This window comes from Streptomyces mexicanus (assembly GCF_902506575.1).
Taxonomy (GTDB): Bacteria; Actinomycetota; Actinomycetes; order Streptomycetales; family Streptomycetaceae; genus Streptomyces; species Streptomyces mexicanus.
Genome location: NZ_LR732544.1, coordinates 1,444,001 through 1,525,591, shown reverse-complemented (window position 1 = coordinate 1,525,591; position 81,591 = coordinate 1,444,001). Strand labels below are relative to the sequence as shown.

Genomic DNA, 81,591 nt, shown 5'->3' with positions numbered 1-81,591 from the left:
TCCCTGAGCCCACCGGCCCCCGCGCCCGCCCTGAGCCCGTCGGACGCACGCCTGCCCTGAGCCCGTCGGACGCACGCCTGCCCGGCCCGGGCAGCCCGCCCGCTCAGTCCACCACGCGCAGCCCCAGCTCCGCCGCCAGGACCGGTGCCAGGTCGAGCAGCTGGCCGGTGCCGATCACCGCGCCCGCCAGCCGGTCCACGCCGCGGGCGATCTCCAGCGACGCGGCCCGGCGCAGGTCCACGTCGCGCAGCGTCACCGCGCCGAAGTCCACGCCCTTCAGCGCGCAGTCCACGAATTCCACCCGCTCCAGCCGCGCACCCGAGAAGTCCGGCTCGACCAGGACGCAACCCTCGAAGACGACGTCCCTGAGCCGCGCCGTGCGCAGATTCAGGTAGTCGATCTTGCCGCCGCGGATCCGCACCCGCTCCAGGACCGCGCCGTGCAACTGCACCCCGCCCAGGCGGGCGTCGGTCAGCTCCACATCGCGCCAGGTGGTCTCCGCCAGGTCCGTGCCCACGCCGCGGACACCGGTGAGGACCGAGTCGAGGACGCGGGCACGGCGCAGGGAGGTGTCGTCCAGCGCGCAGCCGCGCAGCGCGCAGTCCATGAAGCGGGCGCCCGCGCCGTCCTGGCCGGCGAAGTCCGCGCCCTCGAACTCCAGCCCGTCGTAGTCGCCGTCCGGGGCCAGCGGCCGGCCGTCGTGCGCCCGCAGCGCCGGCAGCCGCACCTGCGGCCGCCGGGCCGCCCTCACCGGGGCCCCGGCACGGGACCCGTCCGCCCTGGCCCCGTCCGCGCCGGTCCCTCGCGCCCCGGCCCCGCGCGCCCCGGCCCCGTCGGTACCCGCGCCGCCGCTCGTTCTCCTCACCATGCCCTCATCGTGCACCGCACCACTGACAACCGGGCCGGGCCGCGGACCCGTGCCGGCCGCCGCCGAGCCCTCCGCCTGCACGCCGACGATCCGCACCTCGGGCCGCACCGACCTCACCGCGACCGCGATCCCGGCCGCCAGGCCGCCGCCGCCCACCCCGACAACGATCGGGCTTCGCTCTCCCCGGCCCGCCCTCAGTGGCGCCCCGCCACCCGGTCCGCGATCCGGGCCAGCCGGGAGGGACGGGCGTCGTGGGTGAGCTGTTCGCGGCGGTCGGCGGTGCGGTAGGTGGCGTACATGCCCTGCACGCCCAGCCAGCGCAGCGGTTCCGGCTCCCACTTGCGCACCTTGTGCCCGGCCCACGGCAGCGCGGTCAGCTCGGTCGGTCCGGCCTCGCCGGAGTCCAGCCGCACCAGGTCGGTGAGGGTGCGGGCGGCGAGGTTGGCGGTGGCCACGCCGGAGCCGACGTAGCCGCCCGCCCAGCCCAGGCCGGTGGAGCCCTCCAGGGTGACGGTCGCGCACCAGTCGCGCGGCACGCCGAGCACACCGGACCAGGCGTGGGCGATGCGCACCCCGGCCAGGGCGGGGAAGAACGCGACCAGGATGTCGCGCAGCGCCACGACCGTCTCCCGCTGGGTGCGGCCGTCGTTGTCGGTGCGCGAGCCGAAGCGGTAGGGCACCCCGCGCCCGCCGAGCGCGATCCGCCCGTCGGCGGTGCGCTGGGCGTACATGTAGGCGTGGGCCATGTCGCCGAGGGTCTCGCGGCCCGCCCAGCCGATCGCCTCCCACTGCGCGTCGCTCAGCGGCTCGGTGGCGATCATCGAGGAGTTCATCGGCAGCCAGGTGCGCCGCTGCCCCTTGAGGGAGGCGGTGAAGCCCTCGGTGCAGCGCAGCACGTAGGGGGCGCGGACGGTGCCGTAGGGGGTGACCGCCTGCTTGGGGCGGATCTCCGTGACCGGGGTCGCCTCGTGGATGGTCACACCGAGCGCCTCGACGGCCGCCGCGAGCCCCTTGACCAGTTTGGCCGGGTTCAGCCGGGCGCCGTGCGGGGTCCAGGTGGCGGCCACCGCGTCGGCGACCCGGATCCGCTCGGCGGTCTCCCGGGCGCCGTACAGCTCGCGGTCCTTCTCGCCGAAGGCCAGCTCGTGCTCGTGGAAGGCCCGCAGGCGGGCCAGCTGGGCGGGGGTGCGGGCGACTTCCAGCACGCCACCCTTGTGGATGTCCGCCTCGATGCCCTCCTCGGCGGCGACGCGGATCACCTCGTCCACGGTGTCGTTCATGGCCCGCTGCAGGCGCACGGCGGCCTCGTGGCCGTGGAGTTTGGCGTAGCGGTCGCGGCCGGCGACGCCGTTGTAGAGCCAGCCGCCGTTGCGTCCGGAGGCGCCGTAGCCGCAGAACTTCTGCTCCAGGACGGTGATCCGCAGGGAGGGCGCCGCCTTCTTCAGGTAGTACGCCGTCCACAGCCCTGTGTAGCCGCCGCCGACGATGACCACGTCGGCGCTCGCGTCCCCGGTGAGCGGCTCCCGGACCACCGGGAGGCCGTCGTCCGCGAACCAGAAGGAGATGCCCCCGTTGACCATGCCGCTCTTCCCGCCGTGTCCGGTGCCGCCGTGCGCCGTAGCACCGCGCACCCTGCCGTCGTTGACGTCGCCGCCCCTCGCGGCACTGCCTGCCGAGCTGCTCATGGCCGGACGTTAACCCCTGGGGCAGGCCGGTGTCTCCTTCGGATTTCGTGCTTTTGCGCTGCTCCCGGCCAGCGGTCGGCAGCCCAGTCCGATCAGCACGGCCGCGGCGTGCCCGAGGTCGGTGAAGGTGCGCCCGAACACCAGCGGCACCCCGAAGTAGGCGATCACCGCGGCCAGATACGGGTACCGCCAGGGCGGCGGGATCCGGTAGGTGAGCACCCCCATCACCCCGGCCAGCGCATAACTGACGCCGACGTCCAGCGTGTTGACGGCCGACTCCGGTGCCATGCCGCACTGGATCGCCCACAGCAGCGCGCCCTCGCTGATCAGCGTGGCCAGCACGTGCGCGGCCACGCACACCACGAGCCAGCGCAGGGTGCCCAGCCGGCGCTCGGCCGGGGCGTGGAAGACGCTGTACAGGACCGCGTACGGCCACCAGTGTCCGCTGGGGATCCACATGGCGCTGGAGAACAGCACCCGCACCGGGTTGTCCGACAGCTCGTGGATGTTGGTGGAGCGCTGCCGCAGGAAGTCGACCTCCAGCGCCGGCGACATGCGGTGCAGGGCGACGGTGGTGACGAACAGGACGAGCAGCCAGACGTACGTCAGCGGAGCGCCGCGCACGTACGCCACCACCGCCCGCAGCGCACGCCGACACCCGATGACCCCGTTCACAGAGGTCAGTATGGTCGGCGGGGTGATCGAGGTGCCTGCCGCGCTGGCCGCTTCCCAGGAGAAATTCAACGGGGCCGCGGGCCGCGCGTTCGTCGCGGAGCTGCCCGGCCGGGCGGCCGCCTTCCTGCGGCGCTGGGAACTGCGGCCGGACGGTCCGGCGATGTACGGGGTGTGCGCGCTGGTCCTTCCGGTGCTGCGCGCCGAGGGGACCCCGGCGGTGCTCAAGCTCCAGCTCCTGGACGAGGAGAGCGCGGGCGAGCCGGCCGCGCTGCGCGCCTGGGACGGCGACGGCGCCGTACGGCTGCTGGCGCACGACGCGCCCACCTGCACGCTGCTGCTGGAGCGGCTGGAGTCCGCCCGGACACTCGCGCACGTGCCGGACAGCCGGGAGGCCGTCGAGGTCGTCGGCGCGCTGCTGGCCCGGCTGACCGCCCGCCCGGCCCCGGCCGGGCTGCGCCGGCCGGGTGACATCGCCGCCGCCCTGCTGGAGCGGACCCCGCCCGCCCTGCGGCGGGTGGCGGACCCCGCCGACCGGCGGCTGCTGGCGGACTGCGCGGCCGCGCTGCGGGAGGTGGCCGCCGAGCCCGGCGACCGGCTGCTGCACTGGGACCTGCACTACGACAACGTCCTCGCCGCCCGCCGGGCCGACTGGCTCGCCATCGATCCCAAGCCGCTGGCGGGCGACCCGGGTTTCGAGCTGCTGCCCGCGCTGGCCAACCGCTACGAGCCGGCCGAGACCCGGTGGCGCTTCGACGCGCTGACCGCGGCGCTGGGCCTGGACCGGGAGCGGGCCCGGGCCTGGACGCTGGCCCGGGTGCTGCAGACCTGCGTGTGGGAGCTGGAGGAGGGGCGGCCGGCGGACGGCGTCCGGCTGGCGATCGGCCGCGCGCTGCGTGCCTGAGGCGTGCGAACGGCACGCGGTGGGCGGGGTGTGACACGCCGCCGGACGGCCCATCCGGCCGCGCGGAGGGACATAGGGTCATACCGTACGGAATATGACGAAACGCCATATCGCCCTGCTCCTGAGCGCTGCGGCGCTCGTCGGCTGCGGCGTCGCCGCCGCCCCAGCGACCTCCTCCGGGAAGGTCCACCTGGTGCACCCGGGCGAGTCCATCCAGAAGGCGGTGAACGCCGCCAAGGCGGGCGACACCGTCCTGGTGCTGCCCGGCACGTACCACCAGAGTGTCAAGATCACCACGCCCCGCCTGACCCTGCGCGGCATGGGCAGCGCCACCATCCTGCAGCCCGCGGCGAAGGCCACCGACGACTGCGGCAAGCGCGGCAACGGCATCTGTGTGGCGGGCACCAAGAACGCGCTGCTGAAGAACGTCACCGTCTCCCACCTGACCGTCACCGGCTTCCCCCGGGCCGGAGTGATCGCCGTGGGCACCGACCGGCTGACCGTGCGCAGCGTCACCGCCGCGAAGAACGGGGTGTGGGGCATCGCCGAGGAACGCTCGGTCCGCAGCGTCTACCGGCAGAACACCGCCCGGAACAACGGTGACGCGGGCCTGTTCCTCGCCAACACCATCACCGCCGAGCAGGGCGCCAACGACACCAAGGGCACCCTGATCGAGAACAACCGCCTGGAGAACAACCGGATCGGCGTCACCGTGCGCCGGCTGCGCTCCCTGAACGTCACGGGCAACGACGTGACCGGCAACTGCGCGGGCGTCTTCGTCGTCGGCGACGAGAACAAGCCCAAGACCGGCGCGCTGACCGTGCGCGGCAACCGGGTGGCGAAGAACAACAAGTACTGCGCGAAGACCGAGCGGCTGCCCTTCCTGCAGGGCTCGGGCATCGTCCTGACCGGCACCGAGAAGGCCGACGTGGGCGGCAACACGGTCACCGGCAACTCCGGCACCTCCCCGCTGTCCGGCGGCATCGTGCTCTTCAAGAGCTTCGTGGGCGCCACCAGCGAGGGCAACCGCGTCCACGGCAACGCGGCACAGGGCAACTCCCCCGCCGACCTGGTCAACCAGGAGAACGCCAAGAGCGGCAACACCTTCCAGGGCAACACCTGCCGGACGTCCAAGCCCGCGGGCCTGTGCTGAGGCCCTGACCCCCACCGCACGAAACCACCCATTACCCGCCCGCTCGCGCGGGAGCCGAGAAGGAAGGAAGGCGGCATGACGACCGCCCAGACCGCTCAGCCCGCTCCGCCGCCGTCCATGCGGCTGAGGGAACTCGCGTTCGGGGCGGCGTGTGCCGCCGCCCTGCGCGCCGCCGCCCGGCTCGGCGTGGCCGACGCGCTCGGGGACACCCCCACGAGCGCGGAGGACCTCGCGGCCGCGGTGAAGGCCGAACCCAAGCCGCTGCGCCGGCTGCTGCGGGCGCTGACCTGCTACGGCGTCTTCACCGAGCAGCCCGACGGCACCTTCGCGCACACCGAGATGTCCCGGCTGCTGCGCGAGGACGACCCGGGCAGCCTGCGCAACATCTGCCTGTGGTGCACCGAGCCGTGGACCTGGGACGCCTGGCCGAAGCTGGACGAGGCGGTGCGCAGCGGCCGCAACGTCGTTCAGGCCCTGTACGGCAAGGAGTTCTTCGTCTACCTCAACGAGGACGCCCCCGAGTCCGCGGACGTCTTCAACCGGGCCATGACGACCTCCAGCAAGCAGTCCGCGCGGGACGTGGCCGAGCTGCTGGACCTGTCCGGGGCCAAGTCGGTCGCCGACATCGGCGGCGGCCAGGGCCATGTGGTGGCCAGTCTGCTGGAGAAGTACCCGGACATGCACGGCACCCTGATGGACCTGCCGCGCGTGGTGGACCACGCCGACGCCCGGCTGCGCGAGGGCGGCGCGCTCGCGGACCGGGTGACGATCGTGCCCGGCGACTGCCGCGAGGCCGTCCCCGTCCAGGCCGACGTCTACATCATCAAGAACATCCTGGAGTGGGACGACGAGTCCACCGCCCGCTGCCTGCGCAACGTGATGGCCGCCGGCGGCCCCGGTGCCCGGGTGGTGGTCATCGAGAACCTCGTCGACGACACCCCGTCGATGCGGTTCAGCACCGCCATGGACCTGCTGCTGCTGCTCAACGTCGGCGGCGCCAAGCACACCACCGAGTCCATGGTGAGCCGGCTGCGGGCGGCCGGCCTGGTCATCGACGACATCAGCCCGGTCAACCCCTACCTGCACGCCTTCGACTGCACCGTCCCCGCCTGACGCGACGGCAGCACCCCGGGCACGACCGACGGCCGCCGGGCCCGCGACAGGCGCGGGCACGGCGGCCGTTGTCCGTATCTCCTCTGTCCCCGTTCGTCACGACGGCGTCAGCCGCGGCCGTCGCGCTCCCAGACGTAGAAGCGGTGCGCCATCGCGTCCTTCGGCGAGCGCCACGTCTGCGGGTCGTACGCGCTGACGTACGCCGACAGCCGCTCGCTGATGCCGCGGAACTCCGGGTGGTCGGCCACCTTGGCGACGGCCGGACCCGGGTCCCGGTCCGCCTCGATGAGGTGCAGGTACACATCGCCGAACTGGAAGAGGCTGCGCCGGGTGACGCCGACCAGGTGCGGCAGCTCCCCCCGGTCCGACTCCTCGAAGATCTTCGCGATGTCCGGGGCGGAACCCGGCGCCATCCGGGCCACGATCAGGGCCTGGTGCATGAGCCTTCTCCTTGTCCTGTGCGGGTCCGCGTCCGGCTCAGTCGCCGGCCAGCGCCGGCTCGGGACGGTGGCCGGCCGCCGCGGCGGCCTTCTCGATCCGGTCGCGGATCAGGGCCATCTGGACCTTGGAGTTCTTGTTGATGTTGTCGGTCATCCAGGCGTCGTCGACCGGTGCCTCGGGCTTCATCGCGAAGTCCTGCGTCCACACCATCCGCGTGCCGCCGGGGACCTCCTCGTAGCGCCAGTGGATGTTCATGTGGTCGAACGGCCCGGTCTCCACCCGGCGGGCCTTGACGGTGAGGGTGGAGCGGTCCGCCTCGCGCTCGGAGACCCAGCTCCACACGGTGCCGTTGTCGTCGGGGTGCATGGTCAGGCGGAAGGTGACCTTGTCGCCCTCCCGGGACAGGATCTCGGCGGAGGCGTACTCGCTGAACAGCTGCGGCCACTTCTCCACGTCGTTGGTCATGTCCCAGACCAGGTCCACCGGCGCTGCGATGGTGATCTCGTTCTCGGTGTGTCCGGCCATCTCCTACGCTCCTGCCAGAAGGGTGCTGTTGACGAGGTCGAGGAACTTCCGGGGCGTCTTGCAGTGCTCCGCGTCCGGCGGCATCGGCATGCCGTGCCGGTTCTCCAGCTCGCCCACGATGCCGAGCAGGCCGAGCGAGTCGATGCCGAACTCCTCGAAGCCGGTGTCGGTCCGCTCCGCCAGCTCCTGCGGGCTGACGGTGACCCCGGCCGTCCTCTTCATGAGTTCGGCCAGTTCCTCCACGGTGATGCGGTCACTCATGCGGTTCCTCTCCTTCTTGCGCGCGGCCGCCGCCGGAAGGCGTCCGGCCGCTGTCCGGCCGCCCCGAGCCGGGGACGGCGGATTCTCAGGCGCCGTGCCGCAGCACGAGCGCCGAGTTCGAGCCCATGAGCCCCCGGCTGAGGACCAGCGCCGTGCGCACCTGTGCGGGGCGGGCGCGGCCGGTCACCAGATCGAGGTCATGGCAGTTGTCGGTGACGTTCGGGGTGGGCGGGATCAGGCCGTGCTCCATCGACAGCACCGCCGCCGCCGCGTCCAGTACCGGCGCCGCGCAGTACGCCCGGCCGATGCCGGTCTTCGGTGCCGTCACCGGCACCCTGCGCCCGTGCGCGCCGAGCGCGTCGGCGAGCGCGAGGGCCTCCGCCCGGTCCGCCTCGGGCACCCCGAGGGCGTCGGCGAAGACGACGTCGACGTCCTCGGCCGCGCAGCCCGCCCGCTCCAGCGCGCCGCGGATCGCCTCCGCGAGGCCCTGCCGGGACAGCTCCCAGCGGCCGGCGCCGGTGAAGGTGGCCGCGTGCCCGGCGACGGTGGCCCGTACCGGTACGCCCCGCTCCCGGGCCGCCCGCTCGTCCTCCACGACGAGCATCGCGCCGCCCTCCGCGGGCACGAACCCCGAGGCGCCCTCGGTGAACGGGCGGTAGGCCCGCTGCGGATCGGTCACCGGGCTCAGCTCGCCGTAGCCGAGCTGACACACCATCGAATACGGTGCGAGCGGCGCCTCGGTCGATCCGGCCACGATCACCTCGGTGCCGCGGGCCACGGCCCGCGCCGCGTGCGCCAGGGCGTCCAGGCCACCGGCCTCGTCGGCGGCCACCACCGAGCACGGCCCCTTGAAGCCGCGCCGGATGGAGATCTGGCCGGTGCTGGCCGCGTAGAACCAGGCGATCGACTGCCAGGGGCCGACGTACCGGCTGCCCTTGCTCCACAGCTTCTGCAGCTCCCGCTGGCCGAACTCGCCGCCGCCGGAGCCGGCCGCGGTGACCACGCCGGCCGAGAACGGGGCGTCCTCGGTGTCGGCGCGGCCCAGCCGGGCGTCCTCCAGGGCGGCGTCGGCCGCCGCCATCGCGAAGTGCGTGAACCGGTCGGTCTGCACGAGGAAGCGTTCCTCGATCACGGCCGCCGGGTCGAAGGACGGCACCTGGCCGGCCACCTTCAGCGGCAGGTGCTCGCAGCCCTCGCGGGTGATGCGGTCCAGGACGCCGACGCCTTCCTGGGTGGCCTTCCAGAACGTCTCGGTGCTGGTTCCGTTGGGGGCGATGACACCGATGCCGGTGACCACCGCCCGCCGCTCACTGGGCGCGCTCATGATCTGCTCTCCCTCGGCCGGGTCAGGATCACCGCGGACTGGAACCCGCCGAAGCCGCTGCCCACCGACAGCACGGCGTCCAGCGTGCGTTCGCGGGCCACCCGCGGGACGTAGTCCAGGTCGCACTCGGGGTCGGGGGTCTCGTAGTTCGCCGTCGGCGGCACCACCTGGTGGGCCAGGGCCAGCACGCACGCCACCACCTCGATCGCGCCGATCGCGCCGAGCGAGTGGCCCACCATGGACTTGATGGAGCTCATGGGCGTGTCGTAGGCGTGGTGGCCCAGGGCCCGCTTGACCGCGGCCGTCTCGTGCCGGTCGTTCTGCCGGGTGCCGGAGCCGTGCGCGTTGACGTAGTCGATCGCCGAGCCGTCCAGCCGGGCGTGGTCCAGCGCCGTCTCGATGGCCCGGGCCATCTCCAGGCCCTCACTGGTCAGGCCGGTCATGTGGTAGGCGTTGCCGAAGGTGGCGTAACCGCTCAGCTCGCAGTAGATGTGCGCGCCGCGCGCCCGGGCGTGCTCCAGTTCCTCCAGCACCAGCACCGCGCCGCCCTCGCCCATGACGAACCCGTCACGGTCGTTGTCGAAGGGGCGGGAGGCGTGCGCGGGGTCGTCGTTGTTCGGGGAGGTGGCCTTGATCGCGTCGAAGCACGCCATCGTGATCGGGGATATCGGTGAGTCCGACGCCCCGGCTATGCAGATGTCGGCCCGTCCCTCCTCCACGGTGTGCAGGGCGTACCCGACCGCGTCCAGGCCGGAGGTGCAGCCGGTGGAGACGGTCTGCACCGGCCCGCGCGCCCCGAACCGCTCGGCCACCGTCGAGGCCAGCGTGCTCGGCGTGAACGCCCGCTCCAGATGCGGCCGGGCCCGCTCGTGGTCCACCTCCCACCGCTCGCCGTGGTGGCTGACCAGCACGTAGTCGTTCTCCAGCCGGGTGGTGCCGCCGACGGCGGTGCCCAGCGAGACCGCGACGCGCCAGGGGTTCTCCCGGGTCAGGTCCAGTCCCGCGTCCCGCACCGCCTCCTCACCGGCGACCAGCGCGAACTGGATGTAGCGGTCACAGCGCGCGATCTGCTCCTCGTCCAGTCCCGCGGCCGCCGGGTCGAAGTCGCACTCGGCGGCTATGCGGGAGCGCAGACCCGCCGGGTCGAAGAACGTGATGCCGCGCGTGGCGGTGCGCCCGTTCGCCAGCAGGTCCCAGAACGCCTCGGCGCCTATGCCGCCCGGCGCCACGATGCCTATGCCGGTGACCGCGACCCGCCTGGTCATGACCGGACCTCCGGCGCGCCGGCCTCCGCCGGCCCGGCCGCCTGCGCCCCGGCCGCCACCGGCACGGTCTCCGTGCCCTCGGTGTCCACGTGGCCGAGCTGCGGGCGCGGGGCCAGCGGGCCGAGGTGGAAGACGATCCGCGCCTCCACGTTGCCCACGTTGCGGAAGCGGTGGCGCATGTAGGCGGGGATCATCAGGCCCTGCTCGGGCCGCAGCGGATGCGGGTCGCCGTCCAGGTCCACCTCCAGGTCGCCGCAGACGACGTAGACGAACTCCTCGGAGTAGGGGTGGTAGTGCTCGCCGATGCGGTCGCCGGGCTGCACGATGGCCACGCCCATGAAGCCGCTGGTGGAGCCGACCGTGGCCGGGGTGAGCATGGCGCGCAGGTCGCCTCCGCGCTTGACGTTGGGCTCGACCTCGCTGAGATCCACGATTCTGGGTCGGGGTTTGATCACGACGTTCCTCCGATGGTGTGGGGGGTCGGCAAGGGCGGGGGTCGCTGGGGTACGGGCGGCGCCCGGGCTCACGCCTCGGACCGGCGGTCGGTGACGAGCTCCATCCGGGCCAGCGAGGCCAGCCGGGCCAGGTCGCCGTCCTTCTTGGCCGCGTCCTCGTCCAGCAGCGTGGTCAGCTCCGCGACCTGCGCGGGGTCCGACAGGCCCAGGGCGACGGCGGGCTCCAGTTCCCGGCCGGCCCGTACGTCGATCAGGCGGACGACGACGTCGTCGCGCTCGTAGACGGTGCTGCGCAGCACGGGACCGGCCGGGTCGTCGGCGGCCCGCTCGTCCTCGCGGGCCAGCAGCTCCGCCAGCTTCATGCCCATGCCGGGCCGGGCCGGGTAGTACAGCGCCTGCCGCTCGGCCGGCTCGCCGTCCTGACCGGTCGTCACGTGGTGCACGGCGGGCAGCGCCGCCCGGGTGAAGAACACCCGCACGGACTCCTGGTCGGAGAAGTCCCGCTCCTGCTCCAGATACGGGTTGATGGCCTCCTCCACCGCCCGGATCTCCGGCTGCCGGGCCACGTGCCGCAGCGCCGCCAGCAGGTCCCCACGGACCTCGATGGCGCGCACCACCCGGTTGCCGTGCATGAACAGCGAGGTCCGGCACAGCCGCGTGGTGTCGTCCACCCGCGCCTCCGGCGAGGCGTAGCCGGCGAGGATCTCGGCGACCTTGCGCTCGCTGCCCGGCTTCACCGTGAAGGTCAGCGCGTGCCGGATCACCCCGTCGCCGATGCGCGGCGAGGACTGCAGCCGCCGCCCGGCCGCGGACTCGGCGGCCGCCTGGCCGGTCTCCCGCACGATGTGGAACCGCAGCGAACGGGTGTCGCGGATGCAGCTGTGCATCGGCTGCACCATCCGCACGTGCTCCTCGCTGTTCACCCACGCCAGGAACGGCGGGGCGCTCTCCCACTCGCTGGTGATCAGCCACTGGGACGGGTTCTCGATCGACTGGCACAGCTGGTCGCTGATGTGCCCGGGCACGGACGCGACCTGCTTGCCCATCTCCTCGTACGCCTCCAGGAACTGCTGCTGGGCGCCGTCGTAGACGTCCACCAGCAGCACCACACGGAGCCGGGAGCCGTCGAAGACGGACTGGGAGACACGTTTCGAGGCCTGCTGCTGGATCGGTTCTGAGGCACGCTCAGTGAGGGCGGTCATCTGCGGTACGTCTCCTTGCCGGAACGTGGCGGGCACGGGCGGATCGGACGGGGATCGGTCTGACGGGACTTCACGGATCAGCGGGAGGCGCCGGCCGCGCGTGACGCGACGTCAGCGTGATCTCGATCCTGTGCCCACCGCGATCGACGCGCGACTCGTGTGCACCACGTGGGTGATCACGCGGGTGACAGTCCCCGCGAACGCACGCCCAGGCGCCCCGGGCCGGGCATGGAAACAGGGACGCGCCCCCCCGCACCCCGCTCCTGGAGGCATCGATGCACCAAGAAGCCGACCACCGGGTACCCGTCCTCATCGTCGGCGGCTCCCTGGTGGGCCTGTCCACCTCGCTGTTCCTGGGCCGTCTCGGCGTGCCGCACCTGCTCCTCGAGCGTCACTCCGGTACGTCCATCCACCCCCGTGGACGCGGCAACAACGTGCGCACCATGGAGCTGTACCGGGTCGCCGGCATCGAGCCCGACATCAAGGCCGCCGCGGCCCTGCTCGCCGACAACCACGGCATCCTGCAGACCCCGACGCTCGTCGGCGACGCCGGCGAATGGCTGTTCAAGCACATCGACCCCGGCGGCGGCCTGGCGCGGTTCAGCCCCACCGGCTGGTGCCTGTGCAGCCAGAACGACCTGGAACCGGTCCTGCTCAAGGGCGCCCGCGCGCTCGGCGGCGACCTGCGCTACTCCCACGAGATGGAGTCCTTCGAGCAGGACGGCGACGGAGTGACGGCCGTCGTCCGGGACCGCACCACCGACGAGCGCTACACCGTCCGCGCCGACTACCTCGTCGCCGCCGACGGCCCCCGCAGCCCGGTACGCAACCGGCTCGGCATCGGGCAGAGCGGCCCCGGCGACCTGTTCGCCAACGTCAGCGTCACCTTCCGCTCCAAGCTCCTCGCCGACGTCGTGGGCGAGCGCCGCTTCATCTGCTGCTACCTCACCGACCCCGACGCCGACGGCGCCCTGCTGCCCGTCGACAACAAGGAGCACTGGGTCTTCCACGCCCCCTGGCACCCCGAGCGCGGCGAAACCCTGGAGGAGTTCACCGAGGACCGCCTCCAGCGCCACATCCGCCGCGCCGTCGGCGCCCCCGACCTCGACGTGGAGATCACCGGAAAGGCGTCCTGGCGCGCCGCCGAACGCGTCGCCGACCGCTACGGCGCCGGCCGCGTCTTCCTCGCCGGCGACTCCGCGCACGAGATGTCCCCCACCGGCGCCTTCGGCTCCAACACCGGCATCCAGGACGCCCACAACCTCGCCTGGAAACTCGCCGCCGTCCTCGCCGGCTGGGCCGGCCCCGGCCTGCTGGAGACCTACGACACCGAACGCCGCCCCGTCGCCGTCGCCACCAGCGCCCGCGCCTCCGCCCGCTCCGTCGAGCACAGCCACCCCGGCTTCGCCCCCGCCCCCGGCATCGGCGGCGGCAAGCGCGGCGGCATTCTCAACGTCGTCCTCGGCTACCGCTACCCCCACGGCGCCGTCGTCGGCGCCGACCCCGCCCAGGACGTCGTCCCCGACGCCGTCCGCCTGACCGGCGAGCCCGGCACCCGGGCCCCCCACCTGTGGCTGCGCCGCAGCGGCACCCGCATCTCCACCCTCGACCTGTACGAACGCTGCCCGGTGCTGCTCAGCGACGCCCGGTCGGCGGCCGACTGGCACACGGCGGCCCAGCGCATCGCCCAGGACACGGGCGTACCGCTGCAGTCGTACCGCATCGGCGCGGACCTCACCTACGACCCGCAGACCGCGGGCGAGGAGACGGCACCGCCCGACTGGGCCCGCGCCCACGGCACCACGTCCGACGGCGCGGTCCTGGTCCGCCCCGACGGCTTCGTCGCCTGGCGCGCCCCCGGCGCCGCCCCGGACCCGGAGGGCACCCTGCGGGAAGTCCTCGCGGCCGTCCTGCGCACCGGCTGAACCGCGCGGACGGCGCAGGCCCCCGGCCCGGCGGCCGGGGGCCGCGCGCCCGACACGACTCCCGTCAGACCCGCTGCTCGCAGGGTGCGGGCCGGACCGGGGCGGACTCCGCCGCCGGGGCGGTGACCGGAGCGGCATCCGCAGCGGCGCGCCGGACGAGCGCGGGCAGGACGGTGGCCAGACCGGCGACGGCCATGACCGCTCCCAGCCACAGCGGCGCGCGCAGCCCCCAGGCGTCGATCACCACGGCCCCGATGGAGGAGCCCAGGATGATGCCGAGGGTGATGAAGGAGGAGTGGACGGTGTTGACCAGCGGGCCCGCGTTGCCGGCGCGCTGCACCCGCACCACCATGGCCGGGTTCATGGTGACGCCGACCAGGCCGACGCCCAGCATGCAGAGAACCGCCGGGACGCGCAGGTCCGCCAGCAGGGCGAACCCGGCCAGGAAGACGGTGTTGAGCAGCAGGCCGGCGGCGAGCACGGGGACGGTGTGCCGGTCGGCGAGACGGCCGACGAGGTTGTTGCCGACGACCGTGGCGGCACCGTACGCGATCAGCAGGACGGGGACGGTGCCCGCGGAGAAGCCGGTGACCTCGGTGAGGATCGGGTTGAAGTAGCTGAACGCCGAGAAGGTCGCCCCGATGACGAGCATGCTGGTGGACAGCACCAGCCACAGCCCCGGCCTGCGGAAGACGCCGGCCTCCGCGCGGAAGCCGCCCCCGCCCTGCGCCCGCTCCACGCGCGGCACGCCGAGGAGCGTGGCCAGGGCGGCGATCACGGTGATCACGGTGATCGCCCAGAAGGCCGCCCGCCAGCCGAACCGCTCACCGATCAGCGTGGACATCGGCAGCCCGAGCAGGGTGCCGAGCATCAGGCCGTTCATCGCCACCGCGATCGCCCGCCCGCGCACCTGCGGACGGGTGAGCCGCGCGCACAGCGACAGGCCCACGCCGAAGAACGCCTGGGAGGCGGTGCCGGTGACGATCCGCGCGGCCATCATCGCGGCGTAGCCGTTCGCGGTGGCGGCCAGCACGTTGCCCGCCAGGAAGACCGCGAACAGCACCATCAGCGCCGTGCGGGGCGGCAGTTTCATCACCGCCACCGTCACCACGGGCCCGCCGAAGGCCATGGCCGCCGCGAAGGCGGTGATGAGGTAGCCGATCTGCGGGACGGTCGCGTGCAGGCCGTCGGCCATCTGCGGCATCAGCCCGGCGACCACGAACTCGCTGGTCACCATGGCGAAGATGCCGAGGGCCAGGACGTATACGGCTCGGGGCACGGTTCGCTCTCCTTGGGTCGGTGGGTCGGTGGGTCGGTGGGTCGACGCGGACGGGACACCGCGACGTTATGGATTGGTCAGTCCAAAACATGGGCGCACGTCGGCACACCGCACCGGCGCGCACCCGCTCAGCGCGTCAGGGCGTCCATGGCGACCTCGGCGATCGCCGCCAGCGCGGCCCGGTCGGCACCGCCCTGGCTGGAGACGCGCATGCCGCCGATGACCGCGTTGACGAACCGGGCCAGCGCCTCCGCGTCCCGGGACGAGACGATGCTGCCGTCCCGCCGGCCCGCCTCGATCGCGCCGCGCAACGCCGCCAGCCGGCGGGCCGTGTCCCGCTCCAGCATCTCGGCCGCCCGCGCGTCCCGGCCGGCCAGCTCGACGGTGGTGTTCACCGTCAGACAGCCCGCATGGCGCCCCTGCGCCCGGTGCTCCGCCTCGCCCTCCACCACCCGGTCGAGCAGGGCACGGACGCGCTCGGCGCCGCTGAGGCGCACGTCCTCCAGCACGGCCAGCTGGGCGGCCGTCGTGGTCTCGATGTAATGGGCCAGCGCCCGCGCGAACAGGTCGTGCTTGCTCTTGAAGGTGTTGTAGATGCTGCTGCGCCCCAGCCCCGTGGCCTCGCACAGGTCCTGGGTGGAGGTGGCCTCGTAGCCCTTCTCCCAGAACGTGTGCATGGCGGCGGCCAGGGCCCGCTCCTCGTCGAACGTCCGCGGTCGGGCCATGCCGCGAGCCTAGCTGTTTTGTACAGTTCGTTTCAATACCGGGCCGCTTCAGCACCGGGCCGTGTCCGGACCCGGGTACGACGAAGGCCACCCCGGACGGAGTGGCCTCGGTCTCGCGGAGCCCCCTGTCGGATTCGAACCGACGACCTACGCATTACAAGTGCGTTGCTCTGACCAGCTGAGCTAAGGAGGCGCGCACCGGCGCACAGCGCCGTGCCCGTGCAGTGTACCCAGGTCCCCACGGGGCCTCGTCGAAAATTTCCGCGAAGTTCACAGCGGTTCGAGTACTGACAGACCAGGTGAACGCCGGGTACCGTCCTGTGCCAGTTCACCTGTGTGGACTACACCACAACCACAACGGCACATCCGTCGTGGCATCCACCTTCCTACAACGGATCGTCCGGCACGTTCCTGCCGGTAGAAGGGGGCCCATTCACCATGGCCACTGTCCAGTTCGACAAGGCGACCCGTGTCTACCCGGGGTCCGACAAGCCCGCCGTCGACGCGCTCGACATCGACATCGCGGACGGCGAGTTCCTCGTCCTGGTCGGCCCGTCCGGCTGCGGCAAGTCGACCTCGCTGCGCATGCTCGCGGGTCTGGAGGACGTCAACTCCGGCGCCATCCGCATCGGTGACCGCGACGTCACCCACCTGCCGCCCAAGGACCGGGACATCGCCATGGTGTTCCAGAACTACGCGCTCTACCCGCACATGACGGTCGCGGACAACATGGGCTTCGCCCTGAAGATCGCCGGCGTGCCGAAGGCGGAGATCCGGCAGAAGGTCGAGGAGGCGGCGAAGATCCTCGACCTGACGCAGTACCTGGACCGCAAGCCGAAGGCGCTCTCCGGCGGTCAGCGCCAGCGTGTCGCGATGGGCCGCGCGATCGTGCGCGAGCCGCAGGTGTTCCTCATGGACGAGCCGCTGTCCAACCTGGACGCCAAGCTCCGCGTCTCCACCCGTACGCAGATCGCCTCGCTGCAGCGCCGCCTGGGCATCACCACCGTCTACGTCACCCACGACCAGGTCGAGGCCATGACGATGGGTGACCGGGTGGCCGTGCTCAAGGACGGCGTGCTCCAGCAGGTGGACTCGCCGCGCAACATGTACGACAAGCCGGCCAACCTCTTCGTCGCCGGCTTCATCGGCTCCCCCGCGATGAACCTGATCGAGGTGCCGATCACCGACGGCGGCGTGAAGTTCGGCAACAGCGTCGTGCCGGTCAACCGCGACGCCCTCAAGGCCGCCGCGGACAAGGGCGACCGCACCGTGACGGTCGGCGTGCGCCCCGAGCACTTCGACGTGGTCGAGCACAACGGCGGCACGGCGGCCTCGCTGACCAAGGACAGCGCCGACGCCCCGGCCGGTCTGGCCGTCTCCGTGAACGTGGTCGAGGAGACCGGCGCCGACGGCTACGTCTACGGCACCGTCGAGGTCGGCGGCGAGCGCAAGGACCTCGTCGTCCGCGTCAGCAGCCGCGCCGTCCCGGAGAAGGGCTCCACGCTGCACGTGGTGCCGCGGCCGGGCGAGACCCACGTGTTCTCCACCTCGACGGGCGAGCGGCTGTCCGACTGACGCCGTCCCCCGTACTGCTGACGCCTTACGGCTGAAACCCCGGCATATCCCCGGGATTTCCCCCAGGTTGGCGACAAGGGCCCCGTGAGCTGCCACGGGGCCCTTCCCCATGGCCCCGAAGACACCCCGGCACACCGGGACGTTTCGAGCAGCGTGCGTCAACATGACGCCCCGGTGCACACCGTTTCCCCTCCCTCGAAGGGGTGACTAAATGTCGCCAAATCATTACTAGCGGCTACGCTGCCTCGCGTGAAGCACTCCACCACCCACACCACGCGACGCGGCCGGGGCCCCGCCCGCCGGATCGGCCGCTCCCTCGCCCTCGTCCTGCCCGTCGTCCTGGTGCTCTCCGGGACCCTCGCGGTCACCCGAGTCAACTGGTCGGGGAACCCCTCGAACTCGGTGCTCACCGCCTCCGACGCGTCCTTGGCCGGGGGCCCGGCCCACTCACGCGCCCGCGCACCGCAGGACGTGCTGCGCGACCAGCTCCTGACGGAACTGCAGGAGAAGGACCCGGGCGTGGCGCTCACCCATCTGCAGGAGGCGGTCAACGGCCGCCCGGCGCTGGCCCGGCACTGCGCGTCGATCGCCCGCACCCTCGGTCGCGCCGCGGTCCGCATCTACGGCCCCTCCCGCGCCCAGTCCTACGCCCGCCCCGTCTGCGACACCTCCTTCGCCTCCGGCGTCCTGGCCGCCCACAGCTGACGGCCTCCGGCCCCGACGTCGTCGTCGGAGTTCTCCGCGATCTGCAGCGCCTGCTCGACCGCGTACTCGTCCAGCTCGGAGAGCAGACCGTCCACGTCGTCCCGGTCGACGGTCAGGTCATCGGCGAAGTGCCGGTCGCCCGTGGCATCGGGCACGTACTTCACACAGACGACGATGTCGAAACTCATCTTTCATTCCTTCTTCGTGTCCCGGGCCGCTCGCGTGCGCGACGTGGCCGCGGGGTTCGGTCAGGGAGCATGGGTCAGGCAGAGGTCCAGGTCACCAACGCGTCCAGTGCCTCGATCCGGTCACCGTCCACACGCAAGGGGTTCACTTCGAGCGACTCCAGTTCGTCGCCGAGTGCGGCGGCGAGGTCGCCGATCGCCACGATGATGCGGGCGAGTGCGTCGATGTCCGCGGGAGTGGTTCCTCGGGCTCCCTGCAGGAGGGGCACACCGCGCAGGCCGAGGAGCATCTCGCGTGCCCGGTCCGGGGTGACAGGCAGTGGCGCGAGCGCGGAGTCCTTGAGTACCTCCACGAAGACGCCGCCGAGTCCGACCGCGAGCATCGGCCCCCACTGCGGGTCGCGGACCACGCCCACCAGCAGTTCGGTACCGCCCGACCGCATGGGTGAGACGAGTACGCCCTCCACCTTGGCTCCGGGGGCCCGGCTCGCGCTGTCGCGAACGGATTCGTACGCCGCGCGTACCGCGTCCGCGCCGGTGACACCGAGGCGTACCCCGCCGATGTCGCTCTTGTGGAGGATGTCCGGGGAGACGATCTTCAAGGCGACCGGTTCGCCGAACTCCGCCGCCGCCGCGACGGCCTCGTCGGCGGAAGCGGCCAGGACACCAGGCACGACGGGTACGCCCGCGTCGCTCAGGAGCCGGCGGGCGGAGTACTCGGACCAGGCGCCCCGGCGCTCGGCGGCGGGCGGTACCAGCGGGGTACAGGCGGCACCGTCCGCCCCGGCGCCGGCGGCCAGTTCGTGGTGCACCCTGGACCAGCGGCCCAGTCCGGCCAGCGCGGTCACGGCCTGCTTGAGACCGGGCAGGACGTACGACAGGCCCGCGTGCTCCACGATGGAGCGCGCGTAGTCGGTGTACGGCTGGAGGATCTGGCTGACCAGGACGGTGGGCTTGGCGGCCTGCGCGGCGCCCGCGCCCGTGGCGTCTATGAAGGGCTGGCCCGGCCAGGGGCCGTCACCGTAAGCCGGAAGGCCGTTGATGACGGCGACGATGCCCACCCCCGGATCCTCGGCCATGGCCTTGATCGACTTGGTGAACAGCGTCGGGTCGACGATGGCCGCGCCGGTGATGTCCAGCGGGTTCTGCACGGTGCCATAGGACGGCATCACCGCAGTGAGCGCCTCCTCCGTCGTCTCGTCGAGCTGGGGCAGTGGCATGCCGCTCTCCTCGGCCCGGTCGGCGACGATGTCGCAGGCGCCACCGGAGATCGACACCACACCCACGCCGGGGGCGGCGAGCGGGCCGGTGTGCGCGGCGAGGCCGGCGGTGATGAGCATGTCCTCGATGGAGTCGACCCGGATCACTCCACACTGCCGGAACACGGCGTCGATCACGCGGTCGTCTCCGACCAGGGCTCCGGTGTGCGCGGCCGCCGTACGTGAGGCCAGCTCGCTGGCGCCGGCCTTGAGGACCACGACCGCCTTGCCCGCCTCGGCCGCGCGCAGGGCGGCGCGGCGGAAGACCTCCGGGTCGCGGACGGACTCCATGAAGATGGCGACCGCGCGGGTGGCCTCGTCGTCGACGAGGAAGTCCAGCACGTGCCCGGCGGTGATCACCGCCTCGTTGCCGAGGGTGACCATGTAGCTGAGGTCGTTGCCGCTCATGGTGGCGAACTCGAGCATGGCGCTGGAGCTGGCGCCGCTCTGCGACAACAGGGCGACCGGCCCGGACCGGTGCGGCAAGCCGGAGATGGAGGTGACCGGCACCTGATCGACGAAGTTGGCGAAACCGAGGTGGTTGGGGCCCAGCAGCACCATGCCCAGCTTCTGGGCGTGGGCGACCAGTTCCGCCTGCGCCGCACGGCCCTCGGCGCCGGCCTCACCGTAGCCGGATGACAGGATGACGGCGTTGCGGATGCCGGCGGCAGCCGCGTCCGACATCGCATCCAGCGTGCCGGCCTGCGGAACCATCAGGAAGGCCACGTCCACCTCCTCACCGATCTCGGTGCACGAAGTGACGGTGGACCGGCCGTGCACGTCGACGCCGCGTCGGTTGACCAGGTGGGTACGGTCGCCGAATCCGAACTCCACCAGGTTGTGGAAGGCGGTCGCCGAGAAGGAGGACTTGTCACTCGCCCCGACCAGGGCGACGCTCCGGGGACGGAAGAGGGTACGCAGGCTTTCGGCGGTCACGGCCACGGAAGACGTCATACTCGGCTCCTGTACGGCATACCTGTGCGGGACGGAGAGGCGATGGTGCGGTTCTCGGCGGAGCGGGTGCGACGGCAGGTGCTGACGACGGCAACCACAGGCCATCGGCGTCGTCCGGGACTCGATGACCGCTGATCGACACTCGCGCCCTCACTACGGCAGTACCGCCGGAAGCATTAATTGAACGGGGCCCGTCCGCAATTAGACTGTAATCGGACGAGCCTCGTTCAGCAATAGCGTCAGGATGGAAGATGAGCGCATGACTGCCACCCCCAGACCCAGCCCGGGACGTCCGCGCGACGACCAGGTCGATCACCGGATCGCCGACGCCGCCGTCGAGCTCTTCGGACGGAAGGGGTGGGCGTCCTTCAGTATCGAGGCCGTGGCCCGGCTGGCGGGCGTCGGCAAGGCCTCCGTCTACCTGCGCTGGCGCAACAAGGAGGAGCTTCTCGTCGAGGCACTGAAGCTGCGCATGGGCCGCATCAGCGACGTCGACACCGGAACCGTCCGCGGCGACCTGGTCGAGCTGGTCCAGCAGCTTCTGACGCTGTACACCGGGGAACGGGGCCAGGCCGCACTGCGCCTCGGGATCGAGGCGCGAGGGATCCCGGGACTGGCCGAACGGTACGAGGACATGGCCCAGGCACAGATCCTCGCGGCACGCGCCATCGTGCGCCGCGGCATTCGGCGCGGGGAGCTCCCCGAGAACACCTCGGTCACCTTTCTCCTCGACGCGGTGTGCGGCGGGGCGATGAACCACGCGCTGACGGTTCCGCCGGCACTGGGCCCGCTCACCGCCGAGGCGATGGCCGACTACGCGGAGCACTTCGTGGACTTCGTCCTCACCTCGGTGCTGAGCGGGCCGTAGCCACCCCGGCCCGCCGCTCACGCCGGGCCGGGGTCAGGATCCGCAGCCGGACCTCGGGCAGCGGCAGCGGGCCCCCCGCAGGACGAGGTCGACGAGGGCGGCGAGGAAACGTTCGTCGCCTTCGTCCATACCCCGGTCCGGCCCGGCCGGCGTCGCCAGCACGTGGGCCATCCCCCCGCCGCTGAGGGCTTCCAGCAGGACGGTCGCCGAGGTGTCCGGGGGGAGCTCACCGCGCTCCACGGCGCGGCGGATCATGGTCCGCGCGGCTCTCACACGCGCCGCGTTGACCCGCGACCACGACTTCGCCAGCAGGTCGGGATGCGCCCGAGCCTCCACGAACAAGCGCAGTGAGGCGAGTCCGACCGAACCCTGCAGATACACGGCGAACAGCTCGCGAGCGACGACCAGCAGGTCGTCGTGGACGGTGCCGGTGTCGATCGGTTCGACCACCATCGCGTGGGCTTCCAGTGCGGCGAGCAGCAGCTCCTCCTTGTTTTGCCAGCGGCGGTAGAGGGCCGCCTTGCCTGCCGCGGACCGCCGGGCGATCGCATCGAAGGTGAAGCCCGACCACCCATGGTCCGCGTAGACGTCCAGAGCCGCGGCCAGCACGCGGCTCTCCACGCCGGGATCTCGTGGCCGACCGGCGGTCCTGCGCTGTCCGGCGGCCGTTTCGCGGGATGTACTCATGACGGCGATTCTCGCAAACTTCTGGACGGAAACCGTCCGCAACCTATTGCGGACGGTTTCCGTCTCGTTTTATGGTCCGAACGACACGGAGTGTCCACGACGACACCCGCGCCGTCCCCGCACGGGAAGGATCACCTCTGATGAAGACCCCGATCTGCGAGATGCTCGGCATCGAGCTGCCGCTGCTCGCTTTCAGCCACTGCCGCGACGTGGTGGCGGCCGTCACCAACGCCGGCGGGTTCGGCGTGCTGGGCGCCTCGTCCCACACGCCGGAGCAGCTGGAGTACGAACTCGCCTGGATCGACGAGCACGTCGACGGCAGGCCCTACGGCGCCGACATCGTCGTGCCGGAGAAATTCGAGGGCAAGGGACAGAACCTCACCGTCGAGCAGCTGGCCGAGCGCGTGCCGGCCGACCGGCGCGCGTTCGTCGACGGACTGCTCGCCAGGCACGGCGTACGGCTCCCGGCCGAGCCGGTGTGGCAGGGCGGCGGGATGAGCGACACCATCGGGGAGGAACTGCTCGACGTCACCTTCCGCCACCCGGTGAAGCTGATCGCCAACGCCCTGGGTGTGCCCCCGCAGTACATGATCGACCGTGCCAAGGCCGAGGGGGTGCCGATCGCCGCGCTGGTCGGCGCCAAGGAGCATGCTGTCAAGCAGGTCAACGCGGGTGTGGACATCCTGATCGCGCAGGGCACCGAGGCCGGCGGCCACTGCGGAGAGGTCAGCACGATGGTGCTGATCCCCGAGGTGATCGAGGCGATCCGCCCGATCCGGGAGGTTCCGGTGCTCGCCGCCGGCGGCATCGTGACCGGCCGCCAGATGGCCGCGGCGATCGCGCTGGGGGCGGCCGGCGCCTGGACCGGTTCCGTCTGGCTCACCACCGAGGAGGCGGAGACGGCGCCGTACACCGTGCAGAAGATGCTCGCCGCGTCCTCGCGCGACACCGTCCGCTCCAAGGGGCGCACCGGCAAGCCCTCGCGTCAGCTCAAGTCGGCCTGGACCGACGCCTGGGAGAGCCCGGACAGCCCGGGCGCGCTGCCGATGCCGCTGCAGTCACTGGTCAGCGAGCCGGCCCTGCGCTACGTCGACACCCTCGCGGAGAAGGGCGACTCCGGCGCGCAGGAGCTTGCCACCTACTGGGTCGGGCAGGGCGTGGGCCTGATGAACCGGGTGCGGCCCGCTCGTGACGTGGTGTACGAGATGGCCGAGGACTTCGCCGAGGCCGCAGAGCGCCTCGCCCTCGCCGTCGAGGACTGAGCCGTACGCCCCCAGGGGTCCGTGCACCGGTCTTCGGACCGCTGCACGGCACCTTTCCCTCACCGCCCGCCGACTCGGCCCAGGGACCGTTCTGAAGTCGGCATGTGGACCGGCAGGACGATTCTGGTCCGAAGCGGTCGCCGGACACCCCGGACGTCACCGGCTGAGTGTGGTGCCGTGGCTCCGCTACCCGCTGGCCGTCGCGGTCAGGGCCGACGATCCGCTCGCCCGACGGGACAGGGTGTCCCTGGCGGATCTTCGCCATCGGGAGGTCGTCTCAGGGACGGCAGAGAAGCTCCCGGCACGTCGCGTACGAACGTCACCAATCCGCGCAGCAGCACCTCGCGGGAGATCTCCACACCTCCCGGCGCCCATGGAGGCGCTCGGTGCGGGTGACTCCCGCCCTCTCCAGCATCGAGGCGACCAGCTGCGCGGCTCGGACGGACGGTGAGGCGCCACCCGCGTTCCAGCTACTCCCCCGTGGACACGAACAGTTCGGCGACCCGCGGGTCCTGCTGCAGCACCCCCGCCGCGAACAGCTCGTCCACGGTCGTGTCGTCCAGCCCCAGGACACGGGTGGCGACCTCGCGGGTGTGCTGTCCGAGGAGCGGTGCGGGCCGCAGCTCGGGGTCGGGCACGCGGCTGAACAGGCCCGGCAGGTTCTCGCTCGGCATCGGCCGGTCGATCAGCGGGTGCTGCGCCGGGCGGAAGGTCCGCCGGGCTACCAGGTGCGGGTTTTCGGGGAAGTCGGTGATGCGCATCATCTTCGCCGCTGGAACGCCGGCCTCCTGAAGCCGTTCCATGCTCTCCTCGGGCGCCAGCACGGCGGACCAGGCGGCTACATGTGCGTCGATCTCCGCTCTGTGGGCCACCCGCGCCGCCGCATCGGGGCAGCGGGAGGCGTCGAGGCCGGTCACCTCGGCGAGGCGCCGCCACTGGTCGTCTCCCTGGACGTCGACGACCAGCCACTCGTCGTGGCCCGCGGCCGGGTAGACGCCCCGGGGCGCGTCACCAGGTCCGGCGTTGCCGACGGCGACCGTCGTTCCGGGAACCAGGGACTCGGCGGCGAAGACATGCGCGTGCTGACCGAGCACAACCTCCGTCTGAGCAAGGTGCACCGTGCCGCCGGTCCCCGTTCTGCGCCGTTCGACGAGCTTCGCCACGGCAGCGAAAACCGCCATCCTGGCCGCGACGTGGTCCGGGTAGATGGTGGTGTCGTCCTGGAAGCGGTGCTCGTCCTCCGGGTAGCGCCACAGCCCGGTGACGCCGACCGCGCTGCGCACCATGGGACCGTAGCCCGGGTTGCCGGACCAGGGCCCGGTGTGGCCGTACGCGGACGACTCCACGACGACGATGCCGGGGTTGACCTCCTTCAACTGCTCGTACGAGATACCGAGCTTGTGAAGGGTGCCGGGCTTGAAGTTGCTGAGGACCACGTCGGAGCAGGCCGCGAGCCTCAGAAAGAGGTCGTGTCCGCGGATGTCCTTGAGGTTGAGCCCGAAACCGAGCTTGTTGCGGTTGCCCCAGGCGAAGATCGGTGTCATCGCGCTGCCGTCCAGTGACTGGCGAGAGCCGTCGGGCGACATGAGGTTCTCCACCTTCAGGACCTCGGCGCCGAGGTCCGCGAAGAGCCGGCCGGCCTCACCGCCCGCGACGATGACCCCGAGGTCCAGCACGCGCAGTCCCTCGAACGGTGCACGTGCACCCGGCGTGACGGGTAGGGGGTCCGGCCGGCTTCCACCCGGGTCGGCCAGCACCTTTTCGGTGTCCCTGCCGATCGCCGGAGCTGCCGTGCGGTACCCGGCCCGTACACCGTCGATCTCCACCACTCCGTCGACCACGGCGACGGCGCGGCCACCGGCCAGGGGCGGCCGGGTGAAGACGGACCGGGCGGCGAAGTGCTCGTTGTGGATCACCTCCTGCGGGGTCAGCACGGCAGCGGCTGCCACGCCGTACCGTCGGGCCTCTTTCACGATCTGCGCGCGTGTCTTCGGCTTCAGCATCTCGCCGATCGCCGGGTAGAGGACGTGGCTCTCCCGGAACCGCACCACCAGGTCGTTCCAGCGCTCGTCGGCGAACTGCTCGGGGCTGCCCATCCAGGCGAACATGCCCCGCCACTGTCGCGGGCTCAGCAGGGTCAGGCGCACGGCACCGTCGGCGCACGGGAAGAAGGGGTATTTGTGGCCGTCGTCGATCCTGCCGCGGGGGCCCTCGCTGGCCGGCACACCCCCGGTCGCCGACCCGCCCATGCCCCAGCCCGGGTCGATGGCCTGCACCACGCTCTCGAAGACGGAGACCTCCACCGCGTCGCCGGCCCCGGTCTCCAGACGGTTCCAGTAGGCAAGCAATGCCGACCACGCGGCCTGGACGGCCGCGGTCTGGAGCGCGAGGTCGAGCGGGGGCAGAAGAGGTTCGCGGCCCGGGTCGCCGGACCGGGAGAGGACGCCGCCCAGCGCCAGGTGTGTCCACTCGGTGCCCGCCCAGTCACGGTACGGACCGGTGAGGCCGTAGTCGGTGAGGGAGACGGCGACCAGGGTCGGGTTGTGCGCCAGCAGGGTCGCCGGTTCGACGCCGAGCGCGGTCTGCTCCGCGGGAGCCAGCGAGGTGAAGCAGATGTCCGCGTTCGGCACGAGGCGGTCGAAGAACTCGGCCCGGTCCTGCGCCCAGCCCAGATCCAGGGCGACGGACCGCTTGTTCGCGTTGAAGACCTGGTGGTACAGGCTGACACCGTCGATGACGGGTCCGCGCGACCGGCTGCGATCGGTACCGAGGGTTTCGACGCGTATCACGTCCGCGCCCAGGTCGGCGAACAGGCGCGTGCCCAGTTCGCCCTTTCCGTTCGTCAGGTCGAGGACCCTGACCCCCGTCAGGGGCAGTGCGTTCTTGGCCACGGTGCCTACTCCACGGCGTTGTGTCGAGGCGGGCGTCGGCGCCCGGCTGTCCCGTTACCAGCACACCGTGGCATCGAGACTTCGACGGCGTACATCGCCGTTTCCGCGCTCTGCACGTGTCGGAAAAAAACACGTGCCGGCGCACGACCGGTGGTAAGGCGGTAGGCACGGCTTCGGCTCGCAGGAGGCCGCACCGGCCTTCAGGAATCGTTCGCCGTTTCCATTGCTGTACGGCTTCCGTCTGTTTTAGAGTCCGTTACAGACGGGGCCCGTTCAGCTATTGGGTCGCGGATCGGCCCGTCGCCGACCCGGCGCGCCATTCCCTGAACCGCTCTCTGCCCAAGCACACCCGGAGGAACCGCATGTCTGCCGACGCTTCGTTCACGCTCATGGCCTCGGAGGAAATCGCCGCGTTCGCCGACAGCGTACGCGGCACTCTGGCCCGCAACTGGGAAGCACCTCATGTCGCCCCTACGGCCGACCTGGGCAAGCTGTGGGACGCCGCGGCGGACTACGGTTGGTTCGAGCTCGGGGCCGACGGAGCACTGGGAGCCGCCGTCGCGGCCGTGCGCGAGCTGGGTCGCGTCGCCTGCCCGCTGCCGATCCTCGACGGCTTCGCCGCGATCCGTCTCTTCGCGCACGACGACCTCCTGGCGGACAGGATCGCCTCGGGCGAAATCCGCGTCATCGCCGCCACCGGCGACAGCTCCGTGACCCGGGTGCGGTACGCGGACGCCGCGCGCCAGGCCACCCATCTGCTGCTCGTACCGGCCGCGGGCGGCACCGCCGTACTGCGCTCCCTCGAGTCCGTCACGGAAACCGAGGGACTGGCCGTTCCCGCCTGGCTCACCGCTTCAGTCGGCGCCGTGGAAGCCACCACAGAGATCACCGCCGAGGAGGCGGACGAGGCCGTCGTCCTGCTGCGGCTCCAACTGGCGGTCCGCGCCCTGGCGGCCGCCGAGCGGGCCCACGAGATGGCCGTCGAGCACGCCAAGGAGCGTCGTCAGTTCGGCAAGGTCATAGGCTCTTTCGGTGCTGTTCAGCAGCGCACCGCCACCTGCCAGATCGACATCAGCGCCGGCAACCTGCTGCTCGCCGACGCGGTCCGCGCGTTCGAGCGGGGCAAGGACGACCGGCTGCTCACTGCCGAGCTGGCCGTCGAGCACGTCCTCGCCGCCGCCCCGCGCGTACAGCTCGGCGCCCACCACACGCTCGCCGCCATCGGATACTTCGAGGAGCACGACGCTCCCTGGCTGTTCCGCCGGGTGCACGGCGACGTCGTCCGGCTGCAGACGCTCGTCAGGGCCGCGGGCGATGTCGCCGACGTACTGGCCGAGGGCTCGGGCTCGCTGCCCGACGCCGACCTGGGCGAGACCGGTGAGCGGTTCCGCGCCGAGGTCCGCGAGCTGTTCGACCGGTTCTCCGACCGGCTCGGTGGCGGCACCATGGCCATCGACCAGGACATGGTACGTGCCGTCGCCGAGAAGGGGTGGCTCGGTTTCGCCTGGCCCGAGGAGGCCGGCGGCCGGGGCGCTTCTCTTGCCGAACAGGTCGTCCTCAACGAGGAGACGGCCTACCACCGGGCGCCGTTGAGTAAGGCCCTCGGCGCGGTGAACCTGCTGGGCAACTCCATCCTGCGGCACGGCACCCAGGAGCAGAAGGACACCTTTCTTCCCTTGATCCGTAAGGGAGAACTCGCCTTCTGCCTGGGCTATTCGGAACCGGAGGCCGGATCGGACCTCGCTTCCCTTCGCACCCGCGCGGTCCGGGACGGCGACCACTGGGTCATCAACGGACAGAAGCTGTGGACGACCGGCGGCCACCAGTCGGACTGGGTCTGGCTCGCGGTCCGCACCGACCCCGACGCGCAGCCCCGCCATGCCGGCATCTCCGTCTTCCTGATCCCGATGGACACCCCCGGCATCACCGTGCAGCAGCACCGCGCGCTGTCCGGTGAGATCTCCTGCACCGTCTTCTACGACGATGTCCGCGTCCCCGACAGCATGCGGGTGGGCGAGGTGAACGGCGGCTGGAAGGTGATCGTCGACGCCCTCGCCGGTGAGCGCATCACCATGGGCAACATCGCCGCCGAGTTGCACCGTCAGCTCGACGACCTCCTCGCCTGCGTCCGCGAGGACGCGCAGGGCGTCGTCGGACCCCGTGGCTCGGCCAAGCGCGCGCTGCTGAAGGAGCTCGCCGTCGGCGTCCAGGCCACACGCGCCCTGGTGGCCTCGGCGATCCGCTCGACGTCCCAGGACGCGGCGGCGACGGCCAAGCTCGCCGCCCCGATGGCGGGCGTCATGGGCGGTGAACTCGCCGAGCGCTTCGGCGAGGCGGTCCTCGACATCCTCGGTCCCGACGCTGCGCTGTCCGCGTCGGTGCCCGGCGTCCCCGGTGGCGGCTCCTTCGAGTACGGACTGCGCTTGTCGGTCATGTACGTCGTCGGCGGCGGCACCAACGACATCCAGCGCGGCATGATCGCGCGGGGGCTCGGGCTTCCGCGCTGACCACCCGCTCAGCAGGGCGGGGGAGTTCGCCACGGACCGCGGTACCCGGGCTGGTAGAGCGGCGCGACGTCACTCGTCGCGCCGCTCACCGCTCTGGTGCCCGTCCTCCGCCGAGGGCAAGGAGATCGCCGCCCGTCTGGCGCTGCGCATCGGCTCGGGCATCACGGGCAGTCGCGGGAGGAGTACGCGGCCGGTATGGGCGCGTTGTTCGCGCCGTTCACGGAGGTGGCGGCGAAGAACCCGCATGCGTCGGCCCCGGTGCGCCGCTCCGCGGAGGAGCTGGTCACCGTGACCGAGAAGAACCGGATGATCGCCGACCCCTACCCCCGGTACGTGGTCGCCCGGGACAAGGTGAACCAGGGGGCGGCCGTGCTGGTCATGTCGGTGAGCACCGCGCGCCGGCTGGGTGTGCCCGAGGAGCGGTGGGTGTTCCTGCACGGCCATGCCGACCTGCGCGAGCGCGATCTGATGGAGCGCGCCGACCTCAGCCGCAGCCCGGCCGCGGTGATGCTGCGGGCGGCGCCTTTGGGCGAAGGCCGTCATGCCCTCGATCGCGTCCTGGCTGACCATCAGTGGAAGAACCGCTGACCGGATGGCGCGTCAGTACCTGTCATCCGTGGGACCCCGGACCGGGACACGTCCGGGGTCCCACGGGTGAGGAAGTCCGCGGCCAGGTGGGTGCCGGGTTGCGGGAGGCCTGTGCTTCGGCTTCGCCGCCTGCGGGCAGTGCCGCGCGCCGGGACCGCGCAGCGGCAAGCCCCGGTCGTCGTCGGTGCGGGCACTGGCGCTGCGGCGCCGTGCGAGCCCGCGGTTCCGTGGTCGACGAGCGGCCGGGGCGGTCTCAGTTGTTCCGGCGCTGCAACCGGGGACCGGAGGCAGCGCCGTCGAGGGGCAGAAGGCAGGTCAGACGGCGGACCAGCCGTTGTCGACCGGGAGGATGACGCCGTTGATGTTGCTCGCCGCGTCCGAGGCCAGGAAGACGATCGCGGCAGCCTGCTCCTCCGCCGCCGCGGGCCGTCCGACGTTGTTCGCGTAGGAACCGATGACGGCGGGCCCGTGCGCGCCGTCCTGCGCGTCGACCTTGATCGCCGTGGCGGTGCCGCCCGGTGCGATGGCGTTCACGCGGATTCCCTGGTCGCGGTACATCACGGCGAGGGACTTGGTCAGGCCCGCGATGCCGTGCTTGGAGACGGTGTAGGCCGTGCCTGCGGCGCTGCCGCGCAGCGACGCCTCGGACGCGGTGAAGACGATGGCGCCCTTGCCCGCTTCCAGCATGTGCGGCAACGCGGCACGGGTCAGCTGGAACGGGGCGGTGAGGTTGACGCGCAGCACCAGGTCCCACTCGGCGTCGTCGGTGTCGGCCGCCGCGGACATCCGGTCCATGATGCCGGCGTTGTTCACCAGGACATCGAGACCGCCGAGGGTTTCCATCGCGGTGGTCACGACCTCGTTCACCACCTCTGGCCGGCTCAGGTCGCCCACGACGGCGACCGCGCTGCCGCCCTGGCTCTCGATCTCGGCCACCGCCTTCTTGGCGCCCTCGGCGTTGAGATCGGCGACCAGTACCTTCGCGCCTTCTCGGGCGAAGCGCAGCGCGGTCGCGCGGCCGATGCCGGAACCAGCACCGGTGACGACAACGGTGCGTCCTGAAAGACCTGTGTCGGCCATGACGTGCTCCTTTGCGTGCGTCCGGACTGATGTCACCGTCCGGGTGACCCCAACGTAGCCAATTATTGGCGCGGAGTGCCACAAAGGCGCCGAACGTCACACTGTCATTTTGCGGCAGCTTGTCGAAACGACGTAATGTAAGTTGCATCGTTACGTTTCGTGGCTTCGCGCCCCGGGGTGCGCGGGGTACCGGTCCAACGGAGGAGGAGACCGCGATGAGGGCGCCCAGTGGGCCGGACAGGGCCGGGGCCGGCGCAGACGCGCCGACCTCCCGGCCCGGCAGGCCCCCGCTCACCGAGCGCCGCAAGGAGGCCACCCGGCTCGAGATCGCTCACGAGGCGGTCCGGCTCTTCGCGGAACACGGGGTGCAGAGGACGTCCGGCGAGGACATCGCGCGGGCCGTCGGCATCTCGACACGCACGCTGTGGCGGTACTTCCCGACCAAGGAGCAGTGTGTCCGTCCGCTGCTGACGCGAGGACTGGACCGGATGGCCCGTCGGCTCGTCGAACTCCCGCCCGGCCGCCCGCTCGCCGATGTGGCCCGGCGCGATCGCGGTGCCGCTCACGACGAGGCGTACGAGCCCGGGCAGTTGCAGGCGCTGCGCAGTTTGATCCGCCTCACCCGCAATGAGCCCTCGATCATGGCCGTCTGGTTGCAGGTGCACTACAGAGCGGAGGACGTCCTCGCCGAGGTCATCGCCACCCGCCTCGGCCTGCCTGCGGACAGTCTCGACGTGCGGGTGCGCGCGACGATGGTCAACAGTGCTCTCCGGGTGGCCATGGAGGACTGGGCGCTGTCCGAAGCCCCGGACGGCGAGCCCGGCACACCGGACCAGCACGACGCGCTGGGAAGAGCCATGGGGATCGTCTGCGCGGGTCTGGATTGCTGATCCCGGTGCGCCTGGTGATTTCCGGGCGTCCCAGGACATCGATGCCGCCGCCGTCTTCCTTCTCCACGGCCGATGGCCGGGCTCACGGAACGCTCAGGACCGGCCAGCGGGCCATGCGGACGGGGCGGGAGGGGACGGAACCGGTGGGACACGAAGACCTCCGTGTGGTGCGCTTCCAGGCAGCTCCACCACGGAGGTCTTCGCCATGCTCCAGCCCGACCGGCGTCAGCTACGCTCGCGATACATCTAGCGGGTGACCATGAGCTTGCGCACACCGTAGTTGGTGCCGGTGAAGTCCATCGGAACCTGTTCGAGCGGAGTGGCGAGGCGCAAGTCGGGGAAGCGCTGGAAGAGCTTGGGCAGGACGGTCTTGAGCTCCGCGCGGGCGATGTTCTGACCCAGGCAGGCGTGGACGCCGTAGCCGAAGGCGAGGTGACGGGTGATCTTGCGGTCGATGTCCAGGGCGTCGGGGTCGTCGAAGGCACGTGCGTCGCGGTTGGCCGCGTTCATGGCGACCACCACCAGGTCACCCTTCTTGATCTGGGCGCCGCCGATCTCCAGGTCTTCCTTGGCCACCCGGCCGAGCCCGAACTGGACAATGGTCAGGTAGCGCAGCAGTTCCTCGACCGCGCTGCCGATCTTCTCCGGGTGCTGGATCAGGTCCTGCCGCTGTTCGTCGTGGGTAAGGAGGGTGAGGGTGGACAGGCCCAGCATGGCGGCGGTGGTGTCGTGTCCGGCGAACAGCAGCAGCACGCTCAGACCGATCAGCTGCCCCTCGGTCAGGATTCCGTCCTCACCGCCGGTCTTGGCGATCAGCTTGGAGAGAAGTCCGTCGCTCGCGCTGGTACGGCGCTTCTCGGCGACCAGGCGGGTGATGTAGTCGACCAGCCAGTGGGCGCCCTTGTCACGCTCCTCGCGGCTGTTGGCCATGTCCATCATGGCGACGGTGGCGTGGTGGAAGCCGTCACGGTCCTCGTAGGGGACGCCGAGCAGCTCGCAGATCACCAGACAGGGGATGGGCAGAGCCATGGCCTGGACGAAGTCGAAGGTCTCCGGTCCTGCGGCGATGGCGTCCAGGTGCTCGTCGACGATCTTGTCGATGTAGGGCTGGAGCTGGCGCTGTACGGCCTTGGGCGTGAAGCGGGAGTTGAGCAGCCGCCGGTAGACACCGTGCTCGGGCTCGTCCATCATCACGAGCACCGATTCGAACGGATGGTTCTTGCCGGCCTCCGCGACGTCACCCTCGGGGGTGTCGTGGCGGGGGGGCTTGGCACTGAGCCTCGGGTCGCTGAAGACCTGGCTGCCCTCTTCGAAGCGAGTGACCAGCCAGCCGGTCGTGCCGTTGGGGAAACGGACCTTGACAATGGGCTGGTCCTCGCGCAGCTGTGTGAACTCGGCAGGCGGGTCCAAGGGATTGGCGGGGTCACGGGTGACAGGCTGCTGGATGAGGTCCTGCGTCATTTCTGCTCCTGGTGGGGGGTGTGGGCGTTGATGGCTGCGGTGACGCCCGCGTGGACGGCGGTCGCCTTGCACCAGCCGGTGTAGGCGGCCAGGTGGAGCACAGCCTCGCGGAGTGCGTCGGGGGTCAGTTCCTCGTTGACCAGGCCGCCGTTCGCGATGATCTCGATGAGATCGGCACGGCCGACGGTCGCGGCGACGCCGAGGGTGAGCAGCCGGCGGTCACGGACGGACAGACCGGGGCGGGCCCAGACCTGGGCGAAGAGATAGTCGGCCGTCGCCTGGGTGAACGGATCACCGCCCTCTCGGGGCATGGCGTTGCTGAAGCCGGGGCCGTAGGCCGCGTCCATCATGGCCAGACCGAACCGGCGCAGCTCGTCCGGAGCGCTCGGCACAGCCTGCTGGGGGTGGGACGCCGGCTTCCCGTCTGTCTTCTCGTCCAAGTCCAGCGTTGCCCGCACGTTGGCCCGGGCGGCATCGACCAGAGGGACGTCCAGCCCCAGGTCGGCGGCGAGTTCACGGGCAGCGTCGAGATCCTTGGTCATCAGCGGTTCGATCTTGCGGCCGGCCGCTTCGGGCAGGTGACCGTCGGGTCCGCGCATGCCCAGCAGTTGCAGCAGCGTGCGCCCTTCGGGATCGGCTGTGTCGACGACCTCGGCCAGCCGTGCCGCGTCCACGCCCGCGGCCCGGGCCAGGTCGGCGGCCTCGTGGACGGCGCGCCAGCTGCCGTAGGTGATGACGTTGCGAGCGATCTTGGTGGCCATGCCGGCGCCGAGCGGACCGCAGTGCACGACCTTCTTCGCCCAGTCGTCCAGGACGGGCCGCGCCGCTTCCACGGTGGCGGTGTCACCGCCGACGATGGCGACCATGCCGTGCTCGGCGGCTCTGTCACCGGGGGTGACGCCGCAGTCCAGGAAGCGGACACCGCTCTTGGCGCACAGGGCGGCCAGTTCGTGGACGACCGGCAGCGCGACCGTGGCCTGCAGGACGATCACCAGGCCCGGGTGGGCGGCCGACAGAAGACCGTTCTCGCCGCCGATGACCTCGCGGGCCTGTTCGGCGTTGACCACGGCGACCATCACCACGTCGCTGGACTTGGCCACCTCGGCCGGGGAGCCGAGCGGGTCCGGCACGCCGGCCAGGTTCGCCGAGGCGTCCGGCCTGATGTCGTAGACCGCGGGAACGCGGCCGCACCGGGCCATGCTGACGGCGACTCCGCCGCCGATCGCGCCGAGACCCACCACACCGGCACGCAGGTTGTCCGCTTCGTCGTTGTCCGTCATGCCGCGTTCTCCACTTCGTCGAGTACGGCGGCCTGGGCGACCTGGGCCCGGTAGCCGCGCAGGGCCCGCATCATGTTGATGCCTACGGCGGCGCAGACGCGGCCGTTCTTGCCGTAGAGGGCGACCAGCTTGCCGTCGTCGAAGCTGCCTTGGACGATCCGCACCTCGTCGGCGCCCCGGGTGCGGCCGTAGATCTGGATCTTCAGGTCGTACTGGTCGGACCAGACGTAGGGGACCGAGTCGAAGGGGGTGGCCAGTTCCGGCCCGGCCAGGATGTTGCGGGCGACCGCCAGGCCCTGCTCGGCCGCGTTCGTACGGTGTTCGATGCGCAAAGGCTCACCAGTGCGCGGATGCGGCCAGCAGGCGACGTCACCCACCGCCCACACTCCGGAACCGGCATAGAGCGTGGCGTCGCACTGCACCCCGTTCCCGATGGGGATGCCGCTGCCGGCGAGCCATTCCACGTTGGGCTGAGCACCGATGCCGACCAGGACGGCGTCCGCGGCGAGGATGCGGCCGTCGGCCAGACGGACCCCACGGGCCCGCCCGCCGTCCGTGATGACCTGGTCGACCAGGACGCCGGTCGCGATGCGGACGCCGTTTTCGGTGTGAACGGCGCGCAGCATGGCCCCCAGCTCGTCACCGAGAGCATCCCCCATGGGCTGTGCGGTGTCGGTGACGAGGGTGACGCCGCAGCCGAGGCCACGCGCCACAGCGGCGGCCTCCGCACCGATGAAACCGCCTCCGACCACGACCAGGTGCGGCTTGGCGGCGAGGGCCTCGCGCAGGGCGAGGGCGTCCTCCAGAGTGCGCAGGACGTGCACGCCAGGCACCCCCTCGGTACCGGGCAGGCGACGGGCCCGCATACCGGTGGCCACCACCAGGGCGTCGTAGCCGACGCGGCTGCCGTCGGCGAGAGCGACCTCCTGCCTGCGGGTGTCCAGCGCGACCGCCGGCGATCCCAGACGCAGGTCGAGGCCGAGCGCTTCGATGTCGTCCGCGCTGCGCAGCTGGAGACGTGCGGTGTCCCAGGCGCCGGACAGCAGCTGCTTGGACAGCGGTGGCCGGTCGTAGGGGAGGTGTTCCTCTTCGCCGATCAGCGTGAGCGGTCCGGCGTAGCCCTGGCGGCGCAATCCCTCCACGGTGCTCAGACCGGCCGCCGAGGCACCGACGACGGCGATCCTTGACGGCCTCCGGGCAGTCACTGCTCCACCTTGATCACGGCCGCGGGGCAGACCGCGGCGGCCTGCCGGACGTTCTCCTCCTGCTCGGACGGGGGGTTGGGATCGAGGAGGACCACGACCCCGTCCTCGTCCCGCTGGTCGAAGACCTCCGGGGCGGCCAGTACGCACTGGCCCGCACCGCAGCACTTGTCGAAGTCGATGGAAATCTTCATTGGGGATCACCTCAGTCAAGCCGCGCGTGCGGGGGACGTGAGTGGGAGAAGGGCTGAAATTAGTTGCCCTAGTAACCTAACTAAGTTCACCCAGCACTGTACTCCCGTTCGGAGGGGATGCAACCAGTCCCGAGGGGGTTGAAGTGGCAGAACTGTGAAGGTCCGAAAAGACGGCCGGCGGTGGGCGTACGGCTACTCGCCGTGCTGCTGCGCTCCCGACAGGATGGCCTTGATCTGCCGCGATGCCGCCGTCTCGGCGGGGGCGGTCGCGAAGGGCGGCGAGACGCCCGGTGTGCCGGCGACGAGTGAGTCGATCAAGCCGTCGGAGAGCAGCAGGAGGAGCGCGTCGGTCGACTCGTCGTCGAACAGGCTGTGGTGCAGCGAAATGGCGCCGTGCAGTCCCGCCCACAATGTCTGGGCCGCCTGTTCGACCGGCAGCGACAGCGCGTATCCGGCCTCCTGACAGCGGAGGAATCCCGCACGGAGCCGGGCGGACACGTGGCGGGCCGGATGGCCGCTGATCCTCGAGACCTCGACCGCGGGCTGGGGCACCTCGAACATGAGCCGGTAGTGGCCGGGATTGCTCAGCGCGAATCGGCAGTAGGCGTGAGCCTGCGCCCGCAGCGGCTCGCGCGGGTCGGCCGCTGTGCATGCCGTCTCCGCGGCGGCCATCCGGCCGACCAGGTCGCCGTACTTGTCCGACAGTGCCGCCCACACCAGTTCGGCCTTGTCCTTGAAGTGCAGATAGATGCTCGGAGGTGCGATGCCCACCTGCTTGGCGACCGCGCGGATGGTCAGTCTGTCGGCACTGCCCCACTCGGCGAGCAGGCTGTTGACCGCGGCCAGGATCTCGCCGCGCAACTGCTCGCCGTGTCCACGCTGGCTCCGTGCCCTGCCTGATCCGCCCGCCACCGACTCCGTCACCTTCATTGCTCCCTGCCTCCGGCATACGAGCCTACGTCGCGGATGCTTCGTACGGACCGCAGCGCACTGGGCGCCGATGTCCTGTGCACAGGGAGTGCCGCGTTCGGGACGCGAGGGATGCCGGTCGGGATTCAGGCTCGACGACTCTCGCCTAGCAATTAACAAAATGATACAACTAATAAACCCACATCTTGAGAGTGACCCGTGGCCAGAGAGCACCCGAGGGGCGGACATGAAGCGAACATTGGCGATGGTGGCGGTCGGCGCAACGGTCGCCACACTGACTCTGACGGGATGCGGGAGCGGTGGCGGTCAGTCCGGTGGCGGTCCGGTCAAGATCTTCCAGTTCGCGCCTTACGAGTCGCAGACCGCGTCCTTGCCCTACATGAAGACGTCGGCGCAGGCCGCGGTCGACGAGGTCAATGCCGCAGGTGGGATCAACGGCCGGAAACTCGAACTCGAGACGTGCGACGAGAAGTACGACCCGAACGAGGCCGTGCGATGCGCGCAGCGAGCTGTGCAGGAGCATGCGGTCGCCGTCGTCGGTTCGCTTTCCGCGTTCGGGGCGCAGGTGATGCCGGTGCTGCAGAGCGCCAAGATACCCTCGATCGGGGCCGACGCCCTGACTCCGGCCGACGCCCGAAGCCCGATGAACTACCTCATCGACTCGGGCGTGCCGGGCTACACCGCGATGCCCGCGGTCGCCAAGAAGTACCTGGGCGCAACCAAGATCGCCCTGATCCAGATCGAGTTCGCAAATGCCGGCGAGACCAAGAAGTATGTGGAGAAAGGGGCTGAACTGTCCGGGAGTAAGATCGTCTACTCTGCGGAGATCCCGACCGACACCGTCGATTTCAGCCAGTACGTCGCTGCGGCGAAGAAGTCGGGCGCACAGGCGATCGTGTCGTCCCTGGCGGCGGAGTGGACCACGAAACTGTGGAAAGCGATGGAGAGCACCGGCTCGAACCTGAAGGTGGTCGCCAGCGCCGGCAGTGTCACCCCGAAGGTGGCCGCGGAGGGCGGCGACGCCGCTGCCGGGACCTATGTCGTCGCCGGGACGCCCAGCGCCGACGAGGCGAACCCGTGGGGCAAGCAGTACATCGCGGCGATGAAGAAGTACGAGCCGTCGGAGAAGGTGTACGCGGGCGTCGGACTCCGGTCCTACGCTGCGGTCCATCTGTTCGCCGAGGTCGCGAAAGGGATCGATGGTGGCGTCACGAGCACCTCGCTCGTCCAGGCCCTCGACAAGGTCCACGACATGGAGTTCATGTGGATCGACCATCTGTCGTTCGACAAGTCCGGTCCCATCGCCGGCTACCCACGTGTGGTCGCGACCGAGGCCTTCCCGGCCGTGATCCAGGACGGGAAGCTGGTGAGCAAGGAACCGTTCGACCCGTTCGCCGGCTAGGGCCGGGACTTGTCCGGACGATCATGTGACTGCTGCGCGGGGCTGGTCGTTGATGTGGACATGGGCGGGGAGATCTGACAGGTGTCGAGGGAACGGCTGGGGCCGTTCCTGCCGGTCAGTAACAGGCGTTGTGGCAGGTGGCGGGTCACCGGGCAGGTCTTCGACGCGATTCTGCGCCGGGTACGGACTGTGGTGTCCAGTGGCGTGACCTGCCCGCACGGCTCGGCCCGCGGAAGACGGTCTGCGAACGGCACCGGCTGTGGTCGGCGGACGGAACCTGGGAGCGTCTGCTCCTGCAGGGCGGCTTGACGGCCGAGCTCCACCTGAGCGCGGACGGCCGGTGCCGCACGCTGCCCCTGGTCGTCGCTCCGGGGGCAGCGTGCGGCCACCCGAGCGCCGACGCACCGCCTGCATCGTGGCTGACAGCGACTCAGCGCACCGCGACCGGGTTGATCGGGCCACCCGTGCCGCACCGGAACGGCAACGGGGTCGCCTCGAAGAGGAACGTATAGCGGCCATCGGCGGCGCAGGCCCGGGACAGCTCCTCGAAGTCGAAGTTCTGCCCCTGGGGCATCCCCATCATCACCAGGCACAGGACATGGAGGGGGAGCACCAGCTCGGGACAACGGGCGGGCAGCAGCTCGAACGCGATCGTGTCCGTCGCGGCCGCGGCCACCCCGTGCTCATGGAACCAGGCCGCGGTGTCGATGCCGAGGCCGGGCGTCGGGGTGTGGTAGCCGTGAATGTCGCCGGCGTGGAAGAGCTGGATGTGCCCGGTCCTCACCAGCGCGATGTCCCCCGGCCGCACCTCGATCCCGGCATCGCGTGCACAGGCGTCGAGATGTGCGGCGGTGACCTCGAATCCCCCCGGCAGCCGATCCGCCCCCTCGAGGCGTGCGACGTCGAGCAGGATGCCCCGCGTCACGACCGGTCCGAAGGTGTCGATCGCGAGGCGGGCCGCGCCGGCCACCGAGACAGCGTCCGCTGCCACGTCGTTGTACATGCGTCCGCGCCAGCTGACATGGGAGAGCGCGTCCCAATGGGTCGCGGCCTGGAGGGGCATCACGACGATGTCGTCGCTGTACGCCGCCGCGGGATCCGGACCCATCGGCGTGTTGATGCCGAGCATCGTGCGCACCGGATTGATACGGCCCGGGATGCCGCTGCCGTCCTGCGGCCCCTTCAGCTGCCACGGCATGGAGAGGCTGAGGGCCTCGCCGGTCTCCACCGCTGCCAGGCCCCGGCGAAGGCTCGCCCGGTCGATCAGGTTCAGTGTGCCGCGCTGGTCGTCGGCCCCCCACCGCCCCCAGTTACGGACCTTGCCGCACAGGGTTTCGAACTCGGCCAGGGTTGTCATGCGGGTTCCCCTCGTAGTCTGGGATCGAGGTCGCGGGCGTGCGTCAGTGGATCGATGTGGTGACCGGACCAGCTCGCGGGTCAGGAGCCCCGTCCGCCGGCGAGTACCTCGCGCCCGGCGCGCTCGGCGCCCTGGTTGAGGGCGGAGACAGCGAGCGCCACTGCTGTCGACGTCGAAGACCGGTGCGGCGATGGGGAGCCACTGGCGAACCTGGACGGTCATCCCCAGGGGCGGGGTCACCGGCGCGCGCTTCGACGATGATGTGCTCGCCGATCACCCGCGTCAAGGTGATCCGCAGACCGGTGCCGCGGCTCAGGTCATCGGGGACTACGCGAGCACTGCGGCGATTCGGGTCACGGCGGGGGACGGGCGGCCCATCGTGACTGTCCTCGGTTGTTGCCGGCGCGACGGGATCACGAAGAACGAGCGTCGGCGGGCGGAGCCTGCACATCGCGATCGGCGTCGCAACTGCGGAAGAGGTGTGGACGCGCGTATCGAGATCGTGCTAAACGGTAGTATCAGTTTACTGATTGTTCCGATCCACCGGACGCAGGGAGCCGCACATGGGTCAGCTTGACGGCAAGGTCGCTTTCATCACGGGTGCGGCGCGCGGCCAGGGCCGCAGTCATGCCGTGCTCCTCGCTGAGCAGGGTGCCGACATCATCGGCATCGACGTCTGCGAGGACAACCCCTACAACGCCTACCCGCTCGGCACGTACGAAGAGCTCCAGGAGACGCGCGCGCTCGTGGAGAAGGCGGGTCGCCGGATGGTGGCGCTCAAGGCCGACGTCCGCGACTTCGGCCAGGTCAAGGCCGCCGTGGACAAGGGTGTCGAGGAGTTCGGGCGCCTCGACATCTCGATCAGCAACGCCGGTATCGCCCCGATGAGCTGGGCGGAGCGGAGCGAGGAGGAGGACGTCGAGATCTGGCGCGCAGTGGTCGACGTGAACCTGACCGGTGCGTGGATCGCGGCCAAGGCCGCCGTTCCCCACATCCAGGCGGGCGGTCGGGGCGGCGCGGTCGTCCTCATCAGCTCGAGCTCGGGACTGAAGGGCTTCTCGGGCTACGGAGGGGCCGGGGGCGGGTACGGCGCCGCGAAGGCCGGGCTGCTCGGCCTGATGCGTTCGATGGCCAATGCGCTCGCTCCCGAGTCGATCCGCGTGAACGCGGTCGTCCCGACGGCCGTCAACACGATGATGGCGACGAACGAGGCGATGACGGCGTTCATCAACGGCGACCCGGCCCGCGCCAAGCACATGGCGAATCCGATGCCGGTGGGTATGGTCGAGCCGATCGACATCTCACAGGCGGTGCTCTACCTCGTCGGCGACTCCGGCCGGTACGTCACCGGAGTCGCCCTGCCCGTCGACGCCGGGTTCGTGAACAAGTGACCGCTCCCGCAGAGGCGGAACTGCCCGACGACCCGCTGGGAATCTTCCGTCTGACCGGAAGGGTCGCAGTCGTCACCGGGGCCGCCGGTGGTGTGGGCCGGGGGTGTGCGGAGATTCTCGCTGCCGCCGGGGCCTACGTCGTCGCCGCCGACGTGAAGGACGCCACCGAGACGATGGAGATCGTCAAGGCGCGCGGTGGAGACGGCGAAACGGCCTGCCTCGACGTCACCGACAAGGCCGCGTTCGATGAACTCACCGCTGACGTCGCGGCCCGTAAGGGCAGGCTCGACGTCCTGATCAACAACGCGGGCATCCAGCGCCGGTCGACCGCGCTGGAGTTCCCGGCCGAGGACATCGACGCCATCGTCGCGGTCAACTTCAAGGGCGTGCTCTTCGGCTGCCAGGCGGCGGGCCGGATCATGCTGGAACAAGGCTCAGGAAGCATCGTCAACATCGCCTCGGAGGCGATCGACAGGCCCGCCCCGCAGATCCTCGCCTACGCCGGGACCAAGGCGGCGGTGCGGCAGATGACCCGAAATTTCGCGATCGAATGGGGCAGCGCGGGGGTCCGGGTCAATACGATCGCTCCCGGCTGGATGCTCACGCCGCTGACGAGGCAGCTCAACGTGGCCGGCGAGGAAGGTGCGGCGACCGACGAGGAGTCTCTGCGTACGCGCATGGAATCACGGGCGGCGATGTCTCCGCTGGGGCGCACCGGCAGGCCGGCCGACGTGGCGTACGCCGTGCTGTATCTCGCCTCCGATGCCTCGTCCTGGGTGACCGGGCAGGCGATCCGGCTCAACGGCGGGTCCTCGATGCCATGGTGACGACGTACCAGCCGACCATCACCGGCAAGAAGCTCCTTGTCACCGGTGCTTCCGGCCAGATCGCTCATGCGCTCGCCAAACGCCTGGCCGAGCACAACGAGGTCTGGGGCATCGCCCGCTTCGGTGACGAGCAAAGGCGTCGCACGCTCGAGGAAGCCGGAGTCCACACGGCGAAGGTGGATCTCGTCGACCCGGACTTCTCCGGCCTTCCCCCCGACTTCGATCATGTGCTCCACCTCGCCGCCCATCTGGGCAGCACATCCGACTACGAGTTCGCCCTCGATGTGAACGCGGTCGGCACCGGGCTCCTGCTGTCCCACTTCCGCAACGTCCAGTCCGCCCTGGTGATGTCCACCACCGGCGTCTACAAGCCCCATCCGGATGCCTGGCACCGTTACGTCGAGACCGATCCGCTGGGCGACCCGGTCAGCCCGTCCACACCCGGCTACGGCGTGTGCAAGGTCGCCCAGGAGGCGATGGCGCGCTATGTCGCCCGGGCGTACGGTGTGAAGATCGTGATCGGGCGCATGAACGCCTCGTACGGTCCGGGGGGTGGCCTGCCGAGCAAGCACCTGGCGCGGATCGTCGCCGGAGAGCCGGTGGTCCTGCGCCACGACCCCGCGCCGTACAGCCCGATCTTCGAGGACGACATCGCCCGACACGTCGGGCGGCTGCTCACGAGCGCCGACTCTTCGCCGAACGTCGTCAACTTCGGAGGCGACGAGGTCGTCACGGCCCAGGAGTGGTGCGCGTATCTGGGCGAGCTCGTCGGCAGAAAGCCGGTCATCGAGTACGCCGGGATTCCGGGCAGCCAGCCCGGGATCGCGCTCGACGTCGGCAAACGCAAGCGCATCACCGGACCGGACCAGTGGACCTGGCGCGAGGGCTTCCGGCTGATGACCGAGGCACTGGCACCCTCGCGGCTGGTCTGACCGGTCGAGTCCCCTCCGCCCAGGCGTGTTCGAGCGGTCACCGCACCGCTCGAACACCGCCGGGCGGTTCGGGCTCGACCGCATCGCGCCCGGTGGTTCGTCGCGGATGTCGAATACTTGCTCGCATGGCGAACTCTGGTCGGCTGGAAAGCGGCGTCGCGTACGACAGCCGGAAGGAATGCGAAGGAGAGCGCGGTGTCAACTCCCCTGAACGCCGTCTGTCTGCAGGGCTTCATCGCCCGTAACGTCCAGGAGCACGGTGGCCTGGGAAGGCGGGAGCGCGTGCTGCTCGCCATCGCCGCGGACACTGGTGTCGGAGCCGGGTCGGTGCTGGAGGCGGACGTGCGCGGCGCTCTCGCCGCGGGCGTACTGAGTCTCGCGGAGTTGCGGGAAGTGGCGCTGCATCTCTCCGCCTACCAGGGGTATCCCCGGGCGGTGCGGCTCGACGAGTGCATCACACGGGTGTGGGAAGCCCTGGTCCGTGAGCATGCGGACGTCGTGGAGGAAGCGCCGGGCGCGCCGGCGGCGGCCGACCGCTCTCCGGCCGAGGTGTACGCCGAGGTCGTACGCCGGCCGTTGCCCGAGCGGGACGGCCGGTTCCATCGGGCCGTGAACGAGTTCGTCTGGGGTGAGCTGTGGAACCGGGGCGTGCTGACGTTCCGTGACCGTCGTGTGCTGAGCCTGGTGTCGACGGCACTCGCCGGCCACGAGATGCCGTTGCGCATCCATGTGACGGGAGCCCTGGACAGCGGTGACCTCGGCCCAGAGGAGCTGGAGGAGGTCGCTGTGCAGTTCGCCACCAGTGTCGGCATGCCGAGCGGGCAGTTGCTCGCGCGGGTCGTCGAGGAGGAGAGCGCCGGGATCCGCAAGCAGACGGACGCGATGTGATCCGCGGAGAGGGTGGTCCGGCGAGCGGCCGGACCACCCTCTTCGCCTACTCGCCGAGGCCGATCTCCTTCGCGAGCGCGCGTACCGGGTCGAGGTCGTCGAACTCACCGGGGTGCGCCGGTCCGTCGGCCCGGCGCCACGGAGTGATCACGGCGCGATGCACGCCGGCTGCACTGAGCGTCTCGAGCTCCCCGCGGGTCGGCCGGTGCAGCAGGACGACGCTGAACTGGTATCCCTCCATGCTGAGTCCGGCATCGAGACGGTGCCGGGTGATGGTGTCGACGTACTGGGCCGCGTCCTTCACCGCCGCGGAGCCGCCGTACCACCCGTCGCCGAGCAGCGCTGCGCGCTGCAAGGCGCGTGGCGTGTGACCGCCCAGATGCAACGGCGGCCGCAGACCCTGCGGGCTCCGGGGAGCAAAGCCCATCTTCGGCATGTCCAGGAGCTCGCCGTGGAACTCGCACACGTCGGGATCGAAGAGGGCGCGCAGGACGTGCACGAACTCGTCCATCCGCTTGCCGCGCTTGTGCCAGTCGCGGCCCAGGATGGCGTACTCCTCACGGGACCAGCCGAGACCGAGGCCGACGTCGAGACGTCCGTCCGACAGCGCGTCGACGGTGGCGAGCTCCCGAGCGGTCAGGAACGGGTCCCTTACCGGGGCCATGAGCACGCCGGTGCCCAGGCGCAGCCTCCTCGTCGTCACGGCGAGCGCGCCCAGAACCACCAATGGCTCGAGGAAGGGCGAGTCATGCGTGAACGGGAGCTTTTCGCCCGGATAGCGCGAGTCGTCCTCGAAGGGCGTGATGATGTGCTCTCCGAGCCATACCCCCTCGAATCCGAGCTGCTCGGCGAGCCGGCCGCCTTCGACGAGCAGGGAGTGGTGCAGCGGGACGTAGTTGAGCCCGATCTTCGGAATCACGGGAGCCCCCACGGGTCAGGAACGGATGGCAGTGCTTCACAGGGCGAGCTGGGTGGTGACTCCGCCGTCGACGGTGAGAACCTGCCCGTTCACGAACCCGGCGGCGGGGGCGAGCAGGAAGGCGACCGCGGCGGCGATGTCCTCAGGTGTTCCGAGCCTGGTGGCGGGGTAGCGTTCCAGCTTCTTCGCCAAGGCGTCGTCGTCATATGTCGCCCGCTGGTTCTCGGTGAGGATCGACCCCGGTGCGACCGCGTTGCAGCGGATCCCGCGGGCGCCGTACGTCACCGCGAGGTGGCGGGTCAGCATCGTGACGGCCGCCTTGCTGGTGGTGTACGCGATCTGTTGTCCCGGCAGCGGCTGCAGGCCGAGCATCGACACGATGTTGACGATCGCGCCCGCGCCCCGGTCCAGCATTCCCGGCAGCAGCGCCCGGCACAGGCTCATCGTGCCGCGGACGTTCACCCGCCACGCGCCGTCCCAGATCCAGTCCTCGGTGGACAGCAGATCCGTGTCGCCGGCGATCGCCTCGGGCGGCAGGAACGCGGCGTTGTTGACCAGTGCGAGGTGGTCGGGCCGGAGGGCCCACGCCTGCTCGGCGAGTGCGGTCACCTGCGCGGCGTCGGTGAGGTCGGCCGCGAGGGCGGTGGCCGCGCCGCCCTTGGTGCCGATGGTGTCGAGTACGGCGCCGAGGGTGTCGGCGGACAGGTCGCTGACCGCGACGTGCCAGCCTTCCTGGGCGAGCAGTTCGGCCGTCGCCCGCCCGATGCCACGGCTCGCCCCGGTGACGACGGCGACGCGGTTCATGCGTCACCCGGCCGCTGCGTGAGGAGGGCAGGCAACTCGAGCGGCCCGTGCATGGCGAAGGAGGGGACGAAGCACACGCTGTCGCGATCCATGCCGGCCGGGAGGGTGAAGTCGTATCGTTCGAGGAATCGCGCGATGCCGACCTGTGCCTCCAGGCGGGCCAGAGCGTGACCGACGCAGAAGTGGATCCCGAAGCCGAAGCCCATGTGCCCTCGCCCGCCTGGTCGGTGGAGCTCGAGCCGGTCCGGTCGTGGGAAGGTGGCGTCATCGCGGTTGGCCGCGCCGAGGAACACCATCACGGGCGCGCCTGCGGGGATCTCGACGCCGCCCACGACGGTGTCCGCGAGGGCGACCCGGTTGAGCACCTGTGCGGGTCCCTCCAGCCGCAGCGTCTCGTCGATCATGGAGTCGAGCGCGTCTGCGTCCGTTCGCAGGCGATCCGCCAGGCCGGGGTGTTCGGTGAGCAGCAAGAGCATGTTGCCCAGCAGCTTCGTCGTCGTCTCGTGGCCGGCGATCACGAACTGCTCGATCAGTGCCAGCATCTCGTCAAGGCTCAGCGGCTCGGCGCCACTGGTGGCACCACGGGCGAAGTCCGTCATGAAGTCGTCACGCGGACGGGCCAGGCGGTCGTCGATCAGGTCGGTGAAGTAGCGGTCGAACTCCTTGCGGCACCGGACCATGTCGTCGAACTCGTCGGGTTCCACGGCGATGCGGCCGACAGGCTTGAGCAGTCCGACGGACCAGCGGGCGTAGTCGTCCACACGCTCGGGTTCGATGCCCAGTACCGCGGCGAGTACGCGCAGGGGGAGCGGGGAGGTGAAGGTACGAACCAGGTCGACCGGTTGCTCTCGGCCCACGTGTCGATCGAGGTCGTTCAGGAGGCCGGCCGCGACCCGTTCGATGTCGGACCCGAAGGGGCGGACACGCCGTGGGCTGAACGCCGGAGAGATGAGCGTGCGCTGCACGGTGTGCCGGGGCGGGTCGGCGTTGGAGCCGGCGCGGACGCCGGGGTTCCGGCCGTAACCCCGCGCGACCAGGTCCTGCATGTCCGGTGCCTTGACGGCGGTCTCGCGCACCTGGTCCTCGACTGCCATCGCCGCCCCGCCACGCGAGTTGCTGGACGAGAACACCTCAGGCTGTCGGAGCACCTCCTTGACCTCTGCCGCCCCGAGCACCACGAAGGAGGCGAAGTCTTCGTTCCAGTGCACCGCCCCGCACAGCTGCCGCTCTGCGCGACAGAGCTCGTGCGGCCGTCGCAGGGCGGCAGGGTCGTGCAGACGGATGCGTCCAAGGTCGGTACGGGGCGTGGGAGGACCGGTTCCGGATGCCATTTTCCTGCACCTCCAGGTTGCTCCATCGTCTGACGTGTTCGGCGGACCGGTCACTGACCATTGAAAAGGTTAGATGATATATCTAGGATAGACAATGATGTGCCGCTGGGTCACTGACCGGCAGCGGCCCGCCGCCCTCGCCAGTACGTGATCCCGGAGGTGGATCGGACATGACCGTGACCGATGCCGCGAACTACGCCGGCGCGCTCGCCGACCGGCTCTTCCGGCTCGAGCCCGAAGCGCTGGCCGACCCGTATCCGGCCTACGCGGCGCTGCGCGCGGACCTTCCCGTCCATCGGTGGGGCCCTATGGTGGTGGTGGCGCGCTACGAGGACGTCAAGCAGGCGCTGCGCGACACGGAGGCGTTGTCGTCGGTGCGGACGGACGGTTCACGAGTGGCGCTGGTCCGAGAGGGGATCACCCCGGAGCAGAACCGGAAGCTCGACGCCGTACTGGCCAACGAAGACCTGTGGCTGGTACAGCTCGACGACCCCGAACACGCAAGGCTTCAGCGCTTCGTGAAGGCGACGTTCTCGCGGCCGCGCATCCTGAAGATGCGTGACCGGATCCAGGAGTTCTGCGACGACCTGCTCGATGCCGCCGAGGCCTCGACGCCGGGCCGCCTGGAGCTCATCTCCGACTTCGCCTACAAGCTGCCTCTTCTGGTGATCTGCGACCTCCTCGGCGCCGAGGTCAAGGACGCGGCCAAGATCCGCGAGTGGTCCGACCACATCGCCGTCGCCATCGGGACGAGCTACGCCAACATCGACGCCGCCTACGATGCGGTCACCAGCTTTCAGGAGTACGTCTCGGGGCTGATCGAGCGAAGTCGCGGCGCGAAGACCGCCACGGACCTTTTCGCCCAGCTGGTGTCCGCCGACGCGGACGGCGAGTTCCTGACCGACCAGGAGCTGGTGGCGATGTTCACCCTGCTGCTCTTCGCCGGGCACGAGACGACGACCAACCTCATCGCGAACGGGATCATCGAGTTGCTCAGGCACCCCGAGCAGCGTGCCCTCCTCGCCGACGATCCGGGCAGGCTCGACAACGCGGTCAGCGAGCTGCTGCGCTACTGCTCCTCCGTGCACGCGGTGCACCGCGTCGCCACGCGGGATTGCGAGATCGGTGGGTTCTCCGTCAAGAAGGGGGAGACGGTCCGCCTCCTGCTCGCCTCGGCGAACCGCGACGAGAGTGTCTTCGAGAACCCCGACACGCTCGATGTCACACGGGAGGACGCGCGCAAGCACCTCGGCATGGGCTACGGCATTCACACCTGCCTGGGCATCTGGCTCGCGCGCCTCGAGACGGAGCTGGCGATCGGCGCGCTGCTCCGCCGCTACCCGGGGCTTGCGCTCGAGGGTGAGGTCGAGTGGGCCCGCAACTTCACCTTGCGCGGCCCCGTGGCCATGAACCTCACCTATTGATGACGACGGCTCCACGACAGAACAGGCAGAAGAAGGAACATGGTGGACGAGAATCTCGCGCGGAAGGCCGTTGACTCGGCGAACCTCAATGTGCTGCGCATGGCGCTCTACCAGGCGACCGGCGACGAAGAGCTCGCCGAGCTCCCGTTGGAGAAGGTGAAGGTCCGCGGCGGGCTCAACACCGTCCTCACGGTCGCCCCCGACCGCCAGGAGGAGCTGAAGCAGAAGGCACTCGAGTTCCTCCGGACCAAGGCGGAGGGCTTCGTCCCGACGGTGCCGACGGATGACGAGCTGCGTCGGATGATGAGCCTGATGCGGGGAGAGACGCTGTCGGACCGGGCCTTCGCCTACCGGCGCGCGATGCCGGCGTTCGAGGAAATACCGCGCGCCGCGAACTGGACGGACGGGCCGGTGGTGCCCGAGGGCTTCCGCGTGGCGGTCATCGGCACGGGGTTCAGCGGCCTGGGCACCGCCGTTCAGCTGGAGCGACTCGGGATACCGTACGACGTCTACGAGCGTCGTCACGAGGTCGGCGGCACGTGGAGCATCAACACCTATCCCGATGCCCGGACCGACACGATGAACTTCACCTACCAGTTCAGCTTCGTGAAGAACTACCCGTGGAGCGAGTACTTCGCCCGGCAGGGCGAGGTCCGCCGGTACCTCGACCACGTCGCCGACACGTTCGGCATCAGGCCCCACATCCACTTCGGCGCCGACGTCACCGAGGCCGTGTGGGACGAGGAGGAGCACCGGTGGCGCCTCACGGTCACCCGTGACGGCGTTCCGGAAGTCGTCGAGGCGAACATCGTGATCAGCGGCGCCGGTCTGTTCGGCGTTCCGCGCACCCTGGACATTCCGGGCGCCGACACGTTCGAGGGCCGCGTCCTCCACACCACGCAGTGGTCGCCCGACATCGACCTCGCCGGGAAGCGGGTCGCCGTGATCGGCAACGGCTCGACCGGCGTGCAACTGCTGAAGCAGGTCGCCGAGAAGGCCGGTCAGGTCTACGTCCACCAGCGCACGCCACAGTGGATCAGCCCCCGCGAGAACTACGGCGCCCCGATCGAGCCGGAGGTGCGCTGGCTGCTCGACAACATGCCGTACTACTGGAACTGGTACTCCTACGAGATGCTGTCGTTCGGCATCTCGTCGCAGGGGCTGCAGGAGAAGGCCAGCGGACCCGAGGAGCGGTTCGAGGCCTCCGAGGAACTGAAGGAACTCGCCGCGAGCCTCACGAAGTACATCGAGACCCAGGTCGGCGGCGACAAGGAGCTCATGGCCAAGCTCGTCCCCGACTACGTCCCCGTCGCCCGCCGGCTCGTCGTCGACAACGGCTGGTACGCGTCGCTGCTGCGTGACAACGTGGAGCTCGTCACCGACCGCATCGAGCGGATCACGCCGACCGGCATCGTCACGGCCGACGGCACCGAGCGCGAGGTCGACGTGATCGTGGCGGCGATCGGATTCGCGGTCACGAAGTACCTCTTCCCGACGGTGTACAGGGGGGTCGGAGGAGCCAGGCTCGACAAAAGGTGGGAGGAGGCCCCCGGCCCGATGGCCTACCTGGGCGTCGCCGTCCCCGACTTCCCGAACTTCTTCATGCTGTACGGGCCGAACTCGCAGCCGCGCAACGGCTCGATCCCTTCCTGGATCGAGGTGTGGTCGCGGTACGTGTGCCAGTCGATCGTGATGATGCTCGAAAACGGTCACGACCGCATCGAGGTCCGCAAGCAGGTGTACGAGAAGTACAACGCCGAGATGGACGCCGTGGCGGAGACGCTCATCTGGAGCGACCCGGCCTCCAAGGACCGCAACTACTACGTCAACGAGTGGGGCCGGTCCCAGGTCAATGCGGCCTGGCGAGTGGAGGACTACCACGCCTTCTTCGTCAAGCCCCAACCCGAGGACTACCACCTCGGCTGAGGGACGTGCGCCCGGCTGAGCGGTCGAGTGCCGCTGAGCCGGGCCTCGTCGTGCCGTCAGCTCGTTGGCGCGCGCAGCTGGTCGTCGTAGGTGTTGGTGCCCATCTTCGACGGGATGAAGGGCGCGATCAGGGAGAGGTCACCGTGGCCGCCCCGGCCGACGAGGTCCCCTTCGGTGGTGAAGAAGTCCCAGCAGTCGCGCGGGTCCTCGGTGAGGAACCACAGGACAGTGAGTCGCCGGCCGTCGTTCGCCACCTTCGCGAGGCGGGCTCGTACCTCGGGCTTCATGCCGGAGTCGGGCCCGTTCGTACGGAACACCATTGCGCTCGACACCGGGCCGCCCGGCGTCACGCGCGACGGCAGATGCTCCTGCCCGAGCCACTTCTCGAGTTCGTCGCGTGCGGCGGCGGTGGGTGCGTCGACCACCTCGAGGACGAGCCCGGGCGCCGGGTCCATCAGACTGAACACCTCGTTGGGGACGCCCTGGTCCCGGTAGACCGTGACGGCCTTGTCCTGGAACGAGGTGAAGACGTGGTCACGGTCGTGGTTGATGCGGTCCTCGGCGACGAGCCTGCGGTTGACGGCGAACGTCCACTGTTTGTGGTCCTCGAGGCGGCCGGGGGTGATCCAGTAGGTGCCCAGGTAGCAGCCCTTGGTGATCGGCTCGGCGACACTGGTGGAGTCCTTGGGGTAGCGCAGCTGCTGGAGGTCGTACGTCGCGACCCAGCGCCGCCCCGCGAACAGCCACGGCTCGAAAAGCGCGCCCGAGAAGAAATGGTCGTCCTCGTACCACCGGTTGTACGCGCGCTCGTGGCCCACGTGCGGCTCGACCATCGTGATGAGCGCGTGGCCCACTGCGACATCGTGCGGGCGTCCGTCGTCGGGCAGGGTCGCGTAGGGACTTTCGGCAGGGTCCTCGGTCATGACGTGGTCCTTTCTCGGCCTATCGGTCTCGGGATCGGCTGGCCGCCGACGCCGATGCGCCGCGACCGGTGGCACGCACCTACCGCAGCAGGGTAGTGCCAATCATTAAACTAAATAGTATTATTGCAGCATCGGTGACAAGTGGAGGAGGCCTGGTGGTCAGTCTCGGCATCCCGTGGCAGGGCCCGAAGTTCGCCACAGAAGCAACCAGTACTGGCGTCGAGGCGTTCTGCACCGGTGACTTCGTCGACCATGAGGCCTACGTCTCCCTGGCCGAGATGGCGTTGTCGACGAGTGACGCCCGCATCGGCACCGCGATCGCGTACGCCTTTTCACGGTCACCCTTCGCACACGCCGCCGCGATCCGTCAGCTCCACAAGCGGGCCGGCGACCGGATCTTCATCGGGCTGGGCACAGGCGCCTACTCGATCAACCGGGACTGGTTCGGCGTGGAAGCGGACCGGCCCGCCACGCGGCTCGGCGAGTGCATCGACGTCATCCGGGCCTACCTCACGGCCGAGAACGGTGAGACCGTCAGCTACTCGGGCACGTTCTACGACGTCAACGCCAGAATCGGGGCCCCGGTGCTCGGACGCGTCGACGTGCCGTTCCTCGTCGGCGCGTTCAACGGCGGAATGCTCCGCATGGCGGGACGGAAGGCCGACGGGGTGGTCGGGCACGGCCTGTTCACCAGACGCTGGTGGAACGACGTCGTCCGCAGCGAGTTCGCGACGGCGGCCCAGAAGGCCGGCCGGAGCCAGGAGATGCTGGAGTACGGCTGGGTCGTGACGGCGGTCGACGACGACGACCCGGACAGGGCGGCGCTGGACGCCCGACGCATGATCGCGTTCTACCTGACTGTGGCGACGTACGACCCGTTCGTGGACGCTCATGGCTGGCAGGAGGAGACTTCGCGGATCCGGGCGGCCTTCAAACAGCGGGACAGCGATGCGATGGCGACGGCGGTGTCGGACCGGATGCTCGACGAGATCGCGGTCTATGGCACCACGGAGCAGGCTCGCCAGATGTGGGCTGCCAAGGGCCCCGACGGCCTCCCGAAGGACGTCGCGTTCCTGGCGCCGCCGTCCTACCTCGTCAGTGACCGGCGCAAGCAGGAGTACGCGAGGGCGGCGATGCGGGCCCTCGGGCAGGAGTGACAGGACGATCCACGTCGAACTTGAGTCCGCAGCCTGCTGACGGTGAGCCGCGGAGAGTGTGGAGTGTGTGGCATGGGTGCCGAGATGCCGAGTATCGCCGAGGCGCCGGGGGAGCTCGCCCCCGAGCGGGTGCTCGCGGTCGTCAGGGTCTTCGACAGGCTCATCGCCGGATCGGCTTCGCTCGACGACGTCCTCGCCGCCGCCGCGCGTGAGGGCGAGTGCCTGGCCGGGATGTCGACCGCGGACGGCCGGAACCACCGGGCCGTCGACGGCACGGGGGAGTGGTCGGCGACCCGTCCCGAGGAGCGGCGGGGCGCGCTGCTGGCCGACGGCACAGAGGTCTGGGTGGCCGGCTGCTGCCTGCCGGAGGCGCATGTGGAGCTTGTGGTGGAACGACTCTGGGTCGCCGCAGGGGTCGCGCTGCGGCAGGCTCGCGATCCGCGCCCGGTCATCGATCCGACGACCGCGCTCGAAGTCGTGCTGAGTGCGGGCGCCGACGAGGTCGGGCGGGCACGCGCCCTGCGCGTGCTCGAGCTCAGCCCGGCCCGGCAGGTCGTCGTCGCGGCGTACGACGGCCCGCCGTCCACCGACGCCGACCTGCTCTCGGCCCTGCCGGCGGAGACGGTGCTGCGCGCTGGGCGGATCGGGTCACGGCTCGCGCTCGTTCTCGCCGGCCCGCCGGACAGCGAGCTCCCGATACCCCGCCGCGGTCGGATGGGCTTCGGCAGCGCGTACGACTGGCACGAGCTGCCCCGTGCATGGCACCAGGCACGGGTCGCCCTGCGCTATGCGCTCCGCAGCTCGCACGGCGGCCCGCAGCGGGCCTTCACGGAGGCGACGATCGTCGACTTCGCGGACCTCGGAGCCTGGGCGATCCTGGCCGAACACCTGCCGGTGGAGCGGCTACGGCTGGCATACCACCCCGACGTTGCCGCGCTGGACCGACTCGTCGAGCAGGCCGGCGGGGACGACATGCGCTGCACGCTCGAGACCGTCGCCGCGACCGGCTCCATCCGGCAGGCGGCCGCCGTGCTCCATCTCCATCACAACTCCGTGGCCCATCGGGTCGCCCGCGCCGAGGCCGAACTCGGCTTCCAGATCGGCGTTCCCTACGGACGCAGCCGTCTCCTGGTTGCGCTCATCATCCAGCGACTGAGGGACAACGTGTGAGGAGCGCCATTTGGCGCGCCCGGGCAGGCCATTCATGGCCACCTGTCCAATGACCCGAGTCACGCCGATCGGCCAGTCTGAGCGCTCTAAGGAGGCACCTATGACGCTCGACCAGGCCACGCAGGCCTTTCTCTCCCAGATGGCGGCCTCAGGCAGCCCGCCCATGACGGAGCTCTCCCCGGCCGAGGCGCGGCAGTCCGGGGCCGCGATCACACAGATGATCGGCCCGGGTCCCGAGGTCGCCGCGGTCCACGACCACACGCTGACGGCGGAGGACGGCTCCAGGTTCGGCCTGCGCGTCATCCGGCCGGCCGCTCAGGTTGCGTCCGTGGTGGTCTACTTCCACGGCGGCGGCTGGGTTGTCGGCGACATCGACGGGTTCGACACCCTCGGACGCAAGCTCGCGAACGCGAGCGACTCGACGGTCGTCCTGGTGAACTACCGCAAGGCGCCGGAGCACCCGTACCCGGCCGCTGTCGACGACGCCTGGCGCGCTCTGGAATGGGTCACCGGGCACCTCTGCGAGATCGCAGGAAGCGATGTGCCGGTGGTGGTGGCCGGCGACAGCGCGGGTGGCAACCTCGCCGCCGTGATCGCCAGGCGCGCGCGCGACCGGAAGGCGCCGAAGCTGGCGCACCAGATCCTGATCTACCCGGTCACCGACTCCGACCTGGACGCGCCGCAGTACCACGATCCGGCGAACCAGCTCATGCTCGACCGTGCGTCGATGGTGTGGTTCTGGGATCACTACGCGTCGCCCGAGCGCCGATGCGAGCCGGACGCCTCGCCACTGCGGGCTGCGGACCTGTCCGCACTCCCGCCGGCCACCGTGCTGGTCGCCGAGCACGACGTGCTCCGGGTCGAGGGAGAGGCCTACGCCGCGGCTCTGGAGAAGGCCGGCGTGCCGACCGTGCTGCACCTGTGTGAGGGCCAGATGCACGGCTTCTTCTCGATGATCAACATCCTGCCGGGCAGTGCTGTGGCTCTCGATCTCGTGGCCGCGACGATCCGCGGTGTCCAGTCACAGGAGGAGGCACGGTGACGGTGGTCAGGAGCGAACCCGAGACCTACGACGTGGTCGTGGTCGGTGCCGGATTCTCCGGCCTGTACATGCTGCACGAGCTCCGCCGACGCGGATTCAGCTCACACGTCTTCGAGGCCGGCACCGACGTCGGGGGCACGTGGTACTGGAACCGTTATCCGGGCGCCCGGTGCGATGTGGAGAGCCTTTTCTACTCCTACTCCTTCTCCCCGGAACTCACCAAGGAGTGGGTCTGGACCGAGCGCTATCCGGCCCAACCCGAGATCCTCGCCTATCTGCAGCACGTCGCCGACCGCTTCGACCTGCGCCGCGACATCAGCTTTTCGACACGCGTCGACTCCGTGGTCTTCGACGAGGCCTCCCACAGGTGGCAGGTGTCCACCGAGACCGGCCGCACCGTCACCGCGCGGTACGTCGTGACCGCCGTCGGCTGCCTCTCGTCGGCGCAGACACCGGCGATCCCCGGGCTCGACAGTTTCCGCGGCGCGACGTACCACACCGGCCAGTGGCCCAAGGAAGGTGTCGACTTCACCGGGAAGCGGGTCGGCCTGATAGGTACCGGCTCGTCCGGAATCCAGGCGACCCCGGTGATCGCCGAGCAGGCGGACCGACTGACGGTCTTCCAACGCACCCCCAGCTTCAGCGTGCCCGCCCACAACCACCCGCTCTCCCCTGAGACGATCGCCGCCGCGATGGAGAGGTACGACGAGGTCCGTGAGCAGATGCGGCACTCGCCGGGCGGTACGCTCATCGACGCGGCCGACAAGAGCCTGCTCGAGATGCCGGACGACGAGCGACGGGAGTTGCTGGAGCGGGCCTGGAAGACCGGCGGCGCGGGCTTCGTGGGCACCTTCCCCGACGCGCTGGTGAACCGCGAGGCCAACAAGGTGGTGGCGGACTTCGTCGCCGACAAGATCCGTTCGATCGTGAACGACCCCGCGGTCGCGGACCGGCTCATCCCCAGCACCTATCCGATCGGCGCCAAGCGCATCTGCGTCGACACGGACTACTACGCGACCTTCAACAGGGACAACGTCGAACTGGTGGACGTCGGCGCCGAGCCGATCCAGGAGATCGTCCCGCAAGGACTCAAGGTGGGCGACCGGATACACGAGGTCGACGCCATCGTGTTCGCGACCGGGTACGACGCCATGACGGGATCTCTCGCGCGCCTGGGCATCGTCGGGGTCGACGGGGTCAGGCTCACGGACAAGTGGGCCGCCGGCCCCGAGACGTACCTGGGGGTGGCCACCTCCGGGTTTCCGAACCTCTTCATGCTGACCGGTCCGGGCAGCCCGTCCGTGCTGAGCAACATGGTGGTTTCGATCGAGCAGCACGTCGACTGGGTGGCGGACTTCCTCGACCGGCTCCGGTCGGAGGGCGCCGTGCGGGTCGAGGCCGACCGTGTCGCCGAGACCGAGTGGGTGGCCCACGTCAACGAGGTGGCGAATCACACCCTCTACCCGCAGGCCAACTCGTGGTACCTGGGCGCGAACGTGCCCGGGAAGCCGCGGATATTCATGCCGTACGCCGGCGGCGTCGGAGCCTACCGCGAGCGCTGCGACGCCGAGGCGTCCCGCGACTACCCGGGCTTCCACCGCAAGCGCTGACCCCCACCAGCGTCAACAAACAGGAGAACACCTCATGACGACAGCGTCACGTGCTGATGCGCTGCACGACAAGATTCTGGTGGGAGGCGAGTGGGTCTCGTCTTCCGGCAACGACTGGATCGAGGTCGAGAACCCGGCCACCGAGGAGATACTCGGGGTCATCCCGCATGCGACCACCGACGACGCGGACCGCGCCATCGCCGCCGCTGCCCGGGCCTTCGACGAGGGTCCGTGGCCGCGTCTCACTCCCGCCGAGCGCGCCGACATGCTGGCCAAGGTCGCCGACGGCATCCGCGCCCGCTCGCAGGAGTTCGCCGAGCTCTACACCCGGGACCAGGGCGGCGTAGCGGCGTTCGCGCCGTACATGAGCCGTCACGCGCTCACCATCGTGGGAGACTTCGTCGACCGCGGGCGCACCCTCTCCCTGGAGACGGAGGACCGTAACACACCGGCGGGACGGGCGCTGGTCTACCGCGAGCCGGTGGGCCCGGTCGCCGCGATCGTTCCTTGGAACGCACCTTTGATCCTGACCATGGTCAAGGTGGCCCCTGCGCTCATCGCCGGCTGCCCGGTGGTGGTGAAGGTGTCGCCCGAGAGCCCGCTGGTGTCCTTCCCGCTCGCGGAGATCTTCGAGTCCGCGGGCTTCCCACCGGGCGTGGTGAGCTTCCTGCCCGGCGGACGCGAGCTCGGCCGGCACATCGTCGCCCACCCGGCGATCCGCCACGTCTCCTTCACCGGCAGCACCGCGTCGGGGCAGGCCGTCATGCGCAGCGCCGCCGACAACCTCACCCGGCTCACGCTCGAACTGGGGGGCAAGTCCGCGGCCATCGTCCTCGACGACATGGAACCCGATGACTTCCTGCCGCAGGTGCTCCCGTCGTGTCTGGGCCAGTCGGGGCAGGTCTGCACCACCCAGAGCCGGATCCTGGTGCCGAAGGCGAAGCACGCCAGGTTCCGCGACGCCCTCGCCGACTACTTCGGATCGCTGCCCGTCGGCGACCCCAGCGACCCCAAGACGCTGATCGGCCCGCTCGTCTCCCGAGAGCAGCGGGAGCGCGCGGAGCGCTACGTGCAGGTGGCCAAGGACGACGGCGGGCTGATCGTCACAGGCGGCCGGCGCCCACCCCCCCTGGACCGCGGCTACTTCTACGAGCCGACGCTCGTCGACGGGGGCACCAACGACATGCGGATCGCGCGGGAGGAGGTGTTCGGCCCGGTCATCAGTCTCCTCACCTACGACGGCGACGACGAGGCGGTGCGTATCGCCAACGACACCGACTTCGGGTTGGGCAACGGCGTGCACACCAAGGATGTCGACCGCGGGATCGCGCTGGCCAGGCGGCTGCAGAGCGGCACCGTCAGCATCAACGACTCCGGCTGCATCATGACCGAGCCGTGGGGCGGCATGAAGAAGTCCGGTCTCGGCCGGGAGGGTGGCCTCGAGGGGATCGACGCCTACCTGGAGTACCGCCAGATCCAGCTGACGCCGTTCCCGGCGTCCTGAGAGGAGACCAGCCATGTCCGTCAAGACCAAGGCCGCAGTGCTCAAGGGACTGCACCAGGACTTCGAGGTCGTCCAACTCGATCTGGAGGACCCGCGTGAGGGCGAGGTGCTCGTCCGCATGAAGGTGGCGGGTCTTTGTCATTCCGACAAGCACGTCAAGTTCGGTGGTGTGCGCCTGCCGGCGGTGAGCGGCCACGAGGGCGCCGGCATCGTCGAGAAGGTCGGCCCGGGTGTCACCGAGTTCGCGGTGGGTGACCACGTCGCAGTGTCCTGGATCCCGGAGTGCGGCCGGTGCAAGTGGTGCCGCCGCGGCATGGGGAACCTGTGCGACCTGGGTGCGGCGATGATGACCGGCGAGTTGATCGGCGGCGGCTTCCGCTTCCGCGACGCCGACGGTGTCGAGTACTCCAGCCAGGCAGGCCTGGGCACCTTCTCGCAGTACCTCGTCGCGAGCACGTACTCGCTCGTGAAGGTCGATCCCTCGATCCCCTGGGAGTGGGTGTCCCTGGTCACCTGTGGCGTCACGACCGGCTGGGGCTCGGTGGTGAATGTCGGCAAGGTGAAGGCGGGCGACAGTGTCGCGATCTACGGGTGCGGCGGCATCGGCGCCAATGCCGTCCAGGCCGCAATCCAGGCCAATGCGGGCCTGGTCGGTGTCATCGAGCCGGTGGAGTGGAAGCGCGGCGTCGCTTCCAAGTGGGGGGCCGACGCGGTCTACGCGACCGCGGAAGAGGCCCACGCGGACATGTGGGAGCGCACGCACGGCGCCGGCGTGGACGTCTCGGTCATCACCGTGGGCGTGGTCCACGCCGACGTGGTGGGCCAGGCGTTCGAGCTCACCCGCAAGGGCGGTCAGATCGTCCTCACCGGCGTCTCCGACGACTTCATGGAAGCGTCCATCCAGGTGCCGGGCTCGGCACTGACGCTCTTCCAGAAGTCGATCACGGGATCGCTCTTCGGGGCGTGCGTGCCGCACGTCGACGTCCCGATGCTCCTGGGCATGGCCAAGGCCGGGAAGCTCCGCCTCGACGAGCTGGTGACCTCGCGCTACCGGCTCGACCAGGTCAACCAGGGCTTCACCGACATGCTCGACGGCAAGAATCTGCGCGGTGTCATCGTCTTCGACGACTGAGCGCCGTACCGGCGTGACATCAGCCCGGCCACCTCGCCACCGCGGGTGTCGGCCGGGCGCACCCGGGTGTCCCCTGACGGAATGCCCTTCATGGGCACGGGAAGCCCTGCTACCGTAATTTAGTTGAATAATTGCATTGTTTCGAGCGTTGCTGTGGAGGCCGAATGCCGCTCGCGTCGATCGCTGCCGACGAACTCGAGGCCACGGTCGCGAGGTTGTTCGACTGCGACCAGAGTCTGATCAACGACCCGTGGCCGGTCTTCGCGGCGCTCCGGGAACAGAAGCCGATCCTGAGGGTGGGACCACTCGTCGCCGTCTCCCGGTACGACGACGTCAAGCAGGTTCTCCGAGACCCGGAGACGTACAGCTCCGTGCGGGCGAAGGGCACGCGGGAGCTGGCTCGCCGGGCGGAGCTCGATGACGAGGGCCTGGCGAAGTTCCAGGCACTCACGGCGTTCGAGAGTCGCGGCATGACCCAGAACGACGATCCGGAGCACGCCCGCATCCGCCGTTTCGTCAACGCGTCGTTCTCCGCGGCCAGCATCGCCACGTTGCGCGACCAGGTCGAGGCGCTGGTGCGCGAGCTCCTCGACGACATCGACGCTCGCGGACAGCACGAGTTCGATCTCGTCGGCGAGTTCGCCTATCAGCTGCCGTTCCGCGTGGTGTGCCGGCTGCTCGGGGTGGAGGACTACGACCTGGGCACGCTGCGCGCGTGGCAGGCCGAGATCCGCAAGGGGATCGGCACGATGTACGCCAACCTCGACGAGGCGTACGAGGCGATGCTGAACTACCGCTCCTACGTCCTCGACGTCATCCGCCGGCACCGCGCGCACCCGGCCGCAGCCACGGATCTCTTCGGCCGGCTGGTCTCGACCGACGACGAGGGGACTTTCCTGGACGACGAGGATCTGATCGCCATCTTCATCACCATGATGACGAGCGGCAACACCAACGACGTGATCTCGAACGCCGTCGTGTCGCTCCAGCGGCATCCGGACCAGCGTGACCTTCTTCGCGACCGGCCGGAGCTCATGCGCAACGCGGTCGAGGAGTTCTTCCGCTACAGCCCGTCCGTCTACAACATCCACCGCTCGGCCACCTGTGACACCGAGCTGAACGGGTTCCGGATCCGCGCCGGCGAGACCGTTCGGCTCCTGCTCGCCTCCGCCAACCACGACCCGGCTCGGTTCGAGGATCCGGAGACCATGGACGTCACGCGCAAGAACGCACGACAGCACATCGGCCTCGGGTTCGGCATCCACACCTGTCTCGGGCAATGGCTGGCTCGCCAGGAGGCCGAGCTCGCGATCGCGGAGCTGCTGCGCCGCTACCCGGACCTGAGAATCACCGAACAGGTCGACTTCCGTCGGAACTTCACCATCCACGGTCCCGACCGTCTGATGGTCGCGGTCTGATCCGCCCAGGAGAACAGTCATGGAGCTGAAGGGACGTGCCGCCGTCATCACCGGCGCGGCGAGTGGCATCGGCCGGGGTGCCGCCCTGGAGTTCGCACGACGCGGCGCTTCGGTCCTCGTGTCCGATCTCGACGCCGACGGTGCCCGCGAGGTCGCCGACGAGATCGTCGCCGCGGGCGGGACAGCGAAGCCGCAGCAGGCGGACGTGAGCGCCGAGGACGCCTTCGTCTCGCTGCGTGAAGCGGTGCTCGCGGCGTTCGGCCGAGTCGATCTGGTGATGAACAACGTCGGTGTGCTCACTCGCGGGCTTCCTGAGCATCTGCCGATCGACGAGTGGCGGCGCGTGCTCGAGGTCAACCTGTTCTCCGTCGTGCGCAGCCATGCGGTGTTCGTGCCCCACTTCCTGAAGCAGGGCAGCGGGCACATCGTGAACACCGCGTCGTTCGCCGGACTCTTCACCTACGCCTACGACCGCCAGCCCTACGCCGCGTCCAAGGCCGCGATCGTCCAGATCACCGAGGGGCTGCGGCTGTACCTGGAGCCGCAGGGCGTCGGGGTGACACTGCTCTGCCCGGGACCGGTGCGCACGAACATCTCGGCCGGTGTCCGCACGTTCGGGCCGGAGACCGTCACTCGTTCGCCCGGGGCCGCCTACGTCGCCAAGATGCCCGACCAGGTCGGCGTGCGACTCGCGGACGCCGTCGAGCGCAACGAGTTCATGGTCTACACCGACGACAAGGTCGTCGAGGAGCTGGTTGCGAGGGCCGGCGACTGGAACGGGTACATCGCGCGGAAGGTCGCTGAGATCAGCGGCTCGTGACCGGGTTTCTCGCGGGACACGGGCGCAGCGGCTCGGGGACCGGAAACGGGGCGTCAGCCACCGCGCCGGTCCCCGGCCCGTTTCAGCTGACGCGACGCGGTCCCCGCTCGACGAACGCATAGGCGAGCCGGTCGGGTCGAGAGGAGACGCTCTTGTCCATGTGCGGAGCAGCGGCACCGAGGTTCGCCAGCGCGGTCGCGAGGTCACCGTCGATCTCGTACATCACCATGAAGCGGAAGGGCCCTGGCGCGGCCGACCTCTGCGGCCCGGCGAGCTCGTACCGCTGGGCCGCGACGAAACCGTCGACCGCGAGGACCTCGGGAATGTGGACATCCTCTGTCCAGCGGTCGAACTTTTCCTCCTCACCCTCTACAGGGTTGTTGAGGACCACGTAGTACGCCTTTTCGCTGCCCATGGTGCGCCTTCCTGATCTGCCGGTGGCTGGAACTCTGGAACCGATACACGGAAGTCGGCGCGATCAGCGGCTCGTGAGGAGGTCCTTGAGCGGCGTGCCGAGATCGGCGAGCCGCTCCGGAGCGACTTCTGCGCGGTGGGCGACCAACTTCTTCGCCGCGCCGAAGTCACGTGGACTGGAGACCACCTCGGCGGCCCTCACCCGTCCTGCCTTCAGATAGAAGACCGCCGCCGAGCGGCCCTCGTCGAGTGAGCCGCGGACAACGGTCTGGTCGTAGTCGGCCGCTATGCCGACCGACCTCAGCTTCAGGTCGTACTGGTCCGACCAGAACCACGGAACGGCGGCGTACGCTCGCGGGTCGTCAGTGATCGCCGCCGCGGCGACGCGTGCCTGCTCCGAAGCGTTCTGCACGGACTCCAGTCTCCTCATTCCGCCGTGCTCGGCGCACGGATGACGGGTGCAGTCGCCGATGGCGTAGATGGCCTCGTCACCGGTGCGGCAGAACTCGTCGACGACGATTCCGTCCGCCACGTCGAGTCCGGCGTCTGCCGCGAGTTGGTCCCGGGGCACGAGTCCGATGCCGACCACCACGACGTCGGCGCCCACCGTCGTGCCGTCGGCCAGCACCGCGGCGGTGACCCGGCCGTTGTCACCCGGCACGAATCCGGTCACGGTGGTGCCCAGCCGGATGTCGACGCCCTCCTCGGTGTGCACGCGGTGGACGAAGGCGGAGATGTCGGGGCCGGCGACCCGCGCCAGGAGCCGTGGCGCGGCCTCGACGACCGTGACCTCGAGGCCGAGCTTCCGTCCCACCGCGGCGATCTCGAGGCCGACGTACCCACCACCGATGACCGCAAGACGCGCTCCGGGAACGAGCTCGGGCCGCAGCCGCTCGATGTCGGCGATCGTCCGCACGTAATGGACGTTGGGCGCGGCCTCCGCCATCGGGTCACGCAACCGGCGAGCGTGACCTCCGGTGGCAAGGATCAGCGTGCCGTACGTGAGGCTGCCGCCGTCGTCGAGGGTGATGGTGCGGCGGTCGCGGTCCAGCTTCGTGACGGTCCGGCCGAGCAACGTGCGCACGCGGTGCTTCTCGTAGAAGTGCGGGGGACGCAGCAGCAGCACCTCCGTGCCCACATCCCCCAGCAAGAAGTCCTTGGACAGAGGCGGCCGCGAGTAGGGCAGATGCGGCTCGTCGCCGACCAAGGTGACACCGCCCTCGAAACCCGCCATGCGAAGCGCGGCGACGGCCTCCCCGCCGGCCTGACCCGCGCCGACGACGACGATCTCTTCTGTCCGCATCACGCTTCACTCCTGGGAGGCGGGGACGGTGAGCACCAGGCCGTCGACCGACGAGTCGACCACGATCTGGCAGCAGAGCCTGCTGTACTCGTTGGACTCCTCCGACGTCATCTCGAGCATCTCGTCCTCGGGCCCCTCTCGTCGGCCCACGACGTCGATCCAGTCCTTGTCGACGTAGACGTGGCAGGTCGCGCAGGTCAGTCCTCCGCCGCAGTCGCCTATGATCCCGGGCACGAGATGCGACGTCGCTGTGGTCATGACCGACTCACCCGTGCGGGCCTCGATCTCCTGGGTGCTGCCGTCCGGCTGGACGAACACGATCCGTGGCATGGTGCCCTTCTCTGTGGTGGGGATGGGGGGCTGGGGAGGATGACCAGCCGTTACGTGAACGCCGGCAGGACCCTGTCGACGAAAAGCGTCAGACTCTGCTCGGCCAGGGCCGGCGGCGTGCCGCCGGCGAGTGGGTGGAGCGCGAACACGCCGCCCGGGTCGAGCCCGTCCAGCAACTCCACGCATTCCTCCGGGGTGAGCACGACGTGGGAGCCGACGGTCCACACCGCCTCGATCGGGAGATCGGGCGCGCCACCGACCGGTGAGCCGACCGCGGCCCACTGGGCGTACTGCGTCATCTCGTGGTGGACGTGGGGGGCCAGCCGCGCGCGGTCGCGCTCGGGATCGTCGCTGATGTGGACGAAGAACGGTCCGACCCTGGGGCGAGCGTCTCCCGGCGGCCGGCCGGCGTCGGTACAGGCCTTGAGGTAGTCGGCGACGAGCCCGGAGTCCGTCGGGTCGAAGCCGTCTCCGATCTCGGCGGCCCTGCGGGCGGCCCGCCGGGTGCTGCCGCCGAGAATGAGCGGCGGGCCACCGGGTTGTACCGGGCGCGGGCGCACGAGCGCTCGGCGGCCCTCGTAGGTGAACGGCTCGCCGGTCCAGGCGGCGCGCAGGGCCGTGACCGCCTCGCTCAGCCGAGTGCCGCGGCCGGCGTACTCCCGGCCGAGCATCTGGAACTCGATCTCCCGGTAGCCGGCGGCGACGACCGCCTCCATCCGTCCGTTGCTGACCACATCGAGCATGGCGAGATCCTCGGCTGCCCGGATCGGGTCGTGCAGAGTCAGGATCAGCGCCGAGAGCCGGATCCGCAGCCGCGAGGTCCGCGCCGCGAACGCTGCCGCGACGACGAACGGCGAGGGGCAGTAGCCGTCCTCCGCGTGGTGGTGCTCGGAGATCTGGATCCGCTCGAAGCCGTGGGCGTCGGCGAACGCTGCATGCTCCAAGGCTGCTGCCACCAGTTCGGCAGACGTGGGACCGAACGAGGGCGCCCGCAGGTCGTACCGAAGGATCACCGCCGGCCGCGGTCGTCCGGTCATCACTCACTCCTCACGAGCGACTGCCTGAGACAAATAAGATAACCTAGCTAAAGGATTCTGGGGAGGGTCGATGGGTCGATGAACGTCCGGTGGGGGCGTGCCTCCGCGGCTCACCTGCCCGCGAGGTGACCGGCGGGCGCCGTCCTCCATGCTCGCCGTCGTGCTCTTTCCCTTTGCCTTCGATCCACGGTTTGTTCGAGCTGCGTCGGTTTGCCGACGTGCCCCGGGTTGACAAGCCCTCCGGGCGCCTCCATGTTGCCAAGAGCCAACTAGGTGCAATCAGTCATCTGAATTGAGGTGCCATGGCGGAAGAAGCAGGCATCGGGCTCGACATCGGCGGTACCTTCACCGACGCGGTTCTCCAGTGGGGTGGAGCGACCTACCGGGCAAAGTCTCCCACGACGCCGCACGACCTCGGCGACGGTGTCATGGCTGCGTGTGCGCTCCTGGCCGAGCAGGTCGGCCGGACGCTCGAGCAGCTCCTTGCGAGTGTGACCCGGGTGACGCTCGGCACCACCGCCGTCACCAACGTCCTCACCAGCATGACGGGACGTCGTGTCGGGCTGCTCACGACGGCCGGCTTCGAGGACGAGCTCGGTGTGGCCAAGGGCCGTCGGCTCAACATCGACGGCTGGGTCGCCCCGCCGCCGCCGCTGGTCGCCCGGGCCGACATCCGCGGTGTCCACGAGCGCGTCGACCGTGACGGTGTGGTGCTGACTCCACTCCATGTGGACGAGGTCGTCGCCCACGCACGCGACCTGGTCGCCGGCGGGGTGGAGGCGATCGCGGTGTCGTACCTGTGGTCGCAGCTCAATCCCGAGCACGAGCGGCTCACCGAACAGGCGCTCGCCGCGGAGTTCCCCGACCTGCCGGTCATGTGCGGGGGGCTGCTGAACCCGGTCATGCGTGGATACGAGCGGACGACGTTCGCCGTCCTGAACGCCTATACGGGCGGTGCGTTCACCGGGGTGGACCGGGTCGAGAGCCGCATGCGCGATCTGGGTCTGACGGCGCCGCTGCTGGTGGTCAACTGCGCGGGCGGGGCGATGACCATGGCCGCCGCGCGAGAGCTGCCGCTGGCCCTGGTGCACTCCGGCCCGGCCGCAGGGGTCGCCGCGAGCGCCGGGTGTGCCATCGAGCACGGCGCGGCAAACGCCGTCGCCTGCGACATGGGCGGCACTTCCTTCGACGTCGCCCTCGTGACCGACGGCACCGTCAACCGGACCGTCCGCGGCGAGATCTTCGGGATCATGACCGCGTTGGCGCATGTCGACGTCGAGTCGATCGGCGCCGGAGGCGGCTCCGTGGGCTGGATCGACAGCCGAGGGGTCCTCCGGGTCGGTCCACGCTCGGCCGGCTCCTCCCCGGGCCCAGCGTGCTACGGCAGGGGCGGCTCGGAGCCGACGATCACCGATGCGCTGGTCGTTCTCGGCCACATCGACGCCGCCTCGTTCCTCGGCGGCCAGATGCAGCTGGACCGGGATGCGGCGATGCGGGTCTGCGCCGGCCTGGGTGCGCAGATCGGATTGGACGCTTCCGAGGTCGCCTGGGGCATCCGTTCGATCGCCCTGGACAGCATGGTGCGGGCGACCCGGATGGCGATCGCCAGGCGGGGCCTGGACCCTCGGACGCACTCGCTCGTCTCGTACGGGGGCTGCGGCAGTCTGTTCACCGCCGACATCGCCAAGCAGCTGCACGCCCGGCAGGTGATCGTGCCGCCGACGGCCTCGGTGTTCTCCGCCTACGGCGCGGTCGCCGCACCGACCCGCCGGGAGCGGACGATCTCTGTCGGCCGGATGATGCCCGTCGACGCCGCGCTCGTCGCCGAGGACGCCGCGGAGCTGGTCGAGTCCGTACGCGCGGACCTGGAGGCGGACGGTATCCCGCGGCAGGCACAACACCTGCGACTGGAGGCCGATCTGCGGTTCCGGCAGCAGACCTCTGACCTGACGGTGCCGTTGTCGTCGCTCACCGTCGACAAGGAGTGCCTGCGGGTTCTCGCCGAGGACTTCGAGGCCGAGTACGTCCGACGCTACGGCCGCGGGGCCCTGCTCCTTGGTGCCGCGGTGGAGCTGGTGGCTCTCCGAGCGGTCGGCGAGGGCGAGGCACCCATGGCGGCGACACATTCACGGCCCGTTGCCGCCGCGCGCCTGGAGGTGTCCGCCTCCGACAGTCGTAAGGTGCGGCTCGAACGTCAGGGTCCGGCGGCCTCGGTGCCCGTCCACCGGCTGGACGATCTCCCGGTGGGTGCCCACCTGGCTGGTCCGGCCTGCATCGACGGAAGGGACACCACGATCTGGGTGCCCTCCAACGCCACCGCCGACCTGATGACCGACCGGTCCCTCGTACTCACCTTCGCCTGATCCACGACCAAGGGAAGCTGCCATGACCACCGTGGACCCCATGCCCGAATACGACCCGATCGAGATCGAGATCCTGCGTTCGCGCACCCAGGCCATCACCGACGAGGCCGCGGACACCGTCTACCGCACCGCCATCAGCCCCGTGGTGACCGAGGGACGTGACTTCTCGACGACCCTGCTCGACGCCGACGGCAACCTCGTCGTCGGCGGCGGGTTCATCTCGCTGCACTGGCTGGCCGCCACCCGGGCGGCCCGCTCGATCATGGACCGCTTCCAGGACTCCGTCGCCGACGGCGACGTCTTCCTGGTGAACGATCCCTACAACGGCGGCGGCCTGCACCCGTCCGACATCTTCATCTGCCGCCCGATCTACGCCGCCGGCGAGCGGATCGCCTGGATCTGCATGTCGGCGCACATGCTGGACATCGGCGGTCTCGCGGTCGGCTCGTTCGCGCCGGCCGCGACCGAGTGCTTCCAGGAGGGGCTCCGGATCCCGCCGGTGCGCCTCTTCGCGGCCGGCCAGGAATGCGCCGACATCTGGAACCTCGTGACGACGAACGTGCGCATGGCGGCGCTCGTGGAGATGGACATGCGGAGTCTGGTCGCGGCAGCCCACGTGGCCGAGGCGAAGACCCGCGAGATCGTGCGGTCCGTCGGCGTGCCGGGCTGGAAGGCGTCGATCCGGGCCCTGCGGGAGCTCTCGGAGCGTGAGCTGCGCAGGCGGATCGGCTCGCTGCCGTCCGGCGAGTACTTCGCCACGACGTGGACGCAGTGGGGCGACCAGTTCCTGGAGACCCCCTGCCGGCTGACCGTCGACGGGGGCACGCTGGCCTTCGACTTCTCCGGAAGCGCCGGCCAGGTGCCCTTCTTCATCAACTCCCAGCCCTACATCGTGCTCAGCTCGTTCCTGAGCTGGTTCTGTCCGCAGTTCCTCCCCGACCTGCCGTACAACGAGGGGGTACTCGCGCCGATCCGGATCGAATGTCCCGAGGGGTCGATCGTCAACGCCACGCAGCCGGCCCCGATCGGAGCAGGACACATGCACGTGGCGTTCAACGCCGCCGAGTCGATGATGCAGTGCGTGCGGCTCGCCGCCTGGGCGGCACCGAAGCCGTTGATGGGGGAGCGGCTGAGCGGTCCGAACTCCATGTGCGCGCTCGGCATGACGACCTGGGGCGGCCTGGACCACCACGGCAACCCGGACGGCTGGATGTTCATGGAGGGCTCGCTGCCGGGAGCATCCGCCGGTTGGGAGCACGACGGTGTAGACGTCAACACCTACACCCTGGCGACGATCGGCCTGGACGGCACGGACAACCCGCCGTTGCTGGCCGACGTGGAGATCATGGAGTCGCTTCACCCCATCCTGATGACCTATCGCGGCCTGCGCAGAGGAACCGGTGGCGCCGGGCGATGGCGGTCCGGCCGTGGCCTGGAGACGCACGTGAAGGTCGCTGGGACAGCTGGTGTCACCGGTCAGCTGCTGGGCATGCGCGGGCGTCTCCCGCTCGAGGGCGTGTGCGGCGGCGGTGTCGGCGACGTGACCGTCTTCGAGAAGATCTCCGTCGACGGCGAGCCCTTCGTCCTGCGGCTCGCCAGCGGTGGCGGCGTCGGTGCCCCGCTCGACAGGGCCCCCGAGCTGGTCCTCGCCGACACCGCCGCTCTCGTCTACACGCCCGAGGAGGCCGGCGCAACCTACGGCCTGGTGTTCGAACCCGGCGGTCTGGTCGACCACGCCGCCACCCACGCCGAGCGCCACCGGCGCCGACGCGACCGGCTCGAGCGGGCGACCCCGGCCGTGCGTCCTATGAGCGACAAAGCCGTCCGCGATACGGCGGAGCCGACGCTTCCCCTGTATCCGGGAGTCGTGCAGCGGGGCTGCCTCGCGGTCGCGGAGGAGAGCGGTGCAGTGCAGGCACCGGACTCATGGCTCGACGGCTGCCCCACGCTGGAGGAGGAGCAGCCGGGCGACGGCGTACCCGTCATTGTGCGCTCCTACCTCGACCCCCTGTCCGGTCGTGCCCTCCACACCGAGGCAGTGCCGCGCGGACGGAGGGGGACCATCGGCACCCGGCCGCTTCGGTGGACGCAGGCCGCAACCTGACCTCGCGTGGTGGCGCATACAGGAGCCACGTCGAGGAGGGACGAACTCCCGCCCAGCGCCCGGATGCTCGCCGCCCTGGACGCGTCGTGGTGCGGCTACATGAACGTGACCAAGCGCAGTGGGGATCTTCTGTCGCGTACCTCACTGCTGTTGTCGAGCAGCTGAAGAAGCTAACCTATATAGCTCATTAAAATGAGAGAGTGAGGTCGTGATGGGACGAGTCGACGGCAAGGTCGTGGTGATCACGGGAGCGGCCCGCGGCATGGGACGCAACCACGCGGTGCGGTTGGCGGAGGAAGGCGCCGACCTCATCCTGCTCGATGCGTGCGCTCCCATGGAGCCGGTGCCGTACGCCATGCCGGGCCTCGACGAGCTCAAGGTGACGGCGCGGCTCGTGGAGAAGGCCGGGCGCCGGGCGTTCTTCCGGCAGGCGGACGTGCGGGACCGTGCCGGACTCAAGGAGGCGATCGACGCCGGTGTCGAGGCTCTTGGTGGCCTCGACGTGGTCGTGGCGAACGCCGGGGTGCTCGTCTACGGGACCTGGGACAGCATCACCGAGGAAGGCTGGGACACCACGGTCGACATCGACCTCAAGGGTGTGTTCAACACCTGCCAGCTCGCGCTTCCGCACCTCCTCGCGCGTGGTGGCCATCCCTCGATCATCAACATCAGCTCGGCCGCCGGCGTCAAGGGTCAGCCCCTGACGTTGCCGTACACGGCGGCGAAGTGGGGCGTGACCGGCCTGACCGCGGCCCTCGCGAACGAGCTGGCGGACCAGCAGGTGCGGGTCAACAGCATTCACCCGACCGGCGTCCCGACGGGCATCGACGTCCCGGAATTCCATGCCCTTCTTGCCGAGAAGCCGCATCTCGCCGCGATCTACCAGAACGCCATACCGGTCACCCGGGTCGACCTCGACGACATCTCGAACGCCGTGGTGTTCCTCGCCTCCGACGAGTCGCGGTACGTCACCGGCCTCCAGTTCAAGGTCGACGCCGGTGTCGGTATCCGCTGATCAAAAGCTCCGGCGTACGGCGGCAGCCGGGCAGAGCCTGACCTGCCTGACCACCACCCACGTGGTGATCAGGCAGGTCCGGGAGGCCTGCCTGCCCTCTGGCCGGCGATGGACGAGGGGCGATCAGGACTTCGCGGCGGGCTTCCCGCCGAGGCCGAGCTCGGCGCGGTCCTCGGCGGAGAGGACGCGGCCCTCGATGAAGGTGGCCCCACCGCGGCCTGCACGGCGGATCCGGGTTTCGTCGGCCAGCGCGGCGGTGAACGCGGTGTAGTGCGGTGAGGCGGTGTGGCTGTTGAAGGCGTCGACGTCCTGCCAGAACTCCACGAAGTGGAAGAGCCCCGGCTCCGAGATGTCCTCCGTGCAGCTGTAGTCGAGGCAGCCGGGCTCATCGCGGGTTCGTGCCACACACGCCGAGGCGGCTTCGACGAAGGCGGCGCGGCTCTCGGGGGCGATGCGGACGAGGGCGTGCAGTGCGTACATCACGACTCCTAATCATTTAACTAAGTACGTTGTATAGTGCCGCCATACGTATGAAGCAAGTAGGACACGAAGGGTGGCCCCGTGGGACTTCGCAACCAGCTCGAGGCGCTGCTCGCCGCTGCCCCCTCGTCCGCTCCCGCTGTGGGACTGGGTGATGAGTGGTGGACCTGGGGGCAGATTCGCACCATCGCCGAGAGCACCGACGAACTGTGCGATCGCCTTGGTCTCAAAGAGGGAGCGCGAGTCGGGCTTCTGCTGCAGACCCGACCCGAGTTCGTCGGACTCGTCATCGGAGTCCTCATGTCCGGCCGGTGCATCACCACGCTCAACCCGCTCCAGCCTCCGGCCCGGTTGTCCGCCGACATCGTCAAGAACGCCCCGCCGGTCGTGATCGGCGTCCGCGGTGTGGTGAACGATGTGGACGTCCGGGCCGCCATCGAGGGGCATGGAGTGGCGGTCCTGGGCGAGCCGGACGGCTCGCTGAGCACGGGACCGGCCGCGCCAGGTGTCGAAGAGGACTACGCCCCGGGCACCGCGGTGGAGATGCTCACCGCGGGCACCGCCGGGCCGCCGAAGCGGGTGCGGCTCGGATACGCGCAGCTCGACTCGGCCTTCGCGGCACAGGGCCGGGCCGGGGTCCCCGAGTTCAAGCAGGCCGTGGCGATCGTCAGCGTCCCGATGGTGCACATCAGCGGCCTGTGGCACGTGGTCAACACCGTACTCTCCGGGCGACGCCTTGTGCTCCTGGAGCGGTTCCGCACCGCCGATTGGGTGGCGGCGGTCGAGCGGTACCGACCGAAGGTCGCGAGCCTCGTGCCGGCCGCCCTGCGGTCAGTCGTCGAAGCCGACGTGCCCAGGGAGTCACTCAGCAGTCTCAAGGCGATCACGGCGGGGGCCGCGGCCTGCCCGCCGGAGCTGGTCGACGCCGTCCTCGACAAGTACGGCATCCGCGTGCTGGCCACGTACGGTGCCACCGAGTTCGCGGGCGCCGTCGCCGGCTGGACGCTCGGCGACCACGAGAAGTGGTACGACTCCAAGCGCGGCAGCGTGGGCCGGCCCTTCAAGAATGTCCGGCTCCGAGTGACCGATCCGGGGACGGGAGAGCCCCTCGCCACCGGCGAGGTCGGCCGGCTGGAGGTGCAGTCGGCGCAGCTGGCGGCCGGTGACCAGTGGACGTCGACGAGCGACCTCGGCCGCATCGACGAGGACGGCTTCGTCTTCATCACCGGCCGGGCGGACTCCGCGATCATCCGCGGCGGCTTCAAGGTGCAGCCCGAGACGGTGCAGCGCGCACTCGAGTCCCATCCCGGGGTCCGCGCCGCGGCGGTGGCGGGCATCGCGGACCAGCGGCTCGGGCAGGTGCCCGTGGCCGCGGTCGAGTTGGCCGACGGAGCTGAGGTCGGTCCCGCAGAGCTCCTCCAGATGTGCCGGCGCGACCTCATGCCGTACGAGGTTCCGGTGGCGCTCGAGATCGTCGACCGGCTTCCCCGCACGCCGTCGATGAAGATCAGCCGCGCAGAGGTCGCCGCGATCTTCGAGGAGCGCCCGAAGCGCGGGGGCCAGGCCTGACCCGGGGCGCCCCGGGCGACGGCCCGGCGCGCCCCGCCGGGGCTTATGAGTGAAAGCCCCGCACCAGCCCCCTGCGGGAGGTGGTGCGGGGCAATGTCGCGTGTGACCGCTGCTCAGAGGATCGTCCAGGTGTCGCTGCCGGCGATGAGACCCGCGAGTGCCTCACGGCGGTCGGACGTCTCCGCCGCGGCTGCGGCGAGCTGCTCGCGAGCCATGTCGTCGTACGTCGGGCGCTGGACCTGTCGGAAGATGCCGATGGGTGCCCGGTGCAGGACGCCGGCGTCGGTGAGCCGGGAGATCGCGAACGCGGTGGCCGGGTCGGCGGCGTGAGCATCATGGACCAGGACGTCCTCGTCCGCCGGGTCCTCGACGATCTCGACACCGGTGCCGGTCCGAACGACACCGTACTGCTGATCGCTCCCGAACCGGATCGGGCGGCCGTGCTCCAGCGGGATGATCGCGTCGTCGCGGGTGCCGGGGTTCTTGACGGCGTCGAAGGCGCCGTCGTTGAAGACCGGGCAGTTCTGGTAGATCTCGACCAGTGCCGTGCCGCGGTGGGCGGCTGCCGCCCGCAGGGCGGCCGTGAGGTGCTTGCGGTCGGAGTCGATCGTGCGGGCGACGAAGGTGGCCTCCGCTCCGAGTGCGAGGGAGACCGGGTTGAAGGGGGTCTCGAGCGATCCCATCGGCGTGGACTTGGTGACCTTGCCGGTCTCGCTCGTGGGGGAGTACTGCCCCTTCGTCAGGCCGTAGATGCGGTTGTTGAAGAGCAGGATCGTGAGGTTGACGTTGCGCCGCAACGCGTGGATGAGGTGGTTGCCGCCGATGCTGAGCGAGTCCCCGTCGCCGGTGACGACCCACACCGACAGGTCGGGGCGCGCGGTCGCGATGCCGGTGGCGATCGCCGGCGCGCGGCCGTGGATCGAGTGCATGCCGTAGGTGTCGAGGTAGTACGGGAACCTGGAGGAGCAGCCGATGCCGGAGACGAACACCATGTTCTCCCGGCGCAGCCCGAGTTCGGGCAGGAACGACTGCACGGCCTTCAGGATGGCGTAGTCACCGCAGCCCGGGCACCAGCGCACCTCCTGGTCGCTGGCGAAGTCCTTCGCGGTGAGCTTGCCGGTGGCCGCCGGGACACCGGCGAGACCGGGGAAGCCGAGGTCGGTCGTCGTCATTATTACTCCTGGGTGGGGACGCCCGGGGGAACCGCGGCGACGATCGGGTGGTCGGTGAGGGCGTCGGTCAACTTCACGGAACCGCCAGGAGTCCCGTGGTCGGCGAAGACCTCGGCGTTGACCTTCAGGTACGCGGCCTGGTCGCTCGGGAGGTCGTCCTCGTAGAAGATGGCCTCCACCGGGCAGACCGGCTCGCACGCGCCGCAGTCGACGCATTCGTCGGGATGGATGTAGAGCATGCGGCTGCCCGCGTAGATGCAGTCGACGGGACACTCGTCGACACAGGCCCGGTCGCGGACGTCGATGCAGCCCTGGGTGATGACGTAGGTCATGTCAGTTCTCCTCGGCGACGACCGTGATGGCCTCCGCCAGCTCGTCCGTGTCGAGGGGGAGCCCGGCCACCTTGTTGAAGCCGATGACGTCCACCAGGTACTTCGCGCGCAGCAGCAGGGACAACTGCCCCAGGTTCAGTTCGGGCACGAGGACCTTGTCGTACCCGCGGAGCACGTCCCCCAGGTCGGAGGGGAAGGGGTTGAGATGGCGCAGGTGGGCCTGCGCCACCCGGAGCCCGTTCGACCGGACGCTGCGCACGGCCGCGCTGATCGATCCGTACGTCGAGCCCCAGCCGAGCACGAGCACCCTGGCCGTGCCGCTCGGGTCCTCCACCCACGTGGGCGGGATGCTCTGTGCGATCCGGTCCACCTTGGCCTGGCGGGCGTTGACCATCAGGTCGTGGTTGGCGGGGTCGTAGGAGATGTTGCCGGTACGGTCGGCCTTCTCGAGCCCGCCGACGCGGTGCTCGAGGCCGGGAGTGCCGGGGATCGCCCACGGACGGGCGAGCGTCTCCGGGTCGCGTTCGAAGGGCATGAAGGGCGGAGCGCCGGCGTCCTCGCGAGGTGCGGCGAAGGCCGGGTCGATGACGGGAAGGTCCGCCACGTCTGGGATGCGCCATGGTTCGGAGCCGTTCGCGAGGTAGCCGTCGGAGAGGAGCAGCACCGGCGTGCGATAGGTCACCGCGATCCGCGCGGCTTCGAGCGCGGTGTCGAAGCAGTCGCCCGGTGACCGGGAGGCGAGCACAGGGACCGGGGCCTCGCCGTTGCGGCCGAACATCGCTTGGAGAAGGTCGGCCTGCTCCGTCTTCGTCGGGAGCCCGGTCGACGGCCCGCCGCGCTGGATGTCGATGACGACCAGGGGAAGTTCGGTCGCCACCGCCAGCCCGATGGTCTCGCTCTTGAGGGCGATCCCCGGTCCCGAAGTGGTCGTCACCCCGAGCGATCCGGCGAAGGACGCGCCCAGGGCGGCACCGATGCCTGCGATCTCGTCCTCGGCCTGGAACGTGGTGACACCGAACCGCTTGTGCCTGCTCAGCTCGTGCAGGATGTCGGAGGCCGGTGTGATCGGATAGGAGCCGAGGAACACCGGCAGACCGGACTGGACCCCCGCGGCGACCAGGCCGTGGGCGAGGGCGAGGTTGCCGGTGATGTTGCGGTACGTTCCCGCGGGCATCGGGGCGGGCTTGACCTCGTAGCGGACGGCGAACGCCTCGGTGGTCTCACCGAAGTTCCAGCCGGCCCGGAACGCGGTGATGTTGGCGTCGCGGATCTCGGGAACTCGCGCGAAGCGCTTCCTGAGGAAGCTGATGGTCGACTCGGTCGGCCGGCCGTACATCCACGACACGAGCCCGAGGGCGAACATGTTCTTCGCCCGGGCGGCGTCCTTGCGGGAGAGCCCGAACTTCTGCACGGCGTCGACCGTCATCCCGGTGAGATCCACCGGGATCACCGAATACTTCTGAAGGCTGTCGTCCTCCAGGGGGTTCGCGGTGTACCCGGCCTTGGCCAGGTTGCGATCGGTGAAGTCGTGGGTGTCGACGATGATCGTCGCCCCGGGGTCCAGTTCGCCGACGTTCGCACGCAGGGCGGCGGGATTCATCGCCACCAGCACGTCCGGCGCGTCACCGGCGGTGAAGATGTCGTGATCGGCGAAGTGGACCTGGAACGACGACACTCCTGGCAGGGGCCCCCGCGGTGCCCGGATCTCGGCGGGGAAGTCGGGGAACGTGGCGAGGTCGTTGCCGAGGGCCGCGGCCTGCTGCGTGAACCGGTCCCCCGTCAGCTGCATGCCGTCGCCGGAGTCGCCCGCGAAACGGACGATGGCCCGGCTGAGGGGCAGGCTGGGCTTCGGCTCAGGATGGGCGTGGGTACGTGCTGGCATGTCGGTCCTCTTCACCGTGAAGGCGTCGGACAATGAGGCTTAATGATATAACTGAAGCGACTTAGTTTAGTACCAGAAACTGTACCCAGATCGCAACCTTGGTATGATTTCTGGTATGGTTGCCATGCGTAGCACTCGTCAGTCGACGCGTCGGGCGGAGATCCTGACCGGCCTCGTCGAAATCTTCCTGAACGAGGGATTTCTCGACTTCAGTCTTGAGGACCTGGCAGTGCGACTCCAGTGCTCCAAGTCGACCCTCTACGTCGTGGCACCCAGCAAGGAGCAGCTGATCGTGGCCGTGGTCCGGGCATTCTTCCGGGAAGCCACGGACCGGGTGGAGGAGCGGGTCACCACCGAACCGGATCCGGTGAAACGCATCGGGGTGTATCTCGATGCGATCTCCCGGGAACTCGCGCCGGCGTCGAGCAAGTTCTTCGCCGACCTGAGTTCCTTCGCCCCGGCACACGAGATCTATCTGCACAACACGGCGATCGCCACCCGCCGGGTCCAGGAGCTGGTGGCGGCTGCCGAACCGTCCGGACACACCGTGAACGCCGTCTTCCTCGGTGCCGTGGCCGGCACGGTGATGGAGTCCATCCAGCGCGGTGAGCTGGGCGCGACCACGTCGCTCACCGACGCGGAGGCATACCGGTTGCTCGCCGACCTCATCGTGGCGGGCGTGACCAAGGCTCCCGGTGCGCGGAGAGCCGGAGGAACTCATGAAGAGCGGTAGTGGATGAGTGCGGTCCCGGTCGTCCTCGGTCAGGGGCGTGGCCCGCTGCGTGGACTGCGCGTCGTCGAGATCGCCGGGATCGGCCCAGGGCCGCACGCCTGCATGACCCTCGCAGATCTGGGGGCAGACGTGATTCGGATCGAGCGCCCGGGCGGTCAGGCGCTGGGGGGCGGGACCGACGACCTGTTGACACGTGGCCGGCCCTCGGTGGCACTCGATCTCAAACGGACCGAGGCGGTGGAGGTCGTCCTGCGGTTGGTCGCGGGCGCGGACGTCCTGGTCGAAGGACTGCGCCCCGGGGTGGCCGAACGGCTCGGCTTGGGGCCGGAGCGCTGCCGGGAGGTCAACGAGCGGCTGGTCTACGGCCGCATGACGGGATGGGGCCAGGACGGCCCGCTCGCACCGTACGCCGGGCACGATCTCACCTACATCGCCACAGCCGGTGTTCTGCACGGCCTCGGCCAGACCCCGGCGCGCCCCCAGTTCCCCGGCAACCTGCTCGGAGATTTCGGAGCCGGTTCGACGTACCTTGTGATCGGCGTGCTCGCTGCCCTGCTGGAGGCGAGGACGAGCGGACAGGGCCAGGTGGTCGATGCGGCCATCGTCGACGGGGCGGCACACCTGAGCGCGATGACGTACGGTCTGCTCGGCTCAGGAGCCGCCGTGGAGGAGCGGGCCTCCAACATGCTCGACGGCGGGGTGCCGTTCTACAACGTCTACGAGACCTCCGACGGCCGGCACATGGCAGTGGGAGCTCTCGAGCCGAAGTTCTTCTCCACCTTCGTTTCCCTTCTCGGAGTGGCCGAGGTGTGTCCCCCGCAGGACGAGCCCGCACGGTATCCCGAAATGCGGGAGCTCTTCGCGGCGACGTTCGCCACCCGGACCATGGCGGAATGGGCGAAGGTCTTCGAGGGCACCGACGCTTGCGTCGCGCCCGTGCTTCGCCCGAGCGAGGCCGCCTGCCATCCCCATATGCGGGCTCGGGCCACGCTGGTCCGCCGGGAAGGGCGCATCCAACCGGGTCCGGCGCCGCGTTTCAGTCGTACAGACGGGGCGCTCAGCACTCCGCCGAGTGCCGTCGGGACCTCGACCCGTGAGGCTCTGCTGGCGTGGGGGATCGCCGATGTCGATGCACTGATCGAGTCCGGGGTGGCCGTGCAGGGCTGACGTGCAGGCCTGCACGCCAGCCTTGCAGTCAGGCCTTCGGGGCGAGGAAGGCGTCGATGAGCTTGCCGCTCTCCTCGGTCGCCGCCAGGCGGGCGATCGTCGCGGCTTCCTTGTCGAGGTGTTCATCGAATGCGGCGGCGAAGCTCGACCGGATGAGCGACCGAGCCGCACCGAGCGCGTGAGCGGGACCGGCGGCGAGTCCGGTGGCGAAGGAATGCGCATCGACGTGGAGCGAGTCCTCGGCGACGACCTTCGTCGCGATCCCGAGCGCGACCGCATCGGCGCCCGGCACGCGCCGGGGCGCGAGCATGAGGTCCAGGGCGCGGCCCGTGCCGACGGCACGGGGCAACAGCCACGACTGACCGCAGTCGGGCGTGAGTCCCACAGTGGTGTAGGCCGTCACGAAGGTCGTCTTCGCCGTCGTGAACACGAAGTCTGCGAGCAGCACCAGCGACAGGCCCGCGCCGGCGGCAGACCCCTGCACCGCGGCGACGACCGGCTTCTCCAACGAGGCGATCGTCTTGACCGCCTCGTGTGCGGCGAGGGCCAGCTCACGGAGGAACGCCCCGCGGTCGTCGGCCGCCTGCATGGAGCGAAGGTCTCCGCCGGTGCAGAAGTACCGGCCGTTGCCCGTGAGGAGGACGACGCGGGCGTCATCGCGCTCGGCCACGGCGTCGAACGCGCGTTTCAAGCCGTGAGCCAGGGTGAGGTCGAGGGCATTGCCCTGATCGGGGCGGTCGAGGGTGACATGGGCGACCCCCTCGCGGACCTCCAGGGTCACAGAGTTCGGCTCAGGCATCGGCGACCACCAGCGCCGCCAGCCGCCGGGTCATGATGTCCTCGGCCTCGCCCACGATGTCGGCGACGACCTGCGCGCAGGTGCCGACGTACGAGATCAGGCCCTGCGCCATGCTCGCCCACCACATTCCCCCTTCGACGTCGCCTCCCTGAAGGACGTTCGCCCGGCCCCGGGCACCCGAGGCGAGTGCGGCGACGTCGGCGAAGGTCGCGCCCGGGCGCTGCGAGATCTCGGCGATCTGCTCCGATATCGAGTTGCGGGCGACGCGAGCGGTGTTGTGGAACTGCCGGAACACCAGGACGGAGTCCCGCTCGGAGTTCCGGACGATCTGCTGCTTCACGTTGTCGTGGATCGGTGCCTCCGTGGTCGCCATGAAGCGGGTGCCCATGTTGGCCCCGTCCGCCCCGAGGGCGAGTGCGGCGGCCAGGCCGGCGCCGGTGGCGATCCCGCCGGACGCGATGACGGGGACCGTGAGCTGCGCGACGGCCGCCGGGATCAGCACCAGACCGGGCACGTCGTCCTCGCCGGGGTGCCCCGCGCACTCGAAGCCGTCGATGCTGATGACGTCGACGCCCTTGTTCTGCGCGGAGACCGCGTGGCGCACGCTCGTGGCCTTGTGGATGACCTTGACACCGGCCTCGTGGAAGTCCGGGAGATGCGGCTCGGGACTCGCGCCCGCCGTCTCGACGATCTTCACGCCGGACTCGATGATCGCGGCCCGGTACTCGTCGTACGGCACGGGGTTGATCGTGGGCAGAATCGTCAGGTTGACACCGAAGGGCTTGTCGGTGAGGTCACGCGTGCGGGTGATCTCCTTGACAAGGGCCTCGGGCGTGGGCTGCGTGAGCGCGGTGAGGAAGCCCAGGGCGCCCGCGTTCGCCACGGCGGCGATCAGGTCGGCGGTGCCCAGGCCGGTCATGCCCCCGCAGACGAGGGGGGTCTCGATGTCGAACATCTCGGTGATGCGCGTTCGGAGCAAGAGTGCCTCCTGCATGCAAGCAGTACGGAAGATACCGAGGACAGTACCAAGGTTGCTACGAAAGTACAGTTACTGGTATCAGTTCTGACCGAGGAGGTGTCATGCCAGCAGAGCGTTTGATGCCCAGTCAGGAGGCTGCGGATCTGATCAGCCTGACCCGGAGCATTGCCGAGAAGGAACTTCGGGAGAAGGCGGCCGGTGCGGAGCGCAGTCACAGGTTTGAGCGTGAGGTGTTCCGGACCCTGGGCCGGGCCGGCCTGTTGGGGCTGCCCTATCCGGAGGAGTACGACGGCGGCGGGCAGCCGTACGAGGTCTACTTGCAGGTGGTCGAGGAGATCGCCTCGGCCTGGGCCGCGGTCGGTGTCGGCACGAGCGTCCATGTCCTGTCGTGTTTCGGGCTCTTCGGCTACGGAACGCCTGAGCAGAAGGCGCGCTGGCTTCCCGACATGGTCGGCGGCGAGTTGTTGGGTGCCTACTGCCTGTCGGAGTCGCACGCCGGCTCGGATCCCGCCGCGATGAGGACGCGGGCGGTGCGCGACGGTGACGAGTACGTGATCACCGGTGCCAAGGCCTGGACCACTCATGGCGGGGAAGCCGACTTCTACACGGTGATGGCCCGGACGTCCGACGACGGCGGCAGGGGCATCTCCTGCTTCCTGGTGCCCGCCGACGCTCCCGGGCTCAAGGCCGACCATCCCGAGGACAAGATGGGGCTCAACAGCTCGACGACGGCGACCATGCTGTTCGACGGGGTGCGCGTCTCCGTGGAGCGGCGGCTGGGGGAGGAGGGGCAGGGTCTCCCGATCGCACTCGCGGGTCTGGACTCCGGCCGCCTGGGGATTGCGGCCGCCGCCACGGGAGTTGCCCAGGCCGCTCTTGACGTGGCCCTCTCCTACGCCAAGGAGAGGGTCGCGTTCGGCCGGCCCATCGTCGAGCACCAGGGCCTGGCCTTCGTGCTCGCCGACATGGCGGCGGCTGTGGAGACGGCACGTGCGGCGTACCTGCACGCCGCTCGCCTCCGCGATGCCGGCAAGCCGTTCTCCCGTCAGGCGTCGATCGCGAAGCTGGTCGCGACGGACAACGCCATGAAGGTCACCACCGACGCAGTCCAGGTGCTGGGCGGTGCCGGTTACACCACCGACTTCCCCGTCGAGCGCTTCATGCGCGAGGTGAAGGTCATGCAGATCTTCGAGGGAACCAACCAGATCCAGCGCCTCGTCATCAGCCGCGACCTCGCGCGCTGATCCGCACACTCACAGGAGAACCATGAAGGTCGAGAACACAGCGGCGATCGTCACAGGAGCCGCTTCGGGACTCGGTGCCGCGACGGCTGCACACCTCGCTTCGCGGGGAGCGCGGGTGTTCGGCCTCGATCTGAACACGGACAACGCTCCGGCGGTCGAGGGGGTCAGCTATATCGCGACCGACGTCACGGACGAGCAGCAGGTGCGCGCCGCTGTCGCGAAGGCCGCGGCCAGTGGGCCGCTGCGTGTGGTGGTGAACTGCGCCGGCATCGGACCATCGGCGCGTATCCTCGGACGCAAGGGCGTCCACGACCTCGGCCTCTACACGAAGGTGATCCAGGTCAACCTGATCGGTACCTTCACCGTGCTCGCGCTCGCGGCGGAGGAGATCGCCGGGACCGAGCCGCTGGAGTTCGGTCAGCGTGGCGTCATCGTCAACACCGCGTCGGTCGCCGCCTTTGAGGGCCAGGTCGGTCAGGCGGCGTACGCCTCGTCGAAGGGCGGCGTCGTCGGGTTGACCGTCCCGGCCGCACGTGACCTCGCCCAGTACGGCATCCGGGTGAACACCGTCGCGCCGGGCATCGTAGACACGCCGATGCTGCAAACCGTGAGCGAGGAGTTCCGCGGCGCGCTCGCCGCCGGCATCCCGTTCCCGCAGCGGCTGTGCCGCCCGGACGAGTACGCCCAGCTCGTCGGCATGATCATCGACCACGACTACCTCAACGGGGAGACCATCCGCATGGATGGCGCGCTCCGGATGGCCCCGCGCTGACCGTCCGCCGACGCCGTGACAAGGAGTAACCACATGACGAACGCAGTGATCGTCGACATCGTCAGAACCGCGTCGGGCAAGGGGAAGCCGGGCGGGGCACTCTCCACGGTCCATCCCGTGAATCTGCTGGCCACGGTCCTCAGGGCACTCGTCGAGCGCAACGGGCTCGACCCCGCGCACGTCGATGACGTCATCGCCGGATGCGTGACCCAGGCCGGCGACCAGGCCATCAACGTGGCCCGCAACGCACTCCTGACCGCGGGCTTCCCGGAGAGCGTGCCCGGTACCACGGTCGACCGGCAGTGCGGATCGAGCCAGCAGGCGGCGCACTTCGCAGCACAGGGTGTCATCGCCGGCGCGTACGACATCGCGATCGCGTGCGGGGTCGAGTCGATGAGCCGCGTGCCCATGCTCTCCTCGGCACAGAACGGCCATCCCCAGGCTCCGCTTCACGCCCGGTACCCGAACCTTCCCCATCAGGGGATCGGGGCGGAACTCATCGCGGCGCGATGGAAGTTCGACCGCGCCGAGCTCGATCGGTTCGCCGCGCGGTCGCATCGGCGGGCGGCCGGTGCCGCGGCCGCCGGTGCCTTCGACCACGAGATCGTGCCGGTCGTGCTCCCTGACGGCAGCACGCACACCGTCGACGAGACGGTGCGGCCGACGACCACGGTCGAGGGGCTCGCCGGATTGAAGCCGTCCTTCTTCACCGACGAGATGGCCTCCCGCTACCCGGAGATCAACTGGGCGATCACACCGGGCAATTCGTCGCCTCTCACCGACGGTGCATCGGCAGCGCTCATCATGAGCGAGGAGAGGGCGGCGGCGCTCGGCCTGGCGCCGCGTGCAAGGTTCCACACGTTCGCGGTCGCCGGAAGCGATCCGGAGATCATGCTGACGGGTCCCATCCCCGCGACCCACAGGGCGCTCGAACGCAGCGGTCTGGCCATCGACGACTTCGACGTCTACGAGGTCAACGAGGCCTTCGCTTCCGTGCCGCTCGCCTGGGCGAAGGAGTTCGACGCCGACCCCGACAAGCTGAACCCCCGCGGCGGCGCGATCGCGCTCGGACACCCGCTCGGCGGCTCCGGGACGCGTCTGATGGCCACGATGCTCAACTACCTGGAGTCGACGGGGGGCCGCTACGGCCTGCAGGCGATGTGCGAAGGCGGCGGCATGGCGAACGTGACGATCATCGAACGGCTCGGGTAGGGAACCGCCCATGCCCCGCGAGACTGGTCTCGACCGGTGCGCTCGGGGACCCACTCGGTGAGGAGGGGCGCCGGCCCGCTTGCCGCCGGGCCGGGCTCATCCCGCCTGGTGCGGCCGGCGAAGTCGGAGGATCGGCGCCTCCCAGGCATGCGCCGAACGGTCGTCGGCAGTTGCTGCAGCAGCGACTCTTATGGTGTATTAAGTTAACTGAATGACGTTGACTGACGACGATGGAGTTGCCGTGGCGCTGCGTGAGCCCCCTGAAGTCGCTTCGATGCTGCCGGCTGACACGCTTGCCGGTCGGGTCGCCCTGGTCACGGGCGGAGGTTCCGGGCTGGGGCTGGAATCGGCTATGGCATTCGCGCGCTGCGGTGCGAGTGTCGGTCTTCTGG

General features: G+C 70.1%; 74 protein-coding genes, 1 tRNA gene and 1 pseudogene (1 of these 76 running past the window's edge). 37 read left to right on the top strand and 39 right to left on the bottom strand.

Annotation, left to right across the window (positions count from 1 at the left end; all coding sequences use genetic code 11):
* Positions 1–103: 103 nt before the first annotated feature.
* From GV126_RS06910 to GV126_RS06900, 3 genes are all read right to left on the bottom strand, one after another.
* Entirely contained in the window at positions 104–751 is a 648-nt protein-coding gene (locus GV126_RS06910; RefSeq protein ID WP_236569906.1) for a pentapeptide repeat-containing protein, read from the bottom strand.
* A 311-nt stretch (positions 752–1,062) separates the two neighbouring features.
* Positions 1,063–2,448 (bottom strand): NAD(P)/FAD-dependent oxidoreductase, encoded by a 1,386-nt coding sequence (locus tag GV126_RS06905; RefSeq protein ID WP_159673399.1) that lies wholly within the window; start codon positions 2,446–2,448, stop codon positions 1,063–1,065.
* A 114-nt stretch (positions 2,449–2,562) separates the two neighbouring features.
* Complete coding sequence (locus tag GV126_RS06900; RefSeq protein WP_159663628.1) at positions 2,563–3,228, bottom strand: rhomboid-like protein; 666 nt, start codon at positions 3,226–3,228, stop codon at positions 2,563–2,565.
* Positions 3,229–3,238: 10 nt separating this feature from the next.
* On the opposite strand from GV126_RS06900, the gene GV126_RS06895 reads away from it, so the two are divergent.
* The 3 genes from GV126_RS06895 (at position 3,239) to GV126_RS06885 (ending at position 6,395) form a co-directional block, all read left to right on the top strand.
* On the top strand, positions 3,239–4,129 hold the full coding sequence (locus GV126_RS06895) for an aminoglycoside phosphotransferase family protein (protein WP_159673396.1): 891 nt from the start codon (positions 3,239–3,241) through the stop codon (positions 4,127–4,129).
* A 94-nt stretch (positions 4,130–4,223) separates the two neighbouring features.
* The gene (locus GV126_RS06890; RefSeq protein ID WP_159663626.1) at positions 4,224–5,282 is read left to right on the top strand and encodes a right-handed parallel beta-helix repeat-containing protein; all 1,059 of its coding nucleotides are present in this window, start codon (positions 4,224–4,226) and stop codon (positions 5,280–5,282) included.
* A 75-nt stretch (positions 5,283–5,357) separates the two neighbouring features.
* The gene (locus GV126_RS06885; protein WP_159663624.1) at positions 5,358–6,395 is read left to right on the top strand and encodes a methyltransferase; all 1,038 of its coding nucleotides are present in this window, start codon (positions 5,358–5,360) and stop codon (positions 6,393–6,395) included.
* A 107-nt stretch (positions 6,396–6,502) separates the two neighbouring features.
* Here the strand turns inward: GV126_RS06885 and GV126_RS06880 are convergent, their stop codons facing one another.
* From GV126_RS06880 to GV126_RS06850, 7 genes are all read right to left on the bottom strand, one after another.
* Positions 6,503–6,835, bottom strand: a complete 333-nt coding sequence (locus GV126_RS06880) for a TcmI family type II polyketide cyclase (RefSeq protein ID WP_028421499.1) — start codon at positions 6,833–6,835, stop codon at positions 6,503–6,505.
* 37 nt (positions 6,836–6,872) lie between these two features.
* The gene (locus GV126_RS06875) at positions 6,873–7,361 is read right to left on the bottom strand and encodes an SRPBCC family protein (RefSeq protein WP_159663622.1); all 489 of its coding nucleotides are present in this window, start codon (positions 7,359–7,361) and stop codon (positions 6,873–6,875) included.
* A 3-nt stretch (positions 7,362–7,364) separates the two neighbouring features.
* Positions 7,365–7,622 carry an acyl carrier protein gene (locus GV126_RS06870; RefSeq protein WP_028421497.1) on the bottom strand — a complete coding sequence of 86 codons (258 nt, stop codon included), beginning with the start codon at positions 7,620–7,622 and terminating at the stop codon, positions 7,365–7,367.
* Positions 7,623–7,707: 85 nt separating this feature from the next.
* The gene (locus tag GV126_RS06865; RefSeq protein ID WP_159663620.1) at positions 7,708–8,946 is read right to left on the bottom strand and encodes a beta-ketoacyl synthase N-terminal-like domain-containing protein; all 1,239 of its coding nucleotides are present in this window, start codon (positions 8,944–8,946) and stop codon (positions 7,708–7,710) included.
* Complete coding sequence (locus GV126_RS06860) at positions 8,943–10,211, bottom strand: beta-ketoacyl-[acyl-carrier-protein] synthase family protein (RefSeq protein ID WP_159663618.1); 1,269 nt, start codon at positions 10,209–10,211, stop codon at positions 8,943–8,945. Before GV126_RS06860 ends, GV126_RS06865 begins: the two co-directional genes overlap by 4 nt.
* Positions 10,208–10,666, bottom strand: a complete 459-nt coding sequence (locus GV126_RS06855; RefSeq protein WP_236569904.1) for a cupin domain-containing protein — start codon at positions 10,664–10,666, stop codon at positions 10,208–10,210. The genes GV126_RS06860 and GV126_RS06855 overlap by 4 nt, the downstream gene beginning before the upstream one ends.
* A gap of 68 nt (positions 10,667–10,734) precedes the next feature.
* Positions 10,735–11,868, bottom strand: coding sequence for a SchA/CurD-like domain-containing protein (locus GV126_RS06850; RefSeq protein ID WP_159663616.1), 1,134 nt, complete (start codon positions 11,866–11,868; stop codon positions 10,735–10,737).
* A 275-nt stretch (positions 11,869–12,143) separates the two neighbouring features.
* Here GV126_RS06850 and GV126_RS06845 point away from each other — a divergent pair, with 275 nt between their 5' ends.
* The gene (locus GV126_RS06845) at positions 12,144–13,793 is read left to right on the top strand and encodes an FAD-dependent oxidoreductase (RefSeq protein ID WP_159663614.1); all 1,650 of its coding nucleotides are present in this window, start codon (positions 12,144–12,146) and stop codon (positions 13,791–13,793) included.
* Positions 13,794–13,857: 64 nt separating this feature from the next.
* Here the strand turns inward: GV126_RS06845 and GV126_RS06840 are convergent, their stop codons facing one another.
* The 3 genes from GV126_RS06840 to GV126_RS06830 all read right to left on the bottom strand — a co-directional run bounded on the left by GV126_RS06840 (position 13,858) and on the right by GV126_RS06830 (position 15,990).
* Positions 13,858–15,072 (bottom strand): MFS transporter, encoded by a 1,215-nt coding sequence (locus GV126_RS06840; RefSeq protein ID WP_159663612.1) that lies wholly within the window; start codon positions 15,070–15,072, stop codon positions 13,858–13,860.
* Between the two features lie 128 nt (positions 15,073–15,200).
* Positions 15,201–15,797, bottom strand: a complete 597-nt coding sequence (locus GV126_RS06835) for a TetR/AcrR family transcriptional regulator (protein WP_159663610.1) — start codon at positions 15,795–15,797, stop codon at positions 15,201–15,203.
* A 119-nt stretch (positions 15,798–15,916) separates the two neighbouring features.
* Positions 15,917–15,990 (bottom strand) — tRNA-Thr (locus tag GV126_RS06830).
* Positions 15,991–16,235: 245 nt separating this feature from the next.
* On the opposite strand from GV126_RS06830, the gene msiK reads away from it, so the two are divergent.
* Complete coding sequence (gene msiK, locus GV126_RS06825) at positions 16,236–17,372, top strand: diacetylchitobiose ABC transporter ATP-binding protein MsiK (protein ID WP_159663608.1); 1,137 nt, start codon at positions 16,236–16,238, stop codon at positions 17,370–17,372.
* Between the two features lie 249 nt (positions 17,373–17,621).
* Positions 17,622–18,077, top strand: coding sequence for a hypothetical protein (locus tag GV126_RS06820; protein ID WP_159663606.1), 456 nt, complete (start codon positions 17,622–17,624; stop codon positions 18,075–18,077).
* A 20-nt stretch (positions 18,078–18,097) separates the two neighbouring features.
* Here the strand turns inward: GV126_RS06820 and GV126_RS06815 are convergent.
* Positions 18,098–18,265 (bottom strand): annotated as a pseudogene (locus GV126_RS06815) (electron transfer flavoprotein subunit beta); the annotation flags it as partial.
* A gap of 74 nt (positions 18,266–18,339) precedes the next feature.
* Complete coding sequence (locus GV126_RS06810; RefSeq protein ID WP_159663603.1) at positions 18,340–20,475, bottom strand: acetate--CoA ligase family protein; 2,136 nt, start codon at positions 20,473–20,475, stop codon at positions 18,340–18,342.
* Positions 20,476–20,734: 259 nt separating this feature from the next.
* Between GV126_RS06810 and GV126_RS06805 the strand changes: the two genes are divergently transcribed.
* Positions 20,735–21,343: a TetR/AcrR family transcriptional regulator gene (locus tag GV126_RS06805; protein WP_159663601.1), complete on the top strand. Its 609-nt coding sequence runs from the start codon at positions 20,735–20,737 to the stop codon at positions 21,341–21,343.
* A 33-nt stretch (positions 21,344–21,376) separates the two neighbouring features.
* On the opposite strand, the gene GV126_RS06800 is transcribed toward GV126_RS06805, so the two are convergent.
* The gene (locus tag GV126_RS06800) at positions 21,377–22,030 is read right to left on the bottom strand and encodes a TetR/AcrR family transcriptional regulator (protein ID WP_159663599.1); all 654 of its coding nucleotides are present in this window, start codon (positions 22,028–22,030) and stop codon (positions 21,377–21,379) included.
* Between the two features lie 140 nt (positions 22,031–22,170).
* On the opposite strand from GV126_RS06800, the gene GV126_RS06795 reads away from it, so the two are divergent.
* Positions 22,171–23,292, top strand: coding sequence for an NAD(P)H-dependent flavin oxidoreductase (locus GV126_RS06795; RefSeq protein WP_159663597.1), 1,122 nt, complete (start codon positions 22,171–22,173; stop codon positions 23,290–23,292).
* Between the two features lie 470 nt (positions 23,293–23,762).
* Here GV126_RS06795 and GV126_RS06790 read toward each other — a convergent pair whose 3' ends face one another.
* On the bottom strand, positions 23,763–26,183 hold the full coding sequence (locus tag GV126_RS06790; protein WP_159663595.1) for a CaiB/BaiF CoA transferase family protein: 2,421 nt from the start codon (positions 26,181–26,183) through the stop codon (positions 23,763–23,765).
* Between the two features lie 362 nt (positions 26,184–26,545).
* Here GV126_RS06790 and GV126_RS06785 point away from each other — a divergent pair, with 362 nt between their 5' ends.
* A complete protein-coding gene (locus GV126_RS06785) occupies positions 26,546–28,690 on the top strand; it encodes an acyl-CoA dehydrogenase family protein (RefSeq protein WP_201299809.1) in 2,145 nt (714 codons plus the stop codon).
* A gap of 161 nt (positions 28,691–28,851) precedes the next feature.
* Here GV126_RS06785 and GV126_RS37120 read toward each other — a convergent pair whose 3' ends face one another.
* Positions 28,852–28,977: a hypothetical protein gene (locus GV126_RS37120; RefSeq protein ID WP_268977399.1), complete on the bottom strand. Its 126-nt coding sequence runs from the start codon at positions 28,975–28,977 to the stop codon at positions 28,852–28,854.
* A gap of 1 nt (position 28,978) precedes the next feature.
* On the opposite strand from GV126_RS37120, the gene GV126_RS06780 reads away from it, so the two are divergent.
* Positions 28,979–29,278: a hypothetical protein gene (locus tag GV126_RS06780; RefSeq protein WP_201299808.1), complete on the top strand. Its 300-nt coding sequence runs from the start codon at positions 28,979–28,981 to the stop codon at positions 29,276–29,278.
* Between the two features lie 315 nt (positions 29,279–29,593).
* Here GV126_RS06780 and GV126_RS06775 read toward each other — a convergent pair whose 3' ends face one another.
* On the bottom strand, positions 29,594–30,358 hold the full coding sequence (locus GV126_RS06775) for an SDR family NAD(P)-dependent oxidoreductase (RefSeq protein ID WP_159663593.1): 765 nt from the start codon (positions 30,356–30,358) through the stop codon (positions 29,594–29,596).
* A 215-nt stretch (positions 30,359–30,573) separates the two neighbouring features.
* Here GV126_RS06775 and GV126_RS06770 point away from each other — a divergent pair, with 215 nt between their 5' ends.
* Positions 30,574–31,248 (top strand): TetR/AcrR family transcriptional regulator, encoded by a 675-nt coding sequence (locus GV126_RS06770; protein ID WP_159663591.1) that lies wholly within the window; start codon positions 30,574–30,576, stop codon positions 31,246–31,248.
* A gap of 246 nt (positions 31,249–31,494) precedes the next feature.
* Here GV126_RS06770 and GV126_RS06765 read toward each other — a convergent pair whose 3' ends face one another.
* From GV126_RS06765 to GV126_RS06745, 5 genes are all read right to left on the bottom strand, one after another.
* Complete coding sequence (locus GV126_RS06765; protein ID WP_159663589.1) at positions 31,495–32,709, bottom strand: cytochrome P450; 1,215 nt, start codon at positions 32,707–32,709, stop codon at positions 31,495–31,497.
* Positions 32,706–33,989 (bottom strand): NAD(P)-binding domain-containing protein, encoded by a 1,284-nt coding sequence (locus GV126_RS06760; RefSeq protein ID WP_159663587.1) that lies wholly within the window; start codon positions 33,987–33,989, stop codon positions 32,706–32,708. Before GV126_RS06760 ends, GV126_RS06765 begins: the two co-directional genes overlap by 4 nt.
* Positions 33,986–35,224: an NAD(P)/FAD-dependent oxidoreductase gene (locus GV126_RS06755; protein WP_201299924.1), complete on the bottom strand. Its 1,239-nt coding sequence runs from the start codon at positions 35,222–35,224 to the stop codon at positions 33,986–33,988. The genes GV126_RS06760 and GV126_RS06755 overlap by 4 nt, the downstream gene beginning before the upstream one ends.
* Complete coding sequence (locus GV126_RS06750; protein ID WP_159663583.1) at positions 35,191–35,385, bottom strand: ferredoxin; 195 nt, start codon at positions 35,383–35,385, stop codon at positions 35,191–35,193. Before GV126_RS06750 ends, GV126_RS06755 begins: the two co-directional genes overlap by 34 nt.
* Positions 35,386–35,577: 192 nt before the next feature.
* On the bottom strand, positions 35,578–36,315 hold the full coding sequence (locus GV126_RS06745) for a TetR/AcrR family transcriptional regulator (RefSeq protein WP_159663581.1): 738 nt from the start codon (positions 36,313–36,315) through the stop codon (positions 35,578–35,580).
* A 226-nt stretch (positions 36,316–36,541) separates the two neighbouring features.
* Between GV126_RS06745 and GV126_RS06740 the strand changes: the two genes are divergently transcribed.
* Both GV126_RS06740 and GV126_RS37610 read left to right on the top strand, forming a co-directional pair.
* The gene (locus GV126_RS06740) at positions 36,542–37,717 is read left to right on the top strand and encodes an ABC transporter substrate-binding protein (protein ID WP_159663579.1); all 1,176 of its coding nucleotides are present in this window, start codon (positions 36,542–36,544) and stop codon (positions 37,715–37,717) included.
* 137 nt (positions 37,718–37,854) lie between these two features.
* Positions 37,855–38,229 (top strand): transposase, encoded by a 375-nt coding sequence (locus GV126_RS37610; protein WP_419796015.1) that lies wholly within the window; start codon positions 37,855–37,857, stop codon positions 38,227–38,229.
* On the opposite strand, the gene GV126_RS06730 is transcribed toward GV126_RS37610, so the two are convergent.
* Entirely contained in the window at positions 38,148–39,074 is a 927-nt protein-coding gene (locus tag GV126_RS06730) for a cyclase family protein (protein ID WP_159663575.1), read from the bottom strand. The genes GV126_RS37610 and GV126_RS06730 overlap by 82 nt on opposite strands.
* A gap of 563 nt (positions 39,075–39,637) precedes the next feature.
* On the opposite strand from GV126_RS06730, the gene GV126_RS06725 reads away from it, so the two are divergent.
* The 4 genes from GV126_RS06725 (at position 39,638) to GV126_RS06710 (ending at position 43,112) form a co-directional block, all read left to right on the top strand.
* Positions 39,638–40,465: a mycofactocin-coupled SDR family oxidoreductase gene (locus GV126_RS06725; RefSeq protein WP_159663573.1), complete on the top strand. Its 828-nt coding sequence runs from the start codon at positions 39,638–39,640 to the stop codon at positions 40,463–40,465.
* Positions 40,462–41,292: an SDR family NAD(P)-dependent oxidoreductase gene (locus tag GV126_RS06720; protein WP_328707329.1), complete on the top strand. Its 831-nt coding sequence runs from the start codon at positions 40,462–40,464 to the stop codon at positions 41,290–41,292. The genes GV126_RS06725 and GV126_RS06720 overlap by 4 nt, the downstream gene beginning before the upstream one ends.
* Positions 41,286–42,224 carry an NAD-dependent epimerase/dehydratase family protein gene (locus GV126_RS06715; protein ID WP_159663571.1) on the top strand — a complete coding sequence of 313 codons (939 nt, stop codon included), beginning with the start codon at positions 41,286–41,288 and terminating at the stop codon, positions 42,222–42,224. Before GV126_RS06720 ends, GV126_RS06715 begins: the two co-directional genes overlap by 7 nt.
* A gap of 195 nt (positions 42,225–42,419) precedes the next feature.
* Positions 42,420–43,112 carry a carboxymuconolactone decarboxylase family protein gene (locus GV126_RS06710; protein ID WP_159663569.1) on the top strand — a complete coding sequence of 231 codons (693 nt, stop codon included), beginning with the start codon at positions 42,420–42,422 and terminating at the stop codon, positions 43,110–43,112.
* A gap of 46 nt (positions 43,113–43,158) precedes the next feature.
* Here the strand turns inward: GV126_RS06710 and GV126_RS06705 are convergent, their stop codons facing one another.
* Genes GV126_RS06705 through GV126_RS06695 form a run of 3 tightly spaced genes read right to left on the bottom strand, consistent with a single transcriptional unit; the run spans position 43,159 to position 46,220 of the window.
* Positions 43,159–44,031: a TIGR03619 family F420-dependent LLM class oxidoreductase gene (locus GV126_RS06705; RefSeq protein ID WP_159663567.1), complete on the bottom strand. Its 873-nt coding sequence runs from the start codon at positions 44,029–44,031 to the stop codon at positions 43,159–43,161.
* Positions 44,032–44,067: 36 nt separating this feature from the next.
* Positions 44,068–44,835 (bottom strand): SDR family NAD(P)-dependent oxidoreductase, encoded by a 768-nt coding sequence (locus tag GV126_RS06700; protein ID WP_159663565.1) that lies wholly within the window; start codon positions 44,833–44,835, stop codon positions 44,068–44,070.
* Entirely contained in the window at positions 44,832–46,220 is a 1,389-nt protein-coding gene (locus tag GV126_RS06695; protein WP_159663563.1) for a cytochrome P450, read from the bottom strand. Before GV126_RS06695 ends, GV126_RS06700 begins: the two co-directional genes overlap by 4 nt.
* Positions 46,221–46,342: 122 nt before the next feature.
* On the opposite strand from GV126_RS06695, the gene GV126_RS06690 reads away from it, so the two are divergent.
* Both GV126_RS06690 and GV126_RS06685 read left to right on the top strand, forming a co-directional pair.
* Entirely contained in the window at positions 46,343–47,590 is a 1,248-nt protein-coding gene (locus GV126_RS06690) for a cytochrome P450 (RefSeq protein WP_159663561.1), read from the top strand.
* 39 nt (positions 47,591–47,629) lie between these two features.
* Entirely contained in the window at positions 47,630–49,516 is a 1,887-nt protein-coding gene (locus GV126_RS06685) for a flavin-containing monooxygenase (protein WP_159663559.1), read from the top strand.
* A 56-nt stretch (positions 49,517–49,572) separates the two neighbouring features.
* Here the strand turns inward: GV126_RS06685 and GV126_RS06680 are convergent, their stop codons facing one another.
* Positions 49,573–50,439, bottom strand: a complete 867-nt coding sequence (locus tag GV126_RS06680; protein ID WP_159663557.1) for a hypothetical protein — start codon at positions 50,437–50,439, stop codon at positions 49,573–49,575.
* A gap of 134 nt (positions 50,440–50,573) precedes the next feature.
* Here GV126_RS06680 and GV126_RS06675 point away from each other — a divergent pair, with 134 nt between their 5' ends.
* The 8 genes from GV126_RS06675 (at position 50,574) to GV126_RS06640 (ending at position 60,292) form a co-directional block, all read left to right on the top strand.
* Entirely contained in the window at positions 50,574–51,596 is a 1,023-nt protein-coding gene (locus GV126_RS06675) for an LLM class flavin-dependent oxidoreductase (RefSeq protein WP_236569903.1), read from the top strand.
* 72 nt (positions 51,597–51,668) lie between these two features.
* Complete coding sequence (locus GV126_RS06670) at positions 51,669–52,766, top strand: PucR family transcriptional regulator (RefSeq protein WP_159663555.1); 1,098 nt, start codon at positions 51,669–51,671, stop codon at positions 52,764–52,766.
* Positions 52,767–52,866: 100 nt separating this feature from the next.
* Positions 52,867–53,808, top strand: coding sequence for an alpha/beta hydrolase (locus tag GV126_RS06665; protein WP_159663553.1), 942 nt, complete (start codon positions 52,867–52,869; stop codon positions 53,806–53,808).
* On the top strand, positions 53,805–55,418 hold the full coding sequence (locus GV126_RS06660) for a flavin-containing monooxygenase (RefSeq protein ID WP_328707328.1): 1,614 nt from the start codon (positions 53,805–53,807) through the stop codon (positions 55,416–55,418). The genes GV126_RS06665 and GV126_RS06660 overlap by 4 nt, the downstream gene beginning before the upstream one ends.
* A 34-nt stretch (positions 55,419–55,452) precedes the next feature.
* A complete protein-coding gene (locus GV126_RS06655) occupies positions 55,453–56,922 on the top strand; it encodes an aldehyde dehydrogenase family protein (RefSeq protein WP_159663551.1) in 1,470 nt (489 codons plus the stop codon).
* A gap of 13 nt (positions 56,923–56,935) precedes the next feature.
* The gene (locus tag GV126_RS06650) at positions 56,936–58,054 is read left to right on the top strand and encodes an NDMA-dependent alcohol dehydrogenase (RefSeq protein WP_159663549.1); all 1,119 of its coding nucleotides are present in this window, start codon (positions 56,936–56,938) and stop codon (positions 58,052–58,054) included.
* Between the two features lie 164 nt (positions 58,055–58,218).
* Positions 58,219–59,472, top strand: coding sequence for a cytochrome P450 (locus GV126_RS06645; RefSeq protein ID WP_159663547.1), 1,254 nt, complete (start codon positions 58,219–58,221; stop codon positions 59,470–59,472).
* A gap of 19 nt (positions 59,473–59,491) precedes the next feature.
* On the top strand, positions 59,492–60,292 hold the full coding sequence (locus GV126_RS06640) for an SDR family NAD(P)-dependent oxidoreductase (RefSeq protein WP_159663545.1): 801 nt from the start codon (positions 59,492–59,494) through the stop codon (positions 60,290–60,292).
* An 82-nt stretch (positions 60,293–60,374) separates the two neighbouring features.
* On the opposite strand, the gene GV126_RS06635 is transcribed toward GV126_RS06640, so the two are convergent.
* The 4 genes from GV126_RS06635 to GV126_RS06620 all read right to left on the bottom strand — a co-directional run bounded on the left by GV126_RS06635 (position 60,375) and on the right by GV126_RS06620 (position 63,376).
* Positions 60,375–60,707 (bottom strand): DUF4286 family protein, encoded by a 333-nt coding sequence (locus tag GV126_RS06635; protein WP_159663543.1) that lies wholly within the window; start codon positions 60,705–60,707, stop codon positions 60,375–60,377.
* 63 nt (positions 60,708–60,770) lie between these two features.
* Positions 60,771–62,009: an NAD(P)/FAD-dependent oxidoreductase gene (locus tag GV126_RS06630; protein ID WP_159673384.1), complete on the bottom strand. Its 1,239-nt coding sequence runs from the start codon at positions 62,007–62,009 to the stop codon at positions 60,771–60,773.
* Between the two features lie 6 nt (positions 62,010–62,015).
* Positions 62,016–62,339 carry a 2Fe-2S iron-sulfur cluster-binding protein gene (locus tag GV126_RS06625; RefSeq protein WP_159663541.1) on the bottom strand — a complete coding sequence of 108 codons (324 nt, stop codon included), beginning with the start codon at positions 62,337–62,339 and terminating at the stop codon, positions 62,016–62,018.
* A 50-nt stretch (positions 62,340–62,389) separates the two neighbouring features.
* On the bottom strand, positions 62,390–63,376 hold the full coding sequence (locus GV126_RS06620) for an LLM class flavin-dependent oxidoreductase (protein ID WP_159663539.1): 987 nt from the start codon (positions 63,374–63,376) through the stop codon (positions 62,390–62,392).
* A 302-nt stretch (positions 63,377–63,678) separates the two neighbouring features.
* On the opposite strand from GV126_RS06620, the gene GV126_RS06615 reads away from it, so the two are divergent.
* From GV126_RS06615 to GV126_RS06605, 3 genes are all read left to right on the top strand, one after another.
* A complete protein-coding gene (locus tag GV126_RS06615) occupies positions 63,679–65,739 on the top strand; it encodes a hydantoinase/oxoprolinase family protein (RefSeq protein ID WP_159663537.1) in 2,061 nt (686 codons plus the stop codon).
* A gap of 22 nt (positions 65,740–65,761) precedes the next feature.
* On the top strand, positions 65,762–67,843 hold the full coding sequence (locus GV126_RS06610; protein ID WP_159663535.1) for a hydantoinase B/oxoprolinase family protein: 2,082 nt from the start codon (positions 65,762–65,764) through the stop codon (positions 67,841–67,843).
* Positions 67,844–68,054: 211 nt separating this feature from the next.
* The gene (locus GV126_RS06605) at positions 68,055–68,858 is read left to right on the top strand and encodes a mycofactocin-coupled SDR family oxidoreductase (RefSeq protein WP_185947038.1); all 804 of its coding nucleotides are present in this window, start codon (positions 68,055–68,057) and stop codon (positions 68,856–68,858) included.
* A gap of 123 nt (positions 68,859–68,981) precedes the next feature.
* Here GV126_RS06605 and GV126_RS06600 read toward each other — a convergent pair whose 3' ends face one another.
* Positions 68,982–69,338 carry a putative quinol monooxygenase gene (locus GV126_RS06600; RefSeq protein ID WP_159663531.1) on the bottom strand — a complete coding sequence of 119 codons (357 nt, stop codon included), beginning with the start codon at positions 69,336–69,338 and terminating at the stop codon, positions 68,982–68,984.
* Between the two features lie 81 nt (positions 69,339–69,419).
* Here GV126_RS06600 and GV126_RS06595 point away from each other — a divergent pair, with 81 nt between their 5' ends.
* Positions 69,420–70,907, top strand: coding sequence for a class I adenylate-forming enzyme family protein (locus GV126_RS06595; RefSeq protein WP_159663529.1), 1,488 nt, complete (start codon positions 69,420–69,422; stop codon positions 70,905–70,907).
* A 113-nt stretch (positions 70,908–71,020) separates the two neighbouring features.
* Here the strand turns inward: GV126_RS06595 and GV126_RS06590 are convergent, their stop codons facing one another.
* Genes GV126_RS06590 through GV126_RS06580 form a run of 3 tightly spaced genes read right to left on the bottom strand, consistent with a single transcriptional unit; the run spans position 71,021 to position 74,293 of the window.
* Positions 71,021–72,079 carry a 2-oxoacid:ferredoxin oxidoreductase subunit beta gene (locus tag GV126_RS06590; RefSeq protein ID WP_159663527.1) on the bottom strand — a complete coding sequence of 353 codons (1,059 nt, stop codon included), beginning with the start codon at positions 72,077–72,079 and terminating at the stop codon, positions 71,021–71,023.
* Positions 72,080–72,081: 2 nt separating this feature from the next.
* The gene (gene fdxA, locus GV126_RS06585; RefSeq protein ID WP_159663525.1) at positions 72,082–72,411 is read right to left on the bottom strand and encodes a ferredoxin; all 330 of its coding nucleotides are present in this window, start codon (positions 72,409–72,411) and stop codon (positions 72,082–72,084) included.
* 1 nt (position 72,412) lies between these two features.
* The gene (locus GV126_RS06580; protein ID WP_159663523.1) at positions 72,413–74,293 is read right to left on the bottom strand and encodes a 2-oxoacid:acceptor oxidoreductase subunit alpha; all 1,881 of its coding nucleotides are present in this window, start codon (positions 74,291–74,293) and stop codon (positions 72,413–72,415) included.
* Positions 74,294–74,408: 115 nt separating this feature from the next.
* Here GV126_RS06580 and GV126_RS06575 point away from each other — a divergent pair, with 115 nt between their 5' ends.
* On the top strand, positions 74,409–75,026 hold the full coding sequence (locus tag GV126_RS06575; RefSeq protein ID WP_159663521.1) for a TetR/AcrR family transcriptional regulator: 618 nt from the start codon (positions 74,409–74,411) through the stop codon (positions 75,024–75,026).
* Between the two features lie 3 nt (positions 75,027–75,029).
* Entirely contained in the window at positions 75,030–76,193 is a 1,164-nt protein-coding gene (locus tag GV126_RS06570; protein WP_159663519.1) for a CaiB/BaiF CoA transferase family protein, read from the top strand.
* Positions 76,194–76,221: 28 nt separating this feature from the next.
* On the opposite strand, the gene GV126_RS06565 is transcribed toward GV126_RS06570, so the two are convergent.
* Both GV126_RS06565 and GV126_RS06560 read right to left on the bottom strand, forming a co-directional pair.
* Entirely contained in the window at positions 76,222–76,974 is a 753-nt protein-coding gene (locus GV126_RS06565) for an enoyl-CoA hydratase/isomerase family protein (RefSeq protein ID WP_159663517.1), read from the bottom strand.
* 10 nt (positions 76,975–76,984) lie between these two features.
* The gene (locus GV126_RS06560) at positions 76,985–77,971 is read right to left on the bottom strand and encodes an NAD(P)H-dependent flavin oxidoreductase (protein ID WP_268977398.1); all 987 of its coding nucleotides are present in this window, start codon (positions 77,969–77,971) and stop codon (positions 76,985–76,987) included.
* Between the two features lie 101 nt (positions 77,972–78,072).
* On the opposite strand from GV126_RS06560, the gene GV126_RS06555 reads away from it, so the two are divergent.
* The 4 genes from GV126_RS06555 to GV126_RS06540 all read left to right on the top strand — a co-directional run.
* Complete coding sequence (locus GV126_RS06555; protein ID WP_159663513.1) at positions 78,073–79,215, top strand: acyl-CoA dehydrogenase family protein; 1,143 nt, start codon at positions 78,073–78,075, stop codon at positions 79,213–79,215.
* A gap of 22 nt (positions 79,216–79,237) precedes the next feature.
* Positions 79,238–79,987: an SDR family NAD(P)-dependent oxidoreductase gene (locus tag GV126_RS06550; protein ID WP_159663511.1), complete on the top strand. Its 750-nt coding sequence runs from the start codon at positions 79,238–79,240 to the stop codon at positions 79,985–79,987.
* 33 nt (positions 79,988–80,020) lie between these two features.
* Entirely contained in the window at positions 80,021–81,199 is a 1,179-nt protein-coding gene (locus GV126_RS06545) for a thiolase family protein (RefSeq protein WP_159663509.1), read from the top strand.
* Between the two features lie 211 nt (positions 81,200–81,410).
* Positions 81,411–81,591, top strand: the 5' end (the start) of a protein-coding gene (locus GV126_RS06540) for an SDR family oxidoreductase (protein ID WP_236569902.1). Its footprint extends 740 nt past the window's final position; 181 of the gene's 921 nt are visible here — the first part of the coding sequence; its start codon is at positions 81,411–81,413; the stop codon falls past the right edge of the window.

What these genes read in the sequence shown, in the direction of transcription:
- GV126_RS06835 (WP_159663610.1), bottom strand. Translation starts at nt 15,797, where the DNA reads ATGGCCCGACCGCGGACGTTCGACGAGGAGCGGGCCCTGGCCGCCGCC.
- GV126_RS06570 (WP_159663519.1), top strand. Translation starts at nt 75,030, where the DNA reads ATGAGTGCGGTCCCGGTCGTCCTCGGTCAGGGGCGTGGCCCGCTGCGT.
- GV126_RS06555 (WP_159663513.1), top strand. Translation starts at nt 78,073, where the DNA reads ATGCCAGCAGAGCGTTTGATGCCCAGTCAGGAGGCTGCGGATCTGATC.
- GV126_RS06640 (WP_159663545.1), top strand. Translation starts at nt 59,492, where the DNA reads ATGGAGCTGAAGGGACGTGCCGCCGTCATCACCGGCGCGGCGAGTGGC.
- GV126_RS06600 (WP_159663531.1), bottom strand. Translation starts at nt 69,338, where the DNA reads ATGTACGCACTGCACGCCCTCGTCCGCATCGCCCCCGAGAGCCGCGCC.
- GV126_RS06865 (WP_159663620.1), bottom strand. Translation starts at nt 8,946, where the DNA reads ATGAGCGCGCCCAGTGAGCGGCGGGCGGTGGTCACCGGCATCGGTGTC.
- GV126_RS06725 (WP_159663573.1), top strand. Translation starts at nt 39,638, where the DNA reads ATGGGTCAGCTTGACGGCAAGGTCGCTTTCATCACGGGTGCGGCGCGC.
- GV126_RS06740 (WP_159663579.1), top strand. Translation starts at nt 36,542, where the DNA reads ATGAAGCGAACATTGGCGATGGTGGCGGTCGGCGCAACGGTCGCCACA.
- GV126_RS06665 (WP_159663553.1), top strand. Translation starts at nt 52,867, where the DNA reads ATGACGCTCGACCAGGCCACGCAGGCCTTTCTCTCCCAGATGGCGGCC.
- GV126_RS06645 (WP_159663547.1), top strand. Translation starts at nt 58,219, where the DNA reads ATGCCGCTCGCGTCGATCGCTGCCGACGAACTCGAGGCCACGGTCGCG.
- GV126_RS06685 (WP_159663559.1), top strand. Translation starts at nt 47,630, where the DNA reads ATGGTGGACGAGAATCTCGCGCGGAAGGCCGTTGACTCGGCGAACCTC.
- GV126_RS06785 (WP_201299809.1), top strand. Translation starts at nt 26,546, where the DNA reads ATGTCTGCCGACGCTTCGTTCACGCTCATGGCCTCGGAGGAAATCGCC.
- GV126_RS06890 (WP_159663626.1), top strand. Translation starts at nt 4,224, where the DNA reads ATGACGAAACGCCATATCGCCCTGCTCCTGAGCGCTGCGGCGCTCGTC.
- msiK (WP_159663608.1), top strand. Translation starts at nt 16,236, where the DNA reads ATGGCCACTGTCCAGTTCGACAAGGCGACCCGTGTCTACCCGGGGTCC.
- GV126_RS06550 (WP_159663511.1), top strand. Translation starts at nt 79,238, where the DNA reads ATGAAGGTCGAGAACACAGCGGCGATCGTCACAGGAGCCGCTTCGGGA.
- GV126_RS06760 (WP_159663587.1), bottom strand. Translation starts at nt 33,989, where the DNA reads ATGACGGACAACGACGAAGCGGACAACCTGCGTGCCGGTGTGGTGGGT.
- GV126_RS06880 (WP_028421499.1), bottom strand. Translation starts at nt 6,835, where the DNA reads ATGCACCAGGCCCTGATCGTGGCCCGGATGGCGCCGGGTTCCGCCCCG.
- GV126_RS06605 (WP_185947038.1), top strand. Translation starts at nt 68,055, where the DNA reads ATGGGACGAGTCGACGGCAAGGTCGTGGTGATCACGGGAGCGGCCCGC.
- GV126_RS06610 (WP_159663535.1), top strand. Translation starts at nt 65,762, where the DNA reads ATGACCACCGTGGACCCCATGCCCGAATACGACCCGATCGAGATCGAG.
- GV126_RS06730 (WP_159663575.1), bottom strand. Translation starts at nt 39,074, where the DNA reads ATGACAACCCTGGCCGAGTTCGAAACCCTGTGCGGCAAGGTCCGTAAC.
- GV126_RS06765 (WP_159663589.1), bottom strand. Translation starts at nt 32,709, where the DNA reads ATGACGCAGGACCTCATCCAGCAGCCTGTCACCCGTGACCCCGCCAAT.
- GV126_RS06795 (WP_159663597.1), top strand. Translation starts at nt 22,171, where the DNA reads ATGAAGACCCCGATCTGCGAGATGCTCGGCATCGAGCTGCCGCTGCTC.
- GV126_RS06620 (WP_159663539.1), bottom strand. Translation starts at nt 63,376, where the DNA reads ATGACCGGACGACCGCGGCCGGCGGTGATCCTTCGGTACGACCTGCGG.
- GV126_RS06630 (WP_159673384.1), bottom strand. Translation starts at nt 62,009, where the DNA reads ATGCGGACAGAAGAGATCGTCGTCGTCGGCGCGGGTCAGGCCGGCGGG.
- GV126_RS06700 (WP_159663565.1), bottom strand. Translation starts at nt 44,835, where the DNA reads ATGAACCGCGTCGCCGTCGTCACCGGGGCGAGCCGTGGCATCGGGCGG.
- GV126_RS06845 (WP_159663614.1), top strand. Translation starts at nt 12,144, where the DNA reads ATGCACCAAGAAGCCGACCACCGGGTACCCGTCCTCATCGTCGGCGGC.
- fdxA (WP_159663525.1), bottom strand. Translation starts at nt 72,411, where the DNA reads ATGACCTACGTCATCACCCAGGGCTGCATCGACGTCCGCGACCGGGCC.
- GV126_RS06805 (WP_159663601.1), top strand. Translation starts at nt 20,735, where the DNA reads ATGACTGCCACCCCCAGACCCAGCCCGGGACGTCCGCGCGACGACCAG.
- GV126_RS06545 (WP_159663509.1), top strand. Translation starts at nt 80,021, where the DNA reads ATGACGAACGCAGTGATCGTCGACATCGTCAGAACCGCGTCGGGCAAG.
- GV126_RS06800 (WP_159663599.1), bottom strand. Translation starts at nt 22,030, where the DNA reads ATGAGTACATCCCGCGAAACGGCCGCCGGACAGCGCAGGACCGCCGGT.
- GV126_RS06850 (WP_159663616.1), bottom strand. Translation starts at nt 11,868, where the DNA reads ATGACCGCCCTCACTGAGCGTGCCTCAGAACCGATCCAGCAGCAGGCC.
- GV126_RS06885 (WP_159663624.1), top strand. Translation starts at nt 5,358, where the DNA reads ATGACGACCGCCCAGACCGCTCAGCCCGCTCCGCCGCCGTCCATGCGG.
- GV126_RS06680 (WP_159663557.1), bottom strand. Translation starts at nt 50,439, where the DNA reads ATGACCGAGGACCCTGCCGAAAGTCCCTACGCGACCCTGCCCGACGAC.
- GV126_RS06750 (WP_159663583.1), bottom strand. Translation starts at nt 35,385, where the DNA reads ATGAAGATTTCCATCGACTTCGACAAGTGCTGCGGTGCGGGCCAGTGC.
- GV126_RS06895 (WP_159673396.1), top strand. Translation starts at nt 3,239, where the DNA reads ATGGTCGGCGGGGTGATCGAGGTGCCTGCCGCGCTGGCCGCTTCCCAG.
- GV126_RS06655 (WP_159663551.1), top strand. Translation starts at nt 55,453, where the DNA reads ATGACGACAGCGTCACGTGCTGATGCGCTGCACGACAAGATTCTGGTG.
- GV126_RS06575 (WP_159663521.1), top strand. Translation starts at nt 74,409, where the DNA reads ATGGTTGCCATGCGTAGCACTCGTCAGTCGACGCGTCGGGCGGAGATC.
- GV126_RS06770 (WP_159663591.1), top strand. Translation starts at nt 30,574, where the DNA reads ATGAGGGCGCCCAGTGGGCCGGACAGGGCCGGGGCCGGCGCAGACGCG.
- GV126_RS06650 (WP_159663549.1), top strand. Translation starts at nt 56,936, where the DNA reads ATGTCCGTCAAGACCAAGGCCGCAGTGCTCAAGGGACTGCACCAGGAC.
- GV126_RS06670 (WP_159663555.1), top strand. Translation starts at nt 51,669, where the DNA reads ATGGGTGCCGAGATGCCGAGTATCGCCGAGGCGCCGGGGGAGCTCGCC.
- GV126_RS06625 (WP_159663541.1), bottom strand. Translation starts at nt 62,339, where the DNA reads ATGCCACGGATCGTGTTCGTCCAGCCGGACGGCAGCACCCAGGAGATC.
- GV126_RS06590 (WP_159663527.1), bottom strand. Translation starts at nt 72,079, where the DNA reads ATGACGACGACCGACCTCGGCTTCCCCGGTCTCGCCGGTGTCCCGGCG.
- GV126_RS06775 (WP_159663593.1), bottom strand. Translation starts at nt 30,358, where the DNA reads ATGGCCGACACAGGTCTTTCAGGACGCACCGTTGTCGTCACCGGTGCT.
- GV126_RS06860 (WP_159663618.1), bottom strand. Translation starts at nt 10,211, where the DNA reads ATGACCAGGCGGGTCGCGGTCACCGGCATAGGCATCGTGGCGCCGGGC.
- GV126_RS06870 (WP_028421497.1), bottom strand. Translation starts at nt 7,622, where the DNA reads ATGAGTGACCGCATCACCGTGGAGGAACTGGCCGAACTCATGAAGAGG.
- GV126_RS06875 (WP_159663622.1), bottom strand. Translation starts at nt 7,361, where the DNA reads ATGGCCGGACACACCGAGAACGAGATCACCATCGCAGCGCCGGTGGAC.
- GV126_RS06615 (WP_159663537.1), top strand. Translation starts at nt 63,679, where the DNA reads ATGGCGGAAGAAGCAGGCATCGGGCTCGACATCGGCGGTACCTTCACC.
- GV126_RS06715 (WP_159663571.1), top strand. Translation starts at nt 41,286, where the DNA reads ATGGTGACGACGTACCAGCCGACCATCACCGGCAAGAAGCTCCTTGTC.
- GV126_RS06810 (WP_159663603.1), bottom strand. Translation starts at nt 20,475, where the DNA reads ATGACGTCTTCCGTGGCCGTGACCGCCGAAAGCCTGCGTACCCTCTTC.
- GV126_RS06745 (WP_159663581.1), bottom strand. Translation starts at nt 36,315, where the DNA reads ATGAAGGTGACGGAGTCGGTGGCGGGCGGATCAGGCAGGGCACGGAGC.
- GV126_RS06905 (WP_159673399.1), bottom strand. Translation starts at nt 2,448, where the DNA reads ATGGTCAACGGGGGCATCTCCTTCTGGTTCGCGGACGACGGCCTCCCG.
- GV126_RS06580 (WP_159663523.1), bottom strand. Translation starts at nt 74,293, where the DNA reads ATGCCAGCACGTACCCACGCCCATCCTGAGCCGAAGCCCAGCCTGCCC.
- GV126_RS06635 (WP_159663543.1), bottom strand. Translation starts at nt 60,707, where the DNA reads ATGGGCAGCGAAAAGGCGTACTACGTGGTCCTCAACAACCCTGTAGAG.